The organism is Arthrobacter hankyongi, assembly GCF_022012395.1.
In the GTDB taxonomy this organism is placed as follows: domain Bacteria; phylum Actinomycetota; class Actinomycetes; order Actinomycetales; family Micrococcaceae; genus Crystallibacter; species Crystallibacter hankyongi.
This window is the reverse complement of record NZ_JAKLTQ010000006.1, coordinates 57,672-171,433: the sequence shown is the minus strand read 5'-3', so window position 1 is coordinate 171,433 and position 113,762 is coordinate 57,672. Positions and strand designations below refer to the sequence as shown.

The window sequence follows — 113,762 nt, the reverse complement described above, 5'->3', positions numbered from 1 at the left end:
AGGGCTCCGCTACCGGGGTGCAGAATGCGCTGAGCTCCTCCAGCGTGGCGCTGCTGGCGCTGACCGTGGGCGGCGCGGCGCTGGTCACCGCGGCCAGCACGATCACATTTACCCGGAACCGCCGGACGGAAGCCGTGACCCTGCGGGCCATGGGCTGGACCCGGCGCAAGATCAGATCCTGGTTCCTGAACGAGCTGCTGGTCGGCGGTGCGGCCATCCTGGCCGTGGCGGCCGTGGTGGTGGCGCTGAGCCGCAGCTGGGTGACTGCCGTGGTGGCTGCCGCGGCCTTGGTGATCTACCTGGCGGCGTCGTTCACTTCGGCCGCGCTGCTGAAGCCGCATCCGCGGCAGGAGCCGGCCCCGGTGGCCGGCGACAAATCGCCGATGGTGGACAACGCCAAGCAGTATGCGGCCCGCCAGCTGCTGACCAACCGGTTCAACGCGGCCGCCGTCGCCGTCTCGGTGGGTGTCCTCGGTGCCGCCGCCGGTGCCTTGGTGGCGGTGCTCGTGGACCTGCCCCGCGCCGTCGGCAGCTCGGCCCTGAGCGTGCTCGCCGTCAACCAGCTCAGCGGGCTCAACCTGGCCTTGGCGCTGCTGGGCGTGCTGGCCTCGCTGATGCTGACGCTGATTACCGGCCGCTTCGACCTGCCGCGCAAACGAGCCCAGTGGGCGACGCTCTCGGCCATGGGCTGGGGCCCGGCGCTGCTGCTGCAGCTGCGCCGCTGGGAGGCAGGAATCCTTGCGGTGCTCGCCCTGCCGCTGGCGATCCTCGGCTCGGTGGCGATCACCCTGGTCATTGCCCCGCACGCCGTCCTGCGCGCGGCGCTGGCCGCCATCCTGGCCCTACTTATCTGGTTTATCGTGACGACAAGGACGCGGAAATGAATGAGGACCCGACAAACAATGTGACCTCCGGCCCGGCGGCAACCGCCGAAGAGGAAGTCCAGACCCGGTCGAACACGATCGTCCGTCCCACGGACCACCAGATGCCGCTGGAACTGCGTGGTGTCACCATCCGCTACGAGGGCGGGGGAGCGGACCCGCTGACCATCGTGGAGGACTTCAACCTCGGGCTCGAGGCAGGCACCATGCACTGCCTGGCCGGCCGCAGCGGTTCGGGCAAGACCAGCATCCTGACCGTAGCCGCCGGGCTGACCATGCCCACAGCCGGCGAGGTGCTCTGGGAAGGCCAGTCGCTGGACGCGATGGACGACGACGAGATCTCGGACCGCCGCCGCGCCCTGATCGGCTACGTGGACCAGGGCGGGGCGCTGATCGACGGTATGAGTGCCCTCGAGAACGTGCTGCTGCCGGCGGTGCCCGATGGCCAGGTGGCGGAGCGGACCGAAATGGCCAAGAACCTGCTCGGCCTGGTGGGTCTGGGACGGCGCATGCACCACCGCCCTGCCCAGCTCTCCGGCGGTGAACGCCAGCGCGTGGCTATCGCCCGGGCGCTGATCCTGGGCACCAAGGTACTCGTGGTGGACGAGCCGACGGCCAGCCTGGACCGCGAGCACGCAAACCAGATCATCGGGATCCTCAAGGACACCACCCGGGACGGGATCACCGTGTTGGTGGCCACCCACGACCAGGAACTGATCGACGTCGCGGACAGCCGCACCTACATGAACTAACCCCGCGGTATCCGCGGAGCCTAAGAGAGCAGCCAGGGTTCCCCGTGCGCGAAGCGTGCGGGGCAGGCTGCGAACGCCGGCGACGGCGGCACCTGCCGCCGTCGCCGGGCTTTTAACATCGGATCCAGGCCAGTCCGTGCAGGAATCGGACTTTTTCGGCCCGGTTCCGGTCATCCACGGCGGGGTTTTCCGGTAGGTGCGCGGCCGGCGGCTGGAGCGGCCGGTCAATAAAGTCCCAATCGTGCCGCCGCCGGCGGGCCGCGGCAGTTTCGACAAGGCCGGAGCCGAAGCGGTAATTTCTATAGGGTGACCCCAACAGCTCCGAAGCCCCCGTTCTACATCACCACGGCTATTTCCTACCCCAACGGTGTCCCGCACATCGGCCATGCCTATGAGTTCATCGCCACCGATGCCATGGCCCGGTTCAAGCGGCTGGACGGGCATGACGTGTTCTTCCTGACCGGAACCGACGAACACGGCCAGAAGATGCTGCACACCGCACAGAAGGAAGGCATTACACCGCTGGCGCTGGCCAAGCGCAACTCGGATTTCTTCCAGGCCACGCAGGACAAGCTGGGCATCAGCTACGACCGCTTCATCCGCACCACTGAAGCCGACCACTATGCGGCCGCGCAGGCGATCTGGAAGCGGATGGAAGAAGCCGGGGACATCTACCTGGACAAGTACGAGGGCTGGTACTCGGTCCGCGACGAGGCCTACTACGGCGAAGACGAGACGGTGGTCCGGGAGGACGGCAAGCGCTACTCGATCGAGACCGATACCGAGGTCACCTGGACCGAGGAGGAGTCCTACTTCTTCCGGCTGTCGGCCTACCAGGACAAGCTGCTGAAGCTCTACGAGGACCAGCCCGACTTCGCCGCCCCGCGGACCCGGTTCAACGAGGTGATCAGCTTCGTCAAGGGCGGCCTGGCGGACCTGTCCATCAGCCGCACGACCTTCGACTGGGGCGTGCCGGTGCCGGGCAGCCCCAAGCATGTGATGTACGTCTGGGTGGACGCCCTGACCAACTACCTGACCGGGGTGGGATTCCCGGACACCGGCACCGATTCGTACCGCAAATGGTGGCCCGCCGATGTGCACGTGATCGGCAAGGACATCTCGCGGTTCCATGCCGTCTACTGGCCGGCGTTCCTGATGAGCGCGGGACTGCCGCTGCCCAAGCGGGTGATGATCCACGGCCACCTGTACAACCAGGGCGTCAAGATGTCCAAGTCCCTGGGCAACGTGATCGCCCCGGCGGACTGGGTGCAGCAGTACGGGCTGGACCAGATGCGCTTCTTCCTGCTGCGCGAGGTACCGTTCGGCGCGGACGGCTCGTACAGCCATGAGGCCATTGTGGGCCGGATGAATGCGGACCTGGCCAACAACCTAGGCAATCTGGCCCAGCGTTCATTGTCCATGGTGGCCAAGAACTGCGCCGGCCAGGTCCCGCAGCCGGCGACACTGGCCCCCGAGGACCACGAACTGCTGGCCAGGACCGAGCGGCTGCTGGAGAAGTCCCGCGCGGCCTACGAGGTGCAGGACTTCCACGGTTCGCTCGAGGCGATCTGGAGTGTGCTGGGGGATACCAACGCCTACTTCGCGGACCAGGCGCCGTGGGTGCTGCGCAAGACCGACGTCGAACGCATGAACACGGTGCTCTACGTGACCCTGGAGGTGCTGCGGATCGTCTCGATCCTGGTCCAGCCGGTCATGCCCACGTCCGCGTCGCGCCTGTTGGAGGTGCTTGGCCAACCGGAGGGCGAGGCCCGGGACTTTGCCGCGATCGGCACGGCCCTGGTGCCCGGCACCGTCCTGCCGGCCCCGCAGCCGATCTTCCCCAAGTACGAGGAACCAGCGGCCGACTGACCCGCACCAACCTGCCCGGTATTGCCCGCGCAATACCGGGCAGGTCCGCGTTTTTGCCCACCGTACCCGCCCGAATACTGGGCTGGTCCAGGCGCACCGGCTACTTGGTGAACCGTGCCGGAGCCGTGCGCCGCATGATGTCGGCGACGGTCTCCTGCTGCCGGCGGACCAGCTCCAGCAGGTCGGTCAGCCGGCTGCTGTCCAGCTGCGGCTGGGCAGGGGCGAGCTCCAGCAGGGTGCGCCACAGGCATTCCTTGCCCTTGAGCGCAGACTGCAGCAGTTCCAGCTCCAACTGTCCGGTTGCACCCCCGCCGGAGCGCAGCGGGTTGACCGGATTCAGCTTGCCCACCACGGCTCCGGCCCGTGCGGCCGCGGCCTTGAACAGGCTGCGGTGGTAGCCCAGACTGTGCATGAGCTGCTTGAGCTCCCGCCGCTCGCCCGCTACCTCGCGCTCGATCCCGGCTAGCACCGTCGCGGCGTCGGTGCCCTTCCAGGTCCGTTTGGCCGCGTTGAACATGCGCAGCCCCGCTGCGGACCCCACCAGGTGGCTGTCCAGGTAGGCAGCCAGCGCCTTGTCGTCCAGCTGGAGCGCAGGCATTCTTCTATTGCGGAACATGGCGTCCCCTCGTCGTCGCCGGAGCATGAGTTGGTGCCTGCCATCTTTGCAGATCCGGCCTAGGTTGTCGCCAGCCCTTCCACCGGGGACAGCCGGGCGGCCCGGCGGGCCGGCAGTACCGATGCCAGCAAGCCGGCCACTACCGCCACGGCGAGCACGGCCGCCAGCTGCAGCCAAGGCAGGGACGGGGCGACGTCGCCAAAAACCCCCAGCGCCGAGCGTGCCCCCAGCCAGCCGTACAGTACCCCGAGCACAGTCCCGATCAGTGCTGCCACCCCGGCGACCAGTACCGCCTCCAGCGCGAGCATCCCGCGCAGCTGGCCGGTAGTCAGCCCCAGCGCCCGCAGCAGCGAGGACTCGCGGGTGCGCTCCAGCACGGACAGCGACAGCGTATTGGCCACCCCCACCAAGGCGATCAGCACCGCCACCGCCAGCAGCCCGGTGACCACCAGCAGCATCACGTCGATAATCTGGTTGAACGCCGCGCGCTCGATCGCCGCCCCGGAAAGCTGGTAGTCATTGACGTTCAGCTCCGCGGCCAGGTCGGTGCGCAGCTGCATCAGTTCGGCCGCGCCCAGCTCCCTGTCCACGGCCAGCCACAGCTGCGGTCCCGCGCCGGCGTCTGCCTGCTCCGGTGCGGGTCCGCCGAGCTCCTCGGCCACCGCGGCCGAAACCAGCGGCGGGAAGAATCTGCTGCCGGTCTCTACGGCGGTCAGGGTCTTCGAGCCTTCCGCCCCGGCCACGGCCAGGGTCTTGACGCCGGATCCCTGGGGGACCAGCACGGTGCCCGCATCGAGCACCAGCGACTTGTCCTGGAGCAGCTGTGCCTGGCCCGGACCGAGCCGGTAGACGGGCGTCTGCGAGCCGTCGATTTCGGTGCTGCCGGCCACCGTTACCAGCCCGGCGGCAGTGACGCCCTCGTGCCGGGCGGCAGTCCGGGCCGCGGCTTGGTCCAGCGGACGCCCGTCCAGGGCACGGTCCGTGACGGTGATGTCCACCGGATACTCGGCACCCAGCTGCGTATCGAAGACCTGCCGGGCGGTCTGGGCACCGGTCATCATCATGGTGACCAGCGTGACGCCAATCAGCAGCGCGGCAGCGGTGGCCGAGGTGCGGCCGGGATTGCGCACCGCATTGACGGCAGCCAGCCGGCCCGGCACGCCCAGCGGCCGGGCCAGCTGGCCCACCCCGCGGACCAGCGGCGGCACGAACAGCGAGGCACACATGAGCAGCCCGACGAAGGACAGTGCGCCGCCGGGCAGCGCAATCAGGAGGTTGGCGGTCGTCGCGCCCAGCGCGAGGATAGCGCCGCCGGCCACCGTCAGGACGAGGCCCGCGGCAAGCCGGACCTTGCCGCGGCGGTTGCCCAGCCGGGCGTCATCCACCGGGCGCAGCGCGGCCAGCGGTGCGACGGCGGTGGCGGCCCGGGCCGGGGAAAGGGCCGCCAGCACCGTCATCACGACACCGGCCAGCAGCCCGGCGGCCACCGCGTGGCCGGGCACGGCCAGTACGGCGAATTCGGTGTCCGGCTGCCGCTGCAGCACAGCGATGATCCCGGCCATCAGTCCGATGGCACCGAGCACGCCGAGGATGGAGGCGGCGGTGCCCACCAGCAGGGCCTCGACGATCACCGAGCGGCGGATTTGGTTGCGGCCGGCGCCAATGCAGCGCAGCAGCGCCAGTTCGCGGGTGCGCTGGGCGACCAGCACGGAGAAGGTATTGGAAACCACCAGCGCGCACACCAGCAGGGCGATCAGCGCGAAGGCCAGCAGGATGATGGTCAGCTGGTCCTGGCCGCCGGTGAACATGGCGACCACGGCCTTGGTCTGCTCATCGGCCGTGCGCACCACCACGGACCCGGCGCCGTCCAGCGCGGATTCGACGGCGGCCTTCGCCTCGGTGACTGAGGTTCCGTCCGCGACCCTGGCCTGGATGCTGGGATAGTAGCCGGAGTCGCCGGCCAGGCGGGCGGCGAGGACCGGCAGCGCGTGCAGCTGCGGCTGGCCCATCAGCAGCGGGTCCTTGGAGGCCTTCACCACTCCGGTCACCGTAGCGCCGGCGGCATCCTTGAGATCCCGTGCGGCCACCGTCCCCGAGCCCGCGGCGAGCTTCAGGCTGGTGCCGGCGGCCAGGCCGTACTTGGCGGCCGTCGTGTCGTCCACGGCCACCTCGCCGTTACCGGCAGGCAGCCTGCCGGACACCACTGTCAGCGAGTCCAGGGACCGCGGGGCCAGGTCCTGCATCAGGCCGAAGCCGGCCTGGGTCCCGGACCCGAAGGCCACCCGGGAATGACGCTGGGCATAGACCTCGGCCACCCCGTCCGCCTTCGCCACGGCGGCGGCCATGGCGCCGTCGAGTTCTCCGTCCTCCCCGGCGGTTACCACCAGGTCCGCATTGCGGAAGCCGGCCCCGATGCTGTTGGCCAGCGAGGCCTCGGTCGAGGCATTGACCATCAGCGTGGCGGTCAGGAAGCCCACCGCCATCACCACGGCCAGGCCGACGGCGACAAAGCGCCGGGCATGCATCCTCACCTGTGCAAGTGCTACCTGCAGCATGTTCAGGCCCCCAGCTTCGCCAGGGCACCCAGCACGCTGTCCGCGTCCGGATGGTCCAGTTCGCCAACCAGTTCGCCATCATTCATCAGCACCACGCGGTCCGCATAGGATGCGGCCACCGGATCGTGCGTGACCATGATGATGCTCTGGCCCATTTCGACGGCGGAGCGCCGCAGCAGCGAGAGTACCTCCGCCCCCGCCTTGGAATCCAGGTTGCCGGTGGGCTCGTCCCCGAACACTACGTCCGGCCGGGTGAGCAGGGCACGTGCGACGGCGACGCGCTGCTGCTGGCCGCCGGAGAGCTCGTGTGGGCGGTGCCGGAGCCTGTCCGCGAGGCCGAGCGCGGAGGTCACCTGGCGGAACCAGTCCCGGTCCGCGGTCCCGCCGGCCAGCGCCACCGGCAACAGGATGTTCTGCTCGGCGGTCAGCGTGGGCACCAGATTGAAAGCCTGGAAGACAAAGCCCACGCGCTCGCGGCGCAGCCGGGTGAGCTGCTTGTCCTTCAGCCCGGTGATGTCGGTGCCGCCGATCCAGACCTGGCCCGAATCGGCGGTGTCCAGCCCGGCCAGGCAGTGCATCAGGGTGGATTTGCCGGAGCCGGACGGGCCCATGATGGCGGTGAACCGGCCCTGCTCGAAGCTGACATCGACGTCCCGCAGGGCGTGGACGCGGGTGTCGCCGGAACCGTAGGTCTTGTTCAGCGACAAGGTCGCAGCGGCGGCGGTGGCCGGCCTCGCGGCGGCCGGTGATTGCTCGGATGTTGTAGTCATACTCCGAGCCTATGAAACCGCAGGTCAGCCGGGCATCAGCCGCCAGGCTGGTATCCGGACGCAGGGACTCATACCACGGGTGGAGATCCGGCCTTCGGCAGTGTCACGGGACCGGCGTGACGATGCCCGTCTCATAGGCGATGACCACTGCCTGCACCCGGTCCCGGGCACCGAGCTTGGCCAGGATGTGTCCGACATGGGTCTTGACCGTCGCCTCGGACAGGTACAGCTGTGCGGCAATTTCCGGGTTGGAGAGCCCCTGGGCAATCAGCAGAAAGACCTCGCGCTCGCGGGGCGTCAGGGAGTCCACCGCTGCCGTGTGCCGGCCGGTCTCCGGGCCGGGGGCGCGCAGCAGCGGCGCCACATGGTCCAGCAGCCGCCGTGTGGTGGAGGGAGCTATGACGGCATCGCCGCGGTGGACCGTGCGGATGGCCGCCAGCAGTTCCTCCGGGGGCGCGTCCTTGAGCAGGAAGCCGCTGGCCCCGGCCTGGATGGCCGCCAGTGCGTATTCGTCCAGATCGAAGGTCGTCAGCACCACCACCTTCGGACCCTGGGCCGTGTCGGTCGCACCGGCCCGCCCGAGCAGCTTCCCGGTGGCCTCGATGCCGTCCATGTCCGGCATGCGCACGTCCATCAGCACGACGTCGGCGCTCGCCGCGGCCAGCGAGGCGAGCGCCTCCCGGCCGTTGCCGGCCTCGGCCACTACCTCCAGGTCCGGCTGGGAATTGATCAGCATCTTGAGCCCGCCGCGGACCAGTTGCTGGTCATCGACCAGCGCCACCTTGATGGGTCCTTCGGCGGTATTGATGGGTCCTCCGGCAGCTGCTGTCTCGGTCAATACTCAGGCCTCCGTGTACGGAATGAACGCCGTAACCCGGAATCCGCCGCCAGTGCGCGGTCCGGTCTCAACCGTTCCATCGTAGAGGGCGAGCCGCTCGGCCATGCCGGTGATGCCCTGGCCGCCGCCGGACGGATCGGCGCCGGCGCCGCGGCCGTCGTCGTCGACCTGCAGCTGCAATCCCCGGGCGGACCAGGTTAGCAGCACCGAGGCGGAGGCTGCCGGCCCGGCGTGCTTGAGCACGTTGGTCAGTGCCTCCTGGACCACCCGGTAGGCGGTCAGTTCGGCGCCGGCGGGCATCGGCCTGCGGGCAGCGCCCTGGACCCGGTAGTCCACGGCAAGGCCGGAGCGGCGCACCGTGTCCACGAGCGTACCGACGTCGGCCAGCGACGGCAGCGGCCGGGTGGAGGCCGTTTCATCCCCGCGCAGCACGCCCAGCAGGCGCCGCATGTCGCGGAGCGAACCGCGGCCGGTTTCGGCAATCGTGGCCAGCGTAGTGCCGGCGACGGCGGGATCCTGCGCGCTGGCGTAGCGCGCGCCGTCGGCCTGGGTGATGATCACGGAGAGCGAATGAGCCACGATGTCGTGCATCTCCCGTGCAATGTGGTTGCGCTCGTCGGCCGCGGCCAGGTCGCGTTCCTGCTGGCGTTCGATCTCGAGCCGGCGGGCCCGCTCCCGCAGGGCCTGGACCGCCAGGCGCCGGGTGCGGGCCAGGTCGCCGAAGGCCCATGCGACCAGCACGACGGCTTCGGTGGCTATCATTCCGACGACGTACATCGGTACCAGTCCGAAGGTCAGGACGGCACCGGGCATGAACCAGTAGCGCACGATGAACAGCACTCCGCCCAGCAGCGCCAGGGCCAGGCCGCCCAGGCTGGCCCAGCGTGGGGCGTAGGCCGCCAGCGAGTAGACGGCCACTAAGACCAGCACGTCCGCCGCCGGCGCCGGATCGATTCCTAGGAGCACCTGGGCCAGGCAGACTGCTGCCGTGGCGGCACCGGCCTGCCAGGTCCGGGTGCGCCGCCAAGCCAGGGGAAGCACCAGCAGGGTGGCCACGACGAATGCCGCCGGACTCGCCGCCAGATAGGGCAGCGCCAGGACGGCGAAGGCCAGCAGCATGGTGATGAGATCGACTTTGGCGGCGTTGGCCTGGAGCCAGCCGTAGAGTTTGTGGTGCAGCCGCATGATCATCGACTCTAGGCGGTGCCGGGGCGGCCGGGCATCATTCCCTCGGCTGATTCGCCGCCGGCGGACCGGCGAGGTTCTGAGGCTGCCCTTGTGGACCGGCGAGGTAAGGCTACGATGAGAGAGCGCGGGTGGTTGCCCCCGGCGTCGGCCGGGGCCCGCACGGTGGTGGTGCGAGGGGAGAACTCGTGAGCGCTGCAGTCTGTACCTTTTGCCGGTCTAGCCAGATGGCGGGCTGAGGGTGGTTGACACCGACCCGGTGGCGAATGCCAGACAAATGCGGCGGGCCCTGGCCTCGCTGGCCGAGGACCTGAGCCTGGAAGAGGTGCTCGAGCGGCTGGCGGAGGCCGCCTGCCGTTCGGCCCATGCGCACCGCGGCGAGATTGCCCTTTCGGGCGCGGAGCAGCAAGCCTGCGATGTCGTCACTCTCGAAATCAGGCAGGGCAGGGCCCGGCGGTCCGCACAGCGGCTGTCCGGCCCGGACGGGGTGCCGGACCCGGATACCGCGACCTTCCTGGCGGTTCCGATCCGGATCCGGGGCGCCGTGCTGGGCAGCCTCTACCTGGCGGACAAGGCGGGGGACGGAGGCTTCACAGCCGAGGACGAGGAACGGTCGGCGGCGCTGGCGGCGTTGGCCGGCGCCGCAATCGAGAACGCCATGCTGTCCAGGGAGACGGCAGCCAGCCGGCACTGGTTGGAGGCAGCCATGGAACTCGCGGGGACCATTCTGGGCATGGTGGGGCAGCAGGAATCCGAGGCCCTGCACATGATCGCCGAGCGGGCCATGCAGGAGTCCGATTCGGTCGTGGCTGCCGTAGGGGCCCCGGACCCGGAATCCGGGGCGGTCCGCTGGCTGCTGGGTACCGGCACCGAGGCGCCGGCCGCGATCGGGAGCACCGTGGCGGCGGCCGCCCCTGTCCTGTCGCTGCTCGAGCTCGAAAACCCCCGGCCCCTTGCCGATGCTGCCCAGCTGCTCGGTCCGGCAGCCCGCGGCGTGCTGGGCCCGGGATTGTTGCTGGCGCTGGGGCCGCGGGGCGATGACCGCCGCGTCCTGCTGCTGGCCCGCGGACTTGGTGCGGTTGAGTATCGGCAGTGGGACGTGGATGTGATCGGGGTATTCTGCCAGCATGTCTCGATGGCCCTGGAACTGGGCAACGTGTACCGGATGCGCGAGCAGCACTTGCTTTTCGTCGACCGTGAACGCATCGCCCGGGACCTGCATGACCTTGTGATCCAGCGCCTTTTCGCGGCCGGGCTGAACCTGCAGGGCATGCGCCGCTTCAGCACCGAACCCAGCCAGCTTGAACGCATTAGGGACATCACTGCGGAGCTGGACCAGGTCATCAAGGATCTGCGCGATACGATCTACTCGCTGCGGGAGCCAGCGGAGGGCCCTGGATTGCTCAGCAGCCGCGTGACGGCAACGGTGCGCGGGGGTACCGCCTCCCTTGACTACACGCCGCAGTTGAAATTTTCCGGGCCGGTCGATGACGTCCCGGCCACCGTTGCCGAGCACGTGGTGGCCGTTGTCCTGGAAGGACTGAGCAATGCGGTCAGGCATTCGGGTGCGGACAGCATCTGGATTTCCCTCGTCGCGGACGACCACCACCGGCTTGAACTGACCATCGCCGACAATGGCCGGGGACTGCCTGTACCCGCCCGGCGCAGCGGCCTGGTCAATATCGAACGGCGGGCCCGGTTGCTGGACGGGACCTTCCGGGTCGAGTCGGCGCCGGGTCAGGGGACCCGGCTGATCTGGACGGTGCCGCTGCCGTAGCAGCCGGCGCCAGTGCTTTGGCCGGAACGGTTGACCGGGGTGGGGATCGGGCTGGCTTGCCCGGACGCTTCAGTGGGCGGGTGGCCGTCCCCGCCTGCTGAATGCCGGCGGGGAGTTCGCCGCAGGGATTCAGCCGGCGCTCCCTGCGTCCTTGGGGCTGCTCTTCACCCGCTGGTCGATTAGTGGTCAGCCCGCGGCCTGACCCTCGCGGGCCACCTCCTCCAGGATCCTGGCCGTCGGCGATGCCGACAGCAGCTGCCCTATCACATCGGGGTTGTCCCACACCTGGCTGCGCAGCCGTTCCAAAAAGACGGTCGCGGCGTCCCTGGTGTCGAAGTCAAGGAGCACGGCTACGTTGTTCTGGTCGCCTGCATCCCGGAATACCCGGACAGACCGGGCGCCAGACGCGGCGCGGCCCGCGGGATCGCTGTCGAAGACTTTCTTCCATTCCGCGTAGTCCCGGACTGGATAGCCTATCTGTAGGGTGAACATCCTCGTTCCTTTCCTTCGACGTGCGTCAGGACCACCATAGGCCAGCCGGTATCATCCGGGTAGGGCTCCGGGCCGGTGGTGATCCGGTGCCGCGTCGGGTCACCCGGACCAGCTCCGGCCATCCCGAGGTGCTGGACTCCCGGTGTCGGGAACGTGTCCGGGTCCGCGGCGACAAGCACCACCACTGCCGACGCCATGACGCCGCACGGTCAGCGGCTTGAAACACCGCTAACCTATGCGGTCACCGCACTAGCTGGCGAAGGCGCCTCCGGCACTGTCGGCGGTCACAAAGACCGCTGCCTGGGTCCGGGACTTGAATCCGAGCTTGGCGAGCAAGGACGAGACGTAGTTCTTCACCGTCTTCTCTGCCAGGAACAGTTCCTGCGCAATCTGGCGGTTGCTCAGCCCCTGCCCGATCAGCGTCAGGACCCGCTGTTCCTGGGGGCTCAGTGAGGCCATCCGGGAGTCGGCGGCCGGGGCGGCTGCCATCCCGCCGACAATTCTTGCCTCGAGCTCCGGATCGAACAGGGACTCGCCCCTGGCGGTCCGGCGCAGGGCAGCCACCAGATCCGTCCCGCCGATCTGCTTCAGCACGTATCCCGCAGCCCCGGCCAGCACTGCGCCGCGCAGGGCCTGCTCGTCGTCATAGCTGGTCAGGATCAGGCAGCGCAGGGCCGGATCGATCGAGCGGACATCCCTGCAGACCTCGATACCCGTTCCGTCCGGCAGCCGTCCGTCCAGTACCGACACGTCAGGGTGCAGGGCCGGAATCAGCCTCGTCGCTTCCTCCGCCGAACCGGTTTCGCCGACCACCTCGAAGCCTTCGTCTTCCAGCAGTTCGTGCAGGCCGCGGCGGACCAGCTCGTGGTCATCCAGAATGAAGACGCGCAGCGGCGCCGGCCCCGTACTCGGTTTCGTCGGCTTTCCTTGTGGCACTTTGTCTCCTGCTCGCAGCCGCGGCACTGCCGTCCCGGACCGGCAGTGCCTTCTCCCTTAAGTGTTCCAGTAGGGGAAGTAACGCGCCAGAAAATCCGGGAACTCGGGACTTTCGGCTCTAACCCCGGCGTTGGTTCCGGGCCACACTGGTTAATGCCTGCGGTTGCTTGGGGGAATCGGAGGTGCCGGCACAGGTGGGGGCACCTGTGCCGGGCGCAGACAGTCAACGGCCAGCCGACGGAATGACGATTCCGACGGCCGGAAAGGAACGACATGGCAATGAGCACGATGCATCCCGCAGTCAAGGGTAGGGACAGTGTGGTCCGCGACCTGCGGGGGATGGCGGAGCGCCGGCAGTTGGATGCTGCACGGCGGAGGGCCATGCAGGAGCATCCGGCCGGCGGTGCCAGGAAGCTGCGCGTGCTGGTCAAGCTCGATACCGAGCAGGCTTCAGCCGTGATCCGGGTTGAGGGGACCCTGACGCAGGCGAACCTCCACGCGCTGTACTCCATCACGGCCAGGACCAATGCCCTGCTGCCGGGCCTGGAAATCACCATCGACCTCAGCGGAGCCCGGGCGGTGGACGAAGCACTGCAGGAACTGATCGGGGTTGCGCGCCGGGCCACGCTGCCGGAAGCTGCCGTACGCGAACACGCGGCCTGCCGGCTTCGCGTGCTGGAGCCGCAGGCGGCCTGAGGACCGGGGCTCCCGGCCGGCCTGGACGATGGGGTCCGGACCAGCCGGGAGTGTCCGAAATATGAGATGACTTGTTCAGGATATGGAACCCTTCCATAAACTGGGAACATGAGCGCAGCAGAATCCCAGGCTATTTCCCTTGCAGTCATTCCCGGCGACGGGATCGGTCCGGAGGTCATTGCCGAGGCCGTGAAGGTGCTCCAGGCCGCCACCGCCACGGAGGCAGCCAAGTTCGAACTCACCGAGTATAAGCTCGGCGCCGAGCACTGGCTGGCCAGCGGGGAGACCCTCTCCGACGAGACCCTTGCGAAGCTGCGCACCCACGATGCCATCCTGTTCGGTGCCGTGGGGGCCGCGCCGGGGGACACCCGCATCCCCTCCGGCCTGATCGAGCGCGAAATGCTGCTGAAGCTGCGTTTCAGCCTGGACCATTACATCAACCTGCGCCCGGCCAAGCTGTTCCCGGGCGTGCCCAGCCCGCTGGCGGACCCGGGGGAGATTGACTTCGTCGTCGTCCGTGAAGGGACCGAGGGGCCCTACGTAGGCAACGGCGGCGCGCTGCGCGTGGACACTCCGTACGAAATCGCCACCGAGGTCTCGGTCAACACCGCCCACGGCGTCGAGCGCGTGGTCCGTGACGCGTTCCGCCGCGCCCAGGCCCGCCGCCGGAAGCTGACCCTGGTCCACAAGCACAATGTGCTGGTCCACGCCGGGCACCTGTGGCGGCGTACCGTCGAGGCTGTCGGCCAGGAGTTTCCGGATGTTGCCGTGGACTATCTGCACATCGACGCGGCCACCATCTTTATGGTCACGGACCCGTCGCGCTTCGACGTCATCGTCACCGACAATCTGTTCGGCGACATCCTCACGGACCTGGCTGCCGCGGTCACCGGCGGCATTGGCCTGGCTGCCTCGGGCAACATCAACATGGACCGCACCGTGCCGTCGATGTTCGAACCCGTCCATGGGTCCGCGCCGGACATTGCCGGGCAGCAGAAAGCCGATCCGACGGCGGCAATCCTGTCCGTGGCCCTGATGCTGGAGCACCTCGGCCTGCCCGAGGCTGCCACCCGGGTCCAGGAGGCGGTGGAGAAGGACATCGCCGGCCGCGGCACCGCAGCCCGGACGACGTCGGAGGTCGGCGATGCGATTGCTTCGCTTTTGGCAGTAGGCTAGTTAGCGGTTGTTAACCTGAAACAACGCGAGAATCAACCTGAGCAGACGGCGGGCACAACGGTGTGCACTCACCGTGGAGGAACCATGACTGAAACACTGCAATTTTCCCGGCATCTCTCCGACCATCCGGCCAGTGCCGAACGCCGCGGCCAGATCCTGGCCGATCCGGGATTCGGCAACTACTTCAGCGACCACACCGTCGTGGTCGACTACAAGGAGGACCAGGCCGGCATCGGCGGCTGGAACAACGCCCGCGTGGAGCCGTACGGACCCATCCTGATGGACCCGGCGGCCGCGGTGCTGCACTACGGGCAGGAGATCTTCGAGGGCCTGAAGGCCTACCGTCATGCCGACGGCTCGGTCTGGACGTTCCGCCCGGAGGCCAACGCGGAACGGTTCAACAAGTCCGCCGTTCGCCTGGCCCTGCCGGAGCTGCCCGACGGCGTGTTCGTGGAGTCGCTGCGCGAGCTCGTCGCCGTGGACCAGGGCTGGATCCCCAGCGGCGACGGTGCGGCCCTTTACCTGCGTCCGTTCATGATCGCTACCGAGGCGTTCCTGGGTGTGCGCCCTGCCCGCGAAGTGTCCTACCGCGTCATCGCCTCGCCTGCCGGCAACTACTTCGGCGGTCCGCTGCAGCCGGTGTCCATCTGGCTCTCCACCACCTACGCCCGTGCCGGGCACGGCGGTACCGGCGAGGCCAAGTGCGGGGGCAATTATGCCGCCTCGCTGGCTGCCCAGCTGGAGGCCGAGGCCCACGGCTGCAAGCAGGTGCTCTTCCTGGACCCCACCAACGACAATGCTGTCGAAGAGCTCGGCGGCATGAATATCTTCTTCGTCTTCAAGGACGGCACCCTGGTGACGCCGGAACTGAACGGGAACATCCTGCACGGTGTCACCCGTTCCTCCGTGATCCAGCTGGCCAAGGACCGCGGACTGAGGATCCAGGAACGGAAGATCACCATCGACGAGTGGCGTAACGGCGTCGCCGCCGGCGAGATCACCGAAATCTTCGCCTGTGGCACGGCCGCCGTGATCACCCCGATCGGCGAGCTCAAGACGGCCGCCGGGGACATCCCCTCCCCGGCCCTGGCCGGGGACTCGGTGTCGATGTCCATCCGCGCGCAGCTGCTGGGCATCCAGACCGGCACGGTGGAAGACACCCATGGCTGGCTGACCCGGCTGGCCTGAACCGGCGCCGGATTCCAGCAGGCTGACGGCAGGGAGCCCTCGGAAGTTCCGGGGGCTCCCTGCCGTTTTCCGTCCCCGACGTGCCGGCCGGCGGGGGAGCAGCTGCTACCTGCGCCGCTTCTTCCCGCCCGCGGCGGCCAGCGCGGCGGCCCGCCGGCGCCGGTCGTCGGCTCCGCCGCGCAGGTCCCGGTTGAGCCGGCGGTCCCCGTGGTACAGGATGGACTCCCAGTCGACGTCTTCCGGCGCCTTGGGCACGATCACCACAGGATCGGACTTCGGCTGCTTCGGAGCCACATACAGCCAGTTCAGCGTGCCCAGGACGATGTCGACCACCGAGTTCTTCACACCGATGTAGGACCAGATGGCGATGCCGGCCAGCACAGCATTCAGGCAGGCGAAGGCCGCGTTGCCCCAGTTCTGCTGCGCCACGTCCCGCCACAAGGTGAGCAGTGAGAAACCGACAATCAGGTAGGGGACCAGCACGTAGATGGCCGGCGCGGCGGTGCGGTCCTTGACCTTGGGGGTGCGGACGAAGGGGATCTTCTCCCCGGTGATGGCCTGCTGCAGGGACTTCAGCACGCCTGCGAGGTTCACCGGCAGCAGGACCAGGTTGAAGCCGTAGATCCTGAAGATGTCGCTGAACCGGTGGCCGCACTCGCGCAGGTCGCTGCCCATGGCCAGGAAGTACGGCAGCGCCGCGCAGAAGACCACCGGGCTGAGCAGCCGGCTGTCGTAGGGGTAGGCGAGCAGGAACAGCAGGCCGAAGCTGGCCCAGGTGATCGAGGCCATGTAGTTGACCCGCAGCAGGACTTCCCGGACGCCGATGCGCTCGTGCCGGTAACGCCGCATGGACAGCTGCTTGACCAGCTTGGGCAGGATCAGCAGGCCGCCGTTGGCCCAGCGCCGGCGCTGGACCACGAGCGAGCCGAAGTCCGGCGGCGTTGCGCTGTAGCTGAGCCGCTCCGGATAGTTGGCCAGCGTCCAGCCGTGCGTACCCAGGTCGATGCTGGACTCGGTATCCTCGATGACCGTGCGGTCCTGGACATAGCGGCGGACCTCGAACCCACCTACCGTTTCCACTTCCACGATGTCGTCCAGCGCCTGCTTGCGGATCACGGCGTTGGCCCCCACCCAGAAGGTGGCCCCGTAGTAGCTCATGCCCTGGTGCAGGATGTGCTGGACATCCGTCGTGGCGCCGGCAATCCGCTCGATCCGGGTCGGGGCACCGCGGAACGAGGAATACGGGGTCTGGGTGACCGCCACACGCTCGTTGCCCGGAGATTCCAGAAAGTACACCAGGCGCAGGCAGTAGTCCCGCAGCAGCAGCGAATCCGCGTCCAGGGTCAGGATGTAGGCCGTGTCCGGGCAGTCCAGATCGTCAGCCTGCGGTTCCTCCGCCTGCCGCAGCACCACGTCCCCGGCGGCATCCTCGCGCCGCCAGCGCTGGCCCATGAGCGAGATGTAGGAGTTCAGGTTCATCGCCTTGTTCGCCTCATGCGAGAGGTTGGCGTAAAGCTTGCGCTCGAAGGTGCCCATCCGCACCGAGAAGATCCGCACCAGGCGAAGGTAGAGCTCCACCATCCGGTCGGCATCGGGGGCCGTGCCCTGGACCTCGGCGGCCCGCAGGGCATAGACGGTCAGCCGCAGCTCGCGGGCCAGCCCCATCAGGACCAGGTCCACGAAGAACTCGTCCACATGGTCCTCGACCGGTTCGGCCTCGGCGAATTCCTCCAGCCAGACCGCCGCCGCCTCGTATTCGGCGGTGAGGATGGACAGCTCGGCAGCGGCGCTTCCGGTGCCGCCTGGGCCGGTGCGCCGTCGGAAGGCGTCAAGTGCGGAGCGGAACCGGTCCGCCGGTCCCTTAAGCTGCTGTTCGATCCCACCGGCCAGCGCCCGTGTCGCCGCCAGCCGGTCCTGGACCGCCGGATCGGTGGGGAAGGGTGGATCGTCCAGCAGCAGCACCACCCGCAGGCCGGGGAACTCCTGCAGCGCGGCCGACCACAAGGTGGCGCGCACGACGCCGGGTTCCTCGGCGTAGGACGGGACCAGGACGGTAATGCCTTCCTGGTAGTCGGCGAAGTGCCGGTCCAGTTCCCCGCGCGGGACGCGCCGGTGGTCGCGGAAGCGGTGCAGGGCCCCCTGCCGGGCCATCAGGTACATCAGGGCGGAGAAGGTGAGGAAGCTGACCACCACCAGGTAGGACACCGCTTCGAACTGGAAGCGGAAACCGGCGTTGGGATTGTTGGCCAGCTCCCGCAGCACGGTGGTGATGACGTAGACAACCCAGGACAGCACTGTGGTTACGATGCCGACCCTGCCCCAGGCGAGCTTCCCGCGCGAGGGGACCGGATGTACGATCGACAGCGGTTCGGATCGCTTTTCGGAGCCCCACTGCCGCCGCCGCGGCGGTTCCGTGGAGACGGCCGGTGTGCCCGGCTGCTGGGGTGCCTCCGGGGTGGATACAGTTGCTTGCTCGGACATACGCCCCCCATGCCGGGGCCGGCAGCCGGTGCCGGCGTTCGAATTCCGGCCGCGGATCCGGTGCGCGGACCGCGGCTAGATGAAACCTTTAAGCTGCCCCTATACTAAACGTTCGGGGGCCGGTCCGGCGACGGCGCCCCGCCGCCGTATATGTGGTGCGGAACCGGCAACCATCCGGCCGTCCCCGCCCGCGGGGGCATGTTCTTGTGGGGGTTCTGTGTCAAAGCGATTTCCGGGCCGCAGGCTGTCCATAGTGCGGCTGGCGTTGCTGCTGGTGGTGGCCGCCGCTTTGGGCGTCACCGCCTTCGATGGCTGGCACCGGTTCACGGATGCCCGCGCGGCCGCCACGGGGAAGCCGTGGTTCGGCGCTTACGTCGACGCCACCGCCACCCCCTTCCACGCCTTCGAGAATCCCGCCGGGGCGGAGGGCCGGAACGTGGTGCTCGCCTTTATCGTGGCGGACCCCGACGAGCCGTGCAGCCCGTCCTGGGGCGGCGCCTACAGCCTGGACGAGGCTGAGCAGACCATGGACCTGGACCGGCGGATGGCCCGTCTGACCGGCGCAGGCGGCAAAATCGTGCTGTCCTTCGGCGGGCTGAACAATGACGAACTGGCCACCGCCTGCACCGACCAGGACAAGCTCCTGGCCGCCTACCGGGCCGTCCTCGACCGCTACCAGCCAGCCGCCATCGACCTGGATATCGAGGGCAACGACCTCTCCGACCAGGCCGCGGGCAAGCGCCGTGCCGAGGCCTTCGCCGCCTTGCAGCGCGAGCGGGCCGGAAGCGGGAAGGACCTGAAGGTCTGGCTGACCCTGCCGGTGGCGCCCGCGGGCCTCACCGGGGAAGGTACTGCCGCGGTGGCGCAAATGCTGGCTGCCGGTGCGCCGCTGAAGGGCGTCAACATCATGACCATGGACTACGGCGCGGGTAAGGCGTCATCGCAAACCATGCTCGATGCCTCCATTGCTGCCGCCGAAGCCACCCATGCCCAGCTCTCGGCGCTGTACCGGCAGGCAGGGCAGGACGTGGGCACCCAGACGCTGTGGCGGCGGATCGGGCTGACCCCGATGATCGGCCAGAACGACATCCCCGGCGAGGTGTTCGACCTCCACGCCGCAGCCGGGTTGAACGCGTTTGCCCGGCAGAACGGCGTGGGCCGGCTGTCCATGTGGTCGTTGAACCGGGACCAGACGTGCAGCGAGAACTATGGGGATACCACCCGGGTTTCGGACAGCTGCAGCGGCGTGGACCAAGGCGGCTCCCGCTTCGCCCCGGTGCTTGCCGACGGCGTCACCGGCGTGGCCGGACGGCTCGACAGCCCTCCGGAACCGTCGGCGCCGTCGTCCCCGGCGGCCGTGGTGGTGGACAACCCGGAAACCAGCCCCTACCCGATCTGGTCGGACCAGGCGTCCTATGTGGCCGAATCGCGCGTGGTTTGGAAGGGCAATGTCTACGAAGCCAAATGGTGGACCCGCGGGGAAGCGCCCAACGATCCGGTGCTGCAGGCCTCCGAGACGCCGTGGACCCTCATTGGCCCGGTCCTGCCGGGGGAAAAGCCCGTGCCCGTGGTGACGGCGCCCGCCGGGCTGTATCCGCGGTGGTCGCCCACCAGCACCTATGAGAAGGGGGACCGGGTGCTCTTCGAGGGGCGGATTTTCGAGGCGAAATGGTGGACCCGGGCGGACACCCCGGAAGCGGCCATGCAGGGCTCGGACAGCTCGCCCTGGGCCATGTTCAATAACGAGCAGACCCAAAAGGTCCTCGACGGGAAGGAAAAAGAATAGACTGCACCGCAGCGGTCCGGTCCATAACGCTGCAGTAACGCGGACGGGCCACACTTCGAAGCAAGGCCGGGTCCGGTTTCCCTGGCGGTGCCCGGTGCCCCCGGCCTGCACGCAATCCCCGGGAGGGCGCTGTGATTGAACCGGATCTGCCAGCATCGGCCGGTATCCCGCCGGAGGCCGGTTCCCCGGCCGGGCGGGGGGCGGCGGTCACCACCGGCCGGTACATCGTCGTCTTCGCCGAAGACGGCTACGAGCCGGCCTCGGTGCTCGGCTCGGCGGGGCTGTCCAACGTGGCCAGTTCCCGGGACTTCCAGGACCGCGCCGTCGATATCACGGATGCCAGCGGCGCCGACGCCACGGTCTTCGAGACACTCGGCATCGCCGTCGTGTCGGCCAGCCAGGAGCAGCTCTCCGCCCTGCAGGGCACCGGCGGTCCGCATCCGGTGGTGCTGTCCGTCTCGCCCGAACTGGTCCACCACGTCCTGGGGCCGGCCGAGTATGTGCGCGGCTATCGCGACGGCGTGGCGGACCTGAGCGCCCGGCTCGACGGCGGAGCCGCTGCCGCGGCCGCGGCACCGGCCTTCGAGGACAGCAACCAGTCCACCTGGGGATTGCAGGCCACGCGGGCCGTGCAGTCGGCGGTATCCGGCCACGGCGTCAAGGTGGCCATCCTCGATACCGGGTTCGACGCCGCGCACCCTGATTTTGCCGGCCGCAGCATCACCACGCAGTCCTTCGTGCAGGGTGAATCAGCGCAGGACGGGCATGGGCACGGCACGCACTGCACCGGTACCGCCTGCGGCCCCCGGCTTCCGTCCACCGGGCCGCGCTACGGGATCGCCTATGGGGCGGATATCTTCGCGGGCAAGGTGCTGTCCAACGCCGGCTCCGGCACCGATGCGGCTATCCTGGCCGGAATCGACTGGGCGGTGGCCAACGGCTGCGCCGTCGTCTCCATGTCGTTCGGCGCCAACCTCGCGCAGGCCCATCCGCCCTATACCGCCGCCGGGCAGCGGGCGCTGGACCGGGGAGTCCTGCTGATCGCTGCGGCGGGCAACAACGCCCAGCGTCCACAGGGCAATTTCGGTTTCGTCGGCGTGCCGGCCAACAGCCCTTACATCATGGCCGTGGGCGCCCTGGACCAGCAGCTGGCCGTGCCGTATTTCTCCGCCCGCAGCCTGCCCGGCCGCGGCGGGCAGGTGGACGTCGCAGGCCCCGGCTGGCAGGTCTACTCGTCCTGGCCGATGCCTGGCCGCTACCGGAGCATCAGCGGGACCAGCATGGCCGCGCCCCATGCCGCCGGCGTGGCCGCCTTGTGGGCCGAGGCCACCGGTTTCCGCGGCCGCGAACTGTGGTCGGTGCTCGCCCAGGAAAGCGACAGGCTGCTGGCGGCGTCCGCCGACGTCGGGTCCGGACTGGTCATTGCCCCGCAATGAATCCGCACTGAAACCCGCACAGAAAGCAGGAAGGGTCGGCGCTGACCGGCCCGCTGACCGGGCGTACGCTAGGTCCATGGTCAATATCAGCGTGACGGTCGAACAGGACCATCTGTCCATGATCGGCGACGTCGCCGAGGCGCTGCGGGCCCGGGGCATGCAGGTGACGCAGGTGCTCCAGTCCGGATTCATCACCGGATCCGTGAGCGAGGACTGCCGGCAGGCGCTGGCCGCCGTCTCCGGGGTCCAGACCGTGGACGAACAGCTCCAGTTCCAGCTGCCGCCTCCCCAGGAGGAAGTCCAGTAGGTCCGGTCCCCGCGGCGGCCGGATCAGGAACCGAGCCGCCGGATTAGATCCGTCAGCTCGGGTGAAGGGCCCACGCCCAGTTCGCGCGAGACCTTGGCGGAGAAGCGACGGTAGCTTTGCGCCGCGGAGGCGCGGTTGCCCGCCAGCAGGTGCGCCTGGATGATCAGGCGGTGGGCGTTTTCCCGGAACGGATCCAGGGCCGCAGCGCGGCTGGCGGCCTCGATGGCCCGGTCATAGGCCTGTTCCCGGAGGAACAGTTCGGCAACCTGTTCCATGGCGCGGATCCGGAGCTGGTCCACCCGGTCCCGTTCGGGCAGCACCCAGTCGTCGTACCAGCCCTGCAGCAGTTCGATGGGGGCTTCCAGCACCAGAGCCTGCTGCGCCGCAGACCCGCCGTGGTCGGCCGCGCAGGACTCCACATCGTGCACGTCCACATGGACCCCGGCAGCCAGCTCCAGCGGGTCCCGTGTGCCGGCCAACAGGCCCGGCAGCTTGTGGGTGATCGCCCAGACGCTGACGCGCAGGCTTTCCAGCGCCAGCGGACGGGTGCTGTCCGGCCAGAGCAGTTCCGCCAGCGCGGCCCGCGGGGTCCGGCCACGCAGCGCCAGGGCCGCAATAACGCGTTGTTCGCGGTGGCTGACACCGGTGTGCCTGCCGTCGCGCCGCAGGTTCCAGTTTCCCAAGAGCCCTAATTGCCAATGCGCCATCCTTGCCCCCTGCACAGTGATGGTTCCCCGCCTTCAACTTCCATGCCTTCGGCTGATTAGGCAAGAGCCATAGGCGAAAATGCGCCCGGCGGAGGCAAAATTGCCGCACGGCGTACCCGCCCGGCCAGCGCAAGGCGGGACGCGCTAGGCTGGGCTCCAGCTACTGTCCGGCGTTCCGGGCGCGGGGGAACCGGGGGACATGAGGTGACGCGGAATATGCCGGGCACGATGCAGGCACGAAGGCAAGCCCCGCTGCGGGCCGTCCTGGCCACGCTGCTGGCCCTGCTTCTCCTGGCCGGCGGGCCGGGCACAGCCGTGTGGTCCGCCGGCCCGGCCGCTGCCCTGGACGGGTCGGTGGCGGCGTCGGCCACGGCCTCCCGCAAGCCCACCGAGGCCTGGGCCCCGGACGGCACCAGCCTGTTCGGCACCGCCGAGGGCAGGATCCCGTCCTACACCCAGCGCTCCTACACGATCCGGGTCTACAACGCCCGCAGCAGCCGCACCGGCAGGTACCAGGTCTGGCGCGGCGGCAAGTGGAACACCCTGCAGACGCTGCGCTGGACGCTGCAGCCCGGCCGCTCGGTGACCGGTCCGCAGACCGTGAAGAGTCCAAAGGCTTCCGCCACCGTCAAAAGGAAGTACCGGCTGGTCATTGACGGCACCAGGTATGAGAAGGCCTGGGCGGACACTGTCACCATCTCGCACGAGAATCCGCGCGACTACACGGGCCAGCACAAGCGTGCCTACCGCTATATGCGTGCCTACTGCCCGAACCAGATCATTACCGTGGTGCCGGGCTGGACCAGCTACGCGTGGACGGGCTCCCGCCGGATCGAAATAGGGGGCAGCTACCCCGCCGGTGCCGGCTTCCAGTACGTGGCCCTGCACGAATGCGCCCACATCCGCCAGTACGCGCTGTACAAGGACAACTACGACGCCCTGGCCAAGCGGATGAACGCGGTCTACGGCGGCAAGGGCGGCACCGGCCTGGAGCGCGCGGCGGACTGCATGTCGTATGCGATGGGGGCGGACAAGGCCGCCGGCGGGACCTACACCACCAGCTGCTCCGGTTACCGCGGCAAGGCGGCCCGCCTGTTGCTGGCCGGCCGGAAACCGTAGCCGGCGGCATGGCAGGATAGGGATGTGAGCGCGCACCCGAACCAAGACAGCCAGGGATTCGTCCGCAGCAGCCGGCTGACCCGCTTCCGGCTGGCCCCGAATCCCGGACCGATGAGCCTGGACGGCACCAACTCGTACCTGATCGGCGCACCCGGCTCCGGCGTCGTCGTGGTGGATCCAGGACCGCTGGACGAGCCGCACCTGCAGGCGCTGGCGGCCGCCGGCGACGTCGAACTGGTGCTGATCACGCACCACCACATCGACCACACCCAGGCCAGTGCCCGCTTCCACGAACTGACCGGTGCGCCGGTCCGCGCGCTGGACCCCGCCTTCTGCCATGGCGGCCGCCCGCTGTCCGACGGCGAGGTGCTGGACGCCGCGGGCGTCCGGATCCGGGTCCTGGCCACTCCGGGCCATACCGCGGACTCGGTCTGCCTGCACCTGCCCGACGACGGCCCGTCCGGCTCCGTGCTCACCGGTGACACCATCCTGGGCCGCGGCACCACCATCATCGCCTACCCGGACGGACGGCTGGGCCCGTACCTGAAATCGCTGAAACTGCTGGCCGCGCTCGGCCCGGCCACGGTGCTGCCGGCGCACGGCCCGGTGCTGCCGGATCTGGCCGCCATCTGCGCGAAATACCTGGAGCACCGTCACGAGCGCCTGGAGCAGGTCCGGGCCGCGCTGGAGCGGCTCGGCGAGGACGCCACCATCCAGGCCGTGACGGACTACGTCTACACGGACGTGGATCCGGCGGTACGCGGCGCCGCAGAATCTTCGGTGGCGGCGCAGTTGGATTTCCTGCGCAGCTGAAGCCGGCAGCGGACGATAGGCTAACCGCATGCGTATAGCCCGATTTGTTGTCGATTCCGATCCGATGTACGGCGTGGTCGAGGGGGAGCAGGGGAGCGAAGAGGTCGCCGTGATCAGCGGCGATCCGTTCTTCACAGGGCTCCAGCTCACCGGCGCCCGGCACAGGCTTGAAGACGTACGCCTGGTGGCCCCGATCATCCCGCGCAGCAAGCTCGTCTGCATCGGCCGCAACTACGCCGGGCACATCCAGGAGATGGGCAACGAAACCCCGCCCGCCCCGTTGATGTTCTTCAAGCCGAACACCGCGGTGATCGGCCCGAACGAACCGATGGTGCTGCCGTCCTTCTCCGATGAGGTCTCCTACGAGGCCGAACTCTGCGTGGTGATCGGCCGCATCTGCAAGGACGTGCCGGTGGAGCGGGTGGACGAGGTCATCTTCGGCTACACCTGCGGCAACGACCTGACCGCCCGGGACGCCCAGCGCACCGATGGCCAGTGGGCCAGGGCCAAGGGCTTCGACGGCTCGGCCCCGCTGGGACCATGGATCGAGACCGAACTGGACCCGGACAACCTTGCCATCCGCGGCTGGCTGGACGGCGAACTGAAGCAGGACGGCAATACCGCCCAGATGATCTGGGGCGTGCGGGACCTGGTGTCCTACGCCTCGCAGGCTTTCACGCTGCTGCCCGGGGATGTCATCATGACCGGCACCCCGGCCGGTGTGGGCACCATCCAGCCGGGTCAGCGCTACGAGGTGGAGATCGAGGGCATCGGCCGGCTGGCCAACACCGCCCGCTGACCGGTTCCGCCAGTGAAACCATGACGACGGCGCCGTTCCGCCGCCATGCGGCCCGCACCATCGCGGCGGTGCTTTCGCCAGCCGTCGTGTGGGCCGCGCTCCTGTTGGCGGCGCCGTTCGCCGGACCCGGCACACAGTATCCGCTGGCCTGGGGTGCCGGCGCGGCGCTGCTGGTCTGCGCGGTGCCATGGGCCATTGTGACCGGGCTGGACCGGCGCGCAGACCTGCGCCGGGGCCTTGGCCGGCTCCGTGCCGGACCAACGATGGTCTGTACCGGCGTGCTGATGTACGGCACTTTGCGCGTCATCCGCTGGTGGCACGGACCGTTGGCCTTGGCGGCCGTGATCCTGGGCATTTTCGCCGGCTACGCTGCCGTCCTGTTGGCCCGCAGGAAGTGGCCGCTGTACTGGCCGGCGGCCACCCTGGGCGCGGCCGCCGTCATCATGCCGTTGCTGCTGGGGCTGCCGGGCCTGCTGGCCCTGCCGTTGCTGCTGGCCGGGCTCTGGGCGGCAGCGGCGCTCAAACGCGGCACCGCGGCCCGGCTGTCCGGATCGGCGCTGGCCGGCGCGGTGGTCTGCGGCGGCATTTGCGCCGTGCTGCTGCAGGCGGTCCGCTGACGACGCCGACACGACCGGAGCGCCACTCCCGTAAACTTGAAGCCACTATGACTACTGCAGCTGACATTCCCACCGTCACCGCCGAGACCCCCGTCCGGGTCCGTTTCTGCCCTTCCCCCACGGGCACCCCGCACGTCGGGCTGATCCGCACCGCACTGTTCAACTGGGCCTACGCCCGGCACACCGGCGGCACCATGGTTTTCCGCATCGAGGACACGGACGCGGCGCGGGACAGCGAGGAGAGCTACCACCAGCTGCTCGAGGCGCTGAAATGGCTCGGCATCACCTGGGACGAAGGCGTCGAGGTGGGCGGACCGCACGAACCGTACCGGCAGTCGCAGCGCCACGACATCTACGTGGACGTCATTAACCGGCTGAAGGAAGCAGGACACCTGTACGAGTCCTACTCCACGCCCGAGGAAGTCGAGGCCCGCCACCAGGCCGCCGGCCGCGACATCAAGTTGGGCTACGATAATTACGACCGCAGCCTGACCGCCGAGCAGATCGCCGCGTTCAAGGCCGAGGGCCGGGAACCGGTGCTGCGGGTGCGGATGCCGGACGAGGACATCACCTTCGAGGACCTGGTCCGCGGCGAGATCACCTTCAAGGCAGGAAGCGTGCCGGACTTCGTCGTCGTCCGCGCCAACGGGAAGCCGCTGTACACCCTGGTCAATCCGGTGGACGACGCCCTGATGGGCATCACCCACATCCTGCGCGGCGAGGACCTGCTCTCCTCCACGCCGCGGCAGATCGCCCTCTACCGCGCCCTGTTCGACATTGGCGTGGCACAGTACATGCCGCTATTCGGGCACCTGCCCTATGTCATGGGCGAGGGCAACAAGAAGCTGTCCAAGCGGGATCCGGAGTCCAACCTCTTCCTGCACCGTGAACGCGGCTTCATCCGGGAGGGCCTGCTCAACTACCTGTCCCTGCTGGGCTGGAGCCTGTCCGCGGACGAAGACATCTTCACCGTGGAGCAGCTGGTGGAGAAATTTGACATCCACGATGTACTCTCCAACCCGGCCCGGTTCGACCTGAAGAAGGCCGAGGCGATCAACGGCACCCACGTCCGCCAGCTGGATCCGGTGGATTTCCGGGAACGTCTCGTTCCGTACCTGCAGCATGCCGGTCTGGTGGGCGAAACCCTGGCCCCGCGCGAGCAGGAAATCCTCCAAGCGGCAGCGCCGCTGGTGCAGGAACGCATCGGCCTGCTGGGCGAGGCGCCGGAAATGCTGGCCTTCCTGTTCAAGGCCGATGACGGGATCGACATCGCCGATGACGCGCGCAAGGGCCTGCCGGCCAACCTGGCCGAGGTACTGGACGCAGCTATTGCCGCGCTCGAACCGGTGGAGAAGTGGACCGCGGAGAACATCCAGGCGGCGCTGCGCCAGGCGATCGTGGAGGAGATGGGCATCAAGCCGCGGCTGGCCTTCGGTCCGGTGCGCACCGCGGTGTCCGGCCGCCGTATTTCCCCGCCGCTGTTCGAATCGATGGAGATCCTGGGCAGGCATTCGTCGCTGGTCCGGCTCAAGGCTTTCCGCGCCGCCAGCTGACGCCGGTTCCTCCGGCCGGGCAGCCTGCCTGGGCAGGCCATCCGGCCGGAGGGGCGCTTGTGGCGGACGCCACACCGGCGGAGCCCGGATCCGATTTTGTAGTTCTGCCGGTCGTCGGGTAAAGTAATTACTCGTGCTGAGGCGCTGAGAGAGCGGGGCAGGCCCCCTCGAACGGCAGCTCAAAGCCATTGGGATATGGTGTAATTGGCAACACAACGGTTTCTGGTACCGTCATTCTAGGTTCGAGTCCTGGTATCCCAGCGCTGTTTATGCCGCTGAAAATACGTATTTCGTATGACAGTGAGTGACAGTACTGAAAGTACACGGCCCCATCGTATAGCGGCCTAGTACGCCGCCCTCTCACGGCGGTAACGCGGGTTCGAATCCCGCTGGGGTCACGGTCAACCGGTCCCGGACAATTTGTCCGGGCGGTTCCGTTTAATCGGGATTTGTTTCCGGTTGAATTCGGTGGAATGTGAATATTCCACCAGCCGGCGCAAGCTGGCAAAAAGTGCAGGGCCCCATCGTATAGCGGCCTAGTACGCCGCCCTCTCACGGCGGTAACGCGGGTTCGAATCCCGCTGGGGTCACGGTCAACCGGTCCCGGACACTACGTCCGGGACCGGCTTTGTTTAACCCGCCGGCCCGGCCCGGCTGGCATGATGGTCAGCGTGGACACCACAGTCGAAGGGCAGCCAGCCGGGGGAGCCGCCGGCGCCGTCGTCCTGCTCGAGGACGTCGTGGCATCGCTGCGGACGCTCACCCTGCCCATTCAGCTGCCCGGCACGGAGCCGGTGCGCCATGATGCCGCGGCGGCGCAGGCGCAGCTGCAGGACTACGTGCTGCCGCGATACCGCAGCCTGGAAGCCCCGCTGTTGGCGGTGGTCGGTGGATCCACCGGTGCGGGCAAGTCCACGCTGGTCAACGCCATCGTCGGCCATCCGGTGACCCGGGCCGGCGCGATCCGGCCCACCACCCGGCAGCCGGTCCTGCTCCATCACCCGGCAGACAGGGCCTGGTTCGAAGGCCAGCGCATCCTGCCGGGGCTGGCCCGGATTGCCGGGACGCTCCGGGAGCGGGTGCCGGCAGACGGCAGGATGGAGGATCTTCCGGGGGCGGCCCCGGTGGGCAGCGAGCCGCCGGTATCGTCCTTGGTCCTGTTGGCGGACGACACGGTGCCGCAGGGCGTGGCCGTGCTGGACGCACCGGACATCGACTCCATCTCGGATGCCAACCGCCGGCTGGCCGGCCAGCTGCTGGCGGCGGCGGATTTGTGGCTTTTTGTCACCAGTGCCAACCGTTACGCCGACGCGGCGCCGTGGGCGCTGCTGCTCGAGGCTGCCGGGCGGAACATTACCGTCGCCGTCGTCCTGGACCGGGTGCCGGACGGGGTCGAGGAGGAGGTCCGGTCCGACCTCGCCGGCATGCTGGCCCGCCAGGGGCTGGGCAGCGCCCCGCTGTTCGTAGTGCCAGAGTCGGCCCTGGACGGCCGGGGGATGCTGCCGCCGCCCACGGTGGCTCCCATCCGGGACTGGCTTGGCGGCATCGCCGCGGACAGTGCCAGGCGGGCGGCCATCGCCCGGCGCACCCTCAGCGGCGTCATCAGTGCCTTGGCCGAGAAGGCCGAGGCAGCGGCCCGGGAAGTCGAGGCGCAGCGGGCGGCGGGGGACCGGCTCCGCGCCGACGCCGAGGGTGCCTATGCCGATGCTGCCGAACGCACTTTAGCGGCTACGCAGGACGGCACGCTGCTGCGCGGCGAAGTGCTCGCCCGCTGGCAGGATTTCGTGGGCACGGGGGAATTCTTCCGGTCCCTCGAATCCGGCATCGGAGCGCTCCGGGACCGCATCGGTGCGTTCTTCAGCGGCCGCCCGGCGCCGGCGGTGACGGTGGAAGAAGCGATCGAAACCGGGCTGCAGGCCGTGATCGTGGACGAGGCAGCCAAGGCAGCGGAGGACGCCGACGCGCGCTGGCGCGATGACCCCGCCGGCCGCCAACTGCTCGGCAAGGAGGACCTGTCCGCCCCGAGTGACGGTTTCGCGGACACCGCGGCTGCCGCAATCCGGGCCTGGCAGTCGGACCTGCTGGACCTGATCCGCACCGAGGGCCAGAACAAGCGCTTCGTTGCACGCCTGGTCTCGTTCGGCGTCAACACTCTCGGGGTGGCGCTGATGGTCGCGGTATTCGCCGCCACCGGCGGCCTGACCGGCGTGGAGATCGGCGTGGCCGGCGGCACCGCCGTCGTCGGCCAGAAGGTGCTCGAATCGGTGTTCGGGGAGGATGCCGTCCGGCGGCTGACCAAGACCGCCCGGCAGGACCTCGACCGCCGCACCAAGGCGCTGATGCAGGCCGAGGCCGGACGCTTCCTGTCCCGTCTGGACGTGCTCGATCCGCCGGAAACTGCTGCCAGGCTGCATACGCAGTCCCGGGCCCTGGCCAAGCTCGCGGCACAGACTGCCCGGGCCGGCGGGCCGGAGGCGGACGCATGAGCCGGCACCGCGGCGCCGGCGAGTCCTCGCCCCTGCAGCAGCGGCTGGAGGCCCTGAACACGGCACGGCAGCTGGCCGTCGGCCGGCTGCCGGAGTCCATGCTCGTCCCCGCCTTCGAGGTGCTCGAACACGCCAGCATCCGCCGCTCGCTGTCCTCGGAGCACACAGTCGTGGGCCTGTTCGGTGCTACCGGGAGCGGCAAGTCCTCCCTCTTCAATGCGCTCGCCGGCGAGGAGATTGCGACGGCGGCGGCGCGCCGGCCGACGACCGCGGAACCGCTGGCCGGCATCTGGGGCACCGGCGGGAGCGAGCCGCTGCTGGACTGGCTGCAGGTGCACCGGCGGCACAGCATGGACGAGGGCAGTTCGCCCGATGCTCCGGCCGGTGGCCTGATCCTGCTGGACCTGCCGGACTTCGATTCCACCGCCGTGGAGCATCGCCGGATTGTGGAGCGGCTGGCCGGGCAGGTGGACGTGCTGGTCTGGGTGCTGGATCCGCAGAAGTACGCCGACGCCGTCGTCCACCATGCCTTCCTGCGGCCGCTGGCGTCCCACGGGGCCGTGACCCTGGTGGTGCTGAACCAGGTGGACAGGCTGCGTGCGGGCGAACTGGAGCCGGTGACGGCCTCGCTCAAGGACATCCTGGCCCGGGACGGGCTGGAGCAGGTCAGGGTCTTTCCCGTCTCCGCACGCACCGGCGCCGGCATCGCCGGTCTCCGGCAGGCCATCCAGGGTGTGGTGGAGGCGCGCCAGGCGGCCAACGAGCGGATGGCAGCGGACGTACAAAAGGCCGCGGCAGCATTGCAGGACAGCGGCGCCGGCGGCCCGCTGCCCGCCGTGGCCAAGACGGCCAAGCGCGAGCTTGCCGGGCGGCTGGCCCGCTCCGCCGGCGTGGACGTGGTGGCGGAGGCGGTGGAGAAGTCGTTCCGGCGCCGTTCGCACGCCAGCACCGGCTGGCCGGTCACCCGATGGCTGGGACGGCTGCGGCGGGATCCGCTCAAGCGGCTGAACCTGGACCGCCGGGATGTCGAACCGGCAGTCAACCGGTCCTCGATGCTGGCGCCCGGGCCGGCCCAGCGCGCCCAGGCGGACACGGCCATCAGGACCTTCGCGGACGCGGCCAGCGCCGGTGCCCCGGATCTGTGGCGCGGTGCGATCCGGCGCGCCGCACGGTCCACCGCCGATACGCTGCCTGATGCCCTGGACCAGGCCCTCGCCCGGACCGAGCTGGGCTCCAACCGGAAGGCCTGGTGGTGGCCGATAGTCTCAGTGCTGCAGTGGATTTCGCTGGCGGCGGCATTGGCCGGGGCACTGTGGCTGCTGGGTCTGTTCGTGCTCGGCTACCTGCAGTTCCAGGTTCCGCCGGCCCCGCAGGCCGGCGGCTTCCCGGTGCCCACGCTGCTGCTGACGGCAGGGGTGCTGTTGGGGATCCTGCTCGGGATGGCCTCGGGGCTGGCCTCCAGGCTGGCGGCCGGGCGCAGTGCAGCCAGGGCGCGCCGCCGGCTGCAGGCTGCCATTGCCGAGGTGGCCGAGGCCAAGGTGGTGGCCCCGGTGGAAGCGGAGATCGCGCACTACAACGAATTCCGGCAGGCGCTCGAGACCGCCGAAGGTACGTAGCCACGGCCCGGGCTGTCCCCGCCGCCGCGGCCCGGACCCGCCGCGGCCCGGGCTGTCCCCGCCGCCGCGGCCCGGACCCGCCGCGGCCCGGACCCGCCGCGGCCCGGACCCTCCGCTGCCCCAGACCCTCCGCGGACCGGGGTGTCCCTGCGCCCATGTTTAAGCTTCAAGGTCTGCAAACCCGCTGGTCAGCGCCTTGCTTGAAGCCTAAAGCTGTACACGAAGGTCCATACCTGGGAGCGGCGGCCCGGCCCCGCCCAATCATCGGTGGGTCGGCGCCTCGGCTCACGCCCCGGCGGCCTCCAGGACCTTGAGCATGGTGCGCAGGTTGCGGGTCGTCGTCGTGCTCTTGTAACGGGCCTTGGCGCCGAGCTTGCTCAGCGGACTGTCCAGGGTACCGCCCTTGGGGCAGGGCCAGGCGGCCGCTTCGGGACCAAGCAGCACCTGTTCGGCCCCGGCGGCAGCGCCGGCGTCGAACAATTCCCGCAGCAGCGCCTCGTCGGAGCCCAGCGTGATGTAGGTATGCATCCCGTCGGCGTCCGGCGGGTAGGGGCATGCTGCCACCAGTTCGCGCACCCGCTGGGCGGGCAGCACGATCACCCAGGCGTCGTACCCGAAGGCCTCGCGCAGCCGCTGCTCCACCATGGCCTTGACCTCGCCGGCCGGCGCCTCGGCGGAACACACCACATTCCCGCTGGCCAGCAAGGTCCGGACCCCGGCCAGCGGCAGCTGGCCGAGCTCGCGCTTCAGGTCGGCCATTTTGATGTTGATCCCGTTCCCATTGATGCCGCGCAGGAACACCGCATACGCGGTAGCGGAAGAGTCGGTCATGGAGGGCAGATTACCGCCTGACGGCAGCAGTGGTGAATGATGCCAAGGTAGGGGCCATCGCTTCAAGGCATGGCCAGCTCATCGATGGGTGCGGATACCGGGAGCGTGTTGGAACAGGTGGCGGACGGACTGACCGTGGCGGAACTGGACGAGCGGGGGCTGCTGCAGCGCATCTTCCCGCGGCTGGGCGGTGCCCCGGCCGCCGCGGTGCCGGTCGGGCCGGGCGATGACGCCGCCGTGGTGGCGGCCCCGGACGGCCGGACCGCGCTGAGCATCGACACGCTGGTGCAGGACCAGGACTTCCGGCTGCTCTGGCCCGCCGGATACCGGACCACGGGTTTCGACGTCGGCTGGAAGTGCGCGGCCCAGAACCTATCGGATATCAACGCGATGGGGGCCGAGGCAACCTCCCTGGTGGTCAGCCTGACCCTGCCGGGGTCAACCGCGGTGGCGTGGGTCGAAGATCTCGCCGACGGACTGCGCGCGGCACTGGCCGGCCTGGGCGCACCGCGCTGCGCCGTTGTCGGCGGGGATCTGGGCGGTGGTCCGGCACTGGTGGTGACCGCTGCGGTCACCGGGGATCTCGGCGGCCGGGCGCCGGTGCTGCGGTCCGGGGCCCGTGCCGGGGACCTGCTGGCAGTGACCGGTTCCCCGGGACGGGCGGCCGCAGGGCTGGCGCTGCTGGAGAGCCGGCATCCCTACGAGGAGCTGCCGGCGGCGTTGCAGGAGCTGGTCGCGGCCCAGTCCCGCCCGACACCGCCGCTGGCGCTGGGACCGCTGGCCGCGCAGGCCGGAGCCCACGCGATGATGGATGTCTCGGACGGGCTGGTGCGCGATGCCGGCCGGCTGGCCCGGGCCAGCCAGGTGGCCATCGAGCTGGATCCGCAGGCGCTGCTGCCGTTTGCCCGGCCGCTGGCCGGCGCCGCCACGCTGACCGGGGCCGATCCGCTCGCCTGGGTGCTGGCCGGGGGAGAGGACCACGGGCTGCTGGCCGCTTTCGGGCCCCGGACGGTGCCGCCGGCCGGCTTTACCGTGGTGGGCCGGGTGTCCGACGGCGCGGGCCAGGTCACCGTGGGCGGCGCCGAACCGGGGGCGGTTGGCTGGGACCACTTCGCCGGGTAGCGTGACCGGCCTTGGGCCCGGGTGGACAGCCGGGCCGGTCAGTCGCCGGCCTTGCGCAGGGCGTCGGTGAGCTGCTGGGCGGCCTGGCAAACCACGTCCGCATGCAGCCGGCCGGGCTGCCGGGTCAGCCGCTCGATCGGCCCGGAGATGGAGACGGCCGCGATCACCCGGCCCGACGGTCCGCGCACCGGCGCGGAGACCGAGGCCACGCCCGGCTCGCGTTCGCCCAGGCTCTGGCCCCAGCCGCGCCGCCTGACTCCGGCCAGCACGGTGGGAGTGAAGCGGGCGGCCCTGAGGCCTTCGAGCAGCCGCTCGTGGTCTTCCCAAGCCAGCAGCACCTGGGCCGCCGAACCTGCCTTCATGGACAGCTGCGTGCCCACCGGGATGGTGTCGCGCAGGCCCACGGGACGTTCGGCCGAGGCCACGCAGACCCGGAAGTCGCCTTGGCGGCGGAAGACCTGGGCGCTTTCCCCGGTGGCGTCGCGCAGCTGCAGCAGCACCGGTCCGGCGGCCGCGATCAGCCGGTCCTCGCCGGCGGCCGAGGCCAGTTCCACCAGGCGGCTGCCCAGAATGAAGCGGCCCTGGACGTCGCGGGCCACCAGCCGGTGGTGGACCAGGGCCAGCGCGAGCCGGTGCACCGTGGGACGGGCCAGCCCGGTGGCAGCCACCAGCTGGGCCAGCGTGGTGGGACCGGCCTCGAGGGTGTCCAGCACCATGACCGCTTTATCGATGACGCCTACGCCACTAACATTGTCCATAGATTGATATTGCCGTCTCATTATTTGAGATGCAAGTCCGCGAGGTGGCGCCCCGCGCTCCGGTGCTGGAACAGTGGAAGGACAAGCTTCTGCGGCCCCGGAACCCCGGGGCGTACGCCGCGCTTTCAATGATGGAGGGAGCTGGCCATGGCCGGTAGCACTGCGGGCAAGACGCTCGCCGAGAAGGTATGGGCGGCGCATGTTGTGCGCCAGGGCGAAGGCGAGGGGGCGGCCCGCCAGCCGGACCTGATCTTCATCGACCTCCACCTGGTGCACGAGGTGACCTCGCCGCAGGCCTTCGAGGGACTGCGGCTGGCCGGCCGCAAGCTGCGCCGTCCGGACCTGACCATTGCCACCGAGGACCATAACACGCCCACGATCGACATCGACAAGCCGATCGCGGACCTGACCAGCCGCACCCAGATCGAGACGCTGCGCAATAACTGCAAGGAATTCGGTGTCCGGCTGCACCCGCTCGGCGACGCCGAGCAGGGCATCGTCCACGTCGTGGGCCCGCAGCTGGGCCTGACCCAGCCCGGCCTGACCGTGGTCTGCGGCGACTCGCACACCTCCACCCACGGCGCGTTCGGCGCGCTCGCCTTCGGCATCGGCACCTCCGAGGTGGAGCACGTGATGGCCACCCAGACGCTGTCGCTGAAGCCGTTCAAGACCATGGCCATCAACGTCGAGGGCACGCTGCGTCCGGGCGTCAGCGCCAAGGACATCATCCTGGCCGTGATCGCCAAGATCGGCACCGGCGGCGGCCAGGGCTACGTGCTCGAATACCGCGGTTCCGCCATCCGCGCCCTGAGCATGGAGGGCCGGATGACCATCTGCAACATGTCGATCGAGGCCGGTGCCCGGGCCGGCATGGTGGCCCCGGACCCGACCACGTTCGAATACCTGAAGGGCCGCCCGCATGCCCCCGAGGGTGCCGACTGGGACGCCGCTGTGGAGTACTGGCAGACCCTGCACACGGACGAGGACGCGGTCTTCGACGCCGAGGTGTTCCTGGACGCGGACGAACTGGAGCCGTTCGTCACCTGGGGCACCAATCCCGGCCAGGGTGTTTCGCTGTCTCATTCGGTCCCGCACCCGGAGGACTTCGGGGACGAGAGCGCCAAGGCCGCAGCCGAACGCGCTCTGCAGTACATGGGGCTGGAAGCCGGCACCCCGATGAAGGACATCCGGGTGGACACCGTCTTCCTCGGGTCCTGCACCAACAGCCGCATCGAGGACCTGCGTGCCGCGGCGGAGGTCATCCGCGGCCGGCAGAAGGACCCCGGCGTGCGCATGATGGTGGTCCCCGGTTCGGCCCGGGTGCGCCTCGAGGCCGAGGCCGAGGGGCTGGACAAGGTGTTCAAAGACTTTGGTGCGGAGTGGCGCTTTGCCGGCTGTTCCATGTGCCTGGGCATGAACCCGGACCAGCTGGCCCCGGGGGAGCGCTGCGCCTCGACCTCCAACCGCAACTTCGAAGGACGCCAGGGCAAGGGCGGCCGCACGCACCTGGTCTCCCCGGTGGTTGCGGCGGCCACGGCCGTGCGCGGCACGCTCAGCTCACCCTCGGACCTGGGGCCTGTTACTCCTGAAAACACAGACGCCGCTGCCGGCCGGGCAGCCTAAGGAGCCTCTCGCTATGGAAAAGTTCACCACCCACACCGGCATCGGTGTCCCGCTGCGCCAGTCTAATGTGGACACGGACCAGATCATCCCGGCCGTGTACCTGAAGCGGATCACCCGCACCGGTTTCGAGGACGCGCTCTTCGCCGGCTGGCGGAAGAATGAGGATTTCATCCTGAACCAGGAGCCGTTCACCCGCGGTTCGGTGCTGGTCGCAGGTCCGGATTTCGGCACCGGCTCCTCCCGCGAGCACGCGGTCTGGGCGCTGAAGGACTACGGCTTCAAGGCGGTGCTGTCCGCCCGGTTCGCGGACATTTTCCGTGGCAATTCCGGCAAGCAGGGCCTGCTGGCGGCCGAGGTCGCCCAGGACGATATCGAGCTGATCTGGAAGGAGCTCGAGAACCATCCGGGCACCGAGGTCACGGTGGACCTGTCCGCCAAGACGGTCAGCTGCGGGACCATTGTCGCCCCGTTCGAAATCGACGACTATACCCGCTGGCGCCTGCTCGAAGGGCTGGACGATATCGGGCTGACCCTGCAGCATGAGGCGGAAATCACAAAATTCGAGGCGGCACGCCCGTCCTGGAAGCCTAAAACGCTGCCGGCCAAGGCCTGATCCGGCGCCTCGGGGCGCGTTCCGGACCTGTTTGTTTCAATCTGGTCACGCTCAGCTCCTATGCTTGGTAGGGGGACTCTTCGCGCAGCCAGTTGGTGCGAAGATGGCATTTACATCGAGGGAAACGGGTATCCATGGCTAGTGTGCTGACCATTCGCGGCGGCGTCCCGCTCACCGGACAGGTGACCGTCCGCGGGGCCAAGAACCTGGTTCCCAAGGCCATGGTTGCCGCCCTGCTGGGCAGCGATGCCTCGGTGCTGCGGAACGTGCCGGAGATCAAGGACGTCGACGTCGTGACGAGCCTGCTGCGGCTGCACGGCGTCGAGGTGGTCAAGGATCCGCTCACCGGGGACCTGCGGCTGGACCCGACCAAAGTCAAGACCGCGCACATGAAGGACATCGACGCCCACGCCGGTGATTCCCGGATTCCGATCCTGTTCTGCGGCCCGCTCATCCACGCGATTGGCGAGGCCTTCATTCCGGATCTGGGTGGTTGCAAGATCGGGGACCGGCCGATCGACTACCATCTGGATGTGCTGCGCCAGTTTGGGGCCGTGGTGGAGAAACGCCAGGGCGGCATTTCCATCTCGGCGCCCAAGGGCCTCAAGGGTGCCAAGCTTTCGCTGCCCTACCCCAGCGTCGGCGCCACCGAGCAGGTGCTGCTGACGGCGACCAAGGCCGAAGGCATCACCGAGCTGAGCGGGGCCGCGATCGAGCCCGAAATCATGGACCTGATCGCGGTGCTGCAGAAGATGGGCGCCATTATCACTGTGCAGACGGACCGGGTGATCCGGATCGAAGGCGTCCACGACCTCAGCGGGTTCAACCACCGCGCGCTGCCGGACCGCAACGAGGCCGCTTCCTGGGCCTCCGCCGCGCTGGTGACGCAGGGCGACATCTACGTCGAGGGGGCGCGGCAGGGGGACCTGACCGCGTTCCTGAACACCTACCGCAAGGTGGGCGGATCCTTTGACATCGACGACGACGGCATCCGCTTCTACCACACCGGCTGCAAGCTCTCGCCGCTGGTGCTGGAAACCGACGTCCACCCCGGCTTCATGACGGACTGGCAGCAGCCGCTCGTGGTCGGACTGACGCAGGCCCAGGGCGTTTCGATCGTCCACGAGACGGTCTACGAAAACAGGTTCGGGTTCACCGAGGCGCTGGTCCGGATGGGCGCCAACATCCAACTGCACCGCGAATGCCTCGGCAGCGTTCCGTGCCGCTTCGGCCAGCGCAACTTCCTGCATTCGGCCGTCATCTCCGGGGCCACCCAGCTCAAGGGCGCAGAGATCGACATTCCCGACCTGCGCGGCGGCTTCAGCCACCTGATTGCCGCCTTGGCGGCCACCGGCACCTCACGGGTGACCGGCATCGACATCATCAACCGCGGCTATGAGCATTTCCTGGCCAAGCTCGAAGGCCTGGGCGCGGATTTCGACGCGGCCTGAGCCGTCCACGACTATGAAAACAGCAACCAAAGAGCGCCTGTCCCTAGGCTGTGTCGCCGCCTTGGCGCGTCCTGTCCTCAATGCCGTCCTGGCCCGGCAGTGGTCCGGGCAGGAGTACCTGCCCAAGGACCGGGGCTTTATCGTCGCCCCCAACCACAACACCGAGATCGACCCGCTGATCGTCGGGCACTATGTGTACAACAGCGGCCACCTGCCGCACTTCCTGGCCAAGGCGTCCCTGTTCCGCATCCCGGTGGTCGGCCGCCTGCTGCAGGCCAGCCGGCAGATTCCGGTGGAGCGGTCCAACGCGGGAGCCAACCGCTCGCTGACGGCTGCCCGCGAAGTCATGGCTGAGGGCGGTGCCGTCATCGTCTACCCCGAGGGCTCGCTAACCCGGGATCCCGCCCTGTGGCCGATGCGCGGCCGGACCGGCGCCGCCCGGCTGGCGCTGCAGACCGGCGCCCCGGTAGTGCCGGTAGCCCAGTGGGGCGCCAACGAGCTGTTCCCGCGGTACGCCAAGCGGATCCACCTTTTTCCGCGCAAGACGGCCAAGGTGGTAGCGGGACCGCCGGTGGACCTGAGCGAGTTCGCCGGCCAGCCGATTACCAAGACCGTGCTTGATGCCGCCACCGAGAAGATCATGGAAGCCGTGACGGCGTTGCTGGCCGATCTGCGGGGCGAGGAGCCGCCGGCAGAGCGCTGGGATCCGGCCGCCCATGCGCAGAAGGCGACGGGCCGGGATTTCACCGACCCCGGCGAGGCAACAGCTACCAAGGAGAACCAGTGACACACCAGCCCGGACTGCCAGCCAAGGTTGCGGTTTTGGGTGCGGGCAGCTGGGGCACCACCTTTGCCAAAGTGGTCGCGGACGCGCATCCGCAGATCCAGGTCAGCCTGTGGGCGCGCCGTGCCGAGGTGGCCAAGGAGATCAACGAGTTCCACCTCAACTCCCAGTACCTCAGGGACCTCAGGCTGCCGGAGAATCTGGCCGCATCGGCCGATGTCGCTGCCGTGCTGGCCGATGCGCCGCTGGTGGTGCTGGCAGTCCCGGCACAGTCGCTGCGGGCGCAGCTGCAGGCCTTCCGTCCGCTGTTGGCACCCGGCGCCGTCGTGGTGTCCCTGATGAAGGGACTCGAACGGGGCACCGACGCCCGCATGAGCCAGGTCATCAGCGAGGAACTGCAGCTGCCGCAGGAGCGGATCGCGGTCATCTCCGGCCCGAACCTTGCGATGGAGATCGCGCGCAAGGAACCCACCGCCTCCGTAGTGGCCTGCACCGACCCGGAGGTGGCCCAGTGGATTGCCGCCGTATGTACGGCATCGTATTTCCGCCCGTACACCAACACCGACGTGGTCGGCGTCGAAATCGGCGGCATCGTCAAGAACGTGATCGCCCTGAGCGTGGGCATCTGCGACGGCAAGCACATGGGGGACAACACCAAAGCTTCGGTGATCACCCGCGGCCTGGCCGAGACCACCCGGCTGGCTGTCTCGCTCGGTGCGGAAGCGGAAACGATGGCGGGCCTGGCCGGCCTCGGCGACCTCGTGGCCACCTGCGCCTCCCCGCTTTCGCGCAACCACACCGCCGGGCGGCTGCTCGGCGAGGGGCTGACGCTCGACGAAGTCAACCAGCGCATGACGCAGACCGCCGAGGGCATCAAGTCCGGGCGGGCAGTTCTAGACCTGGCCACCCAGATGGGCGTGGAAATGCCCATTACCGAAGCAGTGGTTGCGGTGCTTGAGGGCAGCCTCTCCGTGGAGGAGCTCGCCCCGCGCCTGCTGACCCGTGAACTCAAATCCGAAGGCGGACAACAACTGTGACCGACCAGCCGACCTCCCCCCAGAATCCCTCCGGCACGCCGGCCGCCCGTCCGCGGGTGGCGGTGCTGTTCGGCGGCCGCTCCAGCGAGCATTCGGTCAGCTGCGTCACCGCCGCCGGTGTGCTCGGCGCCATTGACAAGGACAAGTACGACGTCGTGCCCGTGGGCATTGCGCGCGACGGCAGCTGGACACTGGTTGACGACGATCCTGCGCAGTGGTCCATGACTGCCGGCAAGCTGCCGGAGGTCACCGCCGGAACGGAACCGGTCATGCTGGCCGGCCGCAACGGCGGCACCGAGCTGCTGGTCGCCGCGGAAGGGCAAGCCCCGCGCAGCCTGGGCCGGATCGACGTCGTCCTGCCGCTGTTGCACGGCCCGTTCGGTGAGGACGGCACGCTGCAGGGGCTGCTGGAGCTGGCCGACGTGCGCTACGTTGGCGCCGGCGTGCTGGCCTCCGCGGTGGGCATGGACAAGCACTATATGAAGGTCGTGTTCGAGGACGCCGGGCTGAATGTCGGCCCCTACCAGGTCATTACCGACCGCCAGTGGCACCAGGATGCCGAGGCCGCCCTGGACCGGGTGGCCGGGCTGGGCTTCCCGGTGTTTGTCAAGCCGGCGCGCGCCGGCTCGTCGATGGGGATCACCAAGGTGGCGGACCGGACGGGGCTGCGCGCAGCCGTCGAGGCCGCGCGGGAGCATGACCCGAAGGTGATCGTGGAGGCCGGCATCCTCGGCCGCGAGATCGAGGTGGCCGTGCTCCAGGGACGCGGGAGCGAAGAGTCGCGCGCCAGCCTGCCGGGAGAGATCGCGGTGCAGCCGGGAGACCACGACTTCTACGATTTCGAGGCGAAATACGTGGACGGTGGCGCAGCTGCCCTCAGCTGTCCGGCGGACCTGCCGGCGGAGATCACCGAGCGGGTACGGGAGCTGGCAGCTGAGGCCTTCGACGCCGTGGGCGGAGAAGGTCTGTCCCGGGTGGACTTCTTCTATACCCCGGACGGGGAACTGGTGATCAACGAGATCAACACGATGCCCGGGTTTACCCCGATCAGCATGTATCCGCAGATGTGGGCGAAGTCGGGTATCCCGTACAGCGAGCTGATTGACGAGCTGATCTACCTCGCCCTTAACCGCAAGACCGGCCTGCGCTAACGTTCGGCGGCTGCCCCGTTCCTTCGCAAGCTCAGGACGGGGACCCCTGCCGCCTCTCTTACGGGCAGGCCCTGCTACTCCACTGTTCGTGGGGTTACTGCTTGGTGTCCAGGGTGTCCGAGATGCTGAGGCACTTTTTGGTCTGCGGGACCTTTGCCACGGCTCCGGCCAGGTCCACCAGGATGGTGCTTTCGGCCACCTGCTCCGAATCGAAGATCAGTTCGGTGGCCGGATTGCGCCCATAGGTGGTGGCCGTCCAGGACTTGTCCTGCTGGCGCAGCACCCAGTCCACTCGGTTGACGGTCACGCACTGATCCGTGGTGGGGCCGGGGACGGGCACCCCGCAGCGCAGGATCACCTGGGACGGGTTGCCCCAGGCTGCCGAGCCCTGGCTGGTGGTTTCGCGCTTCGGCTGGTCCGCCACGAACTGCGGCAGCATGACCATCATCGGTGCGCAGGCGGGATTGGCGGCGTCGGGGGCGGCCTTGACGTTGACCGCCGGAGCACAGGCGGTGGCGCCCGCCAGCACCACGGCGGCAAGCAGGGTGGCGGCGGACAGGCGGAAGGGACGCGAAGGCAGTGGCATGCCTCAAGTTTAAGGGTTTGCATAGGCAACCACGCTAAAATCGAAAAGTTGCCTAGGTCCTTTGGGGGTCGGAAATTGTCCAATCAGCTCTATATCGAGGAACCCGAGGTGGGTGAGTACCGGCCCCGCCGGCGCAAGAAGCGCCACCCGGTGCGTACCACCATCCTCGTCCTGCTGTGCCTGGTGCTGGCCGGGACCGGTCTGGCCGGCGGCTATTTGTGGAGCCTGGCCAGCACGTTCAACAACAAGTCGGACACCATCGCCTCGGCGTTTCCGGAGGAGGCTGGCCGGCCGGCGGAGTCCGGCGGGCAGAACATCCTGCTGTTGGGCTCGGATATCCGGGGCGGCAGCGGAGGGTCGGAGAACCTTAATGGCGTCCCCAACGGCGGCCGCTCCGACACCATGATGCTGATGCACATCCCGAGCAACCATAAGAACGTCTACGTGATGTCCGTGATGCGCGATACCTGGACGGACATCCCCGGCTACGGCGAGCACAAGATCAATGCCGCGATGGCCTTCGGCGGCGTGCCGCTGCTGGTACAGACGCTGGAGGGGATGTTCGAGACCCGCGTCGACCACGTGGCCATCATCGACTTCGCCGGCTTCAAGAACCTGACCGACGCCTTGGGCGGCGTCGAAATCAACAACCCCGCGGCGTTCAGCGCGGTGGGGCAGGACGGCACCTACTTCCCGCAGGGCGCACAGACCCTCGACGGCGCGCAGGCACTGAAGTTCGTGCGCGAGCGCAAGGCCTTCAGCGACGGCGACTACCAGCGCGTGAAGAACCAGCAGCTGTTCGTCAAGGCTGTGTTGGCACGCTTCCTGAATGCGGATACCCTGACCAATCCGGCGCGCATCAGCGAGGTGGTTTCCGAGTTCGCCCCCTACATGACCGTGGACTCGGGCTTGGACGCGGCGGCCATCGGCTCCCTCGGTTTCAGCCTGCGGGACATCCGCAGCGCGAATATCCATTTCTTCACGCTGCCGAACCAGGGCATCGGCACCTCTGCGGACGGTCAGTCCATCATCGTCAAGGACGACCAGGCCATTGCCGATATTGCCGCAGCCATGAAGGCGGACCAGTTCGACGAATACTGGGCCAGCACCGGCACGGCTGGCAAGTAGCCGGCCGAACCGAGTGTGTTTCCGCCTACCCCAGCCGACACGCCGCCGGCTGGGGTAGGCTCGGTTAACGCCGGAGAACTGAAAGCTACGTTGGCGCAAAAGCCGCCGGCACCTGTGGATGGGAACGGATTGCAAACCAAGATTGCCGCGAATGCCCAGGCGCTCAAGCGCTGGCTGGGCAAGTCGGAAGAGGTGTTGGGCAACCACAGCGACCGTCTGAACGCCATCAATATTTTCCCGGTGGCCGACGGCGATACCGGCACCAACCTGTACCTCACCGTGCGTTCGGCGTCCCGCGCCGTCGCGCAGCTGCCCACCACCGACGTCGGCGAGCTGCTCGCCGAGGCCGGACGGGCCGCGATGGAGGAGGCCCGCGGCAATTCCGGCACGCTCTTCTCCGTCTTCCTGGCTGCGCTGGCCGATCCCCTGCATGGCACCACGCGACTGACCGGACCGCTGCTGGCGGCGGCCCTGGAACGGGCCGAAATCCGCTGCTGGTCAGCGCTCAGCGAGCCGGTTCCGGGCACCATGCTCTCGGTGATTGCTGCCGCCACCCGCGCGGCCAACAGTGCGGATGCGGCACGGAACCAGGACCACAGCAACCACGGCCTGGCCCGGACCCTGAACGCGGTGGTGGCCGCGGCCTTGGAAGCGGTGGTGGAGACCGAAGGCCAGCTGGACCCGCTCTCGGACGCCCACATCGTCGACGCCGGGGCGGTGGGTTTCCTGCTGATCCTGGACGCCCTGCGCGCCAGCGCGCTGGGGGAGGAACTGCAGCCGGAGCTGCTCGAAGGCCTGCACGGCTACGGCGTGCAGGCCCCGCACATCCACCTGGATCACCAGTCCGAGGGCATGGAGGTGATGTGCACGATCAACCTCAGCCCGCTCGATGCCGCCACCCTGCGCTTGCAGCTGGACGAGCTGGGCGATTCGGTGATCCTCAGCGCCGTCACGGAGGTGCCCGAAGGCTACCGGTGGCGCGTCCACGTGCATGTGCCGGATCCGGAGGCCGCCCTGGCCGCGATCCGGCGCTTCGGCGAGCCGGCCCACCTGTCGGTGACCACCTTGTCCGCCCCCGACGACGGGCCGGACCGGGCAGCGGATCCTGCCAGCACCTGCGGGGCAGGCAATGCCGATGAATGAGCATCAGCCGGCCGAGCTGGACCTGCCGCTGGAACGCCGGCTGGGCAAGCGCACCGCGGCGGCGCTGGAAAAGCACCTCGGCCTCACCCGGACCGGCGAACTGCTGAACTATTTTCCCCGCCGCTACCTAAAGCGCGGCGAGCTGACCCTGATCGCGGACCTGCCCGAAGACGAGGACGCGACCCTGGTGGCCCGGGTGCTCAGCTGCAGCACCCGCCGGATGCGCGCCCGCCGCGGCTCGCTGACCGAAGTGGTCATCACCGACAACTCCACCTACGGCAACCTCAGCCTGACGTTCTTCAACGGCTACCAGGCCGAGCGGGACCTGCGACCGGGCACGCTGGCCATGTTCTCCGGCAAGGTCACCCGGTACCAGGGGCGCCTGACCCTGACCAACCCGGACTATTCCCTGCTGGAGGACGCGGCGGACTTCAACGCCGACGAGGCTCTGCGCCCGGTGCCGCTCTATCCGGCCACGGCCAAACTGGGCAGCTGGCGGATCAAGTCCGCCGTCGAGATCCTGCTGGACAGCGTGGATTTTTCCCAGATCGGGGATCCGGTGCCACCGGACATCGCAATCCGGGACGGGCTGCTGTCCCTGTCCGACGCCTATCAGCAGATCCACCGGCCGGCCACGATCGAACAGGCCCGCGGCGCGCGGGAGCGGTTCCGCTATCAGGAAGCCCTGGTCCTGCAGGCGGCGCTGGCCCGCCGCCGTGCACAGGCCGTGGGCGAGGAAGCGATCGCCCGTCCGCCGGTGGCCGGCGGCCTGCTGGACCGGTTCGACGGCGCCCTGCCGTTCACGCTGACCAACGGCCAGCGCGTGGTCGGCGCCGAGGTGGCCGCCGAACTGGCGGCCAGCCATCCGATGAACCGGTTGCTGCAGGGCGAGGTAGGTTCGGGCAAGACGCTGGTGGCCCTGCGGGCCATGCTGCAGGTGATCGACGCCGGCGGGCAGGCCGCCCTGCTGGCACCCACCGAAGTGCTCGCCGCCCAGCACTATGAGTCGATCCGCCGCACCCTGGGGCCGCTGGCCGAGGCCGGCATGCTCGGCGGCGACGACGCGGGCACCCGGGTGGTGCTGCTCACCGGTTCGGTTACCGGGGCCGCCCGCCGCAACGCGCTGCTGGAGGTGGCCAGCGGGCAGGCCGGGATCGTGATCGGCACCCATGCGCTGCTCTCCGACGAGGTCATGTTCGCGGACCTGGGCCTGATCGTGGTGGACGAACAGCACCGCTTCGGCGTGGAGCAGCGGGACAAACTGCGCTCGCGTGCGCTGCGCCCGCCGCACCTGCTGGTGATGACCGCGACGCCGATTCCGCGCACGGTGGCGATGACGGTTTTCGGGGACCTGGAGACGTCCGTGCTGTCCGAACTGCCGGCTGGCCGCGCCCCGATTGGTACCCACCTGGTCGGGCTGGTGGAACACCAGGCCTGGGAGCACCGGATCTGGCAGCGCGCCCGCGAGGAGATCGACGCCGGCCGGCAGGTCTACGTGGTGTGTCCCAAGATCGGCGACGAGGACCGCGAGGACACCGATCCGTTCGATGCCCCGCCGCCCGATGAGGACACCCGGCAGCTGGCCTCGGTGGTTGCCACTGCCGAATACCTGGCGACAGTCCAGGCCCTGGCCGGAACACGGATCGGCGTGCTGCACGGCAGGCTCGACGCCGAGGCCAAGGCAGCCACCATGGCCGCCTTCAACGAGGGCCGGCTGGACCTGCTGATCTCCACCACGGTGATCGAGGTGGGCGTGGACGTGCCGAACGCCACGCTGATGGTGATCCTGGATGCGGACCGCTTCGGCATCTCCCAACTGCACCAGCTGCGCGGACGCGTGGGCCGCGGCGGCCTGCCCGGCACCTGCCTGCTGGTGACCCGGCTGGAACCCGGCCACCCCAGCCGGGCGCGGCTGGACGCCGTCGCCCGCACCACCGATGGCTTCGAGCTGTCCCAGGCGGACCTGCTGCTGCGCCGGGAAGGGGACATCCTGGGCTCGTCCCAGTCCGGCGGCAAATCCACGCTCAGGCTGCTGCGCGTGATCACGGACGAGGCGGTGATCGCCAAGGCCCGGGCCGACGCCGCCGGCATCGTGGCGCACGACGCGCAGCTGGACGAATATCCCGAGCTGGCCCAGGCCATCGAACTGTACCTGAATCCGGAGCGGGAGGCCTTCCTTGAGCGGGGCTGAGCGGTGAGCCGCATCATTGCCGGCGTGGCCGGCGGCGCCGGCCTGGCTAACGTACCCGGGGACAAGACCCGGCCCACCACGGACCGGGTCAAGGAGGCGCTGTTCTCCCGGCTCGATTCCTACGGCGTGCTGGCCGGCGCCCGGGTGCTGGACCTGTTTGCCGGTTCGGGCGCGCTGGGCGTGGAAAGTGCCAGCCGGGGAGCGGCCGAAGTGGACCTGGTGGAGCAGTCGGATAAGGCGGCCGGGGTGTGCCGGAAGAACGCAGAGCTGGTCAACAAGGCGCTCCGCCGGACCGTGGTGCGGGTACACCGCTCGGGCGTGCAGCCCTTTTTGGACCGCCTGCACCCCCACGACCGGTGGGACCTGGTGCTGATGGATCCCCCCTACCCGCTGCCGGAAGCGGAGCTGGCGCAGGTCCTGGACACGCTGGCGCCGCGGCTGGCTGAAGGCGCGGTCGTCGTCATCGAACGCTCCTCGCGCTCGCCGGAGCCGCGCTGGCCGGCGGGCCTGGAACGTTTCGCGGAGAAGAAGTACGGCGAGACCATGCTCTGGTACGCCGAACCGGCCCCGCCGGCCAGTTAGCGTTCGCAGCTAGTGCCGAGGGACCCGCCGCGAGCTCGCGAACGGTGGGGAAGTGCGACGCGCTAGTGCGCCGCGAATGCCTCCAGCTCCGGCCCGGTCAGCACGGCTGCCGGATGGGGGCCGGCGGCCAGCAGCGCCGCGGTCCAGTCCTGCGGCCAGGGTTGGTGCCGGGCGGCCAGCACGATGTTGCCCGGATATCGGCCGCCGAACATGCCTGCATCGGCCAGCGCCGCCAGCCCCGCGGCCGTCCCGGCATCCTCCGCAGCCAGTGCTTCGGCCAATGCTCTGGCCTGGCGCCGGACGAAGCGCAGCGGCGGATCGTCCCCGACATTGACCAGCAGCACGCCTTCGGGGGCAAGGATCTCCAGCAGCTCGGCGTAGAAGCCGGGGGTGGTCAGGTGCTCGGGGGCGTCCTCGCCGGCGAAGACATCGAGCACGATGACATCGAACTCCCCGTCCAGGGCGCCGAAGGCCACCTCCTGCCGGGCATCGCCGATGTGCACCGTCAGGTTGGTGCCGGCCGGCAGCGGGAGCTTGTCGATCACGAAGTCCAGCAGCTCGCGTTCGAGTTCGACGGCGTGCTGCTCGGAACCAGGACGGGAGGCCTGGACGTACCGGGCCAGCGTCAGCGCCCCGGCACCCAGATGCAGGCAGCGCAGCGGCTGTCCGGCCGGTCCTGCCAGATCCACCACGTTGGCGATCCGGCGCAGGTACTCGTAGAAGACGTGGGAGGGATCCTGCAGGTCCACATGGGACTGTTCGGCCCCGCCGATGCTGAGCACATACGCGCCGCGGACCCGCTCGTCCGGCTCGATCTCCGCGTGCAGGCCGCTGGTGCGCAGGAAGCGGCCGGTCATGCCAGCAGCTCCGGCAGCTTGGCAAGCCGGGCCGCGGCCTCCTCGAGCACCTCGGTCTTCTTGCAGAAGGCAAAGCGCAGCAGGGACCGGGTCCGCTCGGCACCTTCGCCGTGGCAGAAAACGGACACCGGAATGGCCGCCACCCCCGCCAGTCCGGGCAGCCGCCGGGCCAGCGCCACGGCATCGGTCACGCCCAGCGGCGCGGTGTCGACGTTGATGAAGTAGGTCCCGTCCGGGACGAACACCTCCAGCCCGGCGCGGCGCAGGCCGTCGGCGAGCACATCGCGCTTCTGCCGCAGGCCCGCGGCGATCCCGTCGTAGAAGCCGTCGTCGAGCGCCAGGGCGGCGGCGACGGCCGGCTGGAACGGGCTGCCGGAGGAATAGCTGAGGAACTGCTTGACCGTGCGGACGGCTGCCACGAGGTCGGCTGGTCCGTGCAGCCAGCCGACCTTCCAGCCGGTGAAGGAGAAAGTCTTGCCGGCCGAGGAGATGGTGATGGTCCGTTCCGCGGCACCCGGCAGCGTGGCCACCGGGACATGCTCGACGCCGAAGGTCAGGTGTTCGTACACCTCGTCCGTGACGATGATGGCGTTATGGCGTTCGGCGAGTTCCACGATCCTGGCCAGGGCCTGGCGGGTGAAGACGGCGCCCATGGGATTGTGCGGGTTGTTGACCAGCACCACCCGGGTACGGTCGCTGAATGCCTCCTCCAAATGTTCCAGGTCCGGCTGGAAGTCCGGGGCGCGCAGCGGGGAGGTGGTGTGGGTGGCGCCGCTGAGGCCGATCATGGCGCCGTAGGAATCATAGAAGGGCTCGAAGGTGAGCACCTCGTCGCCGGGACCAGTCAGCGCCAGCAACGTGGCGGCCAGCGCCTCCGTGGCACCGGTGGTGATGACGACCTCGGTGTCCGGATCCGGAGCCAGCCCGTAGAAGCGCTGCTGGTGCCCTGCCACTGCCTGGCGCAGCGCCAGGATGCCCTTGCCAGGGGCGTACTGGTTGGCGCCGTCGGCAATCGCCTGCCGGGCGGCCGCGGCAATGCTGCCAGGCCCGTCCTCATCCGGGAAGCCCTGGCCCAAGTTGATGGCGCCGCAGGCCGCCGCCATGGTGGTCATCTCCTCGAAGATTGTCACCGCCAGGCTGCCGTCCGCAGCCAGCAGGTTTGCGCCGGCCGCAGCACGCTGCCACGGGGCGGGGCCGGCCCCGGCTTCGGAGAGGGCAAGACTGCGTGCTGATGTGCTCATGACCTCAAGTAATACCACCCCGGCGGAAGATCATCCCGGTGGTGGACGGCGATGCCGATCGGCTAGATTCATAGCTATGCGCCGAGCCGTCTGCCCAGGATCCTTTGACCCGCTCCACAACGGACATGTGGAGATCATTGCCCGTGCCGCGAGCATGTTCGACGAAGTCATCGTGGCGGTGTCCACCAACTATGCCAAGAAGTACCGTTTCAGCCTCGAGGAGCGCCTGGCCATGGCCCGGGAGACCCTCTCCTATCTGGCCGGCACCTCGGTGGAGCCGATGGGGGACGGGCTGCTGGCCGAGTTCTGCCGCAGCCGGGGCGCCGGGGCAATCGTCAAGGGGCTGCGGACCACGCAGGACTACCACTACGAGTTGCCGATGGCGCACATGAACCGCAACCTCACCGGCGTCGAAACCGTGTTCCTGCCGGGGGACAGCCGGTACACCTACCTGTCTTCCACGCTGATCAAGGAGGTGGGCGGCCTCGGCGGAGACATCTCCGAGTTTGTGCCCAAGGCGGTGCTCAAGCGGTTTGTGGCCGAAACGGATGGCAGGGCCACGGCGGACTGACCAAAAATCTTGAGCAAAAATTGCTCAGGGAAACTACCCGTGGCGGATACTCTACCCCCATGTCTCATGGGGAATTCATTCGCAAAGCAGTAATTCCGGTAGCAGGGTTGGGAACCCGCTTCCTTCCGGCGACCAAGGCAATGCCGAAGGAAATGCTGCCCGTGGTCGATCAACCGGCGATCCAGTACGTCGTCGAGGAAGCGACTCGGTCCGGTTTATCGGATGTACTGATGATTACCGGACGGAACAAACGGGCGCTGGAAGACCACTTCGACCGCGTTCCGTTCATCGAACAAACGCTTGAAAACAAGGGCGACGTTGAAAAGCTGGCGGCCGTCCGCCAATCGTCCGAACTGGCTGATATCCACTACCTGCGCCAGGGCGACCCGAAGGGGCTGGGCCACGCCGTCCTGCGGGCCAGGCAGCACGTGGGCGAGGAGCCCTTCGCGGTCCTGCTCGGCGATGACCTGATCGACGCGCGCGACACCTTGCTGACGCAGATGATGGAGGTGCAGCAGCAGACAGGCGGTTCCGTGATCGCCTTAATGGAAGTCGAGCCGGAGAAGATCGGTGCCTACGGCTGCGCGGACGTAACCATCATCCCGGGCCGTGGATTCGTCCAGGTCAATGGGCTGGTGGAAAAGCCGGCTGTAAGCGAAGCCCCGTCCAACCTGGCGGTTATCGGCCGGTATGTGCTGCATCCGTCTGTCTTTGACGTGCTGGAGCAGACTGAACCCGGCCGCGGCGGCGAAATCCAGTTGACCGATGCCTTGCAGGTGCTGGCCCGGTCCAAGGGGCCCGGCGGGGGAGTGTATGCCGTGGTTTTCCGGGGCCGCCGGTATGACACCGGAGACAAGCTCAGCTACATCAAGGCGGTGGTTTCGCTGGCCGTCGAGCGTGCCGACCTCGGTCCAGAACTGCGCCCGTGGATTCTGGAATTGGCCGAACGGATCCAGTCGGAGGCCGGACTGCTGCCGGCAGCAACGGTTTAGGCCCAATGCAGTTCGGTTTGCTTCCGCCCTCGAAACGGGAATCCCCTGCACCGCGCAGCAGATTCCCGTTTCGAGGGGGACAGGGCGCGGGAAGCGCTCCGGTCTGACTGCCGGCGGCAGAATCCCGGTAGTGCGGCGCGGTTTGAGGGAACGGCGGGCTTAGGGCTATGATGATACGTCGGTCATATGTTTATGAGGAGTCTTCATCGCCGTGGTCTTGAGCCATGAACAAAGTTCGCCCCTGGTTCTGGGGGTAAAGGAACTCGGACGCAGTCCGGGGACGATGCGGACTCTTGATGAGCATGTGCCTGCACCAAAGGATTTTGGTGTGGCACTCATCGGCGTTCGGGAAGGCTCCGACATGGAGTTGGACCTGAGGCTCGAGGCCGTGCACGAAGGTATCCTGGTCACCGGCACCGCTTCCGTTGAAGTAACGGGCGAGTGCGGGCGTTGCCTGGACGCCATCGCGTATGACCTCGACGTCGACGTGCAGGAACTCTTCTACTATGGAGACATTGACCTTGGTCAGGTGTCCGATGAGGAAGAGCAAGAGCAATACCGGATCGAGCACGATCGCATCGATCTCGAACCGGTACTCAGGGACGCAGTGGTAACTTCGCTGCCGTTCCAGCCGGTGTGCCGGGAAGACTGTAAAGGCTTGTGCCCTGAATGCGGGATGCGCCTTGAAGAGGATCCGGGTCACCATCATGAGGTCGTGGATCCTCGCTGGGCAGCCCTCGCGGGCCTGGCCAGCACTGCCGCGGACTACGCGGCAACAAGTACAGAGTCAGACGAGAGAGAAGAGAGTTAGTCGTGGCTGTTCCCAAGCGGAAAATGTCCCGCTCGAATACGCGCGCACGCCGGTCCCAGTGGAAGGCTACTGCCCCCAACCTGGTAAAGACCGTTGAGAACGGCCGGGTTACCTACAGCCTGCCGCACCAGGCCAAGGTTGTCACCGACTCAGCTGGCACTGCGCTGTTCCTTGAGTACAAGGGCCGCAAGGTAGCCGACGCGTAACACCGTCCGGCATGCCTTCAACTGAAGACCTTCTGAAGCGTCTCGGTGTCGATATCGACGCCGGGACGCTTCGTCTTGCCCTGACCCACCGGTCCTATGCCTACGAGCACGGCGGACTGCCCACCAACGAGCGGCTGGAATTCCTCGGCGACTCCATCCTGGGCTTCTCCGTGACGGATGCGCTGTACCGGGACAATCCGGACCTGTCCGAAGGGGAACTGGCCAAGCGGCGTTCGGCGGTGGTGAGCACGCGCGCCCTGGCCGGCATTGCCCGGGAACTGGGCGTGGGGAACCACATCCTGCTTGGCCAAGGTGAAAAGCAGACCAACGGCGCGGACAAGTCCTCCATCCTGGCGGACACCATGGAAGCGCTGTTCGGAGCCACCTACCTGGTCCACGGTATCGAGGCCGCTCGCCGCCTGGTGATGCGCCTGGTTGGCCCGCTGCTGGAGGACGCCGAGGCGCTCGGCGCCGGGACCGACTGGAAGACCAGCATCCAGGAACTCGCAGCCGCCCGGAAGCTGGGGGCCGTGGAGTATTCAGTGCAGGGCTCCGGACCTGACCACGCGCGGACCTTCGAGGCAGTCCTGTTGATCGGCGGAGTTGCGTACGGCCGCGGATCGGGCCATTCGAAGAAGGAAGCCGAGCAGGAAGCCGCGTCCATGACGTGGCGCCAGTTGCGCTCCGAAAGCCCGGTCAGCGATTAGCGATGCCTGAACTGCCCGAGGTGGAGGTAGTCCGCCGCGGCCTGGCCCGCTGGGTCCGTGGCCGCACGATCACCGGCGTCGACATCCTTGATGAGCGTTCGGTGCGGCGCCACGCCCTCGGTGCGGAGGACCTGCGCGGCAACCTGGTGGGGGCCCGTGTGGTGGATGTGGCCCGCCGTGGAAAGTTCCTGTGGATGCCGCTCGAGGAAGCCTCTGCCGGGCGCAGCACCGAACCGAAGCTGGCCCTGATGGCCCATCTGGGCATGAGCGGGCAGCTGCTCATCGAGGATGGCTCCCAGCCGGACGAAAAGCACCTGAAGGTCCGGTTCAGGCTCAGTCCCGCTGCCGGCGACGAAGGCACCGCGATGCCCGCGGAACTGCGTTTTGTGGACCAGCGGATTTTCGGCGGTGTCTTCCTCGCGGACCTGGCCCCCACCGGTGACGGGCATCCGGGCGGCTGGTCCGAGACCGGACTGTCCCTGATCCCGCTGGAGGCCTCGCATATTGCCCGGGACCCGCTGGACCCGCACTTTTCCTTCGATGAGTTCTATCGCCGGCTGCGTGCCCGCCGGACCGGGATCAAGCGGGCCATCCTGGACCAGTCGCTGGTCTCCGGCGTCGGAAATATCTACGCGGACGAGTCCCTCTGGGCCGCCCGGCTCCACTATGCCCGTGCCACCGACACCCTGCGCCGCAAGGAAGCGGAACGGCTCATCGACGCCTGCCGGGATGTCATGACCCGTGCCCTGGATGCCGGCGGCACCAGTTTCGACTCGCTCTACGTCAACGTGAACGGCGCCTCCGGCTACTTCGCCCGCTCCCTGAATGCGTACGGGCGCGAACGGGAGGGCTGCTACCGCTGCGCAGGCCTGGGACTGGAGACGAAAATCCGGCGGGACACGTTCATGAACCGCTCCTCGTATTCCTGCCCGGTGTGCCAGCCGAGGCCGCGCAATGGCCGCTGGTAGCCGAAACGCCAGAGGCCCGGCGCGGACGGTCGACCGCCAGCACCGGGCCCCTGCCGCGGGCCGCGCTTAGCCCTTCCTGACCAGGAGGCTCTGCTTGAGGGCCTTGGTCTTGGTGCCGGACCAGATCTTCTGCTGGTAGGTCTTGGTCGTGGTTTGGCAGCCTCGGTCGGCTCGACCGAGGCCGGCCGGCGCCGTCAGCTGCGGCGCGCCAGTTCCGCCAATACGCCGTCGGTGAAGACCGGCCACGCCTCGGCGGCCCACGGGCCGAATGCCCGGTCGGTCAGCACCACGCACGCCGCCGCGGCATCGGGATCCACCCAGAGGAAGGTGCCGGACTGGCCAAAGTGTCCGAAGGTGCGCGGCGAACTGTCCGCGCCGGTCCAATGCGGGGATTTGGCGTCCCGGATCTCGAAGCCCAGGCCCCAGTCATTGTTCTTCTGCCGGCCGAACCCCGGCAGGACCCCGGCCAGGCCCGGAAACACCACGGAGGTCGCGTCGGCGAGCGTGGACGGATCCAGCAGCTTCGGCCGCTGCAGTTCGGTGGCCAGCAGTACCAGGTCCGCCGCGGTGGAGACGGCGCCGGCAGCGGGGGAGCCCTCCAGCGTGGTTTGCTCCATGCCCAGCGGTTCGAGCAGCCCTTCGCGCAGGTAGTCCGCGAAGGCCATGCCGGCGGCCTGCTCCAGCGTTTCGGCCAGCACCTCGAAACCGGCGTTGGAATACAGCCGGCGTTCGCCCGGGCGGTAGCGCACGGTCCGGTCGGCAAAGTCGTAGCCGGCGCTGTGGGCCAGCAGATGCCGTACAGTAGAGCCCTCCGGGCCTGCCGGCTGGTCCAGGTCCAAGGCACCTTCTTCGAGTGCCACCAGGGCGGCATAGGCGGTCAGCAGCTTGGTCACCGAGGCCAGCGGATAGCGGCGCTGCTGGTCCCCGTGGCTGCCCAGCATCTGTCCGTCCTGTCCGACGACGGCGGCCGCCGCGTTCTGTACGGGCCAGTCCTCGATTGCCTTCAGGCTCTGCATGCGGTTCGGATGCTCCCTTTAGTCTGCCGTTGTGGTCCGGGCCGGCCCGTTGCCGTAGTAGGCGGCCAGCCGCTTCAATCCCTCGTCCAGGCCCACGGCGGGAGTCCAGGCCAGGACTTCGCGGGTGTGCCGCTGGTCGAACCAGTGGGCGGTGGACAGCTGTTCGGCCAGGAACCTGGTCATCGGCGGCTCGTCGTGTACCCAGCCGCGGGCGCCGGCGGCCAGCCAGGCCTTTTCGATCAGTGACCCGGCACCGCGGGCCAGCCTGCCGGGTACACTCCAGGCCGGCGGTCGTACCCCCGCAGCGGTGCAGATGCCCGCCAGCAGTTCGCCGACCGGACGCGGCTGGCCGTTGGTGACCACGAGGGCCTGGCCGTGCGCGTGGTCCATCCGTTCCAGGCCGCGCACAATCGCGTCTGCGGCGTTGTCGATGTAGGTGGTGTCGATCAGGGCGGCACCGTGGTCCAGCAGCGGCAGGCGTCCGGCTGCGGCCCGCTGGACGACACGTCCGACCAGCTGTGTGTCACCCGGGCCCCAGACGATGTGCGGGCGGATGGCGGCCACCCGGAAGCCCGGCGAATCCGCAGCCAGGGCGAGCAGCTCGGCCGCGGCCTTGGACCGGGCGTAGTTGCCACGCGCCCGCTCCGGATCCGCCGGCCCGGCGCCTTCTCCGGCAATGGCGTGGCCGATGTGGGCCACGGAGGGGGAGGAGACGAAGACGAAGTCCTGGACCCCGGCCGACTGTGCGGCGGCCAGCAGGTTGGCGGTGCCCTCGATATTGGTGGCCGCGAATTCGGCCCAGTCGCCGGTGAAGGAGACCTTGGCGGCCAGATGGATTACGGCTTCCATGCCGTCGACGGCGCGGGCCAGCGCGGCCGGATCCGTGACCGAACCGGCCACCGGCTCCAGCCCCGGTCCGCCCTCGGTGGCGCGGCGCTGGAAGGTGCGCACCCGGTGGCCCTTGTCCGCCAGCAACCGGGCCACGGCTCCGCCCAGCATCCCGCTGGCCCCCGTCACCAGTACCCGCCGCACGCCCGCTTCGGACGCTCCGGGGGCCGAGGGCGCTTCGGCAGCCGACGGCATGCCGGCGCCGCGTGGAGACCGGCCGCGCCCGGCCCTGCTCACGGCCGGCCCGCCTTGCCACCCGCCAGGACCTTGGCGGCCCAGGCCGCCAGCGCCGTGCGGTCGATCTTGGAATTGTGCCTGATGTCCGTGGGCAGGTCCCGGACGGCCAGCACCGCCGCCAGCTCCAAATCCGTCCCGTTCAGCACGGCTGTCCGCACCGACTGGGCCAGCTGCTGCGGTGCCGGACCCGCGGTCCTGGCCGAAGGCACTGTCTCCAGCACCGCCACCGCAACCTGGGCCCCGGCGGGCCCGACGCCGACGACGGCGGCCCGCCCGGCGCCGTCGGCCGTTTCCGCAAGCTGTTCGGCTGCCACCGGCGTCCGGACGCCCGCCGCAGTGGTCAGGATGTGCCCGAGCCGGCCTTCGACCCACAACCGGCCCGCGCCGTCGAGGTGTCCGACGTCGCCGGTCCGGTGCCAGCCCGGCACCGAGGCGCTGTGCTGCTGCGTGATCCAAAGGCGGTCGTAGCGGTCCTTGACGTGCGGGGCGCTGACCAGGATTTCACCCGTCGTGTCCGGCTCGGTACCCGGCTCGTCGGACACGCTGCCGTCCGGGCGCAGCGCCGCGATGGCCACGCGCGCTCCGGCCACGGGCGTGCCGACGCACACGCCATTACCAGTGCCGGCGTCGCGGATCTGTTCAAGACTGATGTCGGTGACCGGCAGCGCCTCGGTCATGCCGTACGGGGTATGCAGGGACGCCGCAGGCACCAGTTCCTGTACCCGGGCCAGCAGCGGCTCCGGTATCGGCGCACCGGCGGACAGCAGCAGCTCCACCTGCGCGAGGGCGTCCCGCTGCGGCCGGTCCAGGGCCTCGGCGGTGGCAAGCACGTTGGCCAGGGCCGCCGGGGAGGCGAAGACGGCGGTGGCGCCGACGACGGCGGCCGCGTCCGCCAGCGCCGCGGCGGTGAGCGTACGTGGTGCGGTAACATCCATGTCCGGAGTGACCGAGGTGGCGCCCAGAGCCGGTCCGAGCAGCGCGAACGGGGCGAAGCCGGCGACCAGCGCGGTTCCGGCCTGCAGCTCGTAGGTCTGCTTCAACGTGTCCCGCATTGCAGCCAGCTGCCGGTGCGTATAGACGACGCCCTTCGCCGGGCCGGTGGAGCCGGAGGTGAAGAGCACCGCCGCATCCGCATCCGGATCGATCTGCCCGGAGACCGGCCCGGGCGCTTCGGCGGCGGGCCCGGCCTCGAGTTCCCGCAGGCTGTGCGCCACTTTGTACAGCCGGCGCTTGGCGCCGCCTAGCTCCTCCACGCTGATCCGGACACCCGGCCAGCCGAACAGCCGGGCCCCGGCAAGGGCACGCTCGATGCCGACCAGATAGGCAGGACCGGCACCCTGGATGGCCCGGCTCAACCCCTTGGCGCCCAATCCCGCGTCGGCTACCACAATCACGGCGCCGATCCGCAGGCAGGCGTAGACCAGGGTAGTCAGTTCGATGCCGGGCGGCACCAGCAGGCTGATCCGGTCACCGGTCCTGACTCCGATCGAGGCCAGGCCGGCGGCCATCCGGTCTACGCGTTCGGCCAGGTCGGCCCAGGACAGCATTTTCGGCCCGTCCGGTCCTTCCGCACCGAGCGGCACCATATCGACGACGGCGGGCGAGCCGTCCTGCCGGCGCGCGTCCAACTCCGCCAGCATCGGCCGGAACACGTCGCCGGCAGCCTCCCGCGCCGCTTCAGCGCCGCCCGCAGATCCACTGCGTCCGGACGCCAGCCATTGGAATACCGGGCCGGCGATGTCCACGTCTTCGGGCAACAGGTGCCCGGCGCCTTCGAAGCGGTGCACCTCGGCCTGCGGCAGCCGGTCCATCAGGTCGCGCAGGTACCGGTCCGAGAACACCGGGTCCCTCGGTCCCCAGAGCAGCAGCGCGGGCACCTCGAGCAAGCGCACCTCGTCGGCAACGCGCTCCAGCGCCGGCCAGCTCGGATGTGATTCGTCGGCCGGGATGTCCGCGACGAAGTTGCCCACGCCCTGCCGGCGCGCGGCGTTGCGGTAGGGGGCCATGAAGGCCGCACGGACGTCCTTGGCCAGCGGTGGATGGGCCAGGGCGTGGGTCACGCGCAGGAAGGCGTCCGACGTCGTCGTGCCCCACCGGTGCACCGCCGGATGCAGCGCTAGCTGCAGCGGCGCCGGCAGCGCGAAGCCGGCCGGGTGCACGGCGGTGTTGCCCAGCACCACGCCGGCGAGCTGGCTGCGGTGCCGGGTGGCCCAACCCAGGGAGATGATGCCGCCCCAGTCGTGGCCGACAGTCACCACAGGTCCGGTCAGGTCCAGTGCCTCGGTCAGGTCGCCCAGGTCGGTAATCCGGTCCTCGAGCCGCCGGAACACGCCGGTCCGCTCGGAGAAGCCCATGTCCAGCTGGTCCACCGCCACGACCCGCCAGGGCGCAGCGCCGGCAGCCGGGACGGCCGCTGCCAGCAGGCTGCGCCACAGGTAGGACCAGGTCGGGTTGCCGTGCACGCAGAGCAGCGTGCCCGCCGGCGTGAGTCCGCGTTCGGCCAGGTCATCGGCGTTGTCCAGCAGGTGCCAGTTGTGCCAGCTGCCGGCCGGATCGACGGCGGCGGTGGACGGGACACGCACGCGCCGGGACCAGGACGCCGGCACGCCGGGCCAAAGCTCTGCTACCACGCAAGCTCCATCATCGTCGTGTTCAAGCCCGAGCCCACGCCCATGCAGAGCACACGGTCCCCGGTGCCGAGCGAGAGCGATTCCTGGGCCAACGTCATCGGCAGCGAGGCCGGGCCGACGTTGCCCCACTTGGGGAAGGTGATCGGCACCCGTTCGCGGGCCAGCTGCACGGCCTTGATGATGGCATTGGTATAGGAGTTGGAAACCTGGTGGGTGACGTAGCGGTCCATGGAGGCCCAGTTCCAGCCGTCCGCGTGCGCCTCGTGCCAGGCCGTCACCACCAGCTCCAAGCCGCCGTCGAGCAGGCCTTTGGTATCGGTGAACATGCCGTCAGGTCCGCCCACGCAGAGTTCGTGGTGCTCGGTGCCGGCCCGCGAGACGCCGCCGAGGATCCGGTGCGATCCCGGGTGCGCGTCTGCCGGGCCGACGACGGCGGCCGCGGCCCCGCAGCCGAGGGTCAAGGTGGCGAATTCGCGCAGGTAGTCCTCGCGCGTGGAGTCCGGATCGTTCAGCCGCCGGAAGGTCGTCTCCTGCGTGGGCTGGGCATCCTCGCCGGCCACGATGAGGGCGTACTTGATTTGGCCGGCGTCGATCATGTTCGCGGCCAGGGTCATGCCGTTGACGAAGCCCAGGCAGGCATTGGCCAGGTCGAAATTGACCGCCGAGGACGGCAGCCCGAGTTTGTGATGGATCTTGACGGCAACCGAAGGTTCCAAATTGCGCCGGGTCACCGAGGTGTTGATCAGCAGGCCGATCTGGGACGGCTCGATGCCGGACGCGGCCAGTGCCTTGGCCCCTGCCTCGATGGCCGCGTCGTCGAAGCCGGTGCCCGGCGACCACCAGCGCCGTTCGGTAATGCCGGCCACGCGTTCCAACAACCGGCCGGACAGACGCAGCCGCTTCAGACTGGGCGCCAGCCGCTCGTCAAACTCCCGGGAGCTCACAACCACGGGAGCCTCCACGCTGGTCACGGCCAGCAGTGCGGCATTGTCATGTCGAAACGTCGCGTTTCCGCTCAATATCCAGCCTTTATCTTCAGTTCTGTCCGCACGTCCAGGGCCGAAGTCCCTCACCGTGCGTCGAAAACTTAACTATGCACCGCCGGGGCCGTTTCACGCACATGCCTGAGTGTGCATAGATTTTGCCGGTTCCGCAATGCCCACTGCTCCTCCACAGCAATGCGTCAGGCGCGCGAAACGCCCCCGAAAGCCCGCAATTACCGGGGTTGGGCCTTCGGGCAGGATAAATTGTTACAAGGTATACAGCACTGCGGGAGACATACTTTGCATTTGAAGAGTCTGACGGTGCGGGGCTTTAAGTCATTCGCCTCAGCCACAACGTTCGACTTTGAGCCAGGCGTCACCGCCGTGGTGGGGCCCAACGGCTCCGGCAAGTCGAACGTAGTGGATGCGCTTGCCTGGGTCATGGGCGAGCAGGGTGCCAAGACGCTTCGCGGCGGCAAGATGGAGGATGTCATCTTTGCCGGCACGGCCGGCCGGCCGGCCTTGGGCCGCGCGCACGTGTCCCTGACCATCGACAATGCCGACGGCGCACTGCCGATCGAATACTCCGAGGTCACGATTTCCCGGACCCTCTTCCGCGCCGGCGGATCCGAGTACGCCATCAACGGCAGCAGTTGCCGGTTGCTGGATATCCAGGAACTGCTCAGCGATTCCGGTCTCGGCCGCGAGATGCACGTAATTGTGGGCCAGGGCCAGCTGGACCGCGTGCTGCACGCGACGCCCGAGGACCGGCGAGGCTTCATCGAAGAGGCCTCCGGCATCCTGAAGCACCGCCGGCGCAGGGAAAAGACGGTCCGCAAGCTCGATGCCATGCAGGCCAACCTCACCCGGCTGACGGACCTGACCGCGGAGCTGCGCCGGCAGTTGACCCCGCTGGGCAAGCAGGCCGAGGTGGCGCGCCGGGCACAGCAGGTCCAGTTCGAGGTCCGGGATGCCCGGGCCCGCCTGCTGGCGGATGACCTGGTGCAGTTGACGTCGGCACTGGAGCAGGAAGCGGCCGACGAGGCCGCGGTGAAGGCCCGGCAGGCCGAGGTGGAGAAGTCCTTGGACGCCGGGCGCCGCCGGCTCGCCGAGCTGGAACTGCTGGCCGCTCAGGCCACGCCGAAACTGAACGCCGCCCGGGACACCTGGTACCGCCTGTCCTCCGCCCGGGAACGCTTCCGCGCCCTGGCCAACCTGGCCGGGGAACGGCACCGGCTGCTCGGCAGCACGGAGCCCGCCCCGGACCCCGGCCGGGATCCGGACCAGCTGGAACAGCAGGCCGCCCAGGTGCGCGAGGAACAGGTGGACCTGGAATTCGAACTGGAGGAACGGCAGGCCGTCCTGGACGAAGCCATCAGCCGCCGTGCCGACGCCGAGCAGGCCTCGGCCGAGGAGGACCGCCGGCTCACCGCCATCCTGCGGGCGGCGGCGGACCGCCGCGAGGGCCTGGCCAAACTGGCCGGGCAGGTGGGGACGGCCCGCTCCCGGGTGGAGGCGGCCGAGGCCGAACTCGGGCGGCTACGCGGACTGATTACCGGTGGCGAGGAGCGCCGCCGGCAGGCGGAGTCGGAGTTCGCCGAACTCGAGTCCCAGGCAGAGGGCGCCGAGGAGGGCGAGGAAAGCCTTGATGCGGCGTACGAGGAGGCGATGGCAGCCGTCGGCGCTATCGAGGCCGAACTGCAGGACGCCTCGGCGGTGCGGCGCGAGGCCGAACGCGAACGGGCCGCGCTCGCGGCCCGGAAGGAAGCGCTGGAGGTCGGCCTGGACCGTCGGGACGGCAGCGCGGACCTGCTGGCGTCGGGAATTGACGGGGTGCTGGCGCCGCTGGCGGATCTGGTCACCGTGAAGCCCGGCTACGAAGCAGCTGTCGCCGCGGCGCTGGGGGCGGTCGCCGAAGCCGTGGCGGTACGGGACACGGACACGGCGGTCCGGGCCTTGGAGCTGGTCAAGCACGCGGATACCGGGCGCGTGCAACTCGTCATCGGGGCCGGTCCGGCAGCCGCCGCGATGCCCCTGACCGAAACCATCGACACCCTGCCGGCCGGCGCGACCGCCGCCGTCTCGCTGGTCCAGGTCGCGGGCGGGCTGGACACCGCGGTGGCCGGACTGCTGGGCGCCGTCGTCGTCGTGGAGGATCTGCGCGCTGCCGGACAGTTGGTGGCCGAGCACCCCAAGCTGATGGCTGTCACCCGCGAGGGGGACGTGCTGACCTCCTGCACCGCCCGCGGCGGCACGGCTGGAGGCCCCAGCCTGATCGAACTCCAGGCTGCGGTGGAAGACACCGCTGCGCAGTTGGAGGAATCCGTGGCGCGGATGGAACGCGCCAAGTTCGCCATCGCCGGAGCCTCGGCCCGACTGGACGAGGCCAAGCAGCGCGCCGACGCGGCCCTGGAGCGGCTGAACGAATCGGATGCGCGGATTGCTGCCGTCGCCGAGCGGCTGGGCAGCCTCGGATCCCTGCTGCGTTCCGCAGAGGGGGAGCGGGAACGGCTGGCCAAGTTGGTCGCCGCGGCGGAGGCCAACGTGCTGGCCGAGCAGCAGAAGCTGGCCGAGATCACCGCCCGGCTGGCCGCCGCCCAGGATGCCGGAGAGGCACCGGCGGGGGAGGAACCCGCCACGGAACGGCGGGACGAGCTGGCCGCCGCCGCTGTCCGCGCCAGGCAGACCGAAATGGAGGCGCGGCTCGCGCTGCGCTCGGGTGAAGAACAGCTGACAGCCATCAGCAACCGGGCCGCTTCGCTGGAACGGGCGGCGGCCACCGAGCGCCGTGCCCGCGTCGAGGCTGCCGAACGGGCACGGCGCAGGCAGCTGCAGGCAGCCAAGGCGGCGGCAGTGGCCCAGGCGGCCGGCCAGGTGCTGGTCTGGCTCGCGGTATCGGTGGACACAGCTGCCCGCGAACGGGACCGTGCCGAAGAGGTCCGTGCGGCGTGGGACGCCGAACTGGCCACGGTCCGGGCCGCCGCCACGGCGTTGACCGAAGAACTGCGGGAGCTCACGGACGCGGTGCACCGCGACGAGCTGGCCCGGGCCCAGCAGCGGCTGCGGATCGACGCGCTCCAGACCCGGGCCATCGAGGAACTGGGCATGACGGCGGAGCATCTGGTGGCCCAGTACGGGCCGGACCAGCCGGTGCCGGTGGCGCCGGCCCCCGCCGCGGGACCCAGAGGCAAGGCGGACAAATGGGCCGCCCTGCGGGCCGAGGTGGACGAGGACGGCAACCCGGTCGTGGACACCGTGGCGTTCATCCGGGCGGAGCAGGAGAAGCGGCTGAAGAAGGCGGAACGGGATCTCGCCGCCCTGGGTAAGGTCAATCCGCTGGCGCTGGAGGAGTTTGCCGCGCTGGAGGAGCGCCACCAGTTCCTGAGCACGCAACTGGAGGACCTCAAGGCCAGCCGCAAGGACCTGCTGGACATCATCCGCGAGGTGGACGAACGCGTTGAGCAGGTTTTTTCCGAGGCGTTCAGGGACACCGCCGAACAGTTCGTCCGCGTCTTCGGCCGGCTGTTCCCCGGCGGCGAGGGACGGCTCGTGCTGACCGATCCGGAGGACATGCTCACCACCGGCATCGAGGTCGAAGCCCGTCCTGCGGGAAAGAAGATCAAGCGGCTCTCGCTGCTCTCCGGCGGCGAGCGCTCGCTGACGGCGGTTGCGCTGCTGGTGGCGATCTTCAAGGCCCGCCCGTCCCCGTTCTATGTCATGGACGAGGTTGAGGCGGCGCTGGATGATACGAACCTCGGGCGCCTGATCACCATCTTCGAAGAGCTGCGCGAGTCCAGCCAGCTGATCGTGATCACGCACCAGAAGCGGACCATGGAAGTGGCCGACGCCCTGTATGGGGTCACCATGCGCGGCGACGGCGTCTCCACCGTCATCTCCCAGCGGATCACCGCCGCCAGCGCCTGAGCCCTGGACCTATTTCCTAGGACCACCGTGAGCGGGGCAGAACTCCAGCGCGTGGTTCCGGCTGCTTATGGCAGCCTGCGATCGGCAGCCGGAACCCGTGGTCATGATTTCAGCGGCTTACGGCCGGCTGGAGCAGAGGACCTTGGCATTCGCGAAGCCGGCGATTCCGACCCCGGTGCTGATGCCATCCCACGTCATGCCGAGCGAAAATCTATCGGCACCCCGAATATCGATTCTGCTGTTCACGTATTCGTCGGACGCGATGTTGCCGATCTCGTGCATCTCGTCATCGACGAATGCCGCGAAAATCCCGCCAGGCGCATCGTACACGTGGTCGTCGTCGAATCCGACCGTGGCTTCGAACTGTCGGCACTTGCCACCCAAGACCCACATGTCGATGTAGACATCATCCTCGGTGTCAAGGGAGCTCAGCACCCCCAGCAGGCTATTGACGTACTCAACGCCGTTGATCGTGGCGGGTCCGCCCTCGAACCGGATGCCGCTGCCGGTGGCGGAAGCCGACACGGGTGTGGAGTCCACTAGGTCATACCACTTGAACACGGTGAATTTCTTCGTCTCGCTGTTTGCCGACCGAATGCCTGTCGCGGCGTCGGCGCGCACCCGGAGCGAGAGCGGACCTGCTGCCGTTGCTTTCACCGACAGACTGAAGCTGGCGTTCTTGCTCACTTTGGCAGTGGCGACCTTGGTCCACTTCTTGTGGCTGTATTGCTGCAGTTGCACGGTCCTGCCGGCAAGGCCGGAACTCGTTCTGCCTTTGACCGTGATGGTCTGGCCAGCGGTCGGGCTGGCGGTGGAGGCAGACGTAATCTTGATGCTCTGCCTGACACCGACAGTCTTGATACTGCTGGTGGACTTCCTGGCCTTGCTCGATCCGGCGAACGCTGCCCTGAACTCGTGGTCTTTCTGAAGCCCCTTGGCAGTGAAGCTGACCTTGCCCCTGCCGTCGGTCTTAGCCGTGGCCATCGTCTTCCAGTCTTTCGAGCCGACCGTCCGCTTCTGCAGTCGTACGGTGTTCTTGGACAGGGCCTTACCCTTCTTGGTCAGCGTCGCCGTCACCTTGACGCTGCCACCCGGCCCAACCACGGCAGCGGAGACAGCGATTGCCAGCGATGTCTTGGTTGCCGACGCCTGTGCCGGGCCGGCCAGACCCAGCATGAGTCCGCTTGCCAAACCAATTGTTGCCAGCACTGCCACGAGCCGTTTCCAAACAGTGCCGATTACGCACGGTTTTAAATGATCCCCCAACATTTTGCCTTTCCTCAGTGCCCGGGCGTCCTGGCTAAATGGACGCGCTCCGGGCGTCGGTGCGAATTGATGTCCGGACAGCGCCATTTCTCTGGGGCAGCCGGAATTTCAAAGGCTAGCAACCGGTAGCGACAGAATCTGCAACGCCTCACCAGGACCTGTCAACCGGTTCCATACCGGGTGACGAAGTTGCGCAGGATCAGGTGCGGCACCGTGACGTTGGCTGCGCGTACTGCGGCAATGACTTGGTCGGCCTGCTGGGGCGGGAAATACCCGGCGTGGCGGTAGATAATGATCCGGGCCACCAGCCCGGTGGCGTCGAGCTCAGGGTGGAACTGGGTGGCGTAGAGGTTCTGCTTGATCCGGAACATTTGGACCGGACACTCCGCAGAGCAGGCCAGCAGTTCGGCCCCGGACGGCAGCCGTGAGCAGCCTTCCTTGTGGCCCACGAAGGCCCGGAAGCGCGGGGGCATTCCCGCCAGCAGGGGATCGTCGGCGCCATCCGCGAGGAAAATCTCCACGTCGCCCACGGGCTCGCCGAACTGCCGGTCCATGGCCCCGCCCTGGTGGACACCGAGCGTGGACACTCCGTAGCAGGCACCTAAAAAGGGGAAGTCCGCATCCACTACTGTGTCCAGCAGCCCGGTTAGCTCCGCCTCGACGCGTCGCTGTGTGGCGGACTTCTGTGCCGGCGCGTCGCTGTAGGTGAACGGACTGCCGCCGAGGATGATTCCGCTGAACCGCGCCAGATCCACCGCCGGCATGGGGGCGGCTTCGAGCCTGACCCGCAGCAGCTGGTCCGGCTGCAGGCCGCCAAAACGCAGCAGTGCCGAGTACTCCTCGTCCGCTGCCGTGTCCTCGGGCCTGGTGCCCAGGAACAGGAAGGGTTTCATGATGCTGCGCCGGCTGCGGCCGGCAACTCCTGCTTGGTTAGCATTGCCGGTCCGGCACCGGCATTTGAAGGGCCAAGTCGTACGGCACCGGTGGGAAAGGTGCCTTCATCGACGTCGTGCTTGCGCTCGATGGCCACGAAACCCGGCGGGACCATAGCCAAATCTTATGTCCGGGGCCGAAGATGTGACAGGGAGCGCGGGCTAAGGCGCTTGCCGGACAAATTATTTCGGCGTTCACGCCGGAGCCGTACATTGGGCGCGGGGAAGTCCAAACCAGGAGGGACAATCATGGAGTCTGCACCCATCGGACAGTCGTGGGACAAGCTGGATCCGGACATCAGGGAGTGGTTAATCAACAATCCCGGTACCGTGATCCTGCCGCGGTCGGTGGTCAACGCCCTCAACGAGGTGCGTGGCAACAGCAACGGACCCGGGCAGCTGGAGGTGTCCGCGGAAGACCGTGATTTCCTCAAGGAGATGGCGGAGGCGCGCCGGCGAGAACGCACCGGCGGCGGCGCCTGACCGTCAGCGGCGGGGCTGTGAGAAGCTAGGGTCTGTGAACGACGTAACCCTGATCATTCTCTATGCTGTCATAGCCATCGCAGTGATCGGTTCGGTCGCCGTCCTGCTGCTGAGGGGCCGCAGGACCCCGCCCGGCACCTACACCACCTCCCGCGACGCCAACGACCAGCCGCTGGCCGGCGGCGGCACGGACACGCTCGAGGCTCCACCGCAGGAGGCACCCGCACCGCCGGTGCCCGGCACGGAGCTGCCCCCGACCGACACCGAGGTGGCCGAGGACCTCACCGGCATCGAGACCGTCCCGGTGGAGACCCCGGCCCCGGTCGAGGGCAGGCTCGCCCGGTTGCGCGCCCGGCTGGTCAAGTCCAACAACGCCTTGGGCAAAGGCCTGCTGGCGCTGCTCTCGCGGGACAAGATCGACGAGGATGTCTGGGACGAGATCGAGGAAACCCTGCTGCTGGCCGACCTGGGGCCGGAGCCGACCACCGAGCTGGTGGACGCGCTGCGTGACCGGGTCAAGATTGCCGGCAGCCAGGATCCCGCCGAGGTCAAGGCCATGCTGCGCGAGGAGCTGATCAAGCTCGTGGATCCGCAGATGGACCGCAGCCTGGCCGTCGACCGCCACGCGGACCGGCCAGCCATCGTCCTGGTGGTCGGCGTCAACGGCGTCGGCAAGACCACCACGGTGGGCAAGTTGGCCCGCGTCCTGGTGGCCGAGGACAAGGACGTGCTCCTGGGCGCGGCGGACACCTTCCGCGCAGCCGCGGCCGAGCAGCTGGCCACCTGGGGCCAGCGCGTGGGCGTGCCCACCGTGAAGTCCGACGTCGACGGCGCCGATCCTGCCTCCGTCGCCTTCGAAGCGGTGAAGGCGGGCATCGATCAGGAAGTCGACGTGGTCATGGTGGATACCGCCGGCCGGCTCCAGAACAAGGTCGGCCTGATGGACGAGCTCGGCAAGGTCAAGCGCGTGATCGAGAAGCAGGCCACGGTGGACGAGGTGCTGCTGGTGCTGGATGCGACCACCGGGCAGAACGGGCTGAACCAGGCCAAGGTCTTCTCGGAGGTGGTGGACATCACCGGCATCGTGCTGACCAAGCTGGACGGTACCGCCAAGGGCGGCATCGTGGTCGCCATCCAGCGCAGCCTGGGTGTGCCGGTGAAGCTGGTGGGCCTGGGCGAGGGCGCCGATGACCTGGCCCCGTTTGATGCCGAGGGTTTCGTGGACGCGCTGCTGAACTAGCGTCTGCGTTCAGATGACTCAAAATCCCTCCCGCGTCGGTGGCGCGGGAGGGATTTTCCGTTCCCGCCGCCGCTGCTATCGCCGGGACGGGCCCTCCGGCTGCGGCACGGACCCGCGGACCAGCGTTTCGCGGCCGAAGAGCAGCCAGACCAGCGCCGCGGCCAGCGAGATCGCGCCCGTGACCGCGAAGGCCAGGCCGTAGGAGAATCGGTCCGCGAGGGCGCCGGCCAGGATCGGACCCAGGATGGTGCCGGCATCGGTGGCCATCTGGAACCCGGCCAGCACCTTGCCGCCGTTGCGCTGGTTGCCGATCACGTCCGCCACCGCTGCCTGCTGGGACGGGTTGAGCAGGCCGGAGCCGAATCCGGCCACCACGGAGAAGGCGACGAACAGCGGCACGTTGTCCGTGAACCCTACGGCGCCCAGCGCCAGTCCGGTGACCAGCAGCCCGGTGATGACCATTGGTTTGCGTCCCAGCGTGTCGGCGAGCCGTCCGGAAAAGGTCAGCGCCACCGCATTGCCGACGGCGAACACTGCCAGCGCCAGGCCTGCCGTGGAGGGTCCGGCCAGCAGCACGGCGCCGGCGAAGAGCGGGATCAGCGACATCCGGACCCCAAAGGTCGCCCAGCCGTTGGTGAAGGCCGAGACCATCGACACCCGGAAGGTGCCGTCCCCGAGCGCCTCGCGCAGGGTCATCGGCGCCGGCGGCGGGGCCGCGCCGTCGTCCGCGGCACGCCGCGGCTGGCGCAGCATCACGGCGACGACGGCGGCGGCGACCACCAGCGCCGCGGCGTAGACCAGGAACGGGACACGCAGCCCCCAGCCGGCCAGCAGGCCGCCGACCACCGGACCCAGGATGCCGCCCATCAGGAAGGTGCCCGCGTAGGCACTGGACACGCGTCCGCGCCCCTCCGGCGGAGCCAGCCGGACCAGCAGCGTCGTGGCGGAGACGGTGAACATGGTAGAACCAATGCCGCCCAGCCCCCGGAAGAGCAGCAATTGCCAGTAGCTCTGGGCGAAGGCGCAGGCGCCGGTGGACAGTGCCACCACCAGGAGCCCGGTAATGTACACGCGGCGCTCCCCGAGCCGCGCCACCAGGCTTCCGCTGGCCGGGGCGAACACCAGCCGGGCCAGCGCGAAGGCGCTGACGATGACGGACGCCGCCGCCACGCCGACGTCGAAACTTGCCGCGAACTGGGGCAGCGCGGGGGCCACCAGTCCGTACCCCAGGGCAATCACGAATGCGGCGGCCAGCAGCACCTTGATGTCGTGGGGGAGCGGGATGCGCGGTCCGGACGCGGGACGGCCCGAGGCGCTGCGCGCAAGACGGGAAAGGGGCATGAGTCCCAGCCTAGCGTTCGCCACCTGCCCCATGCTGAGCTGCGGGGCAAGCGGCGAACGGGGAGGCGCTGGTTCGGGACGAAACCTGGCCGACCTACCGCCTTCATGTCCTTTTTACAAACCCGGCTGGCTTGTAACAGAGCGGAAACCTGCCACCGGCCCGGTGGTAACACGGCGGCAGCACTGTTGTTTGTGGCGGGAATGACCCGCCTTCGACGAGAGGACGTGAAGATGGATCTGACGGCAGGTCACGTCTGGGTTATGGTTTCCGCTGCCCTGGTGTTGTTGATGACACCGGGCGTTGCATTCTTCTACGGCGGCATGACCCGGGCCAAAGCAGCTCTGAACATGATGATGATGAGCTTCATTTCCATGGGGCTGGTAGCAGTGGTCTGGGTGCTCTGGGGTTACTCGATGACCGGCGGTGCCGGGATCGGCCAGCTTTTTGGCAACCCGTTCGCTTCCTTCGGCATGACGGGCCTGCTCAACACCGAGGACCTGATTACTGCCGGCTACGGCGCCACCTTCGCGATCATCACCGTGGCACTGATTTCCGGTGCGATCGCCGACCGCTCCAAGTTCGGCGCCTGGGCCATCTTCGTGCCGATCTGGGCCACCCTCGTCTACTGCCCGATCGCCTACATGGTCTGGGGCGGCGGCCTGCTCAGCGCTGAGGGCGTCCTCGGCTCCTGGGCCGGCGAAGCGATCGACTTCGCCGGCGGCACCGTGGTCCATATCAACGCCGGTGTGGCCGGCCTGATCCTGGCCCTGATCATCGGCAAGCGCAAGGGATTCGGCAAGGACCCCTCGCAGCGCCCGCACAACATTCCGCTGGTCATGATCGGTGCCGCGCTGCTGTGGTTCGGCTGGTTCGGCTTCAACGGCGGTGCCGCCGGGTCGGCGCAGGAAGCCGGCCTGATCTGGATCAACACCATGGCCGCCCCGGCCGCCGCAATGCTCGGCTGGCTGGTGACCGAACGGATCCGCGACGGCCGCCCCACCTCGCTGGGTGCCGCCTCCGGCGTCGTGGCCGGCCTGGTGGCCATCACCCCGGCCTGTGCCAATGTCTCCCCGCTGGGGGCCATCGGCCTCGGCATCGTCGCTGGTGTCCTGGCCGCTCTGGCCGTCGGACTGAAGTACAAGCTCGGCTACGATGACTCGCTCGACGTCGTCGGCGTCCACCTGGTGGCAGGCCTGATCGGCACCCTGGCCCTGGGCTTCATCGCCCTGCCGGTCGACGGCGCCGGCGGCGGCCTCTTCTACGGCGGCGGCTTCGCCCAGCTCGGCGCGCAGACCGTAGCGGCGGTGTTCTCGATCGTCTACTGCGCGATCCTGACCTCCATCATCGGCCTGGTGATCCACAAGACCATCGGCTTCCGGGTCAGCGTCGAGGAAGAGACCGCGGGCGTGGACCTGACCCAGCACGCCGAAACGGCCTACGAGTTCGGCGGCCTGGGCATGGGCGGGGCTTTCCAGCCGGTGCCTGCGGCCGAAGGGTCCAGCATTGTCCAGGAAGGTGTCAAGGCATGAAACTGGTAACCGCGATTATCCGCCCGGAGAAGCTCGATGAAGTCCGCGCCAGCCTGGAAAGCTACGGTGTCCAGGGCCTGACCGTCAGCCAGGCCAGCGGCTACGGCCGCCAGCGCGGGCACACCGAGGTCTACCGCGGCGCGGAGTACACCGTGGATCTGCTGCCGAAGGTGCGGATCGAGGTGCTGGTGGCGGACGAGTGGGCCAGCGACATCGTCGATGTCATGGTTTCCACCGCTAACACCGGCCGCGCCGGGGACGGCAAGGTCTGGGTGATCGCCGTCGAGGAGGCGCTGCGGGTGCGCACCGGCGAACGTGGGGAAGCTGCCATCTAGCCCCACACCTCCGCCGACTGCCGTCAGATGCACAGTTGGTAGGACAGGGCGGGTTCCGGTCAGACAGACCGGGGCCCGCCCTTCCCCTTTTCCGGGGGCATTAATCCCGGCCCAGCGGGGCATCCCCCCGGGAGGTTTCCCAGCCGACCGGCCCCTGCGACCCTGCGGGGTATTCCTCCAGCGGTACCTGGTTGGCGGCCCAGGCCCTGAGCACCGGCTCCACGATCTGCCAGCAGTCCTCCGCGATGTCGCCGCGGACCGACAGCAGCGGGTCCCCGGACAGCACGCCCTCCAGGACTTCGCCGTAGGGGAGCAGGTCCGCCGAGTACAGGTCGGCCTCCAGGACCGTCCGTTCCAGGGTGAAGATGTCCCCGGGCCCGTTGACCTCGACCTCCAGGCGCAGGGTTTCCGGCCCGAAACCGATCCGCAGCCGGGTCGGCTCCTCCTCACCGGTAAACCCGGTGGGCAGATGGTTGACCGGCTTGAAAGTGACGATCGCCTCCTTCTGCGGCCTTTCCAGCGCCTTGCCCGAGCGCAGGATGAACGGCACCCCGGCCCAGCGCTCGTTGTTAATGGAGACCTCGATTTCGGCCAGTGTTTCGGTGCCGCGGGCCGGGTCGACGCCGGGCTCCGCCGTGTAGTCGGGAATCTTCCGGCCAGCGATCTCACCAGCGGTGTACCGGGCCCGCCGGGTGCTGCGGACATAGTCCGGATCCACCGAGGCCGCCCGCAGGGTGCTGCCGATGCGGTCCCGCAGGTCCCGTTCGCCCAGCGTCGCCGGGGCATCGAGGGCAAGCAGCGCCATGACCTGCATCAGGTGGCTCTGGATCATGTCCCGCAGCGCCCCGGCATGGTCGTAGTAGTGGGCGCGGCCTTCCAAGGCCAGCGACTCGTCGTAGAAGACTTCCACCTTGGCCACATGCTGGTGGTTGAAGAGCGGCTCGAGCAGCCGGTTGGCGAAGCGCAGGCCGAGGATGTTGAAGACCGTGGCCTTGCCCAGGAAATGGTCCACCCGGTGGATGTTTTCCTCCGGCACCAGGCGCAGCAGGGTCTTGTTCAGCGATTTCGCGGACTCCAGGCTGGTGCCGAACGGCTTCTCCAGGACCAGGCGGGTGCCCTGCGGGACGTCGGCAGGCTGGAGCACCTCGCAGGCCTTCTGGCTCACCGCCGGCGGCAGTGCGAAGAACACCGCAACGGGACCTTCCAACGAGGCGATCAGGCCGGCCAGGGCCCCTGCGGCGGTGACATCGAGCGTTCGGTAGTCCGTCTGCTCCTGGACCAACTGCAGCTGCCGTGCCCCCTCGTCCTTGCCGGGCAGCGGACAATCCTTGAAAGCGCCGGCCACCCGGTCGCGCCACTGCTGGTCGTTCCAATCGTCCGATCCGGCGCCTACCAGCCGCAGCCCGGCGATGTGCCCCTGGGCCAGCAGCTTGCCAAGGCCCGGCAGCAGCAGCCGGCCGGTCAAGTCCCCGGAGGCGCCCAGGATGAGCAGGGTGCGGATGCGTTCCGGCGGGCTGTCCGAAGCCGATGGGGCCGGAGCCGGCGCAGTTGTCGATTCTGTTGCCACAGCTCCCACCATGCCACGGGCGGCGCCGGCAGGGAATGACTAGTGGTAGTAGACAAACTGGCTACCGGCAGTTGATACCCTAGGTAGTTGAACTCCGGCTCAGCCCGGGTAAGTAGTCCTCGATCGACGAAAGAAGCACGGCGCGTGTTCAATTCACTCTCCGACCGGTTGACCTCAACCTTCAAGAATCTGCGCGGCAAGGGACGCCTTTCCGAGGCCGACGTCGACGCTACCGTCCGCGAGATCCGCCGTGCCCTCCTGGATGCGGACGTGGCCGTGCCGGTGGTGCGGGAGTTTACCGCCCATGTCAAGGAGCGCGCGCTCAGCGAGGAAGTTTCCGCGGCGCTGAACCCGGCCCAGCAGGTCGTCAAGATCGTCAACGACGAGCTGGTCCGGATCCTCGGCGGGGAGACACGGCGCATCCGCCTGGCCAAGAATCCGCCGACGGTCATCATGCTCGCGGGCCTGCAGGGCGCCGGCAAGACCACCCTGGGTGGCAAGCTGGCCAAATGGCTCAAGGGCCAGGGCCACAGCCCGCTGCTGGTGGCTGCCGACCTTCAGCGCCCCAACGCCGTCACCCAGCTGCAGGTCAACGGCCAGCGCGCCGGTGTGCCTGTCTTCGCCCCGCATCCGGGCGTGCAGTCCGAGTTCGAGGCCGCCACGGGTGACCCGGTCGCCGTCGCCCGCGACGGCGTGGCGGAGGCACGCGCCAAGCTCCACGACGTCGTTATCGTGGACACCGCCGGCCGGCTGGGCATCGACGCCGAGATGATGCAGCAGGCTGCGGACATCCGCGCTGCGGTCAATCCGGATGAAGTCCTGTTCGTCATCGACGCGATGATCGGCCAGGACGCGGTGAATACCGCGCAGGCGTTCCATGAAGGCGTGGATTTCACCGGCGTCGTGCTGTCCAAGCTCGACGGCGATGCGCGCGGCGGTGCCGCGCTGTCGGTCGCGTCGGTGACCGGCAAGCCGGTGATGTTCGCCTCCACTGGCGAGAGCCTGGACGATTTCGAGATCTTCCACCCGGACCGGATGGCCAACCGCATCCTGGACATGGGCGACATCCTGACTCTGATCGAGCAGGCGGAAAAGACCTGGGACAAAGACGAAGCCGCCCGGATGGCGAAGAAATTCGTCGACCAGGAGGACTTCACCCTCGAGGACTTCCTCGCCCAGATGCAGCAGATCCGCAACATGGGCTCGATGAAGAAGCTGCTGATGATGATGCCGGGCGCCGCCGGCATGCGTGAGCAGCTGGAGAATTTCGACGAGCGTGAGATCGACCGGGTAGAGGCGATTGTCCGCTCGATGACCCCGCACGAGCGGCTTGCGCCGAAGATCATCAACGGCTCCCGGCGTGCCCGCATTGCCCGCGGTTCGGGTGTGCATGTCTCCGAAGTCAATGCCCTGCTCGAGCGGTTCGGCCAGGCCCAGAAGATGATGAAGAAGATGGCCCAGGGCGGCGGGATCCCCGGTATGCCGGGCATGGCCGGTCCCGGCGGCTTCGGCGGCGCCCGCAAGAAGCAGCAGGCGGCCAAGGGCAAGAAGAAGGCCCGCTCCGGCAACCCGGCCAAGGCCGCCCAGGAACTTGCCGCCGCGGAGGCCCGGCAGGCCAACGCCGCCAAGGCCCTGCCCACCGGGGCCGCGTTCGGCGCCGGCGAGCAGGAATTCGATCCGTCGGCGCTGAACCTGCCCAAGGGCTTCGATAAGTTCCTCGGCAAGTAAGGCTGCACGAGGACGGACTGAGGGGCGGCCGCCGCCCGGGGAATTCACTTATGCGCCTGCACAGCTCGCCGGAACGGATGGTCTTCGTTCACGGTGCCGGCGTGCCCGGTGCCGCGGCGTGGACGAACCTGCACGGACTGGCGCTGGAATACGACTGCCTCTTCGTCCGCCGTCACGGATTCGCGCCGAATGCCGAGCCGGAACCCACGGATTTCGCCGTGGATATGCGCATCGTGCTGGAGAACCTGGGCAGCGGCGGACACGTGGTGGCGCACGCTGAAGGCGCCGTGGCGGCGATGATGGCCGCGGTCGAGCGGCCCGACCTGGTCAGGACCCTGACCCTGTTCGAGCCGGCCTGCCTGTCCCTGACCGTCGACCTGCCGGTGACCAGCGCGTACCTGGAACGCCGCGGGCCGCTGTTCGCGGCCCGGGAAGGGCTCGACGACGAACAATTCGCCCGCGAGTTCTTCCGCCTTGCCGGGGTGGACGCCGCGCCGCCGCTGACGGACTCGGACCGGACCGCGGCCCGGCGGCTCAGGCTGCAAGCCCCGCCCTGGGAGGCGCCGCTGCATATCGTGCCCGGCCTGCCCACGCTGGTGGTCACCGGCGGCTGGGAGCCGCTGTACGAGGAAGTCGCTGACTACCTGGTCAGCACCGGGGCCGTCCATCGCCAGGCCGGCGGCAATCACCGGCCGCAGGATACGGCCGAGGGCAGGGCGCTGTTGACTGCGTTCCTCCGTTCGGGTTCCGGACAATCGGGCCTCCCGGGAGCCCCGCGCTAAGCGGGCGGCAGGGTTCCCGCGCGCGGAGCTTGTGGGGAAGCTGCGAAGGTCGTGCGGGGAACGGCGGGGAACGATAGCGTTGAGCCATGAGTGAATCCGCCTGGGAGTCGATCGACGGTCAATTGTGGTGGCCGTGGCCGCTGGACGAGGCCGGTGTCACCGCGTTGGTGCGGGAACTGGCGGACCGGTCGCTGGTCGGAGCCTTCGCCGGCGGCAGTCCGCGGGCCGGACAGACGGTGGTGGGGGTGATCCTCGCCCGGGATCCCGCGGGCCGGGTGGCTGTGCTGGACGCCGCGGGGGAGGCCGTTCCGGGTCCGGACTACCGCATGGCGGCCCAAGGGCTGGCCCTGGCTTTGGGGGCCGCGGTCGAACTGGACGATTTCGACTTCGAGGCTCCCGCAGCCGATGCAGCACTGGAGCTAGAAAACGAACCGGAATTGCCCGAACCGCCGGAAGATGAAGTCGACGATTCGTCCCTGCGCACGGTCCTGGTCGGCAGGTTCCGTGAGGCGGACCTGGCGCTGTTCGGCGCCCTGAACCACGTGGACCTGCATGTGCTCGACGGCGCGACCCCGGACGGCCGGTCGCTGGCGCTGATCCGGGGCGAGGCGGCACCGGGGCTGTACAACTGGCCGGTCGAAGCCAAACCGATGGTCGCGCTGATGAACCTGGATGGGTTCCGCGCCCTGGAGGCATGGCTACCCGGCAGCCGGAAGGACCCGGCGATCAGTTTTTGGCACGCCTGGGAGCCGCCGGCCAAGCCGTTCCCTTCCACCTCGCGTGCCTCCGCCTCATCGCTGCGCCTGCTCGGACGGCTGGTCCGGCCGGGCAGCCCGGACACCGGGCGGCTGGCCGCCTCGCTGGGCCTGGCGCCGGCTGCCGTGGCCAGGCTCCAGGAACTGTTCAGCGAGCAGGACGGGCCTTCCGTCCTGGTTGAGGCCGCACGTCTGCTTGGACTTCCCGAACTGGCCGGCCAGCTGGCCGAGGGCAGCGTGGAGCCGCAGGCGGTGGCGAACATGACCTGCCTGCCCCAGGTGCCGCTGGGCAGGGCCATCCTGGAACTGATGTCCACGCCGGCCAGCGGCGGTTCGCCGGTTGCCGCTTGGCACCGCGCCGTGCTGGCCCGGCCGAGCCTGCTGGCCGGCAGCGCTGCCGTGGCCGGTGCCGCCGCCGCAGCGCTGTACCGTTCGGCCATCCGGCGCCCGGCCGGCACCGCAGGATTGCTGCGTGCCGGGGCCGTGACGCTGACCATCCAGGCCGCCGGCGACCTGGCCTTCTTCGGCTACCTGAAGTACCGCCACCGCCACCGCCGCTGACGCCTTGGCCGCGCGGGCCGGCACATCCCGCGCCCAGTCATCCGTTCAGACGGACCTGGGAAGTTAGGCCCGGCAGGAATAAACATGAAGCTTCAAGTATTATGGTGACATGACTACATCCAGCCAGGACCTCCTCTCCGCCGACCTTTCCATGGGCACGGTCATGCTCAAGGTCGGGGACATGAAGAATATGACCACCTACTACCAGCAGGCGCTCGGCCTCGAGCCCGTCGCCGAGGGGCTCGGCGGTGTCTACCTGGGCCGCGGCTCCACGCCGCTGGTGCATCTGGCGCCGGCCGCCGGGCTGCAGCTGCCCTCCCGCGGCGAGGCGGGCCTGTTCCATACCGCATTCCTTTTCGAGGACCGCCCCGCGCTGGCGGCCACTGTGGCCACCGCAGCCCAGTGCGATCCGCGCCGTTTCGCCGGAAGTGCGGACCACCTTGTCAGCGAGGCCTTCTACTTCACGGATCCGGAAGGTAACGGCATCGAGCTGTACTTCGACAAGCCCCGCGAATCCTGGGAATGGACCCGGAGTGCGGATGGCGGCAAGGAAGTGCGCATGGACACCCTTGCCCTGTCCCCGCAGGCCTACCTGCAGCAGAACCTCACCGAGGAATCGCTGGCGAAGCAGCATCAGGCCGGCGCCGCCATCGGCCATGTCCACCTGCAGGTCGGGGATACGGAAACCGCCGAAGAGTTCTACGTCAGGACCCTCGGCTTCGAGCGAACCGCCGGCTGGCACGGCCAGGCCATCTTCGTCTCGGCCGGCGGCTACCACCACCACATGGCGATGAACGTCTGGAACAGCCGCGGAGCCGGTCCGCGAAAGGACACCCTGGGTCTGGGTGAGGTGCTGATCCAGGTGCCCGCTGAGGACGAGGTGGGCGCCCTGACCGAACGCCTTACCGCGGCCGGAGTTTCCCACCACCACACGGGAGCCGAGCTGCGCTTCGAGGACCCGTGGCGCAACCAGCTGCGCGTCGCCGTCGCCTGATTTCCACGCTCCGGAGCGGATGGCTAGGCTGAAGGTACGTCAGCAACCTAGCGGGGGAGCAGCAATGTCCAGCATCACCGAAGTCTTCGTAGCCACCCATGACCTCGCGGTCCGCCGTGCCGCGGCACTGGATGCCTCCGCCGCGGGCAGCCCGGCGGCACAGCTGCCCGATGCTCCCAATGCCCGGATCAACGGGATCACGGACCTGGAGTTCGAGATCCTCGGCGGGATCGCGGGCAAGGCGGTCCATGCGGAGGAGGACGCCACCTTGGACCTGGCCGATGTCAGCAGCGATTCGCTGATGGTTGCGCCGGACTCGATGGTGCGCTCGCTGGCGGATCTGCTGACCAGGACCGACGACGAAGGCGCCTCCCTGATTCCGGACGTCGCCGAGCGCTGGGCGGCCGAGGAGGATATGCCGTTCACCGGCCGTGAGGCCGAGGAGATGGTCCGCCGGATCGCCGAACTGGCCGCCGCCGTGCCCGAGGATGACCGCCAGCAGCTGTACATCTGGAGCATGTCGTCCTGATCGGCGGCGTCCCGGCGCCCGGGGATCTTCCTCCCGGCGAGCCGGATCCGGCCCGAGTCGCGAAGATTGGGCAGTCTCTGGCACAATAGACGGGTACTCGATCTGCGCGGACCCTCTCTCCGCGCGTGCATCTTGTCCTCAGAGCCCCAACCACGGCCCGCCCCACGGGTGCAGACATACGGGCTCGCCCACTTTCAGAACCAGGAGTGACCACAAAAGTGGCCGTAAAGATTCGCCTTAAGCGCTTCGGTAAGAAGTTCTCTGCCCACTACCGTGTCGTTGTCATGGATTCGCGTGCCAAGCGCGACGGCCGTGCCATCGAGGAGATCGGTCTGTACCGCCCGACCGAGGAGCCGTCGTACATCGACATCAACTCCGACCGCGCGCAGTACTGGCTCGGCGTCGGTGCCCAGCCGACCGAGCAGGTTGCAGTCCTGCTCAAGATCACCGGTGACTGGCAGAAGTTCAAGGGCCTGCCGGGCCAGGAAGGCACCCTGAAGACCAAGGTTGCCAAGGAAGCCTTCACGGCGCCCGAGAAGGCTTCCGTGATCATCCCCGAGGCCATCACCAAGAAGGCCAAGACCGAAGATGAAGCTCCGGCAGAGGCAGCCGAGTCCGCCGACGAGACGGCCAAGGCCGAGTAAATGTTGGCAGAGGCGCTCGAGCATCTGGTTCGCGGCATCGTTGACAGTCCCGATGATGTCAAGGTCGCGATGAAGAACAACCGCCGCGGAGACATTATCGAAGTGCGTGTTCACCAGGATGACTTGGGTCGTGTCATCGGCCGGCAGGGCCGGACCGCCCGCGCACTGCGCACCGTGATCAATGCCCTTCCGGGCGGCGAGCAGGTGCGCGTGGACGTGGTGGACACGGACCGCCGCCGCTGACAGCATTGCCCGCCCTGCGCCCAGGCGTCCGGGCAGGCAAATTTTTTCTAACCTCCGGCTCCTGCACCAGATATTGGTCCAGGAGCCGGAGGTTTTTTACTGATGAGGAGAATCATGCAGCTACAGGTTGCCCGGATTGGCAGGCCCCATGGCATTCGCGGGGAAGTCACCGTACAGGTGCTCACCGACGCCCCGGAAGACCGCTTCGTTCCGGACACCGAGTTCGTGGTGGAACCAGCGGCGCTCGGGCCGCTGACGCTGCGCAGCGCCCGCTGGAACAAGGAGATCCTGCTGCTGGCTTTCCACGAGGTGCCGGACCGCAACCGGGCCGAGGAACTGCGCGGTGCCAAATTGTTCATCAACACCGAGGAAACCGAGGACGAGGGCGACGCCTGGTACGAGCATGAGCTGGTGGGACTGGCCGTGCTGGTGGATGGCAAGGAGGTCGGCAAAGTGGCCGGCCTGAACACGATGCCCGCCCAGGACCTGCTGGTGGTCCGGACCCCCGAGGGGGAGGAGGTGCTGGTCCCGTTCGTCACCGCGATCGTGCCGGAGGTCGACGTCGCGGGCGGCTTCGTCCGCCTGACGCCGCCTGCGGGGCTGTTTGAGCTCAACACCCCGGGCGCCGCCGGGACACCCGACGACGGCGACGAGGTGCGCTAGTGCGCATCGACGTCTTCAGCATCTTCCCGGAGTACCTGGCCGCACTGGAGCTGTCGCTGATCGGCAAGGCCCGGCGGGACGGACTGCTGCAGCTGCAGGTCCATGACCTGCGGGACTTTACCTCTGACCGGCACCGCACCGTCGATGACACCCCGTACGGCGGCGGCGCCGGCATGGTCATGAAGCCCGAGCCGTGGGCCCTGGCGCTCGAATCCATCCTGCCGGGCCGCCCGGTGCTACAGGAAGCTGACGGGGGATCCGCTGCGGGCCCCGGCGATCGCGCGGAGTCCCCGGTTCCTGAACCGGCTTCCGGATCCCGTCCGGTCCTGATCGTCCCCTCGCCGGCCGGCGAAGTCTTCAACCAAGCCCTCGCCTATGAGCTGGCCGAGGAGGAGCAGCTGGTCTTTGCCTGCGGCCGCTACGAGGGAATTGACGAGCGGGTGCTGGAATGGGCCGCGGACGCCTTCACCGTCCGGCCGGTCAGCCTCGGCGACTACGTGCTCAATGGTGGGGAAGTGGCCGTGCTGGCCATGGTCGAAGCCGTGGGGCGGCTGCTGCCCGGCGTCGTTGGCAACCCCGAATCGCTCGTCGAGGAATCGCACTCGGACGGACTGCTGGAGTATCCGGTGTACACCAAGCCCTCCCAATGGCGCGGCCGGGCCGTCCCGGACGTGCTGCTAAGCGGCAACCATGCCAGGATCACCAGGCACCGCCGCGACGAGCAGTTGCGCCGCACTGCAGCCCGCCGTCCGGACCTGATCGAGGCCCTGGACCCGGCCACTCTGGACAAGGCGGACCGGGCCACGCTGGCGGAGCTCGGCTATGCGGTCACGCCGGACCGCGTCTCGCTGGTGGAAGAAGCCCTGCCCCAGGCTTGAATTGTTGCCCGCCCCGGGGGTGTGGCAGAATGAATGATTGTGTTTGCTGGGTTCGCGCCTGCCACAGGGGGCCGTAGAGCCAACAGCCAAATACGCCGTCGGCCGATTCCCGGACCCGGCGGTAACTGAACTTTCGGCACTCGCGGTCCGCCCATTCGGCGGGCGCCGGGGCCGTGATTAAAGTGAATGACCTGTGGCGTTCACCAGGAGTGATGAGAATGCATATCCTCGACGCAGTCGACGCCGCATCCCTGCGCAACGACGTCCCCGACTTCCGTCCGGGCGACACCGTGAAGGTCCACGTCAACATCATCGAAGGCAAGAACACCCGTGTCCAGGTGTTCCAGGGCTTCGTGATGGGCCGCCAGGGCGACGGCGTCCGCGAGACGTTCACCGTCCGCAAGGTCTCCTTCGGCGTCGGCGTGGAGCGTACCTTCCCGGTACATTCCCCGATCATCGAGAAGATCGAGGTTGTCACCAAGGGCGATGTTCGCCGCGCCAAGCTGTACTACATGCGCGACCGCCATGGCAAGGCTGCCAAGATCAAGGAGAAGCGCGACTACACCGCCGCCAAGTAATTCGGCAGTCTTCGGATTTCCTGGATTAACTGAACCACGCGGTGCAGCAGCCTCCAGCCGACCACAGCACGTCCGGTCGGCACCCAAAACGCCGGCCCGGATTCCCGGGCTGGCGTTTTGTGTGTCTGGCCCTGGTGGCGGCGGTGCTGGCCAGCGCCGTTGTCCGCGCCACGCTGGTGGATGTGTACTACATTCCGTCCGATTCGATGGAGCCGCTGCTGCAGGACGGGGACCGGGTACTGGTTTCCCGCACCGATTTCCGGGGCGGCCCGATCCGCCGCGGGGACCTGGTGGTCTTCGATGGCAGGGGATCCTTCGCGCCGTTCCGCAGCGGGAATTCGCCGCTGGTGGACGGCGTCCTGAAGCTGGGCCAATGGCTCGGCGTCGCCGGCAGCAGCACGGTGTACGTCAAACGGGTGGTCGGGCTGCCCGGGGACAGGGTCGCCTGCTGTGCGCCGGACGGACGCCTGACCATCAACGGCATGCCCGTTTCCGAGGGTTATGTGTATCCCGGCGACGCCCCCAGCACCATGAAGTTCGACGTCGAGGTGCCGGCGGACCGGCTGTGGCTGATGGGGGACCACCGCTCGGTTTCGGCCGATTCCCGGTCTCTGCTGGGAGCGCCCGGTGGCGGTATGGTTCCTGTAGACAGGGTGATCGGCCGCCCGCTGGAGATTATTTGGCCGTTGGAACGCGGCAGGCAACTGGAACGGGCACCGCTGGGCGGGGCTGCAGCCACGGACGAAGGACAGTGAACCAAGGACTGTGAAAATGGAGCAGGAACCCGCTGACAACCCGGAGACCGGCGCCGGCGAACCGACGCGGCGCAGCCGCCGGGAGGGCCGGCATGGTGGAACCGGTACCGCCAAATCGCCGATGCTGACTTGGTTGCGCGAGATCGCCCTGATCGTCGGCGTGGCCCTGGTGCTGTCCTTCCTGATCAAGACCTTCCTGTTCCGTGCGTTCTTCATTCCGTCCACCTCGATGGAGCAGACCCTGGAGGTGGACGACCGGATCTTCGTCAACCTGCTGGTGCCCCAGCCGTTCGCGCTCAGCCGCGGCGACGTCGTCGTCTTCCGCGACGACCTGGGCTGGCTGCCGCCGAACGGCACCCATCCGCAGCCGAACCTGGTCCAGCAGGCGCTCACCTTCGTCGGCCTGCTGCCGGACAGCTCGCAGCAGCATTTGGTCAAACGTGTCATCGGGATGGGCGGGGACCATGTGGTCTGCTGCGATGCGGACGGGCGGATCAGCGTCAACGGCCAGCCACTCACGGAACCGTACCTGGCCCCGGGCTCGGACAACAAGCGGATTCCCTTCGATGTCACCGTGCCCGAGGGCAAGCTCTGGGTCATGGGGGATAACCGCAACCATTCGGCGGACTCGCGCGAACACCGGGACGAGTCCTCGAAGGGCTTCGTCGGTGCCGGGTCGGTGGAAGGCAAGGCGGCGGTCATTGCCTGGCCGCTGGCCAGGATTGGCTTCATCGGAAGCTATCCCGAGGTGTTCGCCAACGTTCCCGACGAGCCGGCTGCCCTGCCGGTCCGCAGCGGGCAGTAAGCCGGAGGCAGGACCGGAATGAATAAGGATGCCACGCTCCGTTTCGAACGGTCCTTCGCTGCGGACGGACACCGGTTCGTGGCCGGGGCGGACGAGGTCGGCCGCGGCGCGCTGGCCGGCCCGGTCAGCGTCGGCATGGTGGTCGTGGACACCCTCGGAGCCAAGCACCTCAAAGGCGTGCGCGACAGTAAGCTGCTGGCGCCGGTCGAGCGTGAGCTGCTGGTGCCGCGGATCCGCTCCTGGGCGGCGGCCTGGGCGGTGGGGCATGCCAGCGCCGCCGAAATCGACGAACTCGGCCTGACCTCGGCGCTGCGCCTGGCCGGTACGCGGGCCTGGCTGCAGATCACCGCCGTGGCGCGTCCGGACATCGTGATCCTGGATGGCAACTACAACTGGCTCTCGCCTGCCCAGGCGTCGCTGTTCGACGCCGTGGGGGCCGACGCCGACAGCGCCGGCTGCGACGCGCCGGTGCGGACCCGGATCAAGGCGGACCTGCAGTGCCTGAGCGTGGCCGCGGCGAGCGTGCTGGCCAAGGTTGAGCGCGACGCGCTGATGGCCGGGCTCGCGCTGGAGCACCCTGGCTACGGGTGGGAAGTGAACAAGGGCTATGCCACCGAGGCGCACCGGACAGCGATCCTGGCCCAAGGGGCCTGCGAATTCCACCGGCGGAGCTGGCGGCTGGCCCCGGTACTGCCGGACGGGCTCTGAACTGCCGCCGGCGTAGGGGAAGATAGAGGTATGAGCGCCGAAGATCTTGAGAACTATGAAACGGACATGGAGCTGCAGCTGTACCGGGAGTACCGGGACGTGGCGGGGCTCTTCAGTTACGTGGTGGAGACGGAACGGCGCTTCTACCTGGCCAACCACGTTGACCTGCAGGCCCGCTCGGCCGACGGCGAGATCTATTTCGACCTGACCTTGCAGGATGCCTGGGTCTGGGATGTCTATCGTTCCGCCCGCTTCGTCAAGAGCGTCCGGGTGATCACCTTCAAGGATGTGAACATCGAGGAACTGACCAAGAACGACGATCTGGCCCTGCCCAAGGACGCCTTAGGGTCCTAGACATCCGCGGGGTTGTATTCCGCGCCTGGTCCTTCGCCGCGGCGGTGACCGTCGGCTTGTCCTCCACAGCACGGTGCGGGACCGGGCGGTCCACATCCGGCCGGTAGTGCCTGGTTCGGCGGCCAACCGGCGGGCACGCTGGAGGGCATGAGACCCAAGGATATGCTCGGCCGGCAGGGCGAGGAACTTGCTGCCGGATTCGTCGAGGAGACCGGCCAGCAGGTGGTGGACCGCAACTGGCGCGGCCCGGCCGGCGAACTGGACATCGTGGCCTTGGAGGGCGCCACCGTCGTGGTCTCGGAAGTGAAGACCCGGCGGAATCCGGACTACGGGCATCCCTTCGAGGCGATCACCCCGGCCAAGGTCACCCGGTTGCAGATCATCGCCCGGCAGTGGCTGCGCGCCCACGGCCTGGCCACGGCAGAACTGAGGATCGATGCGATCGCGGTCCTGGACGACGGTACCGGCCAGCCGGTCATCGAGCGGTTGAAGGCGATTGGCTGATGGGGCTGGGCAGGACCTTCGCCGTGGCCTTGGTCGGGCTGGACGGCTACCTTGTGGAGGTCGAAGCGGACATCTCCCAGTCCCTGCCCGCCTTCGTCCTGTTGGGCCTGCCGGATGCTTCGCTGAATGAGGCCAAGGACCGGATCAAGTCCGCCGCGAAGAATGCCGGCATTCCCCTGAGCCGCCGGAAGATCACCGTCAACCTTGTCCCCGCCTCGCTGCCCAAGAAGGGTTCCGGCTTCGACTTGTCCATCCTGATCGCCGCGCTCCAAGCCTCCGGCGACGTCCGGCCCAGCGGACGGACCGTCTTCCTCGCCGAACTCGGACTGGACGGCAGGCTCCGCCCGGTGCGGGGTGTGCTGCCGGCGGTCATGGCGGCAGTGCGCCACGGTTGCGCGGACGTCGTGGTGGCCGGTGCCAACGCTGCGGAGGCGCGGCTGGTACCCGGGGCCCGGATCAGGAGCTTCGCCACCTTGGCTGAGGTCCTGCTGGACTTCGGCGCGGATCCTGGACAACTGCTGCTGCCCTCCGGTGGGCAGGCCACGGCGGAGCTACAGGAAAGTGTGCCGCCGCCGGCACTGCCGGAGCCGGACATGGCGGATGTCGCGGGCCAAGTCGAAGCGCGGACGGCGTTGGAGATCGCCGCGGCGGGCGGTCATCACATGGTCATGGTCGGACCGCCCGGGGCCGGCAAGACGATGCTGGCCGAGCGGTTGCCGGGCATCCTGCCGGACCTGCCGGACCATCAGGCGATGGAGGTAACCGCTATCCATTCCCTGAGCAGGACCGTCGGACAGCTGACCCAGCTGATCCGCCGGCCGCCGTTCGAGAGCCCGCACCACTCGGCCACCGGCGCTGCCATTGTCGGTGGCGGTTCGGGCGTCCCGCGCCCGGGCGCCGTTTCCCGGGCCCACCGCGGCGTGCTGTTCCTGGATGAGGCACCGGAATTCGACCGGTCCGTGCTCGATGCCCTCCGGCAGCCGCTGGAGAGCGGCAGTCTGGTCATCCACCGCGCATCCGGTTCCGCTAGCTACCCGGCGCGGTTCCAACTGGTGATGGCCGCCAACCCGTGCCCGTGCGGCATGTCGGGCGGCAAAGGGCTCGAGTGCGTTTGCAGTCCCAACCAGCGCCGCCGGTACCTCGGCCGGCTCTCCCGGCCGCTCGTGGACCGGATCGACCTGCAGTTGACGATGCAGCGTATCTCGCTGGCAGACATTGCCGCCGGGGACGCTGCGGAGTCCAGCAGCAAGGTCGCTGCGCGCGTGCATGCCGCCCGCGCTGCCCAGCGGGAACGGCTCGCCCGCTGGGGCCTCGATGTGAATGCCGAAGCAGGAGCCGCGCTGCTGAAGAAGGAGCTGAAACCGCCGCGCCAGGCTACGGCGGACCTGGACCGCGCCATGGATCTGCAGGTCCTGACCGGCCGCGGCTACAGCAGGGTGCTTCGCGTGGCCTGGACCGTGGCGGACCTAAGGGGCTTGCCCAGCCCGGACCGGGACTGCGTGGGGACCGCGTTGGCCTTCCGGCAGCAGGTGAAGGCGGCATGAGCACGGCGGCCGGGAGCGGCGAGCGGCAGGCACGGGCGGCACTGTCAAGGCTGATGGAACCCTCTGACTGGGTGGGCCTGGCCTTGGTCGCCGCTGTGGGGCCGGTGGATGCCCTGCGGATCGCTACGGGTTCGCTGGCACCGGGCCCCAGTCTTCAGACGGACGTGCAGGATCTGCTCGGACGCGCTGCGGAAGACGGCGGAGCCAGGACGCTGGCGGAGGCGCTCGAGCGCTGGGTGCCGCGGGCCAGGGAGCTGGCACCCGGCCGGGACCTGGCCACCATCGCCCGCTTCGGCGGGACCCTGCTGGTGCCGGGGGACGAGCTGTGGCCGGAGGCCCTGGCGGACCTGCAACTGGGTTCCCCGCTCTGCCTGTGGGTGCGCGGCCGCCTCGATGCCGGCATACCGCCGGCGCAACGCGTCGTCGCAGTGGTGGGCTCCCGGGACAGTACCGGGTACGGCAACGCCGTCACCGGCGACCTCGCCGCCGGTTTGGTCCAGCGCGGCTGCTGCATCGTCTCAGGTGGAGCCTACGGCATCGATGCCCAGGCCCACCGCTCCGCGATGGCGGCCGCCGGGGACGCTCCTGTCCCGGCCACGATGGCGGTGATGGCCTGCGGGCTGGACCGCTACTACCCGGCGGGCAATGAAGAGCTGCTGCGGGCGGTGGCCGAGCGCGGCCTGTTGATTTCGGAGGTGCCGCCCGGGTCCGCGCCCACCCGCTGGCGGTTCCTGCAGCGGAACCGGCTGATTGCCGCGCTCGCCGGCACCACCATTGTTGTGGAGGCCCGGTGGCGTTCCGGAGCCCTCAACACCGCCCACCACGCTGCCGGCCTGGGCCGTCCGGTCGGCGCGGTGCCCGGCTCGGTCTACTCGGCGAATTCGGCCGGCACGCACCGCCTGCTTCGGGACGGGAGCGCGGTCTGCGTCACGGATGCGGCGGAGGCAGCGGAACTGGCCGGACCGTTCGAGGCCGCTACAGCGGAGAGCGGGGGATGGCAGGCGCCGCTGGCGGACCATGACGGCCTGGGCGTCGAGGAGTTGCTGCTGCTGGACGCGCTGCCGGTCCGCCAAGGCGCTGCCGCCGGGAAACTGGCGGTGGTGGCCGGGCTGCCGGAACAGCGCGTACTCGCCGGCCTTGGCCGGCTGGAACTGGCAGGTCTCGCCGTCCGGGACGGCAGCGGCTGGCGCCGCAACCGGAGGCAGTGAGCCCGCCGCCACTGTCCACACCTCGGGCCCGCCGAAGAGGACATCGGGGTTCCACCAGCAGTGCCCGAGGTCCGGGGTTGCACGGTGCGCCTCCTTGAGCTGGGAAGGGCGAGGACGCACAGTTGGAAGGTGAGCTCGAATGACGGACCTGCCCCGACCGACCGGCAGCAGTGGCCGCGGGAGTTTGCCACGTCCGTCGACAGCTTCACGCGCTACCTGACAGCGGAACGGGCGCGCAGCGTCCATACGGTCCGGGCGTACACCGCCGACGTGGCGGACCTGCTCTCCTTTGCGGTGAACTTGGGCATCCGCAGCCTGGACGGGCTCAGCCTGGCCACCCTGCGGGCCTGGCTGGGCGCGATGAGCTCTGCGGGACAGGCCCGCTCGACCATGGCACGGCGTGCTGCCGCCGCACGGACCTTTACGGCCTGGGCCCTGCGCGAGGAACTCATCCCGGAGGACCCGGCCTTGCGGCTGCGCTCCCCGAAGCGCGGGAAGACGCTGCCTGCGGTCCTGCAGCAACCCCAGATGGCCACCCTGTTCGAAAACCTGGCCGCCGCCGCAGCCGAGGGCGAACCGGTCGCAGTGCGGGACCGGGCCATGGTCGAACTGCTCTACGCTACCGGCATCCGCGTCAGCGAACTGGCCGGCCTGGACCTTGAGGACGTGGACCACGAACGCCGCACGGTCCGGGTACTGGGCAAGGGCAACAAGGAACGCACCGTTCCCTTCGGGCTGCCCGCGGCCACCGCTGTGGACGACTGGCTGCGGCGGGGCCGGGGCCGGCTGGCCGTCGAATCCAGCGGTGCGGCGTTGTTCCTCGGCAGGCGCGGCCACCGGGTGGATCCCCGCCAGGTGCGGGCCGTAGCGGCAGAGTTGTTCGCTCAGCTGGGGGACACCGCCGCGACCAGCCCGCACGCCCTGCGGCACAGCACCGCCACGCATCTGCTTGATGGCGGCGCGGACCTGCGCTCGGTCCAGGAGATCCTGGGCCACAGCAGTCTGGCCACCACCCAGATCTACACGCACGTATCCGTGGACAGGCTGCGCCGGAGTTATGAGCAGGCGCATCCGAGAGCGTAAGTGTGGCTTAAACCTAGGGCTGGCATGGCACAAAAGTAGTTACACTGGCAGAATCGCGGCTCTTACGGCAGAATGAGTGCCGTACCTAGGGGAGGGGCTCAAATAGCAAGACTGTAATTTCCGAGGCGCCGTGCCGGATGACCGTCCACTTGCTGCAGATCGTAGGGGAAGACGTATCTACAGCAAATAGGAGGATGGGATGTCTGTTGTGATGACTCGAGGTGTGCTTTTCGTGCATTCGGCGCCGACTGCGCTGTGCCCGCATATTGAGTGGGCCATCGGATCGGTGGTGGACAAGCGAACGGATTTGGAGTGGACGCCGCAACCGGCTGCGCCCGGAATGTATCGGGCCGAGCTGTCCTGGGTTGGTCCACAGGGCACCGGTGCGATGCTGGCGTCTGCCCTGAGGGGCTGGGCCCACCTGCGCTACGAGGTGACCGAGGAGCCCAGCAGCGGTGTCGATGGCGGCCGCTGGTCGCATACGCCCGAGCTCGGTATTTTCCATGCCATCACCGACGTCCACGGCAACATCATGGTGTCCGAGGACCGCATCCGCTATGCCTATGAAGCCGGCGCCGGGGATCCTGCGGCGGTCTACCACGAGCTCTCGCTGGCCTTGGGGGAGGCCTGGGACGAAGAGCTGGAACCCTTCCGGCATGCTGCCGAGGGCGCACCGGTGCGCTGGCTGCACCAGGTCGGCTAGGACCGCCGGAACCTACCTCCTACCTTCCCGCTGGATACGCCGAAGGGCGGCCAAGCATCTGCTTGGCCGCCCTTCGTGCTGGTCCGGACCCGCGCCCCAGGAGCGCGGATCCCGAAGAGAAGCGGCAGGGGTCCCCGTCCTGAGCTTGCGAAGGACGGGGCAGCCGCTGAACGTTCAGACGTTGCGGAACACGACGACGGCGTTGTGGCCGCCGAAGCCAAACGAGTTGTTCAGTGCCACGATGTCGCCGGCGGGCAGGGTTCGGGCGGAGGTGACGACGTCCAGCGGAATTTCCGGATCCTGGTTGTCCAGGTTGATGGTCACCGGGAGCTGGCGTTCGTAGATGGCCAGGACGGTCATCACCGATTCCACCGCGCCGGAGGCGCCGAGCAGATGGCCGGTCTGGGACTTGGTCGCCGAGACCGCCACGTTGTCCACATGGGCGCCGAAGGCGGCCCGCATGGCGGTGTACTCCGGCTTGTCACCCACCGGTGTGGAGGTGGCGTGCGCGTTGACGTGGACCACGTCCTCGGGCTGGACGCGGGCATCGAACATGGCGGCCTTCAGGGCGCGGGTGGCACCCAGACCCTCCGGATCCGGTGCGGTGATGTGGTATGCATCGGCGGTGACGCCCGAGCCGGCCAGCTCTGCGTAGATGCGGGCACCGCGGGCCAGCGCGTGCTCCTCGGCCTCCAGCACCAGGGCGCCGGCGCCTTCGCCCATGACGAATCCGTCGCGGTCGAGGTCGTAGGGGCGCGAGGCATGCTCCGGGTCGTCATTGCGCCGGGAGAGCGCCTGCATCGCGGCGAACGAGGCGATCGGCATCGGGTGGATCGCGGCTTCGGCGCCACCGGTCATAACCACGTCGGCCTTGCCGGAGCGGATCAGCTCGATGCCCAGGGCGAGGGCTTCGGTGCCCGAGGCGCAGGCCGAAACCGGGGTATGGGCGCCGGCACGGGCCCCGAGGTCCATGCTCACGGCGGCCGCCGGTCCGTTGGGCATCAGCATCGGCACCGTCATCGGCAGGACGCGGCGCGGGCCCTTGGCACGCAGGGTGTCCCAGGCATCCAGCAGCGTCCAGACGCCGCCGATGCCGGTAGCGAAGGCCACGGCCAGACGGTCGTGGTCGATTTCTTCAATGCCGGAGTCCTTCCAGGCCTCGCGTGCGGCGACGACGGCGAACTGGGTGGAGGGATCCATGCGTTTGGCCTCGACGCGGGTGAGGATCTCGTCCGGCCGGTTCGTGGCACGGCAGGCGAAGGTCACCGGAAGGTCGAATTCGGCTACCCAGTCATCCTCGAGCGTATGGGCACCGGAGACGCCCTTCAGCGAGTTCTTCCACATGGTGGGCACGTCGCCGCCGATAGGGGTGGTGGCACCAAGGCCGGTGATGACTACTTTGCGTGGCATTGACTCAATCTCTCAAAAAGTTTGGGGGAAATCTCAGCAGTGGGTCGCAAAGGGGCGGCCGCCCGTGCCTGCGGCGCGGCCGGCCGCCGTCCCTGCGCTAAAGCTATGCCTGGGCCTTGGCGATGTAGTCGACGGCGTCGCCGACGGTCTTGAGGTTCTTGACTTCCTCGTCCGGGATGCGGACGCCGAACTTCTCCTCGGCGTTGACGACGATGGTCATCATGGAGATGGAGTCGATGTCCAGGTCGTCGGTGAAGGACTTGTCCAGCTCCACGGCCTCGGGGGCAAGGCCGGTCTCTTCGTTCACGATTTCGGCAAGGCCTGCCAGGATTTCTTCGTTGCTCGCCATGAATGGCTCCTTTTCTCGTACCGCCGGCGCAGTGGCCGGCAGATGGTGGTCAAACCGCTGTTGACGGCTTGGTTGGGGGAAACTCTGAAGATACTACGGCAGCACGATGACCTGCGCGCCGAACACCAGCCCGGCGCCGAAGCCGATCTGCAGGGCCAGGCCGCCGGACAGCTGCGGGTTCTCCTGCAGCAGCCGGTGCGTGGCCAGCGGGATGGACGCGGCCGAGGTGTTGCCGGCCTCGGCAATGTCCCGGGCCACCACGACGCTCTCGGGCAGCTTCAGCTGCTTGACCATCTCGTCGATGATGCGCATGTTGGCCTGGTGCGGGACGAAGGCCGCGAGGTCCTCCGGCTGCAGGCCGGCGGCTTCGAGCGCACGCTTGGCGGTCTTGGCCATTTCCCAGACGGCCCAGCGGAACACGGACGGGCCATCCTGGCGCATCGTGGGCCAGAGCTTCTGCTCGCTGTCCCCGAACTCCCCGGCTACGGCGGCCAGCGAGCCGGCTGCCTCGGCGTCGAGCGACAGGCTGCGGACATCGAGCAGCGAACGGCTCATCCCGATGACGTCCCACTTGGAGCCGTCCGAGCCCCAGACGGACGGGCTGATTCCGGGGATGTCCGACGGGCCGATGACCACGGCGCCGGCGCCGTCGCCGAGCAGAAAGGACATGCTCCGCTCGGTATTGTCAATGAAGTCCGAGAGCTTTTCGGCGCCGACCACCAGCACGTACTCGGCGGTACCGGAGCGGACCAGGGCGTCGCCCTGGGCAATCCCGTAGCAGTACCCGGCGCAGGCCGCCGAAATGTCGAAGGCGGGTGCCGGTGTCGCTCCGAGGCGGTCCGCCAGCGCGGCGGCGGCCGACGGCGTGGCGTACGGATGCGTGACGGTGGAGACGATGACGGCGCCGAGCTGGGAAGCTTCGATGCCGGCCTGCTTCAGCGCCTCGCGGGCGGCGCCTTCGGCCATGTCGATCACCGAGACGTCGGCCTTCGCGCGGTGGCGCGTGACGATGCCGGTGCGCTGGCGGATCCACTCGTCGGAGGACTCGATCCACTGGCAGACGTCGTCGTTGGTCACAATGACGTCCGGGCGGTAGGCGCCCAGGCCCAGGATGCGGGAATGCTCGCGCAGCGGCGACTGCAGCATGGCAGGGGTAGTCACTAGTTCGTTTCTCCAGTTTCGATTGCAGAGCTTGCAGCGGCCGGGATGTTGCCGATGTGTTCGGCGACGAACGCCCGGGCGGCGTCCAGGTCATCCGGGGTCTTCAGGGCCATCGTGGCGACGCCCTTCATGCCTCGCTTGGCCAGTCCGGTCAGCGTTCCCGCCGGCGGCAGCTCCAGCATTCCGGTAACGCCCACGGAGAGCATTTGTTCCATGCACAGGTCCCAGCGTACCGGCCGGGAAACCTGGGCGATGAGGCTGTCCAGGTTTTCCTCGCCGCCGGGCACCGGTTGGCCGTCGTAGTTCGACAGCAGGGTCAGCACCGGGGACACCGGGGACAGCTGCGGACGCAGTGCCTCCAGCGCTTCGATGGCGGGTTCCATATGCAGGGTGTGGAAGGCGCCGGCCACCTTGAGCGGGATGACGCGGGCCTTGGCCGGCGGGTTTTCGGCCAGGGCCTGCAGCTGCGGCAGGGTTCCCGCCGCCACCATTTGGCCGCCGCCGTTGGCATTGGCCGTTGTCAGCCCGGCCTGGGCAATGGCGGCCAGGACCTCCTCCGGATCGCCGCCGAGGACGGCGCTCATGCCGGTTTCGGTCCGGGCCGCGGCCCGGGCCATGGCATTGGCGCGTTCGCGCACGAAGGTGATCGCGTCCGCTTCGCTGAGTGCGCCGGCGATGGCCGACGCCGTGATCTCGCCTACCGAATGGCCGGCGACGACGGCAGACAGGTCCAGCGGCTGAGCTCCGGTCAGCGCCCGGGCCGCCACCAGGCCGGCGGCCACAATCAGTGGCTGGGCCACGGCGGTGTCCTTGATGGTCGCCTCATCCGAGACCGTGCCGTGGGCGGCCAGGTCCAGGCCGGCAATGCTGCTTAGTTCGGCGAGATGTTCGGCGACGCCCGGTACTTCCAGCCACGGGCTGAGGAATCCTGGCGTTTGGGAGCCCTGGCCGGGGCAGACGATTGCAAGCACGTATCCAGCTTTCCAAAGAGGTTGCGGTTCTTAGGGTGGTTGGGCGAACGAAGCTCGCCCGGACGCTTTGTAGGAAGTCTACAACGCCGGTGCCCTACTACCGAGTAAGCCCGCGGTCCTGGGCGGGCCGTGCGGCGACCGTCAGGCGCCCCACCGCAAGGGCTGTTTGCAGGACAAACGCTTCGCGCGGCAGCAGCGGATCCCAGCCGGTGACGTCGCAGACCCGGCGCAGCCGGTAGCGCACGGTGTTGGCGTGGACGAACAGTTCGCGGGCGGTGGCTTCGAGTGAATGTCCCAGCGACAGGTAGCTGGAGAGGGTTTCCACCAGTCCGTTTCCGGCATTGACCAGCGGTACGTAGATGTACTTGTACAGGTCGCGCCGGGCGGCGTCGTCACCGGAAATCACCCGTTCGGGCCAGAGGTCGTTGGCCGCTGCCGGGCGCGGAGCCCCCGGCCAGGCCGGAGCGGCATTCAACCCGGCAAAGGCAGCCTGGGCCGAGGCGCTGGCGTCGATCAGCGAGGCCGCCTCCGGCCCGTAGACCACGGGGCCGGGGCCGAAAAGCTCGCTCAGCCGGGTGAAGGCCGAATCCAGGTCGCTTCCGTTGTTGGCCATGCCGCCAAGCACCAGGATCAGGCGGTCGCCCTGGATGCCCACGAGCGTGTCATCGGCAAAGCGGGCGCTGGCCCGGCGCAGCTCGTTGACGAACGACGGGCTGGGTTCGGCAGGCGAGCTGCCCACCATCACGGTGATCCGGCCATCGGACTTCCAGCCCACCGCGGCGATGCGCGAGCGCAGGGCATCGGAGCTTTCGCCGCGCAGGATGGCGTCCACCACCAAGGCCTCCAGCCGGGTGTCCCAGGCTCCGCGGGTCTCCGCGGCCCGCGCGTAGACGTCGGCGGCGGCGAAGGCGACTTCGCGCGAGTAGCGCAGCACGGCCTCGCGCAGCGGGACCTCGCCGGCCCCGCCGGCCAGGTCCGGGACCTGGTCCTCGACCGCTTCGACGACGACGCGGATCAGCTGCAGCGCGCGCTGGAGGCTGATCGATCGGGTCAGCTCGGTCGGGGCGGTGCCGAACACGTCATTCATCACCCAGGCCGGGGACGTGGGGCGTTCGTACCAGGTCACGAAGGAAGCGATGCCCTTTTGGGCGACCAGGCCCAGTGCGGCCCGCTCGTCCGGGCGCAGGCTGCGGTACCAGGGCAGATCCGACTCCAGCCGCTTCAGCGTGGCCGTGGACAACGCGCCAATCTTGGAGCGCAGCCGCTCGAGCTGTTCGGGGTCGCGCTGCTGTCCGCCGCCGGCGCCCCGGGGACGGACACGCGGGGAACGCGGAGAGGTGGTGGAGTCGGCGGTGCGGGGCTGGGGCATGCATTGAGCATACGCGCGCAGCGTCCGGGATTTGTGCGGATCCTACTAAAGCGACCCGCAAAGGGAGAAGCAGCGGCCGGCCGCCTCCCCGCATTAAAGTCCCCCTCGATGTTCCTGGCCGGGGGGAAGGGACGACGACGGCGGGCCCCCGTTGCCGGGAACCCGCCGTCGTCAGCCTGCCGCCTCGGGCGGCCTTCTACCGGTGGCTCAGGACTCGCCGCCGGCGTTGCCGGAGGTACCGGCATTGACGTCGTTGAGCTTGTAGCGCTCGAACGCCTCCTTCGGTGCGTTCTGGTCCACCTCGCCGCGGCGGGCCAGCAGCTGCAGCGCCCGGACCACGATCGAGTGGCTGTCGATCTTGAAGTACCGGCGGGCCGCGGCCCGGGTGTCCGAGAAGCCGAAGCCGTCGGCGCCCAGGGTGGCGAATTCGTTGGGCACGAACTGGCGGATCTGGTCCGGCACGGCCTTCATGTAGTCGCTGACCGCGACGATCGGGCCGGCGGCACCCTCGAGCTGCCGGGTGACGAACGGCTTGCGGGCCTCGGCACCGGGGTGCAGGAAGGACTCTTCCTCGGCGGCCAGGCCGTCGCGGCGCAGCTCGGTCCAGCTGGTCACGGACCAGACATCGGCCGAGACGCCCCACTCCTCGGCGAGGATCTGCTGGGCCTCCAAAGCCCACGGCACGGCGACGCCGGAGGCCAGCAGCTGGGTCCGCGGTCCGTCCACCTTGGCCGGGGCGAGCAGGTAGATGCCCTTGACTACGCCCTCGACGTCCAGTTCCTCCGGTTCGGCCGGCTGCACGATCGGCTCGTTGTACACGGTCAGGTAGTACATGACATTGGGATCCGGATGGGCTCCGCCGTACATGCGCTCCAGGCCGGCACGCATGATGTGCCCGATCTCGTAGCCGTAGGCCGGGTCGTAGGTGACCACGGCCGGGTTGGTGGAGGCCAGCAGCGGGGAATGTCCGTCCGCGTGCTGCAGGCCCTCGCCGGTCAGCGTGGTCCGGCCGGCCGTGGCGCCGATGACGAAGCCGCGGGCCATCTGGTCCGCTGCCGCCCAGAAGAAGTCGCCGGTGCGCTGGAAGCCGAACATCGAGTAGAAGATGTAGATCGGTACCAGCGGCTCGCCCTGGGTGGCATACGAGGTGCCGGCGGCAGTGAACGCTGCCGTGGAGCCGGCCTCGTTGATGCCGGTGTGCAGGATCTGGCCCTGCGGCGACTCCTTGTAGGCCAGCACCAGGTCGCGGTCCACGGACAGGTAGTTCTGGCCCTTGGGGTTGTAGATCTTCGCCGTCGGGAAGAACGAGTCCATGCCGAAGGTCCGGGCCTCATCCGGGATGATCGGGACCACGCGGGCACCGAATTCCTTGTCCCGCATCAGGTCCTTGAGCAGGCGCACGAACGCCATCGTGGTGGCCGCCTGCTGCTTGCCGGAACCGCGCTTGGCCACCTCGTAGGCCTTCTCCTCGGGCAGGTGCAGCGCGGTGTGCTTGGTGCGCCGTTCCGGCACGGATCCGCCCAGGGCGGCGCGGCGCTCCATCATGTACTTGATCTCCGGCGCGTCCGGGCCCGGGTGGTAGTACGGCGGCCGGTACGGGTCGGCCTCCAGCTGCTCGTCGCTGATCGGGATGCGCAGGTGGTCGCGGAAGTCCTTCAGGTCCTGCAGGGTCAGCTTCTTCATCTGGTGGGTCGCGTTGCGGCCCTCGAAGTGCGTGCCCAGGCCGTAGCCCTTGACCGTCTGGGCCAGGATCACCGTCGGCTTGCCCTCGAACTCCATGGCGGCCTTGTAGGCGGCATAGACCTTGTTGTAGTCGTGGCCGCCGCGCTTGAGGTTCCAGATCTCCTGGTCGCTCATGTTGGCGACCATGTCCTTGGTCTTCGGGCTCTTGCCGAAGAAGTGCTCGCGCACGAAGCCGCCGGACTCCGCCTTGTAGGTCTGGTAGTCCCCGTCCGGGGTCTCGTTCATGATCCGGACCAGTTCGCTGTCGTCGTCCCGGGCCAGCAGGGCATCCCACTCGCGGCCCCAGACTACCTTGATCACGTTCCAGCCGGCGCCGCGGAAGAAGGCCTCCAGCTCCTGCATGATCTTGCCGTTGCCGCGCACCGGGCCGTCCAGGCGCTGCAGGTTGCAGTTGATCACGAAGGTCAGGTTGTCCAGCTTCTCGTTCGTCGCCAGCTGCAGGAAGCCGCGCGAATCCGGCTCGTCCATCTCGCCGTCGCCTAGGAACGCCCAGACGTGCTGCTGGGAGGTGTCCTTGATCCCGCGGTTGTGCAGGTAGCGGTTCAGCTGGGCCTGGTAGATCGCGTTGGCCGGACCGATGCCCATCGACACGGTGGGGAACTCCCAGAAATCGGGCATGTTCCGCGGGTGCGGGTAGGACGGCAGGGCATGGCCCTCGCGGGACTTCTCCTGCCGGAACCCGTCCAGGTCTTCCTCGGACAGCCGGCCCTCCATGAATGCCCGGGCGTACATGCCGGGCGAGGCATGGCCCTGGAAGAAGACCTGGTCTCCGCCGCCGGGGTGGTCCTTGCCGCGGAAGAAATGGTTGAAGCCGACCTCATAGAGGGTCGCCGCCCCGGCATAGGTGGAAATGTGCCCGCCGACGCCGATGTCGGGCCGCTGTGCCCGGTGCACCAGCATGGCGGCATTCCAGCGCATCCACGCCCGGTACCGGCGCTCGGTCTCCTCGTCGCCGGGGAATTCCGGCTCCTGGTCGGCCGGAATGGTGTTGACATAGTCCGTGGTGGTCACCATTGGCACACCCACGCTCTTGGCACCGGCGCGCTGCAGGAGCGAGCGCACGATGTACTGGGCCCGCTCGGTTCCGCGGGTTTCCACCAAATCGTCGAAGGACTCGATCCATTCGGCGGTTTCTTCTGGATCGCGGTCCGGCAGCTGGCTTGTCAGCCCGCTTCGGATGTGCGAGGTGTCTTCTCCTGCGCTCACGTCCAACCTCTCCTACGTGCAGATTGTGTCTGCGCTTAATATGGTCAACCGTCCCGGCGGGATGTACCGCCGGGTGCGTCCGCACCCGTGTGCCGGGCCGTCGCGTGGACAATGCCGCCGCAACCGGGTCCAGGTGCGCGGACATTCCTTCTGCCACTCTATCCGCTGCGCAAGCCGGAGCGTATCTAGATGAAGCGGACGCTGCTGACTGCGTCCGCTGCGGGCCTGCACCTTGATGCAGACGGCTCTCAGGGTGTTGGCTGGTACCTATCAATGTTGTCCGCGATGGACGACAGCAGATAAATTGCACTAAAGACCGTTCCATACAGGAGGAGCACAGTGGGCGAGGCCGAGGCCGCCGCAGTGGATAACGTGGCAGGCAAGTTGGGTTTCAAAGAGGGAGACCTGATCCAGGAGTTGGGCTACGACGAGGACGTGGACTTCGATCTGCGGGCCGACATCGAGGACTTCGTTGGCGCTGAGCTGCTCACCGAGGACGATCATGACGTGGTCGACGGCGTGATTTTGTGGTGGCGCGACGGCGACGGCGACCTGGTCGATGCGCTGGTCGATGCCTTGACCACCCTTGCCGACGGCGGGGTGGTCTGGGCACTGACGCCCAAGTCCGGGCGGGACGGCTATGTCCCGCCGAACGAGATCCAGGTTGCGGCCCCGACGGCGGGGCTGCATGCCACCTCGTCCGCCGGCGTCTCCAACGACTGGGCCGCTACCCGCCTGGTCAGCAAAAGGAACAAGTAGCCCATGACACTTCCCGAAGTAGGCCGTCCCGCGCCCGATTTCGAACTCTCTAACCAGTTCGGCGAGCCAGTCCGGCTGTCCGACCTGCGCGGCGGGAACGTCGTCGTGGTGTTCTATCCCTTCGCCTTCTCCGGTGTCTGTACCGGTGAACTGTGTGCCCTGAGCGACGACCTCGGCACTTTCCGCAGCGAAGACGCCCGCGTCCTGGCCGTCTCGGTGGACCACAAGTTCGCGTTGCGTGCCTTCGCCGAGCAGGAAGGCTACGAGTTCGATCTCCTGGCCGATTTCTGGCCGCACGGCGCCGTGGCGCAGACCTATGGCGTGTTCGACGACGCCTCCGGCATGGCCGGGCGCGGAACCTTTATCATCGACGCCGAAGGCATCCTCCGCCACGTGATCCAGAGTCCGCGCGCCCAGGCCCGGGACATCCAGGAGTACCACCGCGTCCTGAAGGAACTCTAGGACCGGAGCGCCGATGCCGCACAGCCTGCCGGGGCACGAGACGGCGGCCAGCAGGACCTCGGACCTGCTGGCGCAGGCGCTCGGGCTCCTGGCCGGCAGCCGGCTGGCCGTGCTGACCGGCGCCGGGCTCAGCACGGACTCGGGCATCCCGGACTATCGGGGGCCCACCTCGGTGCCCCGCAGCCCCATGACGTACCAGCAGTTCGTGTCGGACCCGGTGCTGCGCCGACGCTACTGGGCCCGCAACCATGTGGGCTGGCGCCACATGCACCGGGCGGCGCCCAATGCCGGGCACTTCGCCATCGCCGCGATGGAACGCCGCGGCCTGCTGACCGGGCTGATTACCCAGAACGTGGACCGGCTGCACTCGGCGGCCGGCAGCAGGCAGGTCATCGACCTGCACGGCCGCTTCGACGAGGTCATCTGCCTGGACTGCCGCAGGATCATCAGCCGCTTTGCCCTGGCCGAGCGGCTGGAGGCGCTCAACCCCGGCTTCGAGACCGGGCCGGCCGACGCCGCCGACGTCGCCCCGGATGCCGACGCCGATGTCGGAGCCACCGACAGTTTCGTCGTGGCGGACTGCCAGGCCTGCGGCGGGATGCTCAAGCCGCACTTCGTCTACTTCGGCGAGAGCGTGCCCAAAGACCGGGTCGAGGCCGCCTACGCCCTGGTGGACCGGGCCGGCGCCCTGCTGGTGGCGGGCACCTCGCTGACCGTGATGAGCGGGCTGCGCTTCGTCCGGCACGCGGCCAAACACGGCACGCCGGTGGTGATCATCAACCGTGGCACCACCCGCGGCGACGAACTGGCCACGGTCAAGATCGACACCGGGGTGTCCGGATCCCTCACCTTCCTTGCGGGCGCCCTGCCGGCACCTGCCAGTTAGGATTTCGCAACTGCCATCCGGTAGAGTGGAACCTCGTGATGTTGCGGCGGATAACGCTCCGCGGTCCCGCCGAAAACATTGCGATGGGTCTTTAGCTCAGCTGGTAGAGCGCCACGTTTACACCGTGGATGTCATCGGTTCGATCCCGGTAGGACCCACCGCACAAGAGCCCCGGCAACGGGGCTCTTGGCGTTTAACCGGCACCGGCCTGCCGCGCTTCGATGCAACGTTCGGCAACGCCTTCGCGGCCTGCCGCCCGCGCGGCTAGGCTGGGACAGACGACGTCGGCCTTCCGCGGGCCGTGCCCCGGATCCTGCCGGGGCCGAGTACGAGCAATGGAGAATCAATGAGCGCACAAATCGGTGTGACCGGACTGGCCGTGATGGGTGCCAACCTGGCCCGCAATTTCGCCCGCAACGGCTACACGGTGGCCCTGCACAACCGTTCGGTCGCCAAGACGGACGCCCTGCTCGCTGCCCACGGCGACGAGGGCAGCTTCGTCCGGACCGAGACCCTGACTGAGCTCGTCGACGCGCTGGAGAAGCCGCGCCGGGTGCTGATCATGGTCAAGGCCGGCAAACCGGTGGATTCCGTCATCGACCAACTGGTGCCGCTGCTGGAGGAGGGCGACATCGTCATCGACGCCGGCAACTCCCACTACGAGGACACCCGCCGCCGCGAGGCCGCGCTGGCCGGGAAGGGCCTGCACTTCGTGGGCATCGGCGTCTCCGGCGGCGAGGAGGGCGCCCTGCTGGGCCCGTCCATCATGCCCGGCGGCTCCCGCCAGTCCTATGACTCGCTCGGTCCGATGCTGGAGAAGATCGCCGCGAAGTACGACGGCGAACCCTGCTGCCGCTGGGTGGGCACCGACGGCGCGGGGCACTTTGTGAAGATGGTGCACAACGGCATCGAATATGCCGACATGCAGGTCATCGGCGAGGCCTATGACCTGCTGCGCGCCGGGGCGGGCATCGAGCCGGCCGAGCAGGCGGAGATCTTCGCCGAATGGAACAAGGGCCAGCTGTCCTCGTTCCTGATCGAGATCACCGCCGAAGTCCTGGCCCACACGGACGCGAAGACCGGCAAGCCGTTTGTCGACGTCGTGGTGGATTCCGCCGGGCAGAAGGGCACCGGCCGCTGGACGGTCGTTTCCGCGCTGGAGCTGGGTTCCCCGGTGTCGGGCATCGCCGAGTCCGTCTTCGCCCGCGGCCTGTCCTCGCAGCGGGACCAGCGCGCCATCGCCCAGGACGTGCTGACCGGTCACGAGCAGCAGCCCGAGGTACCCGAGGGCTTCATCGAGGATGTCCGGCAGGCGCTGTTCGCCTCCAAGCTGGTGTCCTATGCCCAGGGCCTGGACATGCTCGGCTCCGCCGCCAAGGAATACGGCTGGGACCTGAAGCTGGACGAGATCGCCTCGCTCTGGCGCGCCGGCTGCATCATCCGCGCCGAGCTGCTGGACGACATCATGAAGGCTTACGCCGGCGGCCAGCAGCCGGCCAACCTGCTGTTCGCCCCGGCCTTCGCCGAGGCCATTGCAGCGGCGGTCCCGGCCTGGCGGCGTGTGGTGGCCACCGCCGTACAGCTGGGCATCCCGGTGCCGGTCTTCTCCAGCTCGCTGGCCTACTATGACGGGCTGCGCCGCAAGCGCCTGCCGGCCGCGCTGACCCAGGGCCTGCGGGACCTGTTCGGCGCCCATACCTACCAGCGGGTCGACGGCGAGGGGACCTTCCACACGCTCTGGAGCGGGGATAAGTCCGAGGTCGAGGCCGTCGACACCCACTGATCCGCGCTGCTGCGGGTCCCGGTATCCCGGGGCCCGCAGCAGGCATGCCGCAAGATGGCCGTTCACCTGCCGTCCGGGCAGGGGCATCATTGACTCCAGGGGGTCCGGCAGACCGCGAGGAGGCAATGTCCCGTGAGCGGCTTCCTCAGCGGCATCCTGGGTCTCAACCCCTTCCTGGCCCTGGCCATCGTGGGCCTGCTGGTTTTCGCCGAGGACGCCTTGTTCGTCGGCTTCGTGATTCCCGGTGAGACCGCGGCGGTGCTCGGCGGCGTGCTGGCCAGCCGGGGGCATGTGGACCTGTGGGCGATGATGGCCCTGGTTGTCCTGGCCGCGATTGTCGGGGATGCGGTGGGGTATGGGCTCGGCAAGCGTTTCGGGCCCAGAATCGTCAACAGCAAGGTCCTGGACAGACGCCGGGCCAAGCTGCGGAACGCGCAGGATTTCCTGCACCGGCACGGAGGCTACGCCGTTTTCTTCGGCCGGTTCCTCGCGTTCTTCCGCGCGCTCATGCCCACCTTGGCCGGCACGTCCCGGATGCACTACCCGCGGTTCCTGGTCTTCAATGCGGCCGGGGGACTGGTCTGGGGTGTCTGCTTCGTGCTCCTGGGCTACCTGGCCGGGAACTCCTATGAAGCCGTTGCCCGGGTGGTCGGAACCGGTGTCACTGCCGCCGTCGTCGTCATTACCCTGGCCGCACTGGCCGTCTGGCGGATCCTCCGGATGCGCCAGGGCCGCCGCCGCACGGCGCCGGAAGCGTAGCCGCGGACCACTACATCATCATCTCCGGGGCTATATACAGCCCGGGCAGCAGCCAGGGGTTGGCCGGCACGAAGCAGGCGAAGACAATCAGCGCCGCACCGGCGACCCGGCTGAAGACGATCCCGTGCTGCCAGGTCTTTTCCAGCAGGACGGCGGCCGCGATGACGGCCATCCACGCCAGGTTCATCACGCCGACGGTGATCAGCACCAGCATCAGCCCCCAGCAGCATCCCACGCAGTACAGCCCGTGGTACACGCCCACCCGCACGTCCCGGAACCGCCCCTGGTAGCCGGACACATGCAACAGGAACGCCACCGGCGAACGGCAGTGCCGGAGGCAGAAGTTCTTCAGCGGCGTCAGCTGGTAGATCCCGGCGGCCACCAGCAGCCCGGCGCCAACCCACGCCGCTGCCACCGGGGCCTCGGTGGCCAGCCGGCCTGCGAACAGGGCCGCGGCGTAAGCCAGGACGCCGAAGCCGGTCCAGGTAAGCAGGTACCCGGCTACCAGCGCGGCGGTCCGGCCCGCCCGGACCCAGCTGCTGTGTTCGGCGCGAATGGACCGCAGGTAGGCGGACAGCAGCGGCGCCAGCGACGGCAGCATCATCGCGGTCATCATCAGCGCCCATCCGGCGAGGAAGCCGGCCAACCCCAGCCCCATGGCGCCCGGCCCGGGCGGCATCCCGGCGGCCAGCTGCACCGTGAGGAACCAAGCCAGCAGCGCGGCGGCAATCAGGGCCAGCCAGCCCGGATGCGGACGTGTGGCCAGCCAGGCGCGGGCCACCCTAGGCGGACCAGGCGAAGGGGGCCGAGAAGGAGTTCTTGCCGGCATTGTCCCAGGTCATCCCGAACACGTCGATACGCGATGAGGTGGCCGTGCCGGCTGCCAGCGTGTCGGCTGGGAAGCCGACGCCGCTGACCTTCACGCCTTGCCCGGTATGGTCCAGCGGCGAGACAAAGTCCTCGACCACCATGTTCACCGCGTCGCCGATCCGGACCTCGTGACGGTGTCCGTCGTCGGAATAGTTGATCGGGACAGACTCCATGCCGACCATTTCGCCGATCAGGGGGCCCAGGGCCGCCATCGGACCACCGCGCTGGCCGCCAAAAACCGCGCCGAGCGCGTCGGCCTGCTCGGCGGTGGCGGACGCGTCCATCAGGACACCGACCTTCCAGCCGCCTTCGCTCATCACGGCCGGGGCATCGGACACCACGCAGACCGTCAGGCCGGCGACGTCGACACCATCGACGTCGCCGGTGTCTACATGGAAGGCCAGCGCCACATGGCAGCGTTCGTTATCCGCCGGCGCGGTCTGGCCCGAAGTGGTACACGGACAGACCATGTCGCAATTGCAGTTTTCGAAGTATGTACCTTCGATATGCCAGGACATTCGAGGCTCCCTTCAAAGAGGCACCCCCATTGTGAATTGTCCTCCGCCGCAAAAAACCGGTCAATCGCCGGTCCGGGTCCGGATCAGATCCACATCGCCGGGTCGATGTACTCGGCCGGATCCACTGCCGGCTTCGTCTCCCGCTGCGGATCCCGGTGCCGGAAGGTGGCCGGGATACCGGTGATGATGGACTCCGGCGGTGCGTCCTTGACCACGACGGCGTTGGCGCCGATGGCGCTGTCCGCGCCGATCACCACGGGGCCGAGCACCTTGGCGCCTGCCCCGATGACCACGCGGTCGCCGATGGTTGGGTGGCGCTTGACCTTGGCCAGCGAGCGGCCGCCGAGGGTGACCCCGTGGTAGATCATCACGTCCTCGCCGATCTCGGCGGTCTCGCCAATGACCACACCCATGCCGTGGTCGATGAAGAACCGGCGGCCGATGGTGGCGCCCGGATGGATTTCGATGCCGGTCAGGAAGCGGGCCGCCTGCGAGAGCAGGCGGGCCGGCAGCCGGAGCCGGGGATCCGCCCACATTTTATGCGTCAGCCGGTGCACCCAGATCGCGTGCAGCCCGGAATAGGCAAGCATGTTTTCGACTTGACCGCGGGCCGCCGGGTCATGGGACCTGGCGGCCTCGAGGTCTTCACGCAGTCGCGCAATGAATCCCACGGTGATCTACCTGCTGATCTTCCTGATTGAGCAACAAACCGTGGCAGTCAGGGGACTGCAGCGGTCCTGGCGGTTTAGCCGCGGATGTCGTCGTAGAGAATCGTGGAGATGTAGCGTTCCCCGAAGTCAGGGACCACGGCCACAATCAGCTTACCTGCGTTTTCCGGCCGCTTGGCCACCTGTAGGGCGGCCCAGACCGAAGCACCGGAGGAGATGCCGCCGAGGATGCCTTCCTTGATCCCCAGATCGCGGGCGACGGCGACGGCCGCGTCCGTGGGCGCGTCCAGCACTTCGTCGTAGATGCGGGTGTCCAGGACTTCGGGCACGAAGTTCGCGCCCAGGCCCTGGATCTTGTGCGGGCCCGGGTTGCCGCCGGTGAGGATGGGGGAGTCGGCCGGTTCCACGGCCACGATCTGCAGCTCGGGCTTCTTCTCCTTGAGGAAGCGGCCGGCGCCGGTGATCGTGCCGCCGGTGCCGACGCCCGCGACCAGGATGTCGACGGCGCCGTCGGTGTCTTCCCAGATTTCGGCGCCGGTGGTGGCGTAGTGGATGGCCGGGTTGGCCTCGTTGGCGAACTGCTGGGCCCAGATGGCGTTGTCGGTGGTGGCGACGATTTCCTTGGCCTTCTCCACCGAGCCGCGCATGCCCTCGGACCCGGGGGTCAGCACAATCTCGGCACCGTAGGCGCGCAGCATGACGCGGCGTTCGGTGGACATGGTCTCGGGCATGGTCAGGATGACCTTGTAGCCGCGGGCGGCGCCGACCATGGCCAGGGCGATGCCGGTGTTGCCCGAGGTGCCCTCGACGATGGTGCCGCCGGGCTTGAGCGCGCCGGCCTTTTCCGCGGCGTCGACGATGGCCACGCCGATGCGGTCCTTGACGCTGTTGGCAGGGTTGTAGAACTCCAGCTTCACGGCGACCTGCGCGGGCAGGCCCTCGGCCAGGCGGTTCAGCCTCACGAGGGGGGTGCGGCCCACGATCTGGGTGACGTCGTCGTAAATGCGTGCCATGTTTCCTGCCTTACTTGGCCCTGCAGGCCATCGCGGATGGGATTGGACGAGGGCGCAGGAGCACGTGCGCCGCGGCTGCGCCCTCCTGCCAGCCTATCCAGTGGTCATGAACGGCCTCAGACCGAGAGCCATTCAGCGTAATATTTCCTGGCCTTGGCCAGCTTGGGGTTGATGATCACCTGGCAGTACCCGGCGTCCGGGTGCTTGGCGTAGTAGTTCTGGTGGTATTCTTCGGCCCGGTAGAACGTTGGCAGCGGTACCACCTCGGTGACGATCGGGTCGGCCCAGTCTTCCTGCGCCCGCGCGATGGCTGCCTCGAAGGTCTGTTTCTGTTCATCATCGGCGTAGAACATCGACGAGCGGTACTGGGTACCGACGTCGTAGCCCTGCCGGTTCAGCGTGGTGGGATTGTGCGAGGCGAAGAACATGCCGAGGATGATTTCCTCGGGCACTACGGACTCGTCGAAGGTCACCGCCACCACTTCGGCATGGCCGGTCATCCCGGAGCAGACCGCTTCATAGCCCGGATTGGCCAGCTGGCCGCCGGTGTATCCGGAGACCACCTCGCTGACGCCGCGGGTCTTCTGGTAAACCGCGTCCAGGCACCAGAAGCACCCGCCGCCCAGTACAAAAGTCTTCATGGCTATAACAATGCCGGAAACGTGCGGATGATTCCCGCGGACCGTGCAGGCTGGGTGTCTTGGGTCACGTAAACTTCGGGGCTTCGGGCCGTCCATGGGGTAGAAAAGGAGCTATGGAGCGGAACGCGCAGCAGGATGCGCAGCATAATGACACCCCTGTGACGGAAACCGGCAGCGGCGCCAGCAGCACTGAGCCGGAGGCTGCCATCAATTCCGGGCCGGAGGCCGCCAGCAAGACCGGTCCGGAGGCCGGCGGCGCAGCTGCCGGAGCCGAAGCACCGGCGGGTGCCAGCGAAGCGGCACCCGAGGCCGGCGGGGAACCCGGGGCCGGGAACGGCACGCCCGTGCTCGGCGAGGTCCTGCTCGCCGTCGAGGAACTCTGGCCCCGCTCGCTCGCCGAGCAGTGGGACGCCGTCGGGCCGGTAGTCGGCCGCAGCAACGCCCCGGTGCGGCGCATCCTGTTCGCCGTGGACCCCGTGGCCGAGGTGGTCGAAGAGGCCCTGACCTGGGGCGCGGACCTGCTGGTGACCCATCATCCGCTGCTGCTCAAGCCGGTGAACTCGGTGGCCGCCTCCAGCTTCAAGGGCAACATTGTCCATCAGCTGATCGAAGCCGGCTGTGCCCTGCTCACGGTCCACACCAACGGCGACAGCGCGGTCGGCGGCGTCTCGGATGTGCTGGCCGATGCCTTCGGGCTCCAGCACGTCAGGCCGCTGGCGCCATCGGCGAACGGGCTGCCGGAAGAAGGGATCGGGCGGGTCGGCGAGCTGGGCGAGTCGACGACGCTGGGTACCTTCGCCGAGACGGTGTTCAGCCTGATGCCGGCGGTTGCCGGTGGCGTGAAGGTCGCCGGCCACCGGGATGCCCTGGTACGTACAGTCGCTGTCTGCGGCGGAGCCGGGGACTCGCTGTTCGACGCCGTCCGCGAGGCGCAGGCCGATGTCTACGTCACCGCCGACCTGCGGCACCACCCCGCGTCCGAGGCCCGCGAGGCGGCCGCAGACGGCCGGCCCTACCTGATCGATGTCTCCCACTTCGGCAGCGAATGGCTGTGGCTCACCCCCGCGGCCACCGCTCTGGAGAACGTGCTCGCGGACCAGGGTTACGACGTCGAAATCCGCGTCAGCGGCATCAATACGGACCCCTGGGACTTCATTCTGACCCCAGCCTGATCCGCCCGCCGGGCGGTAGGCTAGGACGATGCGGAACCGCACGGTTCGGCAGCACTACCGATGGACACCTAAGGGGACATATGGCCAAGGCACCGGCATCCGAACAGCTGCGACTGCTTGATCTGCAGGCGCTGGACAGCAAGCTGGTCCAGCTCACGCGCCGCGCCGCCGCTGTCGCGAAGAACCCGGACATCGAGGCGATGCAGGGAAAGCTGGGCGCCGTGGACAATGACCTGGTTGCTGCCAGTACCGCGGCGGCTGACGCCGAACGTGAGCTCAAGCGTTCGGAAACGGACGTCGAAATGGTGCAGGGCAGGATCGACCGGGACCAGGCACGGCTGGACAGCGGGGCGGGCACGTCCAAGGACCTGACCGCGCTGCAGCATGAGCTGGTGTCGCTGAACAAGCGCCGCTCGGACCTGGAGGACGTGGAGCTGGAAGTCATGGAGCGCCTCGAGTCGGCCAAGGAACGGCAGGCGCAGGTCCAGCAGGTCCGCGACGGGCTGCGGACGGAGCTGGACGGGCTGGAACAGATCCGGGACCAGGAGCTGGCGGCGATCGAGGCGGACAAGGCCGAGACAGCCGGCCGGCGCAAGGAACTGGCCGGAACCTTCGACGCCGGACTGCTGGCCGTCTACGAGAAGACCTTGGCCCAGCGCGGCATCGGCGCGGCCCGGCTGTTCCACGGCAAGTCGGAAGGATCGGGCATGCAGCTGAGCCCGGGGGACCTGGCCGAGCTGAAGCAGGCCGCCGCGGACGACATCGTTTTCTGCCCCGACTCCGGCTGCATCCTGGTCCGCTCCGCCGAATGGGGCAGCTAGCCTAACGCCGCCTTAGCAGCATCGCCCCATCAGGCCTTTTCCCGCGTTCCGGGAACGCGGAGGGGAAGGAGCTAGAAGCCGGTCCGTTCCTGCGCGGGCGGAAGCCAGGCCAGTTCGCCGAGGCGCTGTTCGATGACGTGCCGTACCGCCTTGTACCCGGTGGCGTTCATGTGGGCCGAATTCAGCGACAAGCTGGGTGGTTTGTTGCCCAGTGCTTGCTCCCGCAGGTCCGACGCGGCCGGCCGGACACCCGTGATCTCCCAGACGCCCAGATGTGTCAGCAGGCCGTCGAGGTCCACGAAGCGGGGTCCGTAGCGGTCCTTGAGCGCCTCGTTGATGTGCCGGATTTTCCCCCGCACCGGGGAGGCTTCCGGCGTACCGGTATTCACAAAGTGTCCCCAGACCAGGACCCGCGGGCTCGTGGCGGACAGCCAGTCGTAAGCGTCGTAGGTCCAGCGCAGGATGGTGCCGGGATCACTGGTTCCCCGATGCTCGCCGGTCAGGTTGTTCTTGCCGATGTTCAGGTGGTTGATGCCGGTGCGGAATTCCCTGCCCTTCGCCGGCACGAACGGCGTCCCCTCCGGAATCCGGGCCGGCCGCCCTGGCCGGCTTCGGCGGAACGTGTAGCCGCGCTGCGCTCCGTGCGCCTTGGACAGTGTCCCCGGGATGCCGGCGAGGCTGCCGGCGGCGGTGAATGACGCGTGACCTGCTGCGCTCATCGACGGCGTCGTCAGGAGCGCAGGGCCGGAGGCCGGGATCGTGCCACGGTCCATCAGTGCCGGCCGGGATCCGAGCCGGGCCAGGGTCTGTTCGGCGGTCTGGCCGCCGGCCCCGCCATTGAAGTACTGCATACCGTAGGTCCGGGCGAGAAGTTCCAGTTCGGGACCGATCCGTTCCATCGTCGACGATCCCCACCAGGCCATCTTCAAACGGTGGCCGGCTCCCGGAAGCAGGCTCCGCGTATCCTCGAAAATGTCCGCCGCCGCAGTGAACGGCAATGCGGCCAGGAGCAGGCCCATTGCCGTGCGGCGCAGGATCGGAGCTTGCTGGGACAACCCGTGCCTCCTTCAATGGAGCACCTGCCGATGCCGTTGCCCAGGATACTGGTGGCGCAGATACTGGGCAGGGTGCTGCGCACGCTCAATATACCTGCCTGATCTTGGGAAATGGCTGAGAGCGGCGCGGCCCCGTCAGCGCGGCAGCAGCCGGGACAGCCGCCGCTGGACACGGCGTTTGATCCGGCGCCGCAGTTCCCCGGCCGGGAGGCTCCGCAGGCTCCGCAGCGCGGGAAGTGGCCCGGCTCCCGCGTTCCGAATCGACGCCGACGGCACGCCTGCCTTGGTGGTGATCCGCAGGCGCTTGGACGCCGGCATTGTGTAGAGCCCGCCCGCGCCGCTGAGCGACACTGCGACGTCGTACTCTCCAGCGGGAAGTCCGGACACGTCGACGCCGGCACGCTTGGGCGTACCGAAGCGCGCCGCCGAATAGTCGCCGACCCCGTCGCCGAACGCATTCGCCATGCCGTCGAGTCCGCTGACCACCAGCGCCCTGGAGTGGACGGTGCCGCCGGTTCCGCGCAGCACCAAATAGTAACGGCCCGCCCGGCGGTCCGGCATTTCGACGCCACGCACGGCGAAGTCCCCGTCCAGGTGCACCAGCGGCCCGCGTGCCCAGCTCTTGCGCACCCGGAACACCGCCCGCTCCGGCTCCAGGCCCACCGCCGGCCGCACGTCCAGCAGGGCCTGTTCCCCGGAGGAGCGGAGCCGGTACAGCCGGCCATCCTGGTGGGACTCGGTCCGGACGGGGCCGGCGGAGCGCAACGGCGTCTCGGCTTCGCGGCCGTGGATGGCCAGGCGCAACCGCAGCCGGTAGGTACCCGCCGGCAGGGCCGACAGGTCAAGGCCCAGGTTCTTGGGGGTGATGAACTTGGCCCGTTTGTAGTTGCAGAAAGCGCCCTGGTAGTAGCGGAAGTAGATGGCGGGGTCCGGGGCAGCGACCAGGGGGAACTCGTGCCGCGTGCCCTTTCCGGCCAACACCAGCGTGGTGGACTGGGCGGACAGTGTTTCGATCCCGTGGCCGCGCAAGAAGCCCACGCCTTCCGGAAAGAACGTCGCACCCGCCAGGCGCCCCGAGGCGAGATTGGCTACCGGCTCGGCCGCCGCCTGCTGCTGTTCGAGGATGCTCGCAGCGGCCTCGGGCTTCGGGCGGTTCCCGTTGCGGACCATGCCGAACCGTGGCGGGGCGTTTTCCGCGGTGGCGTGCAGGATGCCCAGCACCAGCGGCAGGTTGTAGCGGATCACCCCGGCGTGTTCCCAGACCAGGTCCGAGTCGGTCTCGAAGTAGTTGAAGTTCGGGTACTTGCCGAACATCGGCAGGGCCGGGGCGATCTGTACTTCGTGGAACTGGTCGTCCGGGGAGCTGAACAGGTAGATGTTCTTTCCGGTGCCCGCATCTGCCGCAACGGCGTCCGGGATCAGCGCGTCCAACTGCTGCTGCTCCCGGTCCCCGCCGCCGCCGGCCATGTGCGCAAAGATCTTGGGCCGGACCGTCCGGGTGTGCGTGCCGACGTAGATCTGCGGCGCGTTGGCCACGATGTTGCCGAAGTCGTACTTGATGCCGAAGTACAGCGCAGCGAACCCGCCCTTGGAAACCCCGAGCAGCGTGCACTCGTTCCGGGTCAGCCCCAGCCGGTCCAGTTCCTCGTCGATCAGGTCGATGACGGCACGTTCAATCGCGAAGTCCATGTTCCGGCAGGCATAGTACGCGTAGTAGTCGTCGAACTTGTCCTTCAGCCACAGCCAATGAGCCTGGTTGTCCGCGGTGGAACCGCCGCTGAAGTCATAGAAGTCGATCGGCTTCAGGCCGGTGAACACCACGATCAGGTGCTGCCGGTCCTGCTGGGCCGGGCGCCTGCGGTACTCAACGGTGACACCGTGGCGGATGAATTCATGATCACTGTGGGACATCATTTGCCTCGTTGCCAGTGCCGAAGGCGGTCATTTGCCCAGCGTCCGCAGCCGGTGCCTGAGCTGCTGGGGGAGGTCGGCCCGGACCACCCGCCGCATCAGGGCCCTGCGGCGGGCACCGCGGCCACCGGCGGCCCTGCGGATCGAGGTGGACACCGCGCCGTCGACAATCCGGATCTCCACCTTCTTACCCGCGGCCACCGTATAGACGACGCCGGAGTGGCTGAAGGAAATGTAAGCCAGGTATTCGCCCGGCGGCACCTGCGAGGTGTCCGCTCCCTCCCGCCGGCGCGACCGGAAGCGCGCGAAGGAGTAATCACTGAAGCCATCGCCGAAGGGGTCTTCGGGACCTCTGTAGGTCGCGGCGACCAGGGGCAGCGCATGCACGCGCTGGCCCTCGCGGTCTCCGCCCTGCAGCACGAGGTAGTAGTTTCCGGCCGCATCGTCGGGCATTTCGGCACCGCGGACGGCGAAATCGCCCTCGACATGGACCAGTTGGTCCCGGGCCCAGCTCTTGTGGAGTCCGAAATAGGATTTCCCGGGGCGTTCGCCGAGCACCGACCTGATGTCCAGCACGGCCCGGCGGCCGGAGGAACGGAAACGGAAGAGACGGCCGCCGTGGGGGGACTCGGTCTGCAGCGGCTGGTCGGATCTGGCCGGGAACTCAAGTTCCCCGTCCCCGCCGGCCAGCCGCAGCCACATCTCGTAGGTGCCGTCGGACAGCGAGGACAGGTCGATGCCCTGCTTCTTCGGGGAGGAGAACCTGCCCAGCCGGTAATTGCAGTAGGCCTCGTCGAAATACTTGAAGGACGGCGATGAGTCCACCACCGCACCGAGCGGAAATTCGTGCCGCCTGCCCGGCCCGTTCAGCACCAGCACGGTGGCCGGGGCGGTTTCCCCGGTCATCGGGCGGCCCTTCAGGAAGGCGGTTCCTTCCGGGAAGAACAGCCCCTCGGCCAGCCGGGCAAAGGAGAAATTGACGACGGCGGATCCTTCCGCCCGCTGCCGTTCCAGCACCGCCTGGATCCGCTCCGGTGCCATCCGGGACCCGTTGCGGATCCGGCCGAACTGCGGGGCGGCGTTGTCGGACAGGGCGAAGAGCGTGGAGATGATCAGCGGCAGGTTGTAGCGCGTGACCTCGGTGTGTTCGTTGACCAGGTCCGAATCGGTCTCGATGTAATTGAAGTTCTTGTACTTGTCGAACATCGGCAGCGCGGGCACTATCTGCGCCTCGTGGAACTGGTCGTTCGGGGAACTGAAGAGGTAGATGTTCTTGTCGGTGGCGTCGTCGGCCTCCACCGCGTCAGGCAGCAGCGCGTCCAGCAGTTGCTGCTCCTGATCCCCGCCGTTGCCGCTCAGGCGGGCGAAGATCTTGCGCCGGTGGCGTCGGGTATGGGTGCCGACGTAGATTTGCGGGGCGCTCGCGACAATGTTGCGGAAACCGTACTTGATGCCGAAGTACAGGGCTGCGAACCCGCCCTTGGATACGCCGAGCAGGGTGCATTCGTCCCGGGTCAGTTCCAGTCGGGCCAGCTCGGCATCGATCAGTTCGATCACGGCGTCTTCGATGGCATGGTCCATCCGGTGGCACAGATAGTAGGCGTGCTGGCCGTCGAAATTGTCCTTGAGCCACAGCCAGGCAGCCTGGCTCTCCTTGGTGGACGGACCATCGAATTCGAACTTGTCCAGCGGGCCGACTCCGGCGAACGAGACAATCAGGTGCCGCCGGTCCAGCCGGGCCGCACGCCGCTTGTACTGCACCACGACATCACCGCGGACAAAATCGAGTTCCTCTTCGGACATGCGCGCCCAACGCCCCCATCACTCTTCGACTGTACGGACGGCCCGAACCTACTGAGCGATGGTGAACGATGGGGAAACGGTATGGAACGCCGAAGTGGGCGCTGCCTGCCTAACCTGCGAGGATGATGTTCAGCGCGTGCGGTTTCCGTCCGGTGCCGGGCACTAGCTCGGCGGTCCACTGCTCCTGGGCGGCCTTCAGCAGCGCCGCCGGTGTTCCGGGCGCCTTCCCCCGGCGGGTGAGCAGGTGCCGGGCCAGCTCGCCGCGGGTGTGCTTGGCGAAGTGTGAAACCACGGTGCGCTTGCCGTCGCGCTCCTGGAAGACGTTGACGACTACCGTGCGTTCCGGTGCCGGAGCCCACGCGGCCGCGTAGCTGCTGGAGCGGCAGTCCACCAGCAGGTGCCCCTCGGCGTGGGCATCCAGCGCCGCGGGCAGGTGCCGCTTCCAGTAGGAGGCCAGCTTGCCGGTCTCCGGCAGCCCCACCGACATCGAGAGCCGGTAGGCCGGGATCCGGTCCGCAAAGCCGATCGCGCCCCAGAGCGCGGAAATGACGACGACGGCGTCGTCCGCCTTGCGCTTCTGCGCCGGCGTCATGCCCCGGTACCCCAGCGCGTCGTAGAGCACACCCGAGTAGACGGTGTGGGCCGGGGCCGAGGGCTCGTCCTGCAGCCGGGTGTTGCGCTGGACCTCGGCAGCCAGCGACGCGCCGACGCCGAGGTGCGCAAGCGCCTCGGGGGAGGAGCTGACCTGGGCCAGGGCGGAGAGGACCTCCCGGCGCGCGGCTGTGAGTTCGGGAAAGTGCAGTTCGTCAGGCTTGAACGGTTCGCCGGCGGCAGCGGCGGTCTTTCCTTCGGAGGGTGGTAGCAGAATAAGCACCAGAAGAGCTTACCGGCGCTGCCCCCTGTCCTCCGGTGTGCCAGCGCCTGGTAAACCTGCGGCGAGTTAACCCGACGTGAATTGAAGCAAACGGCCGGGTGCACCGTATCCTGATGTTGGATGGGTTGGCCGGGCGATCGCGTCGGTGCGGCATCCGGCCAGTGGCCGGGAAGCCGCCCGCCGAGGAAAGTCCGGGCTCCACAGAGCGGAGTGGTGGGTAACGCCCACTCGGGGTAACCCGCAGGCCAGTGCCACAGAAAACAGACCGCCGGGCCTGCCTTTGGGCAGGGCCGGTAAGGGTGAAACGGTGGTGTAAGAGACCACCAGCGTTCCGGGTGACCGGGACGGCTAGGTAAACCCCACTCGGAGCAAGGCCAGACAGGGCACGATCGAGGGCTGCTCGCCCAAGTGTCCGGGTAGGCCGCTTGAGGGCACCGGCAACGGTGTTCCTAGATGGATGATCGCTACCCTGCGGCGGGTAACTGCCGCAGGTGACAGAACCCGGCTCATAGGCCAACCCATCCCCACCACGTCCCCGTCCTATAGGAACCGCCTCGATGTCCACTGCGCCTCGGGCCCGCAGTCACCGCCTTGATGCAGCCAAGGGCGTCCTTATTGTCCTGGTTGTCCTGGGGCACGTACTGGAAGCCGTGGCATCCTGGGCTATCCCGACCACCAGACTGCCGTTGACCGCGATCTACCTGTTCCACATGCCGGCCTTTGTCTTCCTGGCTGGTGTCACGGCCAAGGCGACGCACCTGCTGCGGCGGCTGGGAACCTTCGCGGTCATCCTGCTTGCCGCCCAGGCGCTGTATTTGATCGCGGTTCAACTGCTCGGCGCCAACCGTTCCTTCTCGCTCCTGGTGCCGTTCTGGATCCTCTGGTTCCTGCTGGCCATGATCTGGTGGCTCCTGCTGCTGCCGCTGGTGCAGCGCTTCCCGAAGGCCTCGGTGGCCGTGTCGGTGCTGCTGGCGGCCGTGGCCGGCACAGTGGAATGGGTCGACTACACACTGTCGCTGTCCAGGACGCTGGTTTTCCTGCCCTTCTTCGTGGTCGGCGCGGCGTACGGCAAGAGGATCCTCGCGGCGGTGCCGCGGTTGCCGACGTCGGCGAAACTGGGCGCCGTCGCCCTCGGTGTGGCCGCGTGGCTGCTGCTCTACGAGCTGCAGATCAAGCAGGCCTGGCTCTACGGCAGCAAGCCCTTCTACCGGCTGGATATCGATGATCCGGAGGGTATCGTCGTCCGGGCCGGCCTGCTGTGCATCGCGGCCGTTGCGGCCCTGGGCTTCCTGTCCCTGGTGCCGGACCGGCCGGGAGTGCTGGCGGCGCTGGGACGGCGCAGCCTGGCGGTCTTCCTGCTGCACGGGTTCGTGGTGCTCGGCCTGCAGCCGTACCTGCGTACGCTCCCGGAAGAGATCGGCAGCCTGCCCACCCTGGCCGTCTGCCTTCTGTTGACGCTGGCCATCGTGGCCGTGTTCAGCATCCCTTTGTTCGACGCGGCAATCCGGCGGTTCAGCCAGGGGACCGTCGAGCTGCTCTGCCGTCCGTTTGCGCGCCGGCAGGCCTTGGAAACGGCGGCCGGCGACGGTGGGCGTGCCCAGCTATGAGTGACTTCACGCACATCGTGACGCAGTGCCAGCCGTCACCCTCTAAAATGGTAATTAGCCCGTGAATGCGGGCCCGGGGTTTCGCCTGACGTATGGCGGACTCCGTCCCTGAGCAAATCAACCGGGTTTTGCGCCAGGGCATCGCTTTGGGCAGAGGTGCCGGGCGGTTCCAACCGGACTCGAGGACGAGTCCGGCTGAGGTAGGAAGGTAATTCTGTGAACCAGAAGTCAGAAGAGTCGCTGGCCGCATGGGCCAACCGTGAGGAACTCGCTGAGGCGATGATTCCGCTGATCGGGCGCCTGTACCGGGAAAACAATGTGGTGACCTCCATCCACGGTCGCAGCCTGGTGAACCAGTCGGTCGTGAGCATCCTCAAGGCCCACCGTTTTGCCCGCCAGATCGATGAGGTCGAGCTCTCCCTGGAGGAGACCTTCCCGGTCCTGCAGGTGCTGGCCGGCCTCGAGCTCGGTGCTGCGGCGGTTGACGTGGCCCGGCTGCTGGCCAAGTACAAGGCCGAGGGTGGGGGACGCAGCCTCGAAGACTTCCTGCGCGAGGAACTGGCCGAGGTCGTCGGCCGCAAGGGCGCGGACGAGCGCACCAGCACCGACGTCGTCCTCTACGGCTTCGGCCGCATCGGACGCCTGCTGGCCCGCATCCTGATCGGGCACTCCGGCGGCGGCCACGGCCTGCGCCTGCGCGCCGTCGTCGTCCGCAAGGGCAGCGAGAACGACCTGGTCAAGCGTGCCAGCCTGCTG

At 68.5% G+C, this 113,762-nt stretch carries 104 protein-coding genes, 4 tRNA genes and 1 other RNA gene (2 of these 109 cut by a window edge); 72 read left to right on the top strand and 37 right to left on the bottom strand.

Annotated features, from left to right (window positions below; translation table 11 throughout):
• The 3 genes from LVY72_RS10715 to metG form a co-directional block, all read left to right on the top strand.
• Positions 1–884, top strand: partial view of an ABC transporter permease gene (locus tag LVY72_RS10715; RefSeq protein WP_308190755.1) — the end only. The gene continues 1,885 nt to the left of window position 1, outside the view; the window shows 884 of its 2,769 coding nt (coding positions 1,886–2,769); its start codon lies beyond the left edge, outside the window; it ends in the stop codon at positions 882–884.
• Entirely contained in the window at positions 881–1,633 is a 753-nt protein-coding gene (locus tag LVY72_RS10710) for an ABC transporter ATP-binding protein (RefSeq protein ID WP_237820622.1), read from the top strand. Before LVY72_RS10715 ends, LVY72_RS10710 begins: the two co-directional genes overlap by 4 nt.
• Positions 1,634–1,939: 306 nt before the next feature.
• On the top strand, positions 1,940–3,502 hold the full coding sequence (gene metG / locus LVY72_RS10705; protein ID WP_237820620.1) for a methionine--tRNA ligase: 1,563 nt from the start codon (positions 1,940–1,942) through the stop codon (positions 3,500–3,502).
• Positions 3,503–3,602: 100 nt separating this feature from the next.
• On the opposite strand, the gene LVY72_RS10700 is transcribed toward metG, so the two are convergent.
• The 5 genes from LVY72_RS10700 to LVY72_RS10680 form a co-directional block, all read right to left on the bottom strand.
• Positions 3,603–4,100, bottom strand: coding sequence for a hypothetical protein (locus tag LVY72_RS10700; protein ID WP_237820618.1), 498 nt, complete (start codon positions 4,098–4,100; stop codon positions 3,603–3,605).
• Between the two features lie 77 nt (positions 4,101–4,177).
• Positions 4,178–6,643, bottom strand: coding sequence for an ABC transporter permease (locus tag LVY72_RS10695; protein WP_237820761.1), 2,466 nt, complete (start codon positions 6,641–6,643; stop codon positions 4,178–4,180).
• Between the two features lie 32 nt (positions 6,644–6,675).
• Positions 6,676–7,443, bottom strand: coding sequence for an ABC transporter ATP-binding protein (locus tag LVY72_RS10690; RefSeq protein WP_237820616.1), 768 nt, complete (start codon positions 7,441–7,443; stop codon positions 6,676–6,678).
• A 103-nt stretch (positions 7,444–7,546) separates the two neighbouring features.
• Positions 7,547–8,224 carry a response regulator gene (locus tag LVY72_RS10685; RefSeq protein WP_308190762.1) on the bottom strand — a complete coding sequence of 226 codons (678 nt, stop codon included), beginning with the start codon at positions 8,222–8,224 and terminating at the stop codon, positions 7,547–7,549.
• Positions 8,225–8,284: 60 nt separating this feature from the next.
• Positions 8,285–9,466 (bottom strand): sensor histidine kinase, encoded by a 1,182-nt coding sequence (locus LVY72_RS10680; RefSeq protein WP_237820612.1) that lies wholly within the window; start codon positions 9,464–9,466, stop codon positions 8,285–8,287.
• A gap of 241 nt (positions 9,467–9,707) precedes the next feature.
• Between LVY72_RS10680 and LVY72_RS24665 the strand changes: the two genes are divergently transcribed.
• A complete protein-coding gene (locus LVY72_RS24665) occupies positions 9,708–11,243 on the top strand; it encodes a sensor histidine kinase (RefSeq protein WP_237820610.1) in 1,536 nt (511 codons plus the stop codon).
• A gap of 186 nt (positions 11,244–11,429) precedes the next feature.
• Here the strand turns inward: LVY72_RS24665 and LVY72_RS10670 are convergent, their stop codons facing one another.
• Positions 11,430–11,735, bottom strand: a complete 306-nt coding sequence (locus LVY72_RS10670) for a hypothetical protein (RefSeq protein ID WP_237820608.1) — start codon at positions 11,733–11,735, stop codon at positions 11,430–11,432.
• A 249-nt stretch (positions 11,736–11,984) separates the two neighbouring features.
• On the bottom strand, positions 11,985–12,671 hold the full coding sequence (locus LVY72_RS10665; RefSeq protein ID WP_237820607.1) for a response regulator: 687 nt from the start codon (positions 12,669–12,671) through the stop codon (positions 11,985–11,987).
• A 279-nt stretch (positions 12,672–12,950) separates the two neighbouring features.
• Between LVY72_RS10665 and LVY72_RS10660 the strand changes: the two genes are divergently transcribed.
• The 3 genes from LVY72_RS10660 to LVY72_RS10650 all read left to right on the top strand — a co-directional run bounded on the left by LVY72_RS10660 (position 12,951) and on the right by LVY72_RS10650 (position 15,731).
• Positions 12,951–13,367 carry a hypothetical protein gene (locus tag LVY72_RS10660; protein ID WP_237820605.1) on the top strand — a complete coding sequence of 139 codons (417 nt, stop codon included), beginning with the start codon at positions 12,951–12,953 and terminating at the stop codon, positions 13,365–13,367.
• Between the two features lie 108 nt (positions 13,368–13,475).
• Positions 13,476–14,543 (top strand): 3-isopropylmalate dehydrogenase, encoded by a 1,068-nt coding sequence (locus tag LVY72_RS10655; protein WP_237820603.1) that lies wholly within the window; start codon positions 13,476–13,478, stop codon positions 14,541–14,543.
• Between the two features lie 84 nt (positions 14,544–14,627).
• Positions 14,628–15,731, top strand: coding sequence for a branched-chain amino acid aminotransferase (locus LVY72_RS10650; protein WP_237820601.1), 1,104 nt, complete (start codon positions 14,628–14,630; stop codon positions 15,729–15,731).
• A 105-nt stretch (positions 15,732–15,836) separates the two neighbouring features.
• Here LVY72_RS10650 and LVY72_RS10645 read toward each other — a convergent pair whose 3' ends face one another.
• On the bottom strand, positions 15,837–18,212 hold the full coding sequence (locus tag LVY72_RS10645; RefSeq protein WP_237820599.1) for a glycosyltransferase family 2 protein: 2,376 nt from the start codon (positions 18,210–18,212) through the stop codon (positions 15,837–15,839).
• 217 nt (positions 18,213–18,429) lie between these two features.
• On the opposite strand from LVY72_RS10645, the gene LVY72_RS10640 reads away from it, so the two are divergent.
• The 3 genes from LVY72_RS10640 to LVY72_RS10630 all read left to right on the top strand — a co-directional run bounded on the left by LVY72_RS10640 (position 18,430) and on the right by LVY72_RS10630 (position 21,741).
• Positions 18,430–19,998: a chitinase gene (locus tag LVY72_RS10640; protein ID WP_237820597.1), complete on the top strand. Its 1,569-nt coding sequence runs from the start codon at positions 18,430–18,432 to the stop codon at positions 19,996–19,998.
• 131 nt (positions 19,999–20,129) lie between these two features.
• A complete protein-coding gene (locus LVY72_RS10635; protein WP_237820595.1) occupies positions 20,130–21,434 on the top strand; it encodes a S8 family serine peptidase in 1,305 nt (434 codons plus the stop codon).
• A 76-nt stretch (positions 21,435–21,510) separates the two neighbouring features.
• Positions 21,511–21,741 carry a hypothetical protein gene (locus tag LVY72_RS10630; RefSeq protein WP_237820593.1) on the top strand — a complete coding sequence of 77 codons (231 nt, stop codon included), beginning with the start codon at positions 21,511–21,513 and terminating at the stop codon, positions 21,739–21,741.
• Between the two features lie 23 nt (positions 21,742–21,764).
• Here the strand turns inward: LVY72_RS10630 and LVY72_RS10625 are convergent, their stop codons facing one another.
• Positions 21,765–22,424, bottom strand: a complete 660-nt coding sequence (locus tag LVY72_RS10625; protein WP_237820591.1) for an AfsR/SARP family transcriptional regulator — start codon at positions 22,422–22,424, stop codon at positions 21,765–21,767.
• 228 nt (positions 22,425–22,652) lie between these two features.
• On the opposite strand from LVY72_RS10625, the gene LVY72_RS10620 reads away from it, so the two are divergent.
• The 10 genes from LVY72_RS10620 to LVY72_RS10575 all read left to right on the top strand — a co-directional run bounded on the left by LVY72_RS10620 (position 22,653) and on the right by LVY72_RS10575 (position 31,451).
• Positions 22,653–23,567, top strand: coding sequence for a hypothetical protein (locus LVY72_RS10620; protein WP_237820589.1), 915 nt, complete (start codon positions 22,653–22,655; stop codon positions 23,565–23,567).
• 24 nt (positions 23,568–23,591) lie between these two features.
• The gene (locus LVY72_RS10615; RefSeq protein WP_237820587.1) at positions 23,592–24,380 is read left to right on the top strand and encodes an MBL fold metallo-hydrolase; all 789 of its coding nucleotides are present in this window, start codon (positions 23,592–23,594) and stop codon (positions 24,378–24,380) included.
• A gap of 28 nt (positions 24,381–24,408) precedes the next feature.
• Entirely contained in the window at positions 24,409–25,179 is a 771-nt protein-coding gene (locus LVY72_RS10610) for a fumarylacetoacetate hydrolase family protein (protein ID WP_237820585.1), read from the top strand.
• Positions 25,180–25,199: 20 nt separating this feature from the next.
• A complete protein-coding gene (locus LVY72_RS10605; protein ID WP_237820582.1) occupies positions 25,200–25,796 on the top strand; it encodes a hypothetical protein in 597 nt (198 codons plus the stop codon).
• A 47-nt stretch (positions 25,797–25,843) separates the two neighbouring features.
• The gene (gene gltX, locus LVY72_RS10600; RefSeq protein ID WP_237820581.1) at positions 25,844–27,349 is read left to right on the top strand and encodes a glutamate--tRNA ligase; all 1,506 of its coding nucleotides are present in this window, start codon (positions 25,844–25,846) and stop codon (positions 27,347–27,349) included.
• A 189-nt stretch (positions 27,350–27,538) separates the two neighbouring features.
• Positions 27,539–27,610: transfer RNA gene (locus LVY72_RS10595), tRNA-Gln, on the top strand.
• A gap of 64 nt (positions 27,611–27,674) precedes the next feature.
• Positions 27,675–27,747, top strand: a tRNA-Glu gene (locus tag LVY72_RS10590).
• Positions 27,748–27,866: 119 nt separating this feature from the next.
• Positions 27,867–27,939: transfer RNA gene (locus LVY72_RS10585), tRNA-Glu, on the top strand.
• Between the two features lie 72 nt (positions 27,940–28,011).
• Positions 28,012–29,835, top strand: coding sequence for a dynamin family protein (locus LVY72_RS10580; RefSeq protein ID WP_237820759.1), 1,824 nt, complete (start codon positions 28,012–28,014; stop codon positions 29,833–29,835).
• Entirely contained in the window at positions 29,832–31,451 is a 1,620-nt protein-coding gene (locus LVY72_RS10575; protein ID WP_237820579.1) for a YfjP family GTPase, read from the top strand. Before LVY72_RS10580 ends, LVY72_RS10575 begins: the two co-directional genes overlap by 4 nt.
• A 285-nt stretch (positions 31,452–31,736) precedes the next feature.
• On the opposite strand, the gene LVY72_RS10570 is transcribed toward LVY72_RS10575, so the two are convergent.
• Positions 31,737–32,282, bottom strand: a complete 546-nt coding sequence (locus LVY72_RS10570) for a DUF1697 domain-containing protein (protein WP_237820577.1) — start codon at positions 32,280–32,282, stop codon at positions 31,737–31,739.
• A 69-nt stretch (positions 32,283–32,351) separates the two neighbouring features.
• On the opposite strand from LVY72_RS10570, the gene LVY72_RS10565 reads away from it, so the two are divergent.
• Positions 32,352–33,404 carry a thiamine-phosphate kinase gene (locus LVY72_RS10565; protein ID WP_237820575.1) on the top strand — a complete coding sequence of 351 codons (1,053 nt, stop codon included), beginning with the start codon at positions 32,352–32,354 and terminating at the stop codon, positions 33,402–33,404.
• A gap of 38 nt (positions 33,405–33,442) precedes the next feature.
• Here LVY72_RS10565 and LVY72_RS10560 read toward each other — a convergent pair whose 3' ends face one another.
• The gene (locus tag LVY72_RS10560; protein ID WP_237820573.1) at positions 33,443–34,162 is read right to left on the bottom strand and encodes an IclR family transcriptional regulator; all 720 of its coding nucleotides are present in this window, start codon (positions 34,160–34,162) and stop codon (positions 33,443–33,445) included.
• A gap of 147 nt (positions 34,163–34,309) precedes the next feature.
• On the opposite strand from LVY72_RS10560, the gene leuC reads away from it, so the two are divergent.
• From leuC to LVY72_RS10530, 6 genes are all read left to right on the top strand, one after another.
• Positions 34,310–35,785, top strand: a complete 1,476-nt coding sequence (gene leuC, locus LVY72_RS10555) for a 3-isopropylmalate dehydratase large subunit (RefSeq protein ID WP_237820572.1) — start codon at positions 34,310–34,312, stop codon at positions 35,783–35,785.
• A gap of 13 nt (positions 35,786–35,798) precedes the next feature.
• The gene (leuD, locus tag LVY72_RS10550) at positions 35,799–36,398 is read left to right on the top strand and encodes a 3-isopropylmalate dehydratase small subunit (protein ID WP_237820571.1); all 600 of its coding nucleotides are present in this window, start codon (positions 35,799–35,801) and stop codon (positions 36,396–36,398) included.
• Between the two features lie 134 nt (positions 36,399–36,532).
• Positions 36,533–37,849: a UDP-N-acetylglucosamine 1-carboxyvinyltransferase gene (gene murA / locus LVY72_RS10545; RefSeq protein WP_237820570.1), complete on the top strand. Its 1,317-nt coding sequence runs from the start codon at positions 36,533–36,535 to the stop codon at positions 37,847–37,849.
• 13 nt (positions 37,850–37,862) lie between these two features.
• Positions 37,863–38,636, top strand: coding sequence for a lysophospholipid acyltransferase family protein (locus tag LVY72_RS10540; protein ID WP_237820569.1), 774 nt, complete (start codon positions 37,863–37,865; stop codon positions 38,634–38,636).
• A complete protein-coding gene (locus LVY72_RS10535; RefSeq protein ID WP_237820568.1) occupies positions 38,633–39,670 on the top strand; it encodes an NAD(P)H-dependent glycerol-3-phosphate dehydrogenase in 1,038 nt (345 codons plus the stop codon). The genes LVY72_RS10540 and LVY72_RS10535 overlap by 4 nt, the downstream gene beginning before the upstream one ends.
• Positions 39,667–40,821, top strand: a complete 1,155-nt coding sequence (locus tag LVY72_RS10530) for a D-alanine--D-alanine ligase family protein (protein WP_237820567.1) — start codon at positions 39,667–39,669, stop codon at positions 40,819–40,821. The genes LVY72_RS10535 and LVY72_RS10530 overlap by 4 nt, the downstream gene beginning before the upstream one ends.
• A 94-nt stretch (positions 40,822–40,915) precedes the next feature.
• Here LVY72_RS10530 and LVY72_RS10525 read toward each other — a convergent pair whose 3' ends face one another.
• Positions 40,916–41,407 (bottom strand): DUF3515 domain-containing protein, encoded by a 492-nt coding sequence (locus LVY72_RS10525; RefSeq protein ID WP_237820566.1) that lies wholly within the window; start codon positions 41,405–41,407, stop codon positions 40,916–40,918.
• A 75-nt stretch (positions 41,408–41,482) separates the two neighbouring features.
• Here LVY72_RS10525 and LVY72_RS10520 point away from each other — a divergent pair, with 75 nt between their 5' ends.
• The 4 genes from LVY72_RS10520 (at position 41,483) to rsmD (ending at position 46,451) form a co-directional block, all read left to right on the top strand.
• Positions 41,483–42,535, top strand: coding sequence for an LCP family protein (locus tag LVY72_RS10520; protein ID WP_237820565.1), 1,053 nt, complete (start codon positions 41,483–41,485; stop codon positions 42,533–42,535).
• A 129-nt stretch (positions 42,536–42,664) separates the two neighbouring features.
• Complete coding sequence (locus LVY72_RS10515; protein ID WP_237820564.1) at positions 42,665–43,678, top strand: DAK2 domain-containing protein; 1,014 nt, start codon at positions 42,665–42,667, stop codon at positions 43,676–43,678.
• Positions 43,671–45,869 (top strand): ATP-dependent DNA helicase RecG, encoded by a 2,199-nt coding sequence (locus LVY72_RS10510; protein WP_237820563.1) that lies wholly within the window; start codon positions 43,671–43,673, stop codon positions 45,867–45,869. Before LVY72_RS10515 ends, LVY72_RS10510 begins: the two co-directional genes overlap by 8 nt.
• 3 nt (positions 45,870–45,872) lie before the next feature.
• Positions 45,873–46,451: a 16S rRNA (guanine(966)-N(2))-methyltransferase RsmD gene (gene rsmD / locus LVY72_RS10505; RefSeq protein WP_237820562.1), complete on the top strand. Its 579-nt coding sequence runs from the start codon at positions 45,873–45,875 to the stop codon at positions 46,449–46,451.
• Positions 46,452–46,513: 62 nt separating this feature from the next.
• Here the strand turns inward: rsmD and LVY72_RS10500 are convergent, their stop codons facing one another.
• Positions 46,514–47,308, bottom strand: a complete 795-nt coding sequence (locus LVY72_RS10500; RefSeq protein ID WP_237820561.1) for a spermidine synthase — start codon at positions 47,306–47,308, stop codon at positions 46,514–46,516.
• A complete protein-coding gene (locus tag LVY72_RS10495; protein WP_237820560.1) occupies positions 47,305–48,549 on the bottom strand; it encodes an aminotransferase class I/II-fold pyridoxal phosphate-dependent enzyme in 1,245 nt (414 codons plus the stop codon). Before LVY72_RS10495 ends, LVY72_RS10500 begins: the two co-directional genes overlap by 4 nt.
• A 76-nt stretch (positions 48,550–48,625) precedes the next feature.
• Between LVY72_RS10495 and coaD the strand changes: the two genes are divergently transcribed.
• The 6 genes from coaD to mutM all read left to right on the top strand — a co-directional run bounded on the left by coaD (position 48,626) and on the right by mutM (position 52,804).
• Positions 48,626–49,120 (top strand): pantetheine-phosphate adenylyltransferase, encoded by a 495-nt coding sequence (coaD, locus tag LVY72_RS10490; RefSeq protein WP_237820559.1) that lies wholly within the window; start codon positions 48,626–48,628, stop codon positions 49,118–49,120.
• 59 nt (positions 49,121–49,179) lie between these two features.
• The gene (gene galU / locus LVY72_RS10485; RefSeq protein ID WP_237820558.1) at positions 49,180–50,112 is read left to right on the top strand and encodes a UTP--glucose-1-phosphate uridylyltransferase GalU; all 933 of its coding nucleotides are present in this window, start codon (positions 49,180–49,182) and stop codon (positions 50,110–50,112) included.
• Between the two features lie 241 nt (positions 50,113–50,353).
• Positions 50,354–50,923: a YceD family protein gene (locus tag LVY72_RS10480; RefSeq protein WP_237820757.1), complete on the top strand. Its 570-nt coding sequence runs from the start codon at positions 50,354–50,356 to the stop codon at positions 50,921–50,923.
• 2 nt (positions 50,924–50,925) lie between these two features.
• A complete protein-coding gene (gene rpmF / locus LVY72_RS10475) occupies positions 50,926–51,129 on the top strand; it encodes a 50S ribosomal protein L32 (RefSeq protein WP_127511582.1) in 204 nt (67 codons plus the stop codon).
• A gap of 11 nt (positions 51,130–51,140) precedes the next feature.
• Positions 51,141–51,836, top strand: coding sequence for a ribonuclease III (gene rnc, locus LVY72_RS10470; RefSeq protein WP_237820557.1), 696 nt, complete (start codon positions 51,141–51,143; stop codon positions 51,834–51,836).
• A 2-nt stretch (positions 51,837–51,838) separates the two neighbouring features.
• On the top strand, positions 51,839–52,804 hold the full coding sequence (gene mutM / locus LVY72_RS10465) for a bifunctional DNA-formamidopyrimidine glycosylase/DNA-(apurinic or apyrimidinic site) lyase (protein ID WP_237820554.1): 966 nt from the start codon (positions 51,839–51,841) through the stop codon (positions 52,802–52,804).
• Positions 52,805–52,998: 194 nt separating this feature from the next.
• Here the strand turns inward: mutM and LVY72_RS10460 are convergent, their stop codons facing one another.
• From LVY72_RS10460 to LVY72_RS10445, 4 genes are read right to left on the bottom strand one after another with little or no spacing between them, the layout of a single operon-like run.
• Positions 52,999–53,820, bottom strand: a complete 822-nt coding sequence (locus LVY72_RS10460) for a serine hydrolase domain-containing protein (RefSeq protein WP_237820552.1) — start codon at positions 53,818–53,820, stop codon at positions 52,999–53,001.
• 18 nt (positions 53,821–53,838) lie between these two features.
• Complete coding sequence (locus tag LVY72_RS10455) at positions 53,839–54,903, bottom strand: NAD-dependent epimerase/dehydratase family protein (RefSeq protein ID WP_237820755.1); 1,065 nt, start codon at positions 54,901–54,903, stop codon at positions 53,839–53,841.
• Between the two features lie 38 nt (positions 54,904–54,941).
• The gene (locus LVY72_RS10450) at positions 54,942–57,575 is read right to left on the bottom strand and encodes an alpha/beta fold hydrolase (RefSeq protein ID WP_237820550.1); all 2,634 of its coding nucleotides are present in this window, start codon (positions 57,573–57,575) and stop codon (positions 54,942–54,944) included.
• Positions 57,569–58,594 carry a 3-oxoacyl-ACP synthase III gene (locus LVY72_RS10445; protein ID WP_237820548.1) on the bottom strand — a complete coding sequence of 342 codons (1,026 nt, stop codon included), beginning with the start codon at positions 58,592–58,594 and terminating at the stop codon, positions 57,569–57,571. The genes LVY72_RS10450 and LVY72_RS10445 overlap by 7 nt, the downstream gene beginning before the upstream one ends.
• Positions 58,595–58,858: 264 nt before the next feature.
• On the opposite strand from LVY72_RS10445, the gene smc reads away from it, so the two are divergent.
• Positions 58,859–62,482: a chromosome segregation protein SMC gene (gene smc, locus LVY72_RS10440; protein ID WP_237820546.1), complete on the top strand. Its 3,624-nt coding sequence runs from the start codon at positions 58,859–58,861 to the stop codon at positions 62,480–62,482.
• A gap of 117 nt (positions 62,483–62,599) precedes the next feature.
• On the opposite strand, the gene LVY72_RS10435 is transcribed toward smc, so the two are convergent.
• Both LVY72_RS10435 and LVY72_RS10430 read right to left on the bottom strand, forming a co-directional pair.
• Entirely contained in the window at positions 62,600–63,697 is a 1,098-nt protein-coding gene (locus tag LVY72_RS10435; protein WP_237820544.1) for a hypothetical protein, read from the bottom strand.
• A gap of 212 nt (positions 63,698–63,909) precedes the next feature.
• Positions 63,910–64,641 carry a glutamine amidotransferase gene (locus LVY72_RS10430; RefSeq protein ID WP_237820542.1) on the bottom strand — a complete coding sequence of 244 codons (732 nt, stop codon included), beginning with the start codon at positions 64,639–64,641 and terminating at the stop codon, positions 63,910–63,912.
• Between the two features lie 288 nt (positions 64,642–64,929).
• On the opposite strand from LVY72_RS10430, the gene LVY72_RS10425 reads away from it, so the two are divergent.
• Positions 64,930–65,163 carry a hypothetical protein gene (locus LVY72_RS10425; protein WP_237820540.1) on the top strand — a complete coding sequence of 78 codons (234 nt, stop codon included), beginning with the start codon at positions 64,930–64,932 and terminating at the stop codon, positions 65,161–65,163.
• 34 nt (positions 65,164–65,197) lie between these two features.
• Complete coding sequence (ftsY, locus tag LVY72_RS10420; RefSeq protein ID WP_237820538.1) at positions 65,198–66,403, top strand: signal recognition particle-docking protein FtsY; 1,206 nt, start codon at positions 65,198–65,200, stop codon at positions 66,401–66,403.
• 75 nt (positions 66,404–66,478) lie between these two features.
• On the opposite strand, the gene LVY72_RS10415 is transcribed toward ftsY, so the two are convergent.
• Positions 66,479–67,744, bottom strand: a complete 1,266-nt coding sequence (locus LVY72_RS10415; RefSeq protein WP_237820536.1) for an MFS transporter — start codon at positions 67,742–67,744, stop codon at positions 66,479–66,481.
• A 231-nt stretch (positions 67,745–67,975) separates the two neighbouring features.
• Between LVY72_RS10415 and LVY72_RS10410 the strand changes: the two genes are divergently transcribed.
• Positions 67,976–69,274 carry an ammonium transporter gene (locus LVY72_RS10410; protein ID WP_237820533.1) on the top strand — a complete coding sequence of 433 codons (1,299 nt, stop codon included), beginning with the start codon at positions 67,976–67,978 and terminating at the stop codon, positions 69,272–69,274.
• Positions 69,271–69,609, top strand: a complete 339-nt coding sequence (locus tag LVY72_RS10405) for a P-II family nitrogen regulator (RefSeq protein ID WP_237820531.1) — start codon at positions 69,271–69,273, stop codon at positions 69,607–69,609. Before LVY72_RS10410 ends, LVY72_RS10405 begins: the two co-directional genes overlap by 4 nt.
• A 100-nt stretch (positions 69,610–69,709) precedes the next feature.
• Here the strand turns inward: LVY72_RS10405 and LVY72_RS10400 are convergent, their stop codons facing one another.
• Positions 69,710–71,188: a glucose-6-phosphate dehydrogenase gene (locus LVY72_RS10400; RefSeq protein ID WP_372463697.1), complete on the bottom strand. Its 1,479-nt coding sequence runs from the start codon at positions 71,186–71,188 to the stop codon at positions 69,710–69,712.
• Positions 71,189–71,320: 132 nt separating this feature from the next.
• On the opposite strand from LVY72_RS10400, the gene ffh reads away from it, so the two are divergent.
• The 19 genes from ffh to LVY72_RS10305 all read left to right on the top strand — a co-directional run bounded on the left by ffh (position 71,321) and on the right by LVY72_RS10305 (position 87,195).
• Positions 71,321–72,904 carry a signal recognition particle protein gene (ffh, locus tag LVY72_RS10395; RefSeq protein WP_237820529.1) on the top strand — a complete coding sequence of 528 codons (1,584 nt, stop codon included), beginning with the start codon at positions 71,321–71,323 and terminating at the stop codon, positions 72,902–72,904.
• Positions 72,905–72,954: 50 nt separating this feature from the next.
• Complete coding sequence (locus LVY72_RS10390) at positions 72,955–73,686, top strand: alpha/beta hydrolase (protein WP_237820527.1); 732 nt, start codon at positions 72,955–72,957, stop codon at positions 73,684–73,686.
• Between the two features lie 86 nt (positions 73,687–73,772).
• Positions 73,773–75,002, top strand: a complete 1,230-nt coding sequence (locus tag LVY72_RS10385) for a hypothetical protein (protein WP_237820524.1) — start codon at positions 73,773–73,775, stop codon at positions 75,000–75,002.
• Positions 75,003–75,111: 109 nt separating this feature from the next.
• Positions 75,112–75,996, top strand: coding sequence for a VOC family protein (locus tag LVY72_RS10380; protein WP_237820522.1), 885 nt, complete (start codon positions 75,112–75,114; stop codon positions 75,994–75,996).
• Positions 75,997–76,060: 64 nt separating this feature from the next.
• Complete coding sequence (locus LVY72_RS10375; protein WP_237820521.1) at positions 76,061–76,525, top strand: hypothetical protein; 465 nt, start codon at positions 76,061–76,063, stop codon at positions 76,523–76,525.
• 218 nt (positions 76,526–76,743) lie between these two features.
• Positions 76,744–77,169 carry a 30S ribosomal protein S16 gene (gene rpsP / locus LVY72_RS10370; RefSeq protein ID WP_237820519.1) on the top strand — a complete coding sequence of 142 codons (426 nt, stop codon included), beginning with the start codon at positions 76,744–76,746 and terminating at the stop codon, positions 77,167–77,169.
• Positions 77,170–77,412 (top strand): RNA-binding protein, encoded by a 243-nt coding sequence (locus LVY72_RS10365; RefSeq protein ID WP_237820517.1) that lies wholly within the window; start codon positions 77,170–77,172, stop codon positions 77,410–77,412.
• Positions 77,413–77,526: 114 nt separating this feature from the next.
• Positions 77,527–78,075, top strand: coding sequence for a ribosome maturation factor RimM (rimM, locus tag LVY72_RS10360; protein ID WP_237820515.1), 549 nt, complete (start codon positions 77,527–77,529; stop codon positions 78,073–78,075).
• A complete protein-coding gene (trmD, locus tag LVY72_RS10355; RefSeq protein WP_237820513.1) occupies positions 78,075–78,953 on the top strand; it encodes a tRNA (guanosine(37)-N1)-methyltransferase TrmD in 879 nt (292 codons plus the stop codon). The genes rimM and trmD overlap by 1 nt, the downstream gene beginning before the upstream one ends.
• A 218-nt stretch (positions 78,954–79,171) precedes the next feature.
• The gene (rplS, locus tag LVY72_RS10350; RefSeq protein WP_237820511.1) at positions 79,172–79,531 is read left to right on the top strand and encodes a 50S ribosomal protein L19; all 360 of its coding nucleotides are present in this window, start codon (positions 79,172–79,174) and stop codon (positions 79,529–79,531) included.
• A gap of 119 nt (positions 79,532–79,650) precedes the next feature.
• A complete protein-coding gene (gene lepB, locus LVY72_RS10345; RefSeq protein WP_237820509.1) occupies positions 79,651–80,286 on the top strand; it encodes a signal peptidase I in 636 nt (211 codons plus the stop codon).
• A 16-nt stretch (positions 80,287–80,302) separates the two neighbouring features.
• The gene (gene lepB / locus LVY72_RS10340) at positions 80,303–81,091 is read left to right on the top strand and encodes a signal peptidase I (protein ID WP_372463696.1); all 789 of its coding nucleotides are present in this window, start codon (positions 80,303–80,305) and stop codon (positions 81,089–81,091) included.
• Positions 81,092–81,109: 18 nt separating this feature from the next.
• Positions 81,110–81,799, top strand: coding sequence for a ribonuclease HII (rnhB, locus tag LVY72_RS10335; RefSeq protein ID WP_237820507.1), 690 nt, complete (start codon positions 81,110–81,112; stop codon positions 81,797–81,799).
• A gap of 30 nt (positions 81,800–81,829) precedes the next feature.
• Positions 81,830–82,153, top strand: a complete 324-nt coding sequence (locus LVY72_RS10330; protein ID WP_237820505.1) for a DUF2469 domain-containing protein — start codon at positions 81,830–81,832, stop codon at positions 82,151–82,153.
• Between the two features lie 147 nt (positions 82,154–82,300).
• On the top strand, positions 82,301–82,657 hold the full coding sequence (locus tag LVY72_RS10325) for a YraN family protein (protein WP_372463695.1): 357 nt from the start codon (positions 82,301–82,303) through the stop codon (positions 82,655–82,657).
• Entirely contained in the window at positions 82,657–84,201 is a 1,545-nt protein-coding gene (locus LVY72_RS10320; protein ID WP_237820503.1) for a YifB family Mg chelatase-like AAA ATPase, read from the top strand. The genes LVY72_RS10325 and LVY72_RS10320 overlap by 1 nt, the downstream gene beginning before the upstream one ends.
• Positions 84,198–85,409, top strand: a complete 1,212-nt coding sequence (gene dprA, locus LVY72_RS10315; protein ID WP_237820501.1) for a DNA-processing protein DprA — start codon at positions 84,198–84,200, stop codon at positions 85,407–85,409. Before LVY72_RS10320 ends, dprA begins: the two co-directional genes overlap by 4 nt.
• Positions 85,410–85,538: 129 nt before the next feature.
• The gene (locus LVY72_RS10310; RefSeq protein WP_308190752.1) at positions 85,539–86,492 is read left to right on the top strand and encodes a tyrosine recombinase XerC; all 954 of its coding nucleotides are present in this window, start codon (positions 85,539–85,541) and stop codon (positions 86,490–86,492) included.
• 199 nt (positions 86,493–86,691) lie between these two features.
• Positions 86,692–87,195, top strand: coding sequence for a DUF3145 domain-containing protein (locus LVY72_RS10305; protein WP_237820499.1), 504 nt, complete (start codon positions 86,692–86,694; stop codon positions 87,193–87,195).
• 174 nt (positions 87,196–87,369) lie between these two features.
• Here LVY72_RS10305 and fabF read toward each other — a convergent pair whose 3' ends face one another.
• From fabF to aceE, 6 genes are all read right to left on the bottom strand, one after another.
• Positions 87,370–88,605 carry a beta-ketoacyl-ACP synthase II gene (fabF, locus tag LVY72_RS10300; RefSeq protein ID WP_237820497.1) on the bottom strand — a complete coding sequence of 412 codons (1,236 nt, stop codon included), beginning with the start codon at positions 88,603–88,605 and terminating at the stop codon, positions 87,370–87,372.
• A gap of 103 nt (positions 88,606–88,708) precedes the next feature.
• Positions 88,709–88,954: an acyl carrier protein gene (locus LVY72_RS10295; protein ID WP_168486693.1), complete on the bottom strand. Its 246-nt coding sequence runs from the start codon at positions 88,952–88,954 to the stop codon at positions 88,709–88,711.
• A 93-nt stretch (positions 88,955–89,047) separates the two neighbouring features.
• A complete protein-coding gene (locus LVY72_RS10290; RefSeq protein WP_269092406.1) occupies positions 89,048–90,100 on the bottom strand; it encodes a beta-ketoacyl-ACP synthase III in 1,053 nt (350 codons plus the stop codon).
• A 14-nt stretch (positions 90,101–90,114) separates the two neighbouring features.
• Complete coding sequence (locus LVY72_RS10285; protein WP_237820493.1) at positions 90,115–91,086, bottom strand: ACP S-malonyltransferase; 972 nt, start codon at positions 91,084–91,086, stop codon at positions 90,115–90,117.
• 97 nt (positions 91,087–91,183) lie between these two features.
• A complete protein-coding gene (locus tag LVY72_RS10280) occupies positions 91,184–92,455 on the bottom strand; it encodes a PucR family transcriptional regulator (RefSeq protein ID WP_237820491.1) in 1,272 nt (423 codons plus the stop codon).
• A gap of 207 nt (positions 92,456–92,662) precedes the next feature.
• Positions 92,663–95,404 (bottom strand): pyruvate dehydrogenase (acetyl-transferring), homodimeric type, encoded by a 2,742-nt coding sequence (gene aceE / locus LVY72_RS10275; protein ID WP_237820488.1) that lies wholly within the window; start codon positions 95,402–95,404, stop codon positions 92,663–92,665.
• Between the two features lie 339 nt (positions 95,405–95,743).
• On the opposite strand from aceE, the gene LVY72_RS10270 reads away from it, so the two are divergent.
• From LVY72_RS10270 to LVY72_RS10245, 6 genes are all read left to right on the top strand, one after another.
• Positions 95,744–96,163: a DUF3052 domain-containing protein gene (locus LVY72_RS10270; protein ID WP_237820486.1), complete on the top strand. Its 420-nt coding sequence runs from the start codon at positions 95,744–95,746 to the stop codon at positions 96,161–96,163.
• A 3-nt stretch (positions 96,164–96,166) separates the two neighbouring features.
• Entirely contained in the window at positions 96,167–96,625 is a 459-nt protein-coding gene (locus LVY72_RS10265; protein WP_237820484.1) for a peroxiredoxin, read from the top strand.
• 13 nt (positions 96,626–96,638) lie between these two features.
• The gene (locus LVY72_RS10260) at positions 96,639–97,511 is read left to right on the top strand and encodes an NAD-dependent protein deacetylase (protein ID WP_237820482.1); all 873 of its coding nucleotides are present in this window, start codon (positions 96,639–96,641) and stop codon (positions 97,509–97,511) included.
• Between the two features lie 85 nt (positions 97,512–97,596).
• Positions 97,597–97,669 (top strand) — tRNA-Val (locus tag LVY72_RS10255).
• 188 nt (positions 97,670–97,857) lie between these two features.
• Positions 97,858–99,294, top strand: coding sequence for an NADP-dependent phosphogluconate dehydrogenase (gene gnd / locus LVY72_RS10250; protein ID WP_237820480.1), 1,437 nt, complete (start codon positions 97,858–97,860; stop codon positions 99,292–99,294).
• A gap of 132 nt (positions 99,295–99,426) precedes the next feature.
• A complete protein-coding gene (locus LVY72_RS10245; RefSeq protein ID WP_237820478.1) occupies positions 99,427–100,053 on the top strand; it encodes a DedA family protein in 627 nt (208 codons plus the stop codon).
• A gap of 10 nt (positions 100,054–100,063) precedes the next feature.
• Here the strand turns inward: LVY72_RS10245 and LVY72_RS10240 are convergent, their stop codons facing one another.
• The 5 genes from LVY72_RS10240 to msrA all read right to left on the bottom strand — a co-directional run bounded on the left by LVY72_RS10240 (position 100,064) and on the right by msrA (position 103,763).
• The gene (locus LVY72_RS10240) at positions 100,064–100,834 is read right to left on the bottom strand and encodes a DUF2182 domain-containing protein (RefSeq protein ID WP_237820476.1); all 771 of its coding nucleotides are present in this window, start codon (positions 100,832–100,834) and stop codon (positions 100,064–100,066) included.
• Between the two features lies 1 nt (position 100,835).
• The gene (locus LVY72_RS10235) at positions 100,836–101,441 is read right to left on the bottom strand and encodes a DUF1326 domain-containing protein (RefSeq protein ID WP_269092388.1); all 606 of its coding nucleotides are present in this window, start codon (positions 101,439–101,441) and stop codon (positions 100,836–100,838) included.
• An 83-nt stretch (positions 101,442–101,524) separates the two neighbouring features.
• Entirely contained in the window at positions 101,525–102,112 is a 588-nt protein-coding gene (gene epsC, locus LVY72_RS10230) for a serine O-acetyltransferase EpsC (protein ID WP_237820472.1), read from the bottom strand.
• Positions 102,113–102,186: 74 nt separating this feature from the next.
• The gene (gene cysK, locus LVY72_RS10225) at positions 102,187–103,122 is read right to left on the bottom strand and encodes a cysteine synthase A (RefSeq protein WP_237820470.1); all 936 of its coding nucleotides are present in this window, start codon (positions 103,120–103,122) and stop codon (positions 102,187–102,189) included.
• Between the two features lie 116 nt (positions 103,123–103,238).
• Positions 103,239–103,763, bottom strand: coding sequence for a peptide-methionine (S)-S-oxide reductase MsrA (gene msrA, locus LVY72_RS10220; RefSeq protein ID WP_237820468.1), 525 nt, complete (start codon positions 103,761–103,763; stop codon positions 103,239–103,241).
• A 113-nt stretch (positions 103,764–103,876) separates the two neighbouring features.
• Here msrA and LVY72_RS10215 point away from each other — a divergent pair, with 113 nt between their 5' ends.
• Positions 103,877–104,935, top strand: coding sequence for a Nif3-like dinuclear metal center hexameric protein (locus tag LVY72_RS10215; RefSeq protein WP_237820466.1), 1,059 nt, complete (start codon positions 103,877–103,879; stop codon positions 104,933–104,935).
• Between the two features lie 80 nt (positions 104,936–105,015).
• The gene (locus LVY72_RS10210; RefSeq protein ID WP_237820464.1) at positions 105,016–105,756 is read left to right on the top strand and encodes a zinc ribbon domain-containing protein; all 741 of its coding nucleotides are present in this window, start codon (positions 105,016–105,018) and stop codon (positions 105,754–105,756) included.
• Between the two features lie 71 nt (positions 105,757–105,827).
• Here LVY72_RS10210 and LVY72_RS10205 read toward each other — a convergent pair whose 3' ends face one another.
• The 4 genes from LVY72_RS10205 to LVY72_RS10190 form a co-directional block, all read right to left on the bottom strand.
• Positions 105,828–106,811, bottom strand: coding sequence for a hypothetical protein (locus tag LVY72_RS10205; protein WP_237820462.1), 984 nt, complete (start codon positions 106,809–106,811; stop codon positions 105,828–105,830).
• Between the two features lie 135 nt (positions 106,812–106,946).
• Positions 106,947–108,725: an accessory Sec system protein Asp2 gene (locus LVY72_RS10200; RefSeq protein WP_237820460.1), complete on the bottom strand. Its 1,779-nt coding sequence runs from the start codon at positions 108,723–108,725 to the stop codon at positions 106,947–106,949.
• 27 nt (positions 108,726–108,752) lie between these two features.
• Positions 108,753–110,525, bottom strand: coding sequence for a hypothetical protein (locus LVY72_RS10195; RefSeq protein WP_237820457.1), 1,773 nt, complete (start codon positions 110,523–110,525; stop codon positions 108,753–108,755).
• Positions 110,526–110,634: 109 nt separating this feature from the next.
• The gene (locus LVY72_RS10190; RefSeq protein WP_237820455.1) at positions 110,635–111,399 is read right to left on the bottom strand and encodes a YaaA family protein; all 765 of its coding nucleotides are present in this window, start codon (positions 111,397–111,399) and stop codon (positions 110,635–110,637) included.
• 121 nt (positions 111,400–111,520) lie between these two features.
• On the opposite strand from LVY72_RS10190, the gene rnpB reads away from it, so the two are divergent.
• From rnpB to LVY72_RS10175, 3 genes are all read left to right on the top strand, one after another.
• Positions 111,521–111,924, top strand: an RNA gene (rnpB, locus tag LVY72_RS10185) — RNase P RNA component class A.
• A gap of 32 nt (positions 111,925–111,956) precedes the next feature.
• Positions 111,957–113,006, top strand: coding sequence for an acyltransferase family protein (locus tag LVY72_RS10180; RefSeq protein WP_237820453.1), 1,050 nt, complete (start codon positions 111,957–111,959; stop codon positions 113,004–113,006).
• Positions 113,007–113,222: 216 nt separating this feature from the next.
• Positions 113,223–113,762, top strand: partial view of a glyceraldehyde-3-phosphate dehydrogenase gene (locus tag LVY72_RS10175; protein ID WP_308190747.1) — the beginning only. 936 nt of this gene lie beyond the right edge of the window; the window shows 540 of its 1,476 coding nt (coding positions 1–540); it begins with the start codon at positions 113,223–113,225; the stop codon falls past the right edge of the window.

Bases quoted from the DNA above. Each gene is read 5' to 3' on its own strand.
- LVY72_RS10710 (WP_237820622.1), top strand. From the start codon at position 881: ATGAATGAGGACCCGACAAACAATGTGACCTCCGGCCCGGCGGCAACC.
- LVY72_RS10700 (WP_237820618.1), bottom strand. From the start codon at position 4,100: ATGCCTGCGCTCCAGCTGGACGACAAGGCGCTGGCTGCCTACCTGGAC.
- LVY72_RS10695 (WP_237820761.1), bottom strand. From the start codon at position 6,643: ATGCATGCCCGGCGCTTTGTCGCCGTCGGCCTGGCCGTGGTGATGGCG.
- LVY72_RS10690 (WP_237820616.1), bottom strand. From the start codon at position 7,443: ATGACTACAACATCCGAGCAATCACCGGCCGCCGCGAGGCCGGCCACC.
- LVY72_RS10680 (WP_237820612.1), bottom strand. From the start codon at position 9,466: ATGCGGCTGCACCACAAACTCTACGGCTGGCTCCAGGCCAACGCCGCC.
- LVY72_RS10670 (WP_237820608.1), bottom strand. From the start codon at position 11,735: ATGTTCACCCTACAGATAGGCTATCCAGTCCGGGACTACGCGGAATGG.
- LVY72_RS10660 (WP_237820605.1), top strand. From the start codon at position 12,951: ATGAGCACGATGCATCCCGCAGTCAAGGGTAGGGACAGTGTGGTCCGC.
- LVY72_RS10655 (WP_237820603.1), top strand. From the start codon at position 13,476: ATGAGCGCAGCAGAATCCCAGGCTATTTCCCTTGCAGTCATTCCCGGC.
- LVY72_RS10650 (WP_237820601.1), top strand. From the start codon at position 14,628: ATGACTGAAACACTGCAATTTTCCCGGCATCTCTCCGACCATCCGGCC.
- LVY72_RS10645 (WP_237820599.1), bottom strand. From the start codon at position 18,212: ATGTCCGAGCAAGCAACTGTATCCACCCCGGAGGCACCCCAGCAGCCG.
- LVY72_RS10630 (WP_237820593.1), top strand. From the start codon at position 21,511: ATGGTCAATATCAGCGTGACGGTCGAACAGGACCATCTGTCCATGATC.
- LVY72_RS10610 (WP_237820585.1), top strand. From the start codon at position 24,409: ATGCGTATAGCCCGATTTGTTGTCGATTCCGATCCGATGTACGGCGTG.
- LVY72_RS10605 (WP_237820582.1), top strand. From the start codon at position 25,200: ATGACGACGGCGCCGTTCCGCCGCCATGCGGCCCGCACCATCGCGGCG.
- gltX (WP_237820581.1), top strand. From the start codon at position 25,844: ATGACTACTGCAGCTGACATTCCCACCGTCACCGCCGAGACCCCCGTC.
- LVY72_RS10580 (WP_237820759.1), top strand. From the start codon at position 28,012: ATGGTCAGCGTGGACACCACAGTCGAAGGGCAGCCAGCCGGGGGAGCC.
- LVY72_RS10575 (WP_237820579.1), top strand. From the start codon at position 29,832: ATGAGCCGGCACCGCGGCGCCGGCGAGTCCTCGCCCCTGCAGCAGCGG.
- LVY72_RS10570 (WP_237820577.1), bottom strand. From the start codon at position 32,282: ATGACCGACTCTTCCGCTACCGCGTATGCGGTGTTCCTGCGCGGCATC.
- LVY72_RS10565 (WP_237820575.1), top strand. From the start codon at position 32,352: ATGGCCAGCTCATCGATGGGTGCGGATACCGGGAGCGTGTTGGAACAG.
- LVY72_RS10560 (WP_237820573.1), bottom strand. From the start codon at position 34,162: ATGGACAATGTTAGTGGCGTAGGCGTCATCGATAAAGCGGTCATGGTG.
- leuC (WP_237820572.1), top strand. From the start codon at position 34,310: ATGGCCGGTAGCACTGCGGGCAAGACGCTCGCCGAGAAGGTATGGGCG.
- leuD (WP_237820571.1), top strand. From the start codon at position 35,799: ATGGAAAAGTTCACCACCCACACCGGCATCGGTGTCCCGCTGCGCCAG.
- murA (WP_237820570.1), top strand. From the start codon at position 36,533: ATGGCTAGTGTGCTGACCATTCGCGGCGGCGTCCCGCTCACCGGACAG.
- LVY72_RS10540 (WP_237820569.1), top strand. From the start codon at position 37,863: ATGAAAACAGCAACCAAAGAGCGCCTGTCCCTAGGCTGTGTCGCCGCC.
- LVY72_RS10525 (WP_237820566.1), bottom strand. From the start codon at position 41,407: ATGCCACTGCCTTCGCGTCCCTTCCGCCTGTCCGCCGCCACCCTGCTT.
- LVY72_RS10510 (WP_237820563.1), top strand. From the start codon at position 43,671: ATGAATGAGCATCAGCCGGCCGAGCTGGACCTGCCGCTGGAACGCCGG.
- LVY72_RS10500 (WP_237820561.1), bottom strand. From the start codon at position 47,308: ATGACCGGCCGCTTCCTGCGCACCAGCGGCCTGCACGCGGAGATCGAG.
- LVY72_RS10495 (WP_237820560.1), bottom strand. From the start codon at position 48,549: ATGAGCACATCAGCACGCAGTCTTGCCCTCTCCGAAGCCGGGGCCGGC.
- coaD (WP_237820559.1), top strand. From the start codon at position 48,626: ATGCGCCGAGCCGTCTGCCCAGGATCCTTTGACCCGCTCCACAACGGA.
- galU (WP_237820558.1), top strand. From the start codon at position 49,180: ATGTCTCATGGGGAATTCATTCGCAAAGCAGTAATTCCGGTAGCAGGG.
- rnc (WP_237820557.1), top strand. From the start codon at position 51,141: ATGCCTTCAACTGAAGACCTTCTGAAGCGTCTCGGTGTCGATATCGAC.
- mutM (WP_237820554.1), top strand. From the start codon at position 51,839: ATGCCTGAACTGCCCGAGGTGGAGGTAGTCCGCCGCGGCCTGGCCCGC.
- LVY72_RS10460 (WP_237820552.1), bottom strand. From the start codon at position 53,820: ATGCAGAGCCTGAAGGCAATCGAGGACTGGCCCGTACAGAACGCGGCG.
- LVY72_RS10455 (WP_237820755.1), bottom strand. From the start codon at position 54,903: ATGCCGTCGGCTGCCGAAGCGCCCTCGGCCCCCGGAGCGTCCGAAGCG.
- LVY72_RS10430 (WP_237820542.1), bottom strand. From the start codon at position 64,641: ATGAAACCCTTCCTGTTCCTGGGCACCAGGCCCGAGGACACGGCAGCG.
- LVY72_RS10425 (WP_237820540.1), top strand. From the start codon at position 64,930: ATGGAGTCTGCACCCATCGGACAGTCGTGGGACAAGCTGGATCCGGAC.
- LVY72_RS10415 (WP_237820536.1), bottom strand. From the start codon at position 67,744: ATGCCCCTTTCCCGTCTTGCGCGCAGCGCCTCGGGCCGTCCCGCGTCC.
- LVY72_RS10410 (WP_237820533.1), top strand. From the start codon at position 67,976: ATGGATCTGACGGCAGGTCACGTCTGGGTTATGGTTTCCGCTGCCCTG.
- LVY72_RS10405 (WP_237820531.1), top strand. From the start codon at position 69,271: ATGAAACTGGTAACCGCGATTATCCGCCCGGAGAAGCTCGATGAAGTC.
- LVY72_RS10400 (WP_372463697.1), bottom strand. From the start codon at position 71,188: ATGGTGGGAGCTGTGGCAACAGAATCGACAACTGCGCCGGCTCCGGCC.
- LVY72_RS10390 (WP_237820527.1), top strand. From the start codon at position 72,955: ATGCGCCTGCACAGCTCGCCGGAACGGATGGTCTTCGTTCACGGTGCC.
- LVY72_RS10385 (WP_237820524.1), top strand. From the start codon at position 73,773: ATGAGTGAATCCGCCTGGGAGTCGATCGACGGTCAATTGTGGTGGCCG.
- LVY72_RS10380 (WP_237820522.1), top strand. From the start codon at position 75,112: ATGACTACATCCAGCCAGGACCTCCTCTCCGCCGACCTTTCCATGGGC.
- LVY72_RS10375 (WP_237820521.1), top strand. From the start codon at position 76,061: ATGTCCAGCATCACCGAAGTCTTCGTAGCCACCCATGACCTCGCGGTC.
- LVY72_RS10365 (WP_237820517.1), top strand. From the start codon at position 77,170: ATGTTGGCAGAGGCGCTCGAGCATCTGGTTCGCGGCATCGTTGACAGT.
- rimM (WP_237820515.1), top strand. From the start codon at position 77,527: ATGCAGCTACAGGTTGCCCGGATTGGCAGGCCCCATGGCATTCGCGGG.
- rplS (WP_237820511.1), top strand. From the start codon at position 79,172: ATGCATATCCTCGACGCAGTCGACGCCGCATCCCTGCGCAACGACGTC.
- lepB (WP_372463696.1), top strand. From the start codon at position 80,303: ATGGAGCAGGAACCCGCTGACAACCCGGAGACCGGCGCCGGCGAACCG.
- rnhB (WP_237820507.1), top strand. From the start codon at position 81,110: ATGAATAAGGATGCCACGCTCCGTTTCGAACGGTCCTTCGCTGCGGAC.
- LVY72_RS10330 (WP_237820505.1), top strand. From the start codon at position 81,830: ATGAGCGCCGAAGATCTTGAGAACTATGAAACGGACATGGAGCTGCAG.
- LVY72_RS10325 (WP_372463695.1), top strand. From the start codon at position 82,301: ATGAGACCCAAGGATATGCTCGGCCGGCAGGGCGAGGAACTTGCTGCC.
- LVY72_RS10320 (WP_237820503.1), top strand. From the start codon at position 82,657: ATGGGGCTGGGCAGGACCTTCGCCGTGGCCTTGGTCGGGCTGGACGGC.
- dprA (WP_237820501.1), top strand. From the start codon at position 84,198: ATGAGCACGGCGGCCGGGAGCGGCGAGCGGCAGGCACGGGCGGCACTG.
- LVY72_RS10305 (WP_237820499.1), top strand. From the start codon at position 86,692: ATGTCTGTTGTGATGACTCGAGGTGTGCTTTTCGTGCATTCGGCGCCG.
- fabF (WP_237820497.1), bottom strand. From the start codon at position 88,605: ATGCCACGCAAAGTAGTCATCACCGGCCTTGGTGCCACCACCCCTATC.
- LVY72_RS10295 (WP_168486693.1), bottom strand. From the start codon at position 88,954: ATGGCGAGCAACGAAGAAATCCTGGCAGGCCTTGCCGAAATCGTGAAC.
- LVY72_RS10290 (WP_269092406.1), bottom strand. From the start codon at position 90,100: ATGCTGCAGTCGCCGCTGCGCGAGCATTCCCGCATCCTGGGCCTGGGC.
- LVY72_RS10280 (WP_237820491.1), bottom strand. From the start codon at position 92,455: ATGCCCCAGCCCCGCACCGCCGACTCCACCACCTCTCCGCGTTCCCCG.
- LVY72_RS10265 (WP_237820484.1), top strand. From the start codon at position 96,167: ATGACACTTCCCGAAGTAGGCCGTCCCGCGCCCGATTTCGAACTCTCT.
- LVY72_RS10260 (WP_237820482.1), top strand. From the start codon at position 96,639: ATGCCGCACAGCCTGCCGGGGCACGAGACGGCGGCCAGCAGGACCTCG.
- gnd (WP_237820480.1), top strand. From the start codon at position 97,858: ATGAGCGCACAAATCGGTGTGACCGGACTGGCCGTGATGGGTGCCAAC.
- LVY72_RS10235 (WP_269092388.1), bottom strand. From the start codon at position 101,441: ATGTCCTGGCATATCGAAGGTACATACTTCGAAAACTGCAATTGCGAC.
- cysK (WP_237820470.1), bottom strand. From the start codon at position 103,122: ATGGCACGCATTTACGACGACGTCACCCAGATCGTGGGCCGCACCCCC.
- msrA (WP_237820468.1), bottom strand. From the start codon at position 103,763: ATGAAGACTTTTGTACTGGGCGGCGGGTGCTTCTGGTGCCTGGACGCG.
- LVY72_RS10215 (WP_237820466.1), top strand. From the start codon at position 103,877: ATGGAGCGGAACGCGCAGCAGGATGCGCAGCATAATGACACCCCTGTG.
- LVY72_RS10210 (WP_237820464.1), top strand. From the start codon at position 105,016: ATGGCCAAGGCACCGGCATCCGAACAGCTGCGACTGCTTGATCTGCAG.
- LVY72_RS10200 (WP_237820460.1), bottom strand. From the start codon at position 108,725: ATGATGTCCCACAGTGATCATGAATTCATCCGCCACGGTGTCACCGTT.
- LVY72_RS10195 (WP_237820457.1), bottom strand. From the start codon at position 110,525: ATGTCCGAAGAGGAACTCGATTTTGTCCGCGGTGATGTCGTGGTGCAG.
- LVY72_RS10180 (WP_237820453.1), top strand. From the start codon at position 111,957: ATGTCCACTGCGCCTCGGGCCCGCAGTCACCGCCTTGATGCAGCCAAG.